Annotated in this window: 105 protein-coding genes (2 of these 105 cut by a window edge); 59 read left to right on the top strand and 46 right to left on the bottom strand. The window is 59.4% G+C overall.

The annotated features are described in order from the left end of the window. From AUR04nite_RS03365 to AUR04nite_RS03335, 7 genes are all read left to right on the top strand, one after another. Positions 1-481, top strand: the 3' portion of a protein-coding gene (locus AUR04nite_RS03365; protein ID WP_141361906.1) for a glycerate kinase. Its footprint begins 674 nt before the window's first position; the window shows 481 of its 1,155 coding nt (coding positions 675-1,155); its start codon lies off the left edge, out of view; it ends in the stop codon at positions 479-481. A 132-nt stretch (positions 482-613) separates the two neighbouring features. Next, positions 614-1,150, top strand: coding sequence for a hypothetical protein (locus tag AUR04nite_RS03360; protein ID WP_141361904.1), 537 nt, complete (start codon positions 614-616; stop codon positions 1,148-1,150). Between the two features lie 325 nt (positions 1,151-1,475). After that, positions 1,476-2,693 (top strand): acyl-CoA dehydrogenase family protein, encoded by a 1,218-nt coding sequence (locus tag AUR04nite_RS03355; RefSeq protein ID WP_174787851.1) that lies wholly within the window; start codon positions 1,476-1,478, stop codon positions 2,691-2,693. Positions 2,694-2,703: 10 nt separating this feature from the next. Continuing rightward, positions 2,704-3,915 (top strand): acyl-CoA dehydrogenase family protein, encoded by a 1,212-nt coding sequence (locus AUR04nite_RS03350; RefSeq protein WP_141361902.1) that lies wholly within the window; start codon positions 2,704-2,706, stop codon positions 3,913-3,915. Between the two features lie 57 nt (positions 3,916-3,972). After that, positions 3,973-5,532: an HNH endonuclease signature motif containing protein gene (locus AUR04nite_RS03345; RefSeq protein ID WP_141361900.1), complete on the top strand. Its 1,560-nt coding sequence runs from the start codon at positions 3,973-3,975 to the stop codon at positions 5,530-5,532. Between the two features lie 75 nt (positions 5,533-5,607). Next, the gene (locus AUR04nite_RS03340) at positions 5,608-6,024 is read left to right on the top strand and encodes a DUF6069 family protein (protein ID WP_246055314.1); all 417 of its coding nucleotides are present in this window, start codon (positions 5,608-5,610) and stop codon (positions 6,022-6,024) included. A 104-nt stretch (positions 6,025-6,128) separates the two neighbouring features. Then, a complete protein-coding gene (locus AUR04nite_RS03335) occupies positions 6,129-6,542 on the top strand; it encodes a DUF6069 family protein (RefSeq protein WP_141361898.1) in 414 nt (137 codons plus the stop codon). A 62-nt stretch (positions 6,543-6,604) separates the two neighbouring features. Here the strand turns inward: AUR04nite_RS03335 and AUR04nite_RS03330 are convergent, their stop codons facing one another. The 5 genes from AUR04nite_RS03330 to AUR04nite_RS03310 are packed head-to-tail and all read right to left on the bottom strand — an operon-like array spanning position 6,605 to position 11,994. Beyond that, a complete protein-coding gene (locus AUR04nite_RS03330) occupies positions 6,605-7,405 on the bottom strand; it encodes an HpcH/HpaI aldolase/citrate lyase family protein (RefSeq protein ID WP_141361896.1) in 801 nt (266 codons plus the stop codon). Beyond that, positions 7,402-7,884 (bottom strand): MaoC family dehydratase, encoded by a 483-nt coding sequence (locus AUR04nite_RS03325; RefSeq protein WP_141361894.1) that lies wholly within the window; start codon positions 7,882-7,884, stop codon positions 7,402-7,404. Before AUR04nite_RS03325 ends, AUR04nite_RS03330 begins: the two co-directional genes overlap by 4 nt. Then, positions 7,881-9,833 (bottom strand): acetyl/propionyl/methylcrotonyl-CoA carboxylase subunit alpha, encoded by a 1,953-nt coding sequence (locus AUR04nite_RS03320; RefSeq protein ID WP_141361892.1) that lies wholly within the window; start codon positions 9,831-9,833, stop codon positions 7,881-7,883. The genes AUR04nite_RS03325 and AUR04nite_RS03320 overlap by 4 nt, the downstream gene beginning before the upstream one ends. 2 nt (positions 9,834-9,835) lie before the next feature. Then, the gene (locus AUR04nite_RS03315; protein ID WP_141361890.1) at positions 9,836-11,377 is read right to left on the bottom strand and encodes a carboxyl transferase domain-containing protein; all 1,542 of its coding nucleotides are present in this window, start codon (positions 11,375-11,377) and stop codon (positions 9,836-9,838) included. Next, entirely contained in the window at positions 11,374-11,994 is a 621-nt protein-coding gene (locus tag AUR04nite_RS03310) for a TetR/AcrR family transcriptional regulator (RefSeq protein WP_141361888.1), read from the bottom strand. Before AUR04nite_RS03310 ends, AUR04nite_RS03315 begins: the two co-directional genes overlap by 4 nt. 74 nt (positions 11,995-12,068) lie before the next feature. Here AUR04nite_RS03310 and AUR04nite_RS03305 point away from each other — a divergent pair, with 74 nt between their 5' ends. Together AUR04nite_RS03305 and AUR04nite_RS03300 are read left to right on the top strand one after the other, a co-directional pair. Continuing rightward, positions 12,069-12,644, top strand: a complete 576-nt coding sequence (locus AUR04nite_RS03305; protein WP_141361886.1) for a hypothetical protein — start codon at positions 12,069-12,071, stop codon at positions 12,642-12,644. 123 nt (positions 12,645-12,767) lie between these two features. Then, positions 12,768-12,983: a hypothetical protein gene (locus AUR04nite_RS03300; protein ID WP_141361884.1), complete on the top strand. Its 216-nt coding sequence runs from the start codon at positions 12,768-12,770 to the stop codon at positions 12,981-12,983. Between the two features lie 33 nt (positions 12,984-13,016). On the opposite strand, the gene AUR04nite_RS03295 is transcribed toward AUR04nite_RS03300, so the two are convergent. Further along, complete coding sequence (locus AUR04nite_RS03295) at positions 13,017-13,781, bottom strand: ABC transporter permease (protein WP_218024626.1); 765 nt, start codon at positions 13,779-13,781, stop codon at positions 13,017-13,019. 96 nt (positions 13,782-13,877) lie between these two features. Here AUR04nite_RS03295 and AUR04nite_RS03290 point away from each other — a divergent pair, with 96 nt between their 5' ends. After that, the gene (locus tag AUR04nite_RS03290; protein ID WP_141361882.1) at positions 13,878-15,059 is read left to right on the top strand and encodes an ATP-binding protein; all 1,182 of its coding nucleotides are present in this window, start codon (positions 13,878-13,880) and stop codon (positions 15,057-15,059) included. 12 nt (positions 15,060-15,071) lie between these two features. Here AUR04nite_RS03290 and AUR04nite_RS03285 read toward each other — a convergent pair whose 3' ends face one another. From AUR04nite_RS03285 to AUR04nite_RS03270, 4 genes are all read right to left on the bottom strand, one after another. Continuing rightward, entirely contained in the window at positions 15,072-15,827 is a 756-nt protein-coding gene (locus AUR04nite_RS03285) for an iron ABC transporter ATP-binding protein (RefSeq protein ID WP_141361880.1), read from the bottom strand. Next, on the bottom strand, positions 15,824-16,807 hold the full coding sequence (locus AUR04nite_RS03280; protein WP_141361972.1) for an iron chelate uptake ABC transporter family permease subunit: 984 nt from the start codon (positions 16,805-16,807) through the stop codon (positions 15,824-15,826). The genes AUR04nite_RS03285 and AUR04nite_RS03280 overlap by 4 nt, the downstream gene beginning before the upstream one ends. A gap of 55 nt (positions 16,808-16,862) precedes the next feature. Continuing rightward, positions 16,863-17,831 carry an ABC transporter permease gene (locus AUR04nite_RS03275; protein WP_141361878.1) on the bottom strand — a complete coding sequence of 323 codons (969 nt, stop codon included), beginning with the start codon at positions 17,829-17,831 and terminating at the stop codon, positions 16,863-16,865. A gap of 86 nt (positions 17,832-17,917) precedes the next feature. Continuing rightward, positions 17,918-18,901, bottom strand: coding sequence for a siderophore ABC transporter substrate-binding protein (locus tag AUR04nite_RS03270; RefSeq protein ID WP_141361876.1), 984 nt, complete (start codon positions 18,899-18,901; stop codon positions 17,918-17,920). A 280-nt stretch (positions 18,902-19,181) separates the two neighbouring features. On the opposite strand from AUR04nite_RS03270, the gene AUR04nite_RS03265 reads away from it, so the two are divergent. Continuing rightward, positions 19,182-19,778, top strand: coding sequence for a GNAT family N-acetyltransferase (locus AUR04nite_RS03265; protein ID WP_141361874.1), 597 nt, complete (start codon positions 19,182-19,184; stop codon positions 19,776-19,778). On the opposite strand, the gene AUR04nite_RS03260 is transcribed toward AUR04nite_RS03265, so the two are convergent. Further along, positions 19,733-20,284 carry a DUF488 domain-containing protein gene (locus AUR04nite_RS03260; RefSeq protein WP_141361872.1) on the bottom strand — a complete coding sequence of 184 codons (552 nt, stop codon included), beginning with the start codon at positions 20,282-20,284 and terminating at the stop codon, positions 19,733-19,735. The two genes, AUR04nite_RS03265 and AUR04nite_RS03260, sit on opposite strands and share 46 nt — an antisense overlap. Beyond that, positions 20,284-20,496, bottom strand: a complete 213-nt coding sequence (locus tag AUR04nite_RS03255; RefSeq protein WP_141361870.1) for a hypervirulence associated TUDOR domain-containing protein — start codon at positions 20,494-20,496, stop codon at positions 20,284-20,286. The genes AUR04nite_RS03260 and AUR04nite_RS03255 overlap by 1 nt, the downstream gene beginning before the upstream one ends. Positions 20,497-20,605: 109 nt before the next feature. Between AUR04nite_RS03255 and AUR04nite_RS03250 the strand changes: the two genes are divergently transcribed. The 4 genes from AUR04nite_RS03250 (at position 20,606) to AUR04nite_RS03235 (ending at position 25,265) form a co-directional block, all read left to right on the top strand. Further along, positions 20,606-21,286, top strand: coding sequence for an SDR family oxidoreductase (locus AUR04nite_RS03250; RefSeq protein WP_141361868.1), 681 nt, complete (start codon positions 20,606-20,608; stop codon positions 21,284-21,286). Between the two features lie 284 nt (positions 21,287-21,570). After that, a complete protein-coding gene (locus AUR04nite_RS03245) occupies positions 21,571-23,016 on the top strand; it encodes an APC family permease (protein ID WP_141361866.1) in 1,446 nt (481 codons plus the stop codon). Between the two features lie 16 nt (positions 23,017-23,032). Further along, positions 23,033-24,256: an acyl-CoA dehydrogenase family protein gene (locus tag AUR04nite_RS03240; protein WP_141361864.1), complete on the top strand. Its 1,224-nt coding sequence runs from the start codon at positions 23,033-23,035 to the stop codon at positions 24,254-24,256. Between the two features lie 88 nt (positions 24,257-24,344). After that, a complete protein-coding gene (locus AUR04nite_RS03235; RefSeq protein ID WP_170184069.1) occupies positions 24,345-25,265 on the top strand; it encodes an NADP-dependent oxidoreductase in 921 nt (306 codons plus the stop codon). 273 nt (positions 25,266-25,538) lie between these two features. Here the strand turns inward: AUR04nite_RS03235 and AUR04nite_RS03230 are convergent, their stop codons facing one another. The 3 genes from AUR04nite_RS03230 to AUR04nite_RS18405 all read right to left on the bottom strand — a co-directional run bounded on the left by AUR04nite_RS03230 (position 25,539) and on the right by AUR04nite_RS18405 (position 28,133). Further along, positions 25,539-26,288, bottom strand: coding sequence for an aspartate/glutamate racemase family protein (locus AUR04nite_RS03230; RefSeq protein WP_141361862.1), 750 nt, complete (start codon positions 26,286-26,288; stop codon positions 25,539-25,541). A 12-nt stretch (positions 26,289-26,300) separates the two neighbouring features. After that, a complete protein-coding gene (locus AUR04nite_RS03225) occupies positions 26,301-27,830 on the bottom strand; it encodes an NCS1 family nucleobase:cation symporter-1 (protein ID WP_141361860.1) in 1,530 nt (509 codons plus the stop codon). Positions 27,831-28,007: 177 nt separating this feature from the next. Continuing rightward, on the bottom strand, positions 28,008-28,133 hold the full coding sequence (locus tag AUR04nite_RS18405; RefSeq protein WP_281285099.1) for a hypothetical protein: 126 nt from the start codon (positions 28,131-28,133) through the stop codon (positions 28,008-28,010). 353 nt (positions 28,134-28,486) lie between these two features. Here AUR04nite_RS18405 and AUR04nite_RS03220 point away from each other — a divergent pair, with 353 nt between their 5' ends. The 4 genes from AUR04nite_RS03220 to allB all read left to right on the top strand — a co-directional run bounded on the left by AUR04nite_RS03220 (position 28,487) and on the right by allB (position 33,863). After that, complete coding sequence (locus tag AUR04nite_RS03220) at positions 28,487-29,284, top strand: hydroxypyruvate isomerase family protein (RefSeq protein WP_141361858.1); 798 nt, start codon at positions 28,487-28,489, stop codon at positions 29,282-29,284. Between the two features lie 33 nt (positions 29,285-29,317). After that, positions 29,318-30,217 carry a 2-hydroxy-3-oxopropionate reductase gene (locus tag AUR04nite_RS03215; protein WP_141361856.1) on the top strand — a complete coding sequence of 300 codons (900 nt, stop codon included), beginning with the start codon at positions 29,318-29,320 and terminating at the stop codon, positions 30,215-30,217. Between the two features lie 321 nt (positions 30,218-30,538). Further along, a complete protein-coding gene (gcl, locus tag AUR04nite_RS03210) occupies positions 30,539-32,332 on the top strand; it encodes a glyoxylate carboligase (RefSeq protein ID WP_141361854.1) in 1,794 nt (597 codons plus the stop codon). A 148-nt stretch (positions 32,333-32,480) separates the two neighbouring features. Beyond that, entirely contained in the window at positions 32,481-33,863 is a 1,383-nt protein-coding gene (allB, locus tag AUR04nite_RS03205) for an allantoinase AllB (protein ID WP_141361852.1), read from the top strand. A 63-nt stretch (positions 33,864-33,926) separates the two neighbouring features. Here the strand turns inward: allB and AUR04nite_RS03200 are convergent, their stop codons facing one another. Then, positions 33,927-34,583: a hypothetical protein gene (locus AUR04nite_RS03200; protein ID WP_141361850.1), complete on the bottom strand. Its 657-nt coding sequence runs from the start codon at positions 34,581-34,583 to the stop codon at positions 33,927-33,929. A gap of 609 nt (positions 34,584-35,192) precedes the next feature. On the opposite strand from AUR04nite_RS03200, the gene AUR04nite_RS03195 reads away from it, so the two are divergent. The 4 genes from AUR04nite_RS03195 (at position 35,193) to AUR04nite_RS03180 (ending at position 40,514) form a co-directional block, all read left to right on the top strand. Beyond that, positions 35,193-35,837 carry a GntR family transcriptional regulator gene (locus AUR04nite_RS03195; RefSeq protein WP_246055313.1) on the top strand — a complete coding sequence of 215 codons (645 nt, stop codon included), beginning with the start codon at positions 35,193-35,195 and terminating at the stop codon, positions 35,835-35,837. A 284-nt stretch (positions 35,838-36,121) separates the two neighbouring features. Continuing rightward, positions 36,122-37,108, top strand: coding sequence for an ornithine cyclodeaminase family protein (locus AUR04nite_RS03190; RefSeq protein ID WP_141361846.1), 987 nt, complete (start codon positions 36,122-36,124; stop codon positions 37,106-37,108). A 554-nt stretch (positions 37,109-37,662) separates the two neighbouring features. After that, positions 37,663-39,975 carry a sigma-70 family RNA polymerase sigma factor gene (locus AUR04nite_RS18400; protein WP_141361844.1) on the top strand — a complete coding sequence of 771 codons (2,313 nt, stop codon included), beginning with the start codon at positions 37,663-37,665 and terminating at the stop codon, positions 39,973-39,975. A gap of 14 nt (positions 39,976-39,989) precedes the next feature. Further along, complete coding sequence (locus tag AUR04nite_RS03180) at positions 39,990-40,514, top strand: ASCH domain-containing protein (protein WP_141361842.1); 525 nt, start codon at positions 39,990-39,992, stop codon at positions 40,512-40,514. A 79-nt stretch (positions 40,515-40,593) separates the two neighbouring features. On the opposite strand, the gene AUR04nite_RS03175 is transcribed toward AUR04nite_RS03180, so the two are convergent. From AUR04nite_RS03175 to AUR04nite_RS03155, 5 genes are all read right to left on the bottom strand, one after another. After that, positions 40,594-40,992 (bottom strand): SHOCT domain-containing protein, encoded by a 399-nt coding sequence (locus tag AUR04nite_RS03175; protein WP_141361840.1) that lies wholly within the window; start codon positions 40,990-40,992, stop codon positions 40,594-40,596. Between the two features lie 151 nt (positions 40,993-41,143). After that, complete coding sequence (locus tag AUR04nite_RS03170) at positions 41,144-41,716, bottom strand: DJ-1/PfpI family protein (protein ID WP_141361838.1); 573 nt, start codon at positions 41,714-41,716, stop codon at positions 41,144-41,146. 103 nt (positions 41,717-41,819) lie between these two features. Beyond that, a complete protein-coding gene (locus tag AUR04nite_RS03165; protein WP_141361836.1) occupies positions 41,820-43,028 on the bottom strand; it encodes a sensor histidine kinase in 1,209 nt (402 codons plus the stop codon). 23 nt (positions 43,029-43,051) lie between these two features. Next, positions 43,052-43,762, bottom strand: coding sequence for a response regulator transcription factor (locus AUR04nite_RS03160; RefSeq protein ID WP_141361834.1), 711 nt, complete (start codon positions 43,760-43,762; stop codon positions 43,052-43,054). Continuing rightward, positions 43,759-44,385 carry a hypothetical protein gene (locus tag AUR04nite_RS03155; RefSeq protein ID WP_141361832.1) on the bottom strand — a complete coding sequence of 209 codons (627 nt, stop codon included), beginning with the start codon at positions 44,383-44,385 and terminating at the stop codon, positions 43,759-43,761. Before AUR04nite_RS03155 ends, AUR04nite_RS03160 begins: the two co-directional genes overlap by 4 nt. A gap of 162 nt (positions 44,386-44,547) precedes the next feature. Between AUR04nite_RS03155 and AUR04nite_RS18395 the strand changes: the two genes are divergently transcribed. Together AUR04nite_RS18395 and AUR04nite_RS03145 are read left to right on the top strand one after the other, a co-directional pair. Further along, on the top strand, positions 44,548-46,431 hold the full coding sequence (locus tag AUR04nite_RS18395; RefSeq protein ID WP_170184068.1) for an acyltransferase family protein: 1,884 nt from the start codon (positions 44,548-44,550) through the stop codon (positions 46,429-46,431). A 104-nt stretch (positions 46,432-46,535) separates the two neighbouring features. Then, positions 46,536-46,832, top strand: coding sequence for an antibiotic biosynthesis monooxygenase family protein (locus AUR04nite_RS03145; RefSeq protein ID WP_141361828.1), 297 nt, complete (start codon positions 46,536-46,538; stop codon positions 46,830-46,832). A gap of 76 nt (positions 46,833-46,908) precedes the next feature. Here the strand turns inward: AUR04nite_RS03145 and AUR04nite_RS03140 are convergent, their stop codons facing one another. Further along, positions 46,909-47,886: an alpha/beta hydrolase gene (locus tag AUR04nite_RS03140; protein ID WP_170184067.1), complete on the bottom strand. Its 978-nt coding sequence runs from the start codon at positions 47,884-47,886 to the stop codon at positions 46,909-46,911. Between the two features lie 234 nt (positions 47,887-48,120). Between AUR04nite_RS03140 and AUR04nite_RS03135 the strand changes: the two genes are divergently transcribed. Continuing rightward, on the top strand, positions 48,121-48,591 hold the full coding sequence (locus AUR04nite_RS03135) for a hypothetical protein (protein ID WP_141361824.1): 471 nt from the start codon (positions 48,121-48,123) through the stop codon (positions 48,589-48,591). Between the two features lie 232 nt (positions 48,592-48,823). After that, the gene (locus AUR04nite_RS03130) at positions 48,824-50,509 is read left to right on the top strand and encodes a formate--tetrahydrofolate ligase (protein WP_141361822.1); all 1,686 of its coding nucleotides are present in this window, start codon (positions 48,824-48,826) and stop codon (positions 50,507-50,509) included. 91 nt (positions 50,510-50,600) lie between these two features. Here AUR04nite_RS03130 and AUR04nite_RS03125 read toward each other — a convergent pair whose 3' ends face one another. Beyond that, complete coding sequence (locus AUR04nite_RS03125; protein ID WP_246055312.1) at positions 50,601-51,656, bottom strand: M14 family zinc carboxypeptidase; 1,056 nt, start codon at positions 51,654-51,656, stop codon at positions 50,601-50,603. A gap of 290 nt (positions 51,657-51,946) precedes the next feature. Here AUR04nite_RS03125 and AUR04nite_RS03120 point away from each other — a divergent pair, with 290 nt between their 5' ends. Together AUR04nite_RS03120 and AUR04nite_RS03115 are read left to right on the top strand one after the other, a co-directional pair. After that, positions 51,947-52,513, top strand: coding sequence for a helix-turn-helix domain-containing protein (locus AUR04nite_RS03120; RefSeq protein WP_218024625.1), 567 nt, complete (start codon positions 51,947-51,949; stop codon positions 52,511-52,513). A 28-nt stretch (positions 52,514-52,541) separates the two neighbouring features. Then, entirely contained in the window at positions 52,542-53,060 is a 519-nt protein-coding gene (locus AUR04nite_RS03115) for a GNAT family N-acetyltransferase (protein ID WP_141361815.1), read from the top strand. Positions 53,061-53,066: 6 nt separating this feature from the next. Here the strand turns inward: AUR04nite_RS03115 and AUR04nite_RS03110 are convergent, their stop codons facing one another. Beyond that, entirely contained in the window at positions 53,067-54,293 is a 1,227-nt protein-coding gene (locus tag AUR04nite_RS03110; RefSeq protein ID WP_246055310.1) for an MFS transporter, read from the bottom strand. Positions 54,294-54,488: 195 nt separating this feature from the next. Between AUR04nite_RS03110 and AUR04nite_RS03105 the strand changes: the two genes are divergently transcribed. From AUR04nite_RS03105 to AUR04nite_RS03080, 6 genes are all read left to right on the top strand, one after another. After that, positions 54,489-55,562: a nucleoside hydrolase gene (locus AUR04nite_RS03105; RefSeq protein ID WP_141361813.1), complete on the top strand. Its 1,074-nt coding sequence runs from the start codon at positions 54,489-54,491 to the stop codon at positions 55,560-55,562. A gap of 130 nt (positions 55,563-55,692) precedes the next feature. After that, positions 55,693-56,508 carry an ECF transporter S component gene (locus tag AUR04nite_RS03100; protein WP_141361811.1) on the top strand — a complete coding sequence of 272 codons (816 nt, stop codon included), beginning with the start codon at positions 55,693-55,695 and terminating at the stop codon, positions 56,506-56,508. Between the two features lie 2 nt (positions 56,509-56,510). Then, entirely contained in the window at positions 56,511-57,245 is a 735-nt protein-coding gene (locus AUR04nite_RS03095) for an energy-coupling factor transporter transmembrane component T family protein (protein WP_141361809.1), read from the top strand. Continuing rightward, positions 57,242-58,591 carry an ATP-binding cassette domain-containing protein gene (locus tag AUR04nite_RS03090; RefSeq protein ID WP_141361807.1) on the top strand — a complete coding sequence of 450 codons (1,350 nt, stop codon included), beginning with the start codon at positions 57,242-57,244 and terminating at the stop codon, positions 58,589-58,591. The genes AUR04nite_RS03095 and AUR04nite_RS03090 overlap by 4 nt, the downstream gene beginning before the upstream one ends. 939 nt (positions 58,592-59,530) lie before the next feature. Next, positions 59,531-60,823 carry a DNA cytosine methyltransferase gene (locus AUR04nite_RS03085; protein WP_141361805.1) on the top strand — a complete coding sequence of 431 codons (1,293 nt, stop codon included), beginning with the start codon at positions 59,531-59,533 and terminating at the stop codon, positions 60,821-60,823. 2 nt (positions 60,824-60,825) lie between these two features. Next, the gene (locus tag AUR04nite_RS03080) at positions 60,826-61,653 is read left to right on the top strand and encodes an endonuclease (protein WP_246055307.1); all 828 of its coding nucleotides are present in this window, start codon (positions 60,826-60,828) and stop codon (positions 61,651-61,653) included. A gap of 341 nt (positions 61,654-61,994) precedes the next feature. Here AUR04nite_RS03080 and AUR04nite_RS03075 read toward each other — a convergent pair whose 3' ends face one another. Next, complete coding sequence (locus tag AUR04nite_RS03075) at positions 61,995-62,621, bottom strand: helicase associated domain-containing protein (protein WP_141361803.1); 627 nt, start codon at positions 62,619-62,621, stop codon at positions 61,995-61,997. 1,091 nt (positions 62,622-63,712) lie between these two features. Between AUR04nite_RS03075 and AUR04nite_RS03070 the strand changes: the two genes are divergently transcribed. Both AUR04nite_RS03070 and AUR04nite_RS03065 read left to right on the top strand, forming a co-directional pair. Then, a complete protein-coding gene (locus tag AUR04nite_RS03070) occupies positions 63,713-65,791 on the top strand; it encodes an ATP-binding protein (RefSeq protein WP_141361801.1) in 2,079 nt (692 codons plus the stop codon). Between the two features lie 9 nt (positions 65,792-65,800). Continuing rightward, a complete protein-coding gene (locus AUR04nite_RS03065) occupies positions 65,801-66,943 on the top strand; it encodes a DNA cytosine methyltransferase (RefSeq protein ID WP_141361799.1) in 1,143 nt (380 codons plus the stop codon). 427 nt (positions 66,944-67,370) lie between these two features. On the opposite strand, the gene AUR04nite_RS03060 is transcribed toward AUR04nite_RS03065, so the two are convergent. The 4 genes from AUR04nite_RS03060 to AUR04nite_RS03045 all read right to left on the bottom strand — a co-directional run bounded on the left by AUR04nite_RS03060 (position 67,371) and on the right by AUR04nite_RS03045 (position 71,709). Then, positions 67,371-68,267 carry a DUF4231 domain-containing protein gene (locus tag AUR04nite_RS03060; RefSeq protein WP_141361797.1) on the bottom strand — a complete coding sequence of 299 codons (897 nt, stop codon included), beginning with the start codon at positions 68,265-68,267 and terminating at the stop codon, positions 67,371-67,373. Continuing rightward, positions 68,268-68,816, bottom strand: coding sequence for a TIR domain-containing protein (locus AUR04nite_RS03055; RefSeq protein ID WP_141361795.1), 549 nt, complete (start codon positions 68,814-68,816; stop codon positions 68,268-68,270). It lies immediately after the preceding gene. Between the two features lie 167 nt (positions 68,817-68,983). Further along, on the bottom strand, positions 68,984-70,216 hold the full coding sequence (locus tag AUR04nite_RS03050) for a glutaminase (protein ID WP_141361793.1): 1,233 nt from the start codon (positions 70,214-70,216) through the stop codon (positions 68,984-68,986). Positions 70,217-70,368: 152 nt separating this feature from the next. Further along, positions 70,369-71,709 (bottom strand): MFS transporter, encoded by a 1,341-nt coding sequence (locus AUR04nite_RS03045; protein ID WP_141361791.1) that lies wholly within the window; start codon positions 71,707-71,709, stop codon positions 70,369-70,371. 105 nt (positions 71,710-71,814) lie between these two features. On the opposite strand from AUR04nite_RS03045, the gene AUR04nite_RS03040 reads away from it, so the two are divergent. The 3 genes from AUR04nite_RS03040 to AUR04nite_RS03030 all read left to right on the top strand — a co-directional run bounded on the left by AUR04nite_RS03040 (position 71,815) and on the right by AUR04nite_RS03030 (position 74,995). Beyond that, on the top strand, positions 71,815-72,309 hold the full coding sequence (locus AUR04nite_RS03040; RefSeq protein WP_246055306.1) for an acyl-CoA thioesterase: 495 nt from the start codon (positions 71,815-71,817) through the stop codon (positions 72,307-72,309). Positions 72,310-72,489: 180 nt separating this feature from the next. Continuing rightward, positions 72,490-73,281: a cyclase family protein gene (locus tag AUR04nite_RS03035; RefSeq protein WP_141361789.1), complete on the top strand. Its 792-nt coding sequence runs from the start codon at positions 72,490-72,492 to the stop codon at positions 73,279-73,281. A gap of 61 nt (positions 73,282-73,342) precedes the next feature. Beyond that, complete coding sequence (locus AUR04nite_RS03030) at positions 73,343-74,995, top strand: thiamine pyrophosphate-binding protein (RefSeq protein WP_141361787.1); 1,653 nt, start codon at positions 73,343-73,345, stop codon at positions 74,993-74,995. Between the two features lie 686 nt (positions 74,996-75,681). Here the strand turns inward: AUR04nite_RS03030 and AUR04nite_RS03025 are convergent. The 7 genes from AUR04nite_RS03025 to AUR04nite_RS02995 form a co-directional block, all read right to left on the bottom strand. Continuing rightward, positions 75,682-76,407 (bottom strand): transporter substrate-binding domain-containing protein, encoded by a 726-nt coding sequence (locus AUR04nite_RS03025; RefSeq protein ID WP_246055304.1) that lies wholly within the window; start codon positions 76,405-76,407, stop codon positions 75,682-75,684. 264 nt (positions 76,408-76,671) lie between these two features. Beyond that, on the bottom strand, positions 76,672-78,096 hold the full coding sequence (locus tag AUR04nite_RS03020; protein WP_141361783.1) for an amino acid permease: 1,425 nt from the start codon (positions 78,094-78,096) through the stop codon (positions 76,672-76,674). A gap of 152 nt (positions 78,097-78,248) precedes the next feature. Next, entirely contained in the window at positions 78,249-80,636 is a 2,388-nt protein-coding gene (locus AUR04nite_RS03015) for a bifunctional salicylyl-CoA 5-hydroxylase/oxidoreductase (RefSeq protein WP_141361781.1), read from the bottom strand. A gap of 51 nt (positions 80,637-80,687) precedes the next feature. Beyond that, the gene (locus AUR04nite_RS03010) at positions 80,688-82,316 is read right to left on the bottom strand and encodes an AMP-binding protein (RefSeq protein WP_141361779.1); all 1,629 of its coding nucleotides are present in this window, start codon (positions 82,314-82,316) and stop codon (positions 80,688-80,690) included. A gap of 53 nt (positions 82,317-82,369) precedes the next feature. Further along, positions 82,370-83,257: an acyl-CoA thioesterase gene (locus tag AUR04nite_RS03005; RefSeq protein WP_141361777.1), complete on the bottom strand. Its 888-nt coding sequence runs from the start codon at positions 83,255-83,257 to the stop codon at positions 82,370-82,372. Continuing rightward, on the bottom strand, positions 83,254-83,736 hold the full coding sequence (locus AUR04nite_RS03000; RefSeq protein WP_141361775.1) for a cupin domain-containing protein: 483 nt from the start codon (positions 83,734-83,736) through the stop codon (positions 83,254-83,256). Before AUR04nite_RS03000 ends, AUR04nite_RS03005 begins: the two co-directional genes overlap by 4 nt. A gap of 71 nt (positions 83,737-83,807) precedes the next feature. After that, positions 83,808-84,665: a fumarylacetoacetate hydrolase family protein gene (locus AUR04nite_RS02995; protein WP_141361774.1), complete on the bottom strand. Its 858-nt coding sequence runs from the start codon at positions 84,663-84,665 to the stop codon at positions 83,808-83,810. Between the two features lie 146 nt (positions 84,666-84,811). Between AUR04nite_RS02995 and AUR04nite_RS02990 the strand changes: the two genes are divergently transcribed. Continuing rightward, positions 84,812-85,228 (top strand): RidA family protein, encoded by a 417-nt coding sequence (locus AUR04nite_RS02990; RefSeq protein ID WP_141361772.1) that lies wholly within the window; start codon positions 84,812-84,814, stop codon positions 85,226-85,228. 78 nt (positions 85,229-85,306) lie between these two features. Here AUR04nite_RS02990 and AUR04nite_RS02985 read toward each other — a convergent pair whose 3' ends face one another. Continuing rightward, complete coding sequence (locus AUR04nite_RS02985) at positions 85,307-86,179, bottom strand: PaaX family transcriptional regulator (RefSeq protein WP_141361770.1); 873 nt, start codon at positions 86,177-86,179, stop codon at positions 85,307-85,309. A 343-nt stretch (positions 86,180-86,522) separates the two neighbouring features. Between AUR04nite_RS02985 and AUR04nite_RS02980 the strand changes: the two genes are divergently transcribed. The 8 genes from AUR04nite_RS02980 to AUR04nite_RS02950 all read left to right on the top strand — a co-directional run bounded on the left by AUR04nite_RS02980 (position 86,523) and on the right by AUR04nite_RS02950 (position 92,439). Further along, a complete protein-coding gene (locus AUR04nite_RS02980) occupies positions 86,523-87,908 on the top strand; it encodes an LLM class flavin-dependent oxidoreductase (protein ID WP_141361768.1) in 1,386 nt (461 codons plus the stop codon). Positions 87,909-87,919: 11 nt separating this feature from the next. Continuing rightward, positions 87,920-88,456 carry a flavin reductase family protein gene (locus AUR04nite_RS18075; protein WP_218024624.1) on the top strand — a complete coding sequence of 179 codons (537 nt, stop codon included), beginning with the start codon at positions 87,920-87,922 and terminating at the stop codon, positions 88,454-88,456. 4 nt (positions 88,457-88,460) lie between these two features. After that, entirely contained in the window at positions 88,461-88,886 is a 426-nt protein-coding gene (locus AUR04nite_RS18070) for an ester cyclase (protein ID WP_218024623.1), read from the top strand. 75 nt (positions 88,887-88,961) lie between these two features. Next, positions 88,962-89,750, top strand: coding sequence for a 2-keto-4-pentenoate hydratase (locus AUR04nite_RS02970; protein WP_141361766.1), 789 nt, complete (start codon positions 88,962-88,964; stop codon positions 89,748-89,750). Between the two features lie 37 nt (positions 89,751-89,787). Further along, complete coding sequence (locus AUR04nite_RS02965; protein WP_141361764.1) at positions 89,788-91,263, top strand: aldehyde dehydrogenase (NADP(+)); 1,476 nt, start codon at positions 89,788-89,790, stop codon at positions 91,261-91,263. 40 nt (positions 91,264-91,303) lie between these two features. Beyond that, a complete protein-coding gene (locus AUR04nite_RS02960; RefSeq protein ID WP_170184065.1) occupies positions 91,304-91,672 on the top strand; it encodes a cupin domain-containing protein in 369 nt (122 codons plus the stop codon). Positions 91,673-91,867: 195 nt separating this feature from the next. Beyond that, positions 91,868-92,257, top strand: a complete 390-nt coding sequence (locus AUR04nite_RS02955; protein ID WP_141361760.1) for a riboflavin kinase — start codon at positions 91,868-91,870, stop codon at positions 92,255-92,257. Further along, positions 92,254-92,439, top strand: coding sequence for a hypothetical protein (locus AUR04nite_RS02950; RefSeq protein WP_141361758.1), 186 nt, complete (start codon positions 92,254-92,256; stop codon positions 92,437-92,439). The genes AUR04nite_RS02955 and AUR04nite_RS02950 overlap by 4 nt, the downstream gene beginning before the upstream one ends. A 67-nt stretch (positions 92,440-92,506) precedes the next feature. Here the strand turns inward: AUR04nite_RS02950 and AUR04nite_RS02945 are convergent, their stop codons facing one another. The 3 genes from AUR04nite_RS02945 to AUR04nite_RS02935 form a co-directional block, all read right to left on the bottom strand. Further along, complete coding sequence (locus tag AUR04nite_RS02945) at positions 92,507-93,478, bottom strand: quinone oxidoreductase family protein (protein ID WP_307723220.1); 972 nt, start codon at positions 93,476-93,478, stop codon at positions 92,507-92,509. 349 nt (positions 93,479-93,827) lie between these two features. Beyond that, positions 93,828-95,312, bottom strand: a complete 1,485-nt coding sequence (locus AUR04nite_RS02940; RefSeq protein ID WP_141361756.1) for an MFS transporter — start codon at positions 95,310-95,312, stop codon at positions 93,828-93,830. 450 nt (positions 95,313-95,762) lie between these two features. Beyond that, positions 95,763-97,142 carry a PucR family transcriptional regulator gene (locus tag AUR04nite_RS02935; RefSeq protein WP_141361754.1) on the bottom strand — a complete coding sequence of 460 codons (1,380 nt, stop codon included), beginning with the start codon at positions 97,140-97,142 and terminating at the stop codon, positions 95,763-95,765. Between the two features lie 123 nt (positions 97,143-97,265). On the opposite strand from AUR04nite_RS02935, the gene AUR04nite_RS02930 reads away from it, so the two are divergent. Then, on the top strand, positions 97,266-98,570 hold the full coding sequence (locus tag AUR04nite_RS02930; RefSeq protein ID WP_141361752.1) for a flavin monoamine oxidase family protein: 1,305 nt from the start codon (positions 97,266-97,268) through the stop codon (positions 98,568-98,570). Between the two features lie 71 nt (positions 98,571-98,641). Here AUR04nite_RS02930 and AUR04nite_RS02925 read toward each other — a convergent pair whose 3' ends face one another. Further along, complete coding sequence (locus AUR04nite_RS02925; RefSeq protein WP_170184064.1) at positions 98,642-99,430, bottom strand: IclR family transcriptional regulator; 789 nt, start codon at positions 99,428-99,430, stop codon at positions 98,642-98,644. Positions 99,431-99,663: 233 nt separating this feature from the next. Here AUR04nite_RS02925 and AUR04nite_RS02920 point away from each other — a divergent pair, with 233 nt between their 5' ends. The 3 genes from AUR04nite_RS02920 to AUR04nite_RS18060 are packed head-to-tail and all read left to right on the top strand — an operon-like array spanning position 99,664 to position 101,852. Next, entirely contained in the window at positions 99,664-100,758 is a 1,095-nt protein-coding gene (locus AUR04nite_RS02920) for an alcohol dehydrogenase family protein (protein ID WP_246055303.1), read from the top strand. Positions 100,759-100,817: 59 nt separating this feature from the next. Continuing rightward, the gene (locus tag AUR04nite_RS18065) at positions 100,818-101,423 is read left to right on the top strand and encodes a proline racemase family protein (protein ID WP_246055327.1); all 606 of its coding nucleotides are present in this window, start codon (positions 100,818-100,820) and stop codon (positions 101,421-101,423) included. Between the two features lie 12 nt (positions 101,424-101,435). Next, positions 101,436-101,852, top strand: coding sequence for a proline racemase family protein (locus AUR04nite_RS18060; protein WP_218024621.1), 417 nt, complete (start codon positions 101,436-101,438; stop codon positions 101,850-101,852). Between the two features lie 266 nt (positions 101,853-102,118). Here AUR04nite_RS18060 and AUR04nite_RS02910 read toward each other — a convergent pair whose 3' ends face one another. Continuing rightward, a complete protein-coding gene (locus AUR04nite_RS02910; protein ID WP_141361748.1) occupies positions 102,119-103,390 on the bottom strand; it encodes an MFS transporter in 1,272 nt (423 codons plus the stop codon). Between the two features lie 700 nt (positions 103,391-104,090). On the opposite strand from AUR04nite_RS02910, the gene AUR04nite_RS02905 reads away from it, so the two are divergent. Both AUR04nite_RS02905 and AUR04nite_RS02900 read left to right on the top strand, forming a co-directional pair. Beyond that, positions 104,091-105,581: an MFS transporter gene (locus tag AUR04nite_RS02905; protein WP_141361746.1), complete on the top strand. Its 1,491-nt coding sequence runs from the start codon at positions 104,091-104,093 to the stop codon at positions 105,579-105,581. Between the two features lie 180 nt (positions 105,582-105,761). Further along, the gene (locus tag AUR04nite_RS02900; RefSeq protein WP_170184063.1) at positions 105,762-106,553 is read left to right on the top strand and encodes an HpcH/HpaI aldolase family protein; all 792 of its coding nucleotides are present in this window, start codon (positions 105,762-105,764) and stop codon (positions 106,551-106,553) included. On the opposite strand, the gene AUR04nite_RS02895 is transcribed toward AUR04nite_RS02900, so the two are convergent. Continuing rightward, on the bottom strand, positions 106,550-106,855 hold the full coding sequence (locus tag AUR04nite_RS02895; RefSeq protein WP_141361742.1) for a hypothetical protein: 306 nt from the start codon (positions 106,853-106,855) through the stop codon (positions 106,550-106,552). The genes AUR04nite_RS02900 and AUR04nite_RS02895 overlap by 4 nt on opposite strands. A 45-nt stretch (positions 106,856-106,900) precedes the next feature. Here AUR04nite_RS02895 and AUR04nite_RS02890 point away from each other — a divergent pair, with 45 nt between their 5' ends. The 3 genes from AUR04nite_RS02890 to AUR04nite_RS02880 all read left to right on the top strand — a co-directional run bounded on the left by AUR04nite_RS02890 (position 106,901) and on the right by AUR04nite_RS02880 (position 109,677). Beyond that, complete coding sequence (locus AUR04nite_RS02890) at positions 106,901-107,713, top strand: IclR family transcriptional regulator (RefSeq protein WP_141361740.1); 813 nt, start codon at positions 106,901-106,903, stop codon at positions 107,711-107,713. A gap of 48 nt (positions 107,714-107,761) precedes the next feature. Further along, complete coding sequence (locus tag AUR04nite_RS02885; protein ID WP_141361738.1) at positions 107,762-108,517, top strand: SDR family NAD(P)-dependent oxidoreductase; 756 nt, start codon at positions 107,762-107,764, stop codon at positions 108,515-108,517. Between the two features lie 98 nt (positions 108,518-108,615). After that, positions 108,616-109,677 carry a 2,3-butanediol dehydrogenase gene (locus tag AUR04nite_RS02880; RefSeq protein ID WP_141361736.1) on the top strand — a complete coding sequence of 354 codons (1,062 nt, stop codon included), beginning with the start codon at positions 108,616-108,618 and terminating at the stop codon, positions 109,675-109,677. A gap of 77 nt (positions 109,678-109,754) precedes the next feature. On the opposite strand, the gene AUR04nite_RS02875 is transcribed toward AUR04nite_RS02880, so the two are convergent. The 3 genes from AUR04nite_RS02875 to AUR04nite_RS02865 form a co-directional block, all read right to left on the bottom strand. Further along, a complete protein-coding gene (locus AUR04nite_RS02875) occupies positions 109,755-110,930 on the bottom strand; it encodes a low temperature requirement protein A (RefSeq protein ID WP_246055300.1) in 1,176 nt (391 codons plus the stop codon). Positions 110,931-111,036: 106 nt separating this feature from the next. Beyond that, positions 111,037-111,366 carry a nuclear transport factor 2 family protein gene (locus tag AUR04nite_RS02870; RefSeq protein WP_141361734.1) on the bottom strand — a complete coding sequence of 110 codons (330 nt, stop codon included), beginning with the start codon at positions 111,364-111,366 and terminating at the stop codon, positions 111,037-111,039. 18 nt (positions 111,367-111,384) lie between these two features. After that, positions 111,385-112,140 (bottom strand): SDR family oxidoreductase, encoded by a 756-nt coding sequence (locus tag AUR04nite_RS02865; RefSeq protein ID WP_141361732.1) that lies wholly within the window; start codon positions 112,138-112,140, stop codon positions 111,385-111,387. Between the two features lie 68 nt (positions 112,141-112,208). Here AUR04nite_RS02865 and AUR04nite_RS02860 point away from each other — a divergent pair, with 68 nt between their 5' ends. Then, positions 112,209-112,756 carry the 5' portion of a TetR/AcrR family transcriptional regulator gene (locus AUR04nite_RS02860; protein ID WP_141361730.1) on the top strand. The gene runs 136 nt beyond the window's last position, so 548 of the gene's 684 nt are visible here — the first part of the coding sequence; it begins with the start codon at positions 112,209-112,211; the stop codon falls past the right edge of the window.

The following is a 112,756-nucleotide window of genomic DNA, read 5'->3' as shown; positions in this document are numbered from 1 at the left end:
CAAAGAGGACGTCGCCTACCTGGATGCCGGCCTGGGCCGCCTGGCCGATGTGCTGGAAGCTGACACCGGGCGCGCGCTGCGCGAGCAGTCGGGCATGGGCGCCGCCGGCGGCCTGGCGCTGAGCTTGGGCAGCTACTTCGACGTGGACCTGGTCCCCGGCTGGGAGCTGGTGGCCGAGGTGCTCGATGCCCACCGCATCCTGGGCGGCGCGGACCTGGTGATCACCGGCGAGGGCCGGCTGGACTCGCAGTCCCTGCACGGCAAGGTGGTCTCCGGGGTGCTGCAGGCCTCGGGTGAGGGCGCCGACGTCATCGTCATCGCCGGTTCGGTCAGCCTGGACGATGAAACCCTGGCCCAGTCGGGCATCCTCTCCGCCTACTCGATCGCCCCGGGCCCGGCCACCCTGGCCGAGCTCTCGGCGGACACCCTGAAGCTGGTGGAGCGCACCGCGTTCTCCGTGGCGCGCACCTACCTGCGCTAGGCCTGGGCCGTCCTGGGCAAAGCAGGTATTAACCGCGGGCGCCGGCCCTCCTACTTGGGTGGGAGAGGCCAGGCGGCCAAGATCGGCCTGCGCTCCGAGGTGTTGGCGTCGCGGAATTCCTAAGCTGGAGGCATGCTCAAGAAAAAGTACCTCGCCGCCGGCGCCCTGACAGTTCCCTTCGCCCTGCTGCTCTCCAGCTGCAGCGTCGCGGATTTGACGACCGACAACTACGACAAGTCCGAATCCAAGCAGGCCGCCACCTCCGAACAGGGCGTTGCCGACGGCCTGCTGCCGGGCTGGGTCCCCGCCGGCGGCACAGACGTCAAGCTCGAGCAGCGCACCACCGGCCACGAGCGGATCTTCGTGATGAACTACTCCGGGGCGCTGCCGGGGAAGCAGTGCACGCCCGTGAAGCAGGTGGGTAAGCCCTCGGCCAAGGAGCTGGCGGCCTCCTATGCCGCAGACTCGCGCTCCAAGGACTGGAAGGTCGAGGACATCGCCACGGCGCCGACGCTGAGCGCCGACTGGTGGCCGGCCGGCGCGCAGGAGAAGACCACCGACCTGTGCGGCCGCTGGTGGGTGCACCAGGATTCGGGCAAGCTCTACGCCTTCGCCCCTGACACCAAGGACATCGCAGGGCAGGTCGCCAAGCAGCGGGAAAACAAGTAGGCCTCGAGGCGGATGGAAACATCCGCCTCTACTCCTTTAATAGGCGCGCAACCAATTCTCCGGTCACACGCGTTCTTCGGGCCTTCATTGGGCGACACATTCCGGGCGCGCCCGCGTCATGAAGGGGCGAACATGACGTCATGTTGTCCTTGGGTTCCGCCAGATGACAGGTGTCTTCCGCCGGGCCGCCGGCGGTGCTTGAATCGAAGCACCATCCAGAGCGGCTAAGAGACCTGGCTCGACGACGCCGCAGCAATTCAAGTGCTACCGCTAGGACCGATGGACCCCCTCGCGGGATTCCTTCGCATCTGCCAAGGAGAGAATCATGACCGTATTGACCCGACGCGTGCCCTACACCGGGGCCGCGGACCAGGCCGAGCTGGAGCACTGGCGCAAGATCGCCGCCAAGGCGGCGCACACCCTGGCAGCCGATGCCCCGGAACGCGACCGCCGCAACGAGCAGCCATTTGCCGAGGCGCAGCTGCTGCGCGAGGCGGGCCTGCTGGACCTGCTGGTGCCGGCGCAGTTCGGCGGGGCCGGTGGGCACTTCGAGACAGCCTTCGAGGCGGTGCGCATCATCGCCGCCGCCGACGGCTCCATCGCCCAGCTTCTGGCCTACCACTACATCAACCAGTCGGGCATCGCCTTTTACGCGCCGCCCGAAGCCCAGCCCTTCTGGTGGGAGCGCAGCGTCGCCGGCGGCTGGCTCTGGGGCGACTCGGTCAACCCCGTCGACCCGGCGCTGCAACTGGTTCCCGAGGGCGATGGGTTCAGGCTGAACGGGGCCAAGCGCTTCTCCACCGGCTCCGGGGTGGGCGAGGTCATCGTCGTCAACGCCCAGGTGTCCTCCGGCCCGCAGGCAGGCCAGGTGCTGGCCTTCGTGCTGCCGCGCGGTCGCGAAGGGCTTGAGATCGTCGACGACTGGGACTACCTCGGCCAGCGGCTGAGCGCCTCGAATTCGCTGAAGTACCACAATGTGCGCGTCGAGCCGCAAGACATCCTGGGGCCGGTGACCGACGAGCCGGTCTCCACCCTGCTCACCCCGGGCATCCAGCTGGCCTTCGCGAACTTCTACCTGGGCATCGCCGAAGGGGCGCTGGCCCGCGGCAAGTCGCTGATCCTCGCCCGGCCCAACTCCTGGTTCCTCTCCGATGTGCCGACCTACTCGCAGGACGCGGTGTTCCAGCGCACCGTGGGCGAGCTGAAGGCCCGCACCGCCGCCGTCGCCGCCCTGGCCGAAAAGCTGGGCCGGAAGTACGACGCGCTGCTGGCCCTGGCCGGGGAGGTCACCGCCGACCAGCGCGCGGAGCTTGCGGTGCAGATCGCCGAGCTGAAGGTCGTCGCGTCGGAGACCGGCGTGGACGTGGCCAACCGCATCTTCGAGGCCACCGGCTCCTCTTCCGCCGCCAGCGGCGTGGGTCTTGACCTGTTCTGGCGCAATGTGCGCACGCACTCGCTGCACGACCCCGTGGACTACAAGAAGATCGAAGTCGGCGCGTACTTTTTGCGCGGCGAAACCCAGCCGCTCTCGCTCTACACCTAAGGAGACCCCCATGACTGTCTTGACCCAGCCCCGCCTGGCATCCCTGCGCGAACGCTTCGCCCCGCACTTTGCCGCCATCGCCGCAGGCGCGGCCGAACGCGACCGCAGCGGCGTGCTGCCCTATGAGCAGATCGCCGAGCTGGCCGCCGCCGGCTTCGGAGCGGTGCGTGTCCCGGTGGAATACGGCGGCGCCGGCGCCACCCTGCCCGAGCTCTTCGAGCTCTTCGTGGACCTGGCCGCCGCGGATTCGAACATCGCCCAGGCGCTGCGAGCGCATTTCGCCTTCGTCGAAGACCGCCTGGTCGCCGCCCCGTCCGCGGCCCGCGACGCCTGGCTTGCCCGCTTCGTTGCCGGTCAGCTGGTCGGCAACTCCTGGACCGAGGTCGGTGCGGTGAAGGTGGGCGATGTCATCACCAAGGTGACCGACACCCCCGAAGGCCTGAAGATCAACGGCACCAAGTACTACTCCACCGGCTCGATCTTCGCCGACTGGCTGGACACCTACGCCGAGTACAACGGCCAGCGCGTCATCGCCGCCGTGTCCCGCCACCAGGAGGGCGTGGAGCTGGCCGATGACTGGGACGGGTTCGGGCAGCGCACCACCGGCACCGGAACCTCCACCTTCACCAATGCCGACGTGGCGGAGGTGATCGACTTCGACACCCGCTTCAAGTACCAGACAGCGTTCTACCAGCAGGTGCTGCTGGCGGTGCTCGCCGGGTCAGCCAAGGCCGCGGAGCGCGACTTCGCTGCCGAACTGAAAAACCGCAAGCGCACCTTCAGCCACGCCGCGGCCAATATCGCCGGGCAGGATCCGCAGCTGCTGCAGGTGATTGGCGAGGTTTCCGCCGCCGCCTTCGCCGCCGCGGCCACCGTCGAACGCGTCTCCCAGTCGCTGCAGGGCGCCTATGAAAGCGCGCTGGCGCTGCAGGCAGGGCAGATCGACGCGGAGGCCGACGAGGCGGCGAACGATGCGGCCGAACTGGCCAGCGCCCAGGCGCAGGTGGTGCTCACCCCGCTGGTGCTGGACGCGCTGACCCACGCCTTCGACGCCCTGGCCGCCTCCGCCACCAGCGTCTCGAAGAACCTGGACCGCCACTGGCGCAACGCCCGCACCGCCGGCAACCACAACCCGTGGGTGTTCAAGGCGCGGCTGATCGGCGACCTCGCCGTGAACTCCGCCCCGCTGCCGCGCATCTGGGCGATCGGCGCCTCGAAGTAATCCACAGCCCGCACCCGTGTGCCGGGCCGGGCCTGAAACCGCCGGCACACTGGTGGCATGAACATCGTGAATCTGCTGGCCGCGGCCCATGAGCTGCTCGGCCAGGCGGCGGCGCAGCTTGCCGGGGACATCCCCGCCGTGCAGGCCGCGTTCGCCGCTCAGTTCACCGAGGTCCTGGCCATGGACCTGGCCCGCGCCCAGCTGCACACCGCCGACGCCGTGCGCCGCACCGGCGCCCACGAGCTCGACGAACAGTCCTTCGCCGCGATCGCCGCGGCCGGGCTGAATCCCAGCGAGGATGCAGTGGCCGCGCTGCCGCAGGCGATGTGCACCGGGCGCAGCGGCTACAAGAACACCGTCGACCTGCTGCACGGCTGGCTGGGCCTGCCCCTGAGCACCGCCCGGGAGCGGCTGTGCGCCGTGGACTGCCTGGTCGCCGGCGTCTCCGACTCGGGGCAGCGCACCGGCCCGAGCCTGAAATACCTGGCAGGCGCGCTGGAGGAACTGGATCCGCGGCTTGTCGCCGCGGCTGCCCGCGCCATCCACGGGGTGGAAAAGGACCTGGGCACCTCGTCCCAGGGGCGCCGGGTGCGCGAGGAACTGCAGGTGGAAGCGATCGAGCTGATCCGCGAGCAGCCTGCCACCGCCCGCAAGCACATCGCCGCGATGATCAAGGCGCTCAAGAACGGGCAGCGCAGCACCGAGGCGCTGCTCGGGGAGATCGGGCTGTTCAAGCGCGCCGCGCGCAAGGACGGCCTAGTCGAATACCTGCTGCGCGTGCTGCCCAGCCAGGCCGAGGACATCGAGGCCAGCTACCGCGAGGCGGAGAACCCCAAGACCGACGCAGGGAACCGCGACGAGCTGCACCGGCTGCTGCGCGAAGCCGCCGGAGAGAACTGGGACGATGCCGACTCCATGCCTGAATGGGCCCGCGGGGACGGCAAAACCGCCTCCGCACCCAAGCCGGAGGCGCTGCTCGGGTTCGATGCGATGCGCCCGGAACTGCGCCGGCTCATCGCCTTCCTACAAGTGCTCAAATCCACCGGCTCCAGGGCGCGGGCGCCTGGCATCGGGGTCCTGATCGACTTCGATTCCATGGGCGCGGACTTCGCCAGAACCACCGGGGGCATGCCCCTAGGAGCGGCGGAGATGCGCGCGGCGCTGTGCCAGGGCGAGATCTATCCGCTGGTGCTCGGAGGCAAGTCGCGGATCCTGGATCTTGGCAGGTCCCAGCGGCTGTTCTCCAAGGCCCAGGCCACCGCAATCCGCGCGGTGCACCGCGGCTGCGCCTTCCCAGGGTGCACCATGCCGGCGAACCGCTGCGAGATCGACCATCTGGACGCCTGGGAGAAGGGCGGAGCCACCGACGTGGGCAACGGCGAGCTGTTCTGCACCGTGCACCACATCGGCCGCCATGCGGGGCTGTTCCGCGCGGTCAAGGTGCCGGGGGATGGGGCGATGATCCTGCTGCCCGAGTCGCTGGACCCTGCCCAGCGCCTGCAGGTCAACACCTACTTCCTCACTCATGCCGAGGCGCTGGCCGCCCTGCGCCGGGCCGCGGAGGCCACAGCGGCGTGGAAGCGCGGCGAACTGCAGGTGCAGATCATGCCGAAATAGCCCGGCTCTTTTCTCCCAAGCCGGGCGTACAGTGAAAGAACGGGGTCATTTTTCATACAGAGGAGATGATCAGCGATGCTCGCTGAGTACAAGATGCCGTTCAACTATGTCCAGGTAGTCATTGCCGCCTTCGGCGCCATGGCCCTGAGCGTTCTCACCTTTTTCATCGCCGAGGCCGCCGGCGCCTCCATGCATTTCTCCGGAGGGCTTTTCGCGCACATCGACTTCATCCACATTGTGCGTTTCACGGTGTTCCCGATCGTGCTGCTCGGGTTCCTGACCTATGTGATCGGCAAATCGCATCCGGGGATCTGCCGGATCGCGCAGTGGGCCGGCGTGGCGCTGGTGGCGGTGTCGCTGGTGTCCAGTTCTTCTTCGCCCAGGACGCGGGCAGCGCAATCGCCGTGGCAGTCATGCACGTCATTTTCGGCGCCTCTTGGTTCATCGCGGTGGACAACTCCAACAAGCGGGCCAATGAGCGAGCGGCATTGAACGCATAGCGAGGCTAAGTGTCGCCAATTTCACGTCGCGCAGAGGGCTGAACCGCGTGCAGGCACCGCTAGAATCGTTGAGGAATTTCAACGAACAGGATTACGATGTCTGCACCGAACAGCCCATTCAACTACATCCAGGTCGTCATCGCCGCTCTTGGCGCCAGCTACCTGAATGTCATCACCTACTTCATCGGCGGCTCCGCCGGCGCCTCGTGGGAGCTGAAGAACGGGCAGGTTGTGTCCTTTGCACTGGTGCTGGCCGCTTCCTGGGTCCCGATCCTGCTCTTCGGCCTGATCGTGTTCCTCATCGGCCGCAAGAACAAGGGCATCTGCAAGGTGGCCCAGTGGATCGGCCTGATTATTGCGCTGGTTTCCATCATCTCGCCGGTCATGATCTCCGCCGATGCCGCCACCGCGGTAACCCTGAGCGTCATGCACGTGATCAGCGGCGTGGCCTGGTTCTTCGCAGCGCACTACGGCAACAAGCAGCTGCACGTGGCAGCCGCAACCGCCTAATTTTTAACCTAGCGAAAAACGCCGAGGCTTACCTCGGCGTTTTTCGCGTTTAAGCGGGGAAGCTAGCCGCGTTCCGCGGCGGCGATGACCGCGCGGGCCTGGCGCAGCAGCGGCTCGTCGACCATCTGCCCCTCGAAGCTGAACACTCCCGGATTGTGCTCCGCCGCTTCGAGCAGGGCCCGGGCCCGGGCCACAGCCTCTTGACTGGGGGCGAAGGCCGCGGCGATCACCGGCATCTGCTTGGGATGGATCGACGCCTTCGCGCCGAACCCGCTGGCGGCGGCATCCTCCGACTCGGCCGCCAGACCTGCAAGGTCCTCGATCTTCAGGTACACCGAGTCGATGGCCAGCTTTGCATGGATGGACGCCTGTAGCAGCACCTGCGAGCGGGCGTAGCGGGCGATGTCCCGGTAGCCCCCGTCGGGCAGGCGGGAGGAGGTGCCACCCAGCGAAGCGATCAGGTCCTCGGCGCCCCACATCAGCGCGGTGACGTTCTCCGCGGCCGCGATGTCAGCCGCCGCATGGATGCCAAGCGCCGTCTCGCACAGCGCGATGACCTCATAGGGGGCCAGGTTGCGCGCCTGCTCGGCCGATTCGCACTTGGGCAGCATCAGCTGGGTGTAATTGGTCTGGCGCACGGCGCGCAGATCGGCGGCGATATGGCTGGTGTCGAAGGGATTGATGCGCACGATGGTGCGCGCCGGATCCAGCGAGCTGGCCAGCAGCGCCTGGCGGGCGGCCTCCTTATTGGCCTCGGAGACCGCGTCTTCCAGGTCGATGATCACCGTGTGCGCGGCCGCGGCGGCCTTGGCGTAGCGCTCGGGCCGGTCGGCGGGGCAGAAGAGGATGGATGGGCCGATCATTGCTGCGCCGCCTCATGGGCCGCCTTGGTCCACATCAGGCAGGTGCGGCTGGCGGTGGCCACCACCACGCCGTCCTGGTTGCGCCCGGTGTGCTTCATCGAGACGATGCCCTGCCCGGGGCGGGACTTGGAGGGTCGGGCTTCGGTAATTTCGGTTTCCGTGTAGAGCGTGTCCCCGTGGAACATCGGGTGCGGGAAGTTCACGTCGCTCAGCGAGAGCTGGCCGATGATCGTGCCCTCGGTCAGCTGCGGCACCGACTGCCCGATCATCACCCCGAGGGTGAACAGGGAGTTGACTAGGGGTTTGCCGAAGGGCTGGGTGCCGGCCCAGGCGGCGTCCAGGTGCAGCCCCTGGTTGTTCATGGACAGCGTCGTGAACAGGACGTTGTCCGCCTCGGTGATGGTGCGCCCGGGGCGGTGCTCGAATACGTCGCCCACATTCAGCTCATCTAGATACAGTCCGCGCTGTACGATCCTCATGCCTGCTCCTCAATGCTTGCAAGTACCTGTTGCGCCTTGACCAGATCGCCCGGTTTCAGCGTATTCATGCGCACGATGCCGGCGGCCGGCGCGCGCAGCTGGTGCTCCATCTTCATCGCCTCCACGATGAGCAGCACATCCCCGGCGGCCACCTGATCCCCGTCGGACGCCGGAACCGCGATCACGGTGCCGGGCATGGGGGAGGAGACCTGCAGACAGACTTCGCCCTCGCCGGCCGCGTGGACGGCGGCGGCGCGGGTGATGCGGGCGGTGAAGCCGTCGTGGCTCAGCCACAACTCATCGCCCACGCGTACCGAGTGGAACTTTGCCAGCACCCCGTCCAGCTCGATGCCGGCGGCGGTGCGGCGCGCGGAGACGGCTTCTTCGCCAACCTGAACGGTGCCGTTGTCTACGATGACCACCTCGGTGCGCCCGCCGGTTTCCAACAACAGCCGGCGGGCCGCCGGGTCGCCGAGCCGCCAGCTGTCCCGCGCCCACGCACCAGCGCTGGTGCCGGTGGAAGGATCGGCGAATTCAAGGGCGGCATAGGCAAGTTCAGCGATGCCCACCTGGCGGAAGTCGAAGCTGCGGCGTTCGATCAGCGTGGTGTCCAGCCGCCCGGCCGCCACATCCTCGTCGGCCAGCAGCAGGCGCAGGTATTCAGCGTTGGTCTTCACGCCCAGCACCACGGTCTCGGCCAGCGCGCGGTCAAGCCTCGACAGCGCCTCGGTGCGGTCCGCTCCGCGGGCGATGAGCTTGGCGAGCATCGGGTCATAGTGCGGGCTGATCTCCAGGCCCTGGCGCAGGGCCGAGTCGATACGCAGGTGCTGCGGCTCGTGGACCCGGTGCACGGTGCCGGTGGATGGAAGGAAGTCGGCGGCGGGGTCCTCGGCGTAGAGCCGGGCTTCGATGGCGTGTCCCACAAGCTCGACGTCGTCCTGGGCGAAGTCCAGCGGGGCGCCTGCGGAGATGCGCACCTGGTATTCGACCAGGTCCACAGGCCGCCCTGCAACGCGTAGGACCTCTTCGGTGACCGGGTGCTCAACCTGCAGCCGGGTGTTCATCTCCATGAAGAAGAATTCGCCGGGCTTCTCGTCGCTGACCAGGAATTCCACGGTGCCGGCGCCCACATAGCCCACCGACTTGGCGGCGGCCACGGCGGCCTCGCCCAGCCGGGCGCGGATTTCTGCGCCCTCGGGCAGGTTTTCAAGCAGCGGGGCGGGGGCCTCTTCGATGACCTTCTGGTGGCGGCGCTGCAGCGAGCATTCGCGTTCGCCAAGGTAAACGGTGCTGCCGTGGGCGTCGGCCAGCACCTGCACCTCGATGTGGCGCGGCGAGGCGACCAGGCGCTCAAGGAACCGTGTGTCGTCGCCGAAGGCTGAGGCGGCGGTGCGCCGCGCGCTGGCCAGCGCCTCGGGCAGGTCGCCCGGGGAGAACACGGAGAACATGCCCTTGCCGCCGCCGCCGGCCGAAGGCTTGATCAGCAGCGGGAAGCCCACATCCTCCGCCGCAGCGATCAGCTGAGCGTCGCTCAGCCCGGGTTCGGAAATGCCGGGCACCACCGGCACGCCGTGGGAGGACACGTGGTTCTTGGAGCGGATCTTATCGCCCATGAGGTTGATGGAGTTCACCGGAGGGCCGATGAACACGATCCCGGCGGCCTCTAGGGCGCGGGCGAAGTCCAGGTTTTCGGAGAGGAAGCCGTAGCCCGGATGCACCGCCTGGGCGCCGGTGGCGCGGGCGGCGGAGATGACCGCGTCGATGTCCAGGTAGCTGTGCGCGGCCGCGGCCGGCCCGATGCGCACCGCCTGGTCTGCCAGCGCCACGTGCAGGGCGCCGGCATCGGCGTCGGAATAGACCGCCACGGATTTGATGCCCATGGCGCGCAGGGTGCGGATGATGCGCACCGCGATCTCCCCGCGGTTGGCCACTAATACTGTGTCGAACATGCTCACATCCTAAAGAGGCCGAAGTTGGTGTCTGGCTTTTCGGTGCCGGCGGCCACGTCAAGGGCCATGCCGAGCACGCGCCGGGTGTCCGCCGGGTCGATGACCCCGTCGTCCCACAAGCGCGCGGTGGAGTAGTAGGGATTGCCCTGGTCCTCGTACTGCTGGCGGATCGGCGCGGTGAATTCGGCTTCCTCCGCGGCGCTCCAGGTCCCGCCGGCCGCCTCGATGCCGTCGCGCTTCACGGTGGCCAGCACGGACGATGCCTGCGCCCCGCCCATCACTGAGATGCGCGCGCCGGGCCACATCCACAAGAAGCGCGGGGAGTAGGCCCGCCCGCACATCGAGTAGTTGCCAGCGCCGAAGGAGCCGCCGATGACCACGGTGAACTTCGGCACCCGGGTGGTGGCCACCGCGGTGACCATCTTGGCGCCGTGCTTGGCGATGCCGCCTGCCTCGTAGTCGCGGCCCACCATGAATCCGGCGAGGTTCTGCAGGAAGACCAGTGGGATGCCGCGCTGGTCGCACAGTTCGATGAAGTGCGCGCCCTTCAGCGCCGACTCGGAGAAGAGCACGCCGTTGTTCGCGATGATGCCCACCTTGTGCCCGTAGATGGTCGCGAAGCCGGTGACCAGGGTGGTGCCGTACTGGGACTTGAACTCGTGGAACTCGCCGCCGTCGACCACCCGCTCGATCACCTGGTGCACGTCATAGGGCGCGTTCACGTCCACCGGGACGATGTCCACCAGGTCCGCCGCGTCCAGCTCCGGCTCCTTGAAGGCGGTGTTTGAGGGGGCGGGATCGGGCAGGGTGGCGATGATGTCCCGCACGATCGCCAGCGCGTGCTCGTCGTTTTCCGCCAGGTGGTCCACCACCCCGGAAGTCTTGGCGTGCAGCTCTCCGCCACCCAGCTCCTCTGCGGTGACGATCTCCCCGATGGCCGCCTTCACCAGCGGCGGACCGCCCAGGAAGATGGTGCCCTGGTTGCGCACGATGACCGTCTCATCGCTCATCGCCGGGACGTAGGCGCCGCCGGCGGTGCAGGAGCCCATGACCGCGGCGATCTGCGGGATCCTGGCCGCCGAGAGGTTGGCCTGGTTGAAGAAGATGCGGCCAAAGTGCTCGCGGTCCGGGAAGACCTCATCCTGCATGGGCAGGAAGGCGCCGCCCGAATCCACCAGGTAAACGCAGGGCAGCTTGTTCTCCAGCGCGATCTCCTGGGCGCGCAGGTGCTTTTTGACGGTCATCGGGAAGTAGGTGCCGCCCTTGACCGTCGCGTCATTGGCCACCACCATCACATGCCGGCCGTGCACCAGCCCGATGCCGGTGATGATGCCGGCGCCCGGGCTCGCGTCGCCGTACATGCCATCGGCTGCCAGCGGGGCGATCTCCAGGAAGGGCGAGCCGTCGTCGAGCAGCTGGTTGACGCGGTCCCGGGGCAGCAGCTTGCCGCGTGAGACATGGCGTTCCCGCGACTTCTGCGACCCGCCAAGGGCCACGGCCGCCAGCTTTTCATGCAGTTCGGCGACCAGTTCTGGGTAGTTCATCTTTCTCCTTCGCTTGCCACGCGGTGGGCTGTGGGAAGTTCGTGTTCTGCCAGCGGGTGTTCGTCGGCGCCCAGGATGCGCATGGCCATGGCGATGAAATGCAGCTGCACCTGTGCCAGCGGCAGGCGCCCGTCGGAGTGGTACCAGCGGCCCACGCCGGTGCCCATCTCCATGATCGCCAGCCGGGCCAAGCCGGGGTCCGGTGCGGTGAACACCCCGGCGCGCTCGCCGTCGGCCAGGGCTTGGGCGAACAGCGCCTCGTAGTGGTCGCGCAGCTGCTGCATTTCGGACGGGTCGCTCAGCGCGCGCATCTCGCCGGTGGCCACTTGGGCGGTGAGCGGGTTGATGGCGGTGAAGCTGACATGGAAGGCGACCAGTGCGGCGAGCCTGCGCTGCGGGTCCTGTGCCCCGGCGATCGCCTGCCCCGCTCCGTCGAGCATTGCCTGAAGGCAGTCGCGGATGATGCCCAGCAGCAGCTCCTGCTTGCCGCCCACATAGTGGTAGAGCGTTGCAGAGTTCAGCCCGACGGCGGCGCCGAGCTCGCGAATGCCGGTGGCTGCGTAGCCCTGGCGTGCGAAGCAGGCGACCGCCGCCTGCTGAACCTGGCCGAGCTCCATCACGCCTCCCAATCGATCGATTGCGTCCAGTACACTCCAGTCGCCTTGTGATGTCAATCACTTGATTGAATGTTGTGCTTGTACACTGGGGAAACCTGCTAGGAGGGTGCACGAACACGATCGAGGCCGCGTGGAATCCGCGGCTGCAATGCGTCGAGCTTGTGGTCGACGGGCAGCCGCTCGGGCAGCTCTTCAAGCAGGACGATTCCGGCGTGATCTCGCCTTTTGCCCGGCGCTTTGTGCACGAGGCGGTGGAGAATTCCCTAGAGGTCTACCGCGGGGATTTTGCCCGCCGCGATGACCTTCTGCAGGGCGGCGAAATTGAACTGCTGATTTGTTCGGTGTGTGGGGACCTGATGTGCGGCAGCATCATCGCCGACCTGGATATCGGTGCCGAACTGGTCACGTGGTCCCGGCCGCGCTGGTGGTACTTCAAGGACGACGACGAGCTCGATGACGACGAGCCGGAGGAAGACCTCGGTGTTGAGCGCTGGGTGTTCAGCCTTGGGGACTACCAGAGCGCCTTGGCCCAGATCGAGGGCTATCTGGCGCGCCCGGGGTGGCGGTTGATTCCCGATGAGAGAGGGCGTCTGCGTCGCGCTGTTGAGCGCAGGCTGGGAGTTGAATCGAAGCCGAATCCGCTGTGGTGATGCTCATGCCCCAGATGGGATCGGGCGGTTGATTGATTGGCCACGAAGTTTTGGGATGAAGGCCCTGGTCATCCTCCGAAAGTAGTATTTACCCCGGCCTCATGCCATGGGTACGATCCGAGCATGGAGAAGACTGCGTTGCGCTCGAAGATCGGAAAGACTGCAGTTCATGCGCTGTTGGTGCTGTTCGCTGCCCGGATCATCACGGGGCTGACGATTTCCAACGACCTGGGCTCTATGCAGGCATGGCTGAGTCTTCAAGCATGGATCGCGCCGATGGGCTTCGCGGTCATTTTCGCCGTGATCTACTGGCGCGGCCAGCCGGGAGATTTGTCTTGAGTGCGTGGTCCGCGGAAGGCTCGTGCCGCGGCATCAATGCGCCGCTGTATGCACCGGAGCTGCGCGCTCGCCGATCCGGCGCTCGATGAATTCGGCGGTCACTGCGACGCAGATGCCCTGGACCACCATGAGGTTGACCAGCACGATCAGCTGGACCAGCCCGGCTTCCAGCGGGCTGGCGCCGCCCAGCACCAAGCCGACGAAGGCGCCCGGCAGGGTCACTGTACCCACCGTGCGGGTCTGGTTGATCCCGGGCAGCAACGCCTCGGCTGCGACCGGGCGGGCTACCAGATTGTGGGCATCGCGGGTGCTGAATCCCAGCGCCAGTGCGGCCTCGACCTCGCCTTCGCGCTGCTCTAATTCCTGATGCAGCCGCCGGCCGGAAAGGTTGACCGCGGTCATCGCCTCGCCGATCAGCTGGCCGACCACCGCGATCATCGCCAGTTCGGAGAACGGCAGCACGCCGAAGCCAAGCATGAGCCCCACCACCGGCAGCACCGCGGCGGCAATCGCCGCCGCGGGCACCCACCAGGCCAGTTGGCCGATGCGCCGGGTCGCGGTCAGCGTCGCCACGGCGAACATCAGCAGCAGGAACGCGCAGGTCAAGGTCCAGGAGCGGGAGACCTGGGAAATGACCAGCGCGACCAGGACCATCTGCACCAGCGCTCGGGCGATGGCGAAGAGCATCTGGCGCGCGGGAAGCTGGATCAACCGGTAGTTGACCAGCGTTGCCGCGGCCGCTGCCACGCCGAGCATGGCCCACATGCCTGGGCCGGTGTTGAGCAGTGAAGTGCCCATGAGTCAGTCCTCGGAGCCAAGAGTATAAGAAAGTATAGTGAAGTATAGTAAAAACTTATACAGGGCTATACTTTTATATACAAAGGGGCGTGTTTCGTGGAACCTGATCTCAATCCGTACCATCCTGGTTCAGGAATTGCGCCTCGTGTGCTGGCTGGCCGCGAATCTGACCTAGCGGCATTTGACTCTCTCATTGCGCGGACGAAATTGTCTGTTCCTGTTCGGCCTATTGTCTACAGTGGGTTGCGTGGCGTTGGTAAGACCGTGCTTCTGAACAGGCTTCGCAGCCTTGCGGAGCACCATCAATTCGCGGTGATCCAGTTTGAAGCCAGGCCCGGGGCTGGCGGACCCGAAGCATCTCGGCGTGCTTTGGCATCAGGGTTTGTCCGTATTTCGGGCCGTTACCGGATGCAAGTGAGCACTGCCCGCATCAAACAAATGCTGTCGACTGTTACTTCTTTTTCGCTGAGCGTAGGAATTGAAGGCCTATCACTTGGTGTTGACCGTGATCCGTCTCGAGCATCAAGCGGGTTGCTGGACCTGGACCTTCAGGATTCCGTCGAAGATATTTCTCTTGCGCTCAGGCATGAGCGTAGTGCGCTGGTGATCTTCATCGACGAAATGCAAGAGTTGGATGAAGAACTGCTGGAATCGCTACTTACTGTGCAGCACTATGCGATGCAACGTGAATTGCCTTTTTACATTATTGGTACTGGCCTGCCCAACCTTCCCGCAAAGCTTACCGAAGCACGAAGCTACGCGGAGCGCTTGTTCGAGTACCGGATTATCGGTGAGCTTGACGACGATGCGGCGAGGGAGTCATTGACGGGGCCGGCCGGGCAGATGGGGCAGTCGTACTCCTCTGAGGCACTAGAGGCATTAATCAAGGAAACCGGCAACTACCCCTACTTCTTGCAGGAATTTGGAAGTGCAATGTGGACCGTTGCGACGGCATCGCCCTTCTCTGTGCAAAACGCGCAGGCGGCAGTAGCTCTCGGCCGGGCACGGCTTGACTCGGGGTTCTTCCCGGCTAGATGGGAGCGGGCTACGCCTTCGGAGCGCGCGTACATGTCAGCAATGGCTACGGATGGCGACAGGGAATCGCGAAGCGCTGACATTTCTCAACGGCTGGACAAGTCAGCGCAGGCGCTGGCACCCATGCGGGCCTCGTTGATCAGCAAGGGCATCATCTACTCACCGCAACGAGGATATGTTGCCTTTACCGTCCCTGGCATGGCTGATTTTATTGACCGGCAGCGCCGTTTGCTCGAAGACTGATGCTCTTAAGGCTTAGTAGTACACCGCCAACGGGCCCTTCGGGCCGTCGATGACGCTGATCGGCGTCTCGAACACGTTCGTGAGGATTTCGTCGTTCATGATGCGTTCCGGGGTGCCGAACTCGACGACCTGGCCGTTCTTCATCGCGCAGATGTAGTCGGCGTAGTGGCCGGCGAAGTTGATGTCGTGCAGCACGATCACGATGGTGCGGTTCAGCTCTTCCGCCGCACGCTTGAGGTGGCTCATCATCACCACCGAGTGCTTCATGTCCAGGTTGTTCAGCGGCTCGTCCAGCAGCACGGTGTCCGTGTCCTGGGCCAGCACCATCGCCACGTAGGCGCGCTGCCGCTGCCCGCCGGAGAGCTCGTCCAGGTAGCGGCCTTCGAGTTCGCCCAAATCGAGGAAGTCGATGGAACGGGAGATGATCGCCTCGTCGTCCTTGGTCAGCCGCCCCTTGGAGTGCGGGTAGCGGCCGAAGCCCACCAGCTGGCGCACCGTCAGCCGGGTGACGAAGTGGTTCTCCTGGCGCAGGATCGAGACGATCTTCGCCAGGTCCTTGGAGTTGGTGGTGGCCACGTCATAGCCCGCCACCTCGATCGTGCCCGAATCGATGCCCAGCAGACGGCCGACCATGGTGAGCATGGTGGACTTGCCGGCGCCGTTCGGGCCCACTAGCGCGGTGATGCCGCCGGTGGGGATCTGCAGGGTCACCGGGCCGATGGCCACGGTGGAGGAGTACTTCTTGTGGACGTCGTTCAGGGTGATCACAGCCGGCCCTTTCGCAGGATGAAGATGAGGAATGTTATGCCGCCGACGGCCTCGATGATGATGCCGACCACGCCCTGGGCGTAGAAGATGTTCTTCATGATGAAGTAGGAGCCTGCCAGCACCACGAACCCGGTGAGGAATGCCATCGGGTAGATGTAGCGGTGGTCGTAGGTGTCAGCCAGCTGGTAGGCAAGGGTGGCGACCAGGAAGCCCAGGAAGGTCAGCGGGCCGACCAGCGCGGTGCTCACCGCCATCAGGATGGAGATGAAGAACAGGCTCACCATGGTTTCGCGGCGGTGGTTCAGCCCCAGGTTGATGGTGGTTTCCTGGCCCAGTGCCAGGATGTTCAGCTTCTTGGAGCTTGCCACCAGGTAGCCGCCGGCAACCAGCACCAGCGGGATGGCCAGCGGCATGTAGCTCATTTCCGCGTTGGTCATCGAGCCGAAGAGGCGCGCGGTGAGCACGTCGAATTCGCTCGGGGTGAGCAGGCGCTGCATGAAGGTGGCGACGGAGCCCAGCCCGGTGCCGATGATGATGCCCACCAGCAACATGATCTGGATATTGCCAAGCTTGCCGCTCAGCAGCCAGCCGTAGAGCGCCACCGACAGCGCGACCATGATCGCCACCTGCAGAGCGAACTGGCCGATGCCGGTGAAGAAGGTGATTCCGGCGATGCCCAGGAAGAACACCGCGCCGGTCTGCACCACCCGGTACAGCGCTTCGAAGCCCATGATCGATGGGGTGATCAGGCGGTTGTTCGTCACCGTCTGGAAGGAGACGGTGGCGATCGCCTGGCAGGCGGCCACCACGATCATCGCCAGGATGGTGCCGGCGCGCATCTTCGCGATGATCCAGAAGCCCTGAGATCCCACTGGCATCGGGTTGTCCCAGGCCAGCAGCCCGAACCCGAACACCAGCGCGAGCGCCAGCATGACTGCAAAGGTGATCCAGTAGCGCTTGCGGACCTTGGAGGTGGGCATGGAGCCCGAGCTGCGCGGGCCGCCGCGGCCCAGCCGCACGGGGGAGGAAAGCAGATTAACCACGAGCACGCTGCCTGAGTAGTAGGACGATGAAGACCACGGCGCCGATCACGCCGAGGATCAGCGAAACCGGGATCTCGAAAGGAGAGATGATGGTGCGGCCGATCAGATCGCACACGGTGGTGATCGCGATGCCCAGCAGGCAGACCCACGGCAGGTTGCTGCGCAGGTCGTCGCCGCGCAGCATGGAGACGATGTTCGGCACGATCAGCCCCAAAAACGGCAGGTTGCCGATAACCACGGTGACCACGCCGGTGGCGATCGCGATCAGCGCGGTGCCCAGCAGCATCACATTGCGGTAGTTCAGGCCCACGTTGGTGGCGATCTCCTCGCCCAGGCCCGCCACGGTGAAGCGGTCGGCGACGATGAACACAGCAACACAGACGGCCGCGACGATCCACAGCACCTCGTACTGCCCGCGGATCACCGCGGTGAAGGAGCCTGCCAGCCAGATGCCCAGAGACTGCAGCTTGTCGGTGGTCAGCGCCAGGAAGGTGGAGAATGCGCCAACTACGGAGCCGAGCATGATGCCCACGATCGGCACCGTGAGCGAGGCCTTGAGCGAGACGCGGCGCAGGAACAGGAAGAAGAGCATGGTGCCGATGAAGGCGAAGAGGATCGCCACCGCCATCTTGGACAGGATCGATGCCTGCGGGAAGAGCACCAGCATGACCAGCAGGCCTAGGCCCGCCCATTCGGTGGTGCCGGTGGTGGTGGGCTCCACGAAGCGGTTCTGCGTGAGCAGCTGCATGACCAGCCCGCTCATCGACATCGCGGCGCCTGCCAGCACCAGGGCGATGGTGCGCGGGATGCGGGTGACGGCGAACATTTCTGCGCCGTCCTCGGCCCCGAAGATGTCGTAGACGCCGGTGAACAGCGAGAAGGCCAGAAGCACAAGCACGCCCAGGACGCCTAGGCCGAGCTTGTAGTCGAAGAGTTTGCCCTTGTGGGCGATGGTAGTCATGTTGCCGCCGGTTCGTGTGTGGTTGAGACGCGACAAGGTGGCAGGGCAACTGCCCTGCCACCTGTCTTTATGCGCTAAAGCGCATGTTACTTGGCTGCTTGAAGCGCATCAGCGAACTGGTTGAGGAATTCGGTGTAGGTCTGGATGCCCTCGTTGGTGTAGGTGTCCGAAGGCATGATCAATACCTGGCCCTTCTTCGCCGCGGTGACATTCTTCAGCGCCTCGGAGTTCTCCAGCAGCTCCTTGGCTGGCTTGTAGCCCTCCTCGTCGGCTGCCACTGCCGCGTCGCGGTCCATCACGATGATCCAGTCTGGGTTCGACTTGGCGATGGCCTCGACGGAAACGTCGTCGCCCTCGTGGTCGGTGGAGGCTTCAGGCACGTCCAGCGCAGGAGTCAGGTTCAGGAAGTCGAACATCGGGCCCACGGTGCGGCCGGTCTTGGGGGCCGAGTAGCCGAACTTGCCGCCGGAGGCGATCAGGCCCATAACGGTGTCCTTGGAGTCGTAGGCGTCGGTGACGCGCTTCTTCGCGGCTTCGAGGTCTGCGTTCAGCTTGGCAGCTTCATCCTTCTTGTTGAAGACTTCGCCCAGAACGGTGGTCTGGCGCTCCAGCTCCTTGTCCAGCGGCTGGCCGTCGCGCGGGTCCAGGTTGACCAGGGTGGCGTTAGGGGCTAGTTCCTTGAGCTTGTCGGCGTGCTGGGTGAAGCGCTGGCCGTTGATGATCAGGTCCGGGTTCACCTCGACTACTGCTTCCAGGTTTGGCTCGCGGTGGCTGCCCAGGTCGATGATGTCCTTGTTCTTGGTGTACTCGATGGTCTCCGGCATCAGCGATACGGCGCCGGCCTTGAGCTCTACACCCCAGTCGCTCAGGGTTTCGAAGGTGCGGTTGTCGGTGGCGACGACCGACTTGGCTTCGGCTGGAACGGTCTTTTCGCCGTCGTTGTCCGTGATGGTTACGGTCTTGCCCGACGCGGTGTTCTCGGAGGCCGAGGAGTTGGTCGAACCGCAGGCGGTCAGGGACAGTGCGGCGATGCTCAGGAGAGCTGCGGCGCGAAGCTTCATGGAGGCCATGTTTTCCTTCGTCGTTGGGCAACATGTGAAGTTGCTGAACAAGTGATCTTGGAATTAGCTTAGCCTTAGCTGTCCAAATTAAGAAAAGTGAATCATGTGTTAGATGACTCACCCGAGGCAGGTTTACATGACTAAATTCTCCCGGGTTCAGCTCGAAAACCGCGGAAATCCGCGGGAGAGCGTTGATAGATAGCGTTGAAATACAACTCAAAATAGTTAGCTAATTTTCTTCTTTGACGCTGGTGCACCGTGTTGAGCCCTGCTCGAATAAGCTTTTTCCATGACTGATGCGCTGAATAAAGTTGCCTGGCCGGTCCACACCCAGCGGCTGCGGCTGCGCCGGCTGGAGGCCGATGACCTGCTGGCGACGTGGCGCTATCGCCAGCTGCCAGAAGTCTATGAATGGATCACTTCCGGACCCACCGAGCTTGCTGACTACGAGCGCCTGTACTTTGAAGAGGGCCGCAGGGAGCGCGACGTCGCGGTGGAGCTGGTCGATGAGCAGGGCGCCGCAACGCTGATCGGCACCGTCATGGTCAAGGTCCATGATGGCTGGGGTCAGAGCGAAGTCGTCGAGCAGACCCTCGGGGTGGAAGCCGAGCTGGGCTGGAGCTTCGATCCTGCCTACTCGGGTCTCGGCTATGCCACCGAGGCGGTGCAGGCGGTGATCGAGCTCTGTTTCGGCGCGCTGGGACTGCGCCGGCTCACCGCTGAATGCTTTGCGGCGAACGAGCCGTCATACAAGCTGATGGAGCGGGTGGGCATGCGCCGCGAGGCCTATAGCCGGGCCAGCGGCCTGCACCGCAGCGGGCAGTGGATGGACGGAATGGTCTACGCGCTGCTGGCCGACGAATGGGAAGGCACGGCCGCGGGATAGGACAGCGGCGGGCCAGGCACCGCCCCGGCGCTGAGCGCAGCGTCGGCGGCACTCGAGCCGACCACGTGGATGACCCGCTGCCCGCGGGCGAGCAGGTGGTCGGCGATGATCCGGCGATGGCAGCGCCACCACAGCGCCTCGGCGCACATCAGTGCCACCCGGTGCTCCCGGGACAGCTCGAGCACCCGCTGCAGGGCGTCGGCGAACTGCTGGCCCATGGCGTAGTCCGCATAGTTGTGGAAGCTGCGGTTCTGCCACCAGGCGTTGCGCTCAAAGGGCACTGTTTTGCTCACCGGCCGGCGCCCGGCCAAATCCGGGTCGCAGCGCAAGGCGATGGAGTCAGCCGCTAGGCGCTGTTCGAGCTGATCCGCGTTGAACTGCGGAAATTTGGCAGAGCCGCGCAGCTTGCGCACATCGAGCACCGTGTCGATGCGCTGCTCCAGCAGCAGCGCGGTGAAGTCCTCGCCTGACAGGTTTGAATGGCCGATGGTGAAGACCGGCTGCACTAGGAGTCCTGAACCAGATGCAGCGCGCTGCCCTTGTGGGCGGCGATGTGCTCGGTCTTATCGCTCTTGATCTCGTACTGCGGCTCGTGGGAGCTGGCGTGCCGGCGGTGGCCCTTGTAGTCGAAATCAGCGGTGTGGATTTTGGTGATGCGGCCGCTGACCCTGCCAGCTTCCGAGTTCCATGAGACGTGGTCGCCGACTGAAAATTCCATGGTGGTGCACCTGTCCTTCCTGTATCCATTCAAGCACTGCGCCCCTGCCGCGCGGAATAGCAGGGGGAGGAGGGAGGTTGTTAATGGGCAGACAACGAGAGGAAACGTTATGACCGATACACCACGCGTAGTCATTCTGGGCGGGCACGGCAAGGTTGCGCTGCTCGCCGCCCCCAAACTTATTTCCCGCGGGTTTGCCGTGGATTCGCTGATCCGCAAGCCCGAGCAGGCGGCGGATGTGCAGGCAGCCGGAGCCAATCCGGTGGTGCTGGACATTGAACGTGCAGGCGTGGATGAATTGGCCGCCGCCTTCGAGGGCGCCGCCGCCATCGTCTTTTCTGCGGGCGCCGGCGGCGGCGACCCGCTGCGCACGAACGCCGTGGACTATGAATCCGCGGTGCGCGCGATCCGCGCCGCCAAGCAGAGCGGAATTTCCCGCTTCGTGATGGTCTCCTACTCCCGCGCGCTGGTCGACGTGGAGGTGCTCGACCCCTCGCACTCCTTCTACCCCTATGCCAAGGCGAAGCACCGGGCCGACGCGGTGCTGCGCGATTCGGGCCTGGACTACACGATCCTCGGCCCCGGCGCACTGACGCTGGAGCCTGGCAGCGGCAAGATTACCGTGGCCGATGCCCAGGGCCGGCTGGACGGGCTGGTGCCCGAAACGACCAGCACCTCCCGCGAAAACGTGGCCGAGGCGATCGCGCTGGTCCTCGGCGAGCATCTGCTGCGCGGGGCAACGGCGAACTTCTTCGACGGCGAAACCGACATGGAAGCCGCCTGGCGCTAGAACACCCGAAGATCCCCCGCGGTTCAATAGCCGCGGGGGTTTTGCCGTGTCCAGCAGATTTCAAGCAAAAATCGAAAATGACGCCGGCTTCCGGCCAATGCGTCATTTATGTCGAAATACAACGCTGGATGTGACGTGCTGGCGCTGCGGCGGCCGGCGAATGTGACGCGCGGCGGCAGGCTGTGTGACGGCGTCTGAATTTTCGTTGCACCGCCCTTCAGCCCCGCGATTCCAGCTCCTATCGTTGAGCCAACCCCTCAATGAACAACTGGAAGCACCTCGCCATGTCCCACAACCAAACACTTGCCCCGGCGCCTGCCGCCGAAACCGGCACCGAGCCGGGCGGCCGCCTGCGCGGCAACCTCTCGGTGGCCTCCATCGTCTTCATCGTCGTCGCCGCCGCGTCTCCACTGGGCGTCATCGGCGGGCCCGTGCCGCTGGGCATCGCCGGCGGCAACGGGACCGGCTTCCCGTTCTCCTTCGTGATCGCCACGGTGGTGCTGCTGCTGTTCTCGGTGGGCTTCACCCAGATGACCCGCTTTGTGCCCAACGCCGGCGCGTTCTACGCATACATCGGCGCCGGGCTGGGGCGCGGCCTGGGCCTGGGAGCGGCGTTTGCCGCGCTGTTCGCCTACCTGGCGCTGGAAGCCGGTGTGTTCGGGCTGTTCGGCCCGGGGCTGGCGGAGCTGGTGCAGGCCTACGGCGGCCCGGAGCTGCCGTGGTGGCTGTGGGCGGCGCTGGGCTTCGTCATCGTGAGCATCTTCGGCTACCTGAACATCGAACTGTCGGGCAAGCTGCTGGCGGTGCTGCTGATCGCCGAGGTGGCGATCGTGCTGGTGCTCGACGCGGTGGTGGTGTTCTCCGGCGGCGGCCCCGAAGGCTTCGCCACCGGCATCGTCACCCCGGCGCAGATCGTCTCCGGGGCGCCGGGCGTGGGAATCCTGTTTGCGATCCTCAGCTTCGTCGGCTTCGAGGCCACCGCGGTGTTCCGCGACGAGGCCAAGGACCCGGACCGCACCATCCCGCGCGCCACCTACATTTCGCTGATCTCCATCGGCGTCTTCTACACCCTGTCCAGCTGGGTGCTGATCAGCGCCAACGGCGAAAGCACCATCGTGGAGAAGGCCACGCAGAACCCCGGCACGCTGCTGCAGAGCACCACCGAAGCCTACCTGGGCGCAGCCGGCGGGCACATCGCCCAGCTGCTGTTCGTGACCAGCCTGTTCGCCTGCATCCTCTCCTTCCACAACATCGTCTCGCGCTACTTCTTCCAGCTGGGCAGCCGCGGCATCCTGCCGGCCTCGCTGGGCACCGCGCACCCGAAGCTCGGATCGCCAGCCTCCGCCTCGCTGCTGGCCTCCTCGGTGGTCGGCGTGCTGGTGGTCCTGGCGGTGCTGCTGCGGCTGGACCCGATCGCCCAGTTCTACACCTGGCTGGGCGGCATCTCCTCGGTGGGCGTGGTGCTGCTGCTGACGCTGACCTCCATTGCGGTGCTGGTGTTCTTCGGGACCAAGCAGAAGGGCGGGCCGAGGTGGCAGCGCCGCATCGCCCCGGGCCTAGGGCTGCTGGGCCTGCTTGGATTCCTGGCGATCATCCTCGCCAACCTGCCTTCTCTGGTCGGCGAAGAGGGCTACGGCCCGTTCTCCATCGGCGTGCTGGTCCTGCTTTCTGCGGGCCTGGTCGCCGGCCCCATCGTCGCCGCCCAGCGCCGCTCGCTCACCCTCGACTAGCACCGGAAGAAGAACCATGACCAACCACCTTGTTGAAGAACTGCCGCTGTTCAGCGGAACGGCCGATGCGACGGAGCTGGCGCACTACAGCGAAATCGCGCGGCGCGCGGCCAGCCTGCTGACCGAGGGCGCGCTGCAGCGCGATGAAAGCGGCGCTGTGCCGCACGAGGCCATCGAGCTGCTGCGCGAGCACGGGCTGGCCAAGCTCGTGGTGCCCGAGCGCTTCGGCGGATCCGGAGCGCACTGGGAAACCGCCTTCGCGGTGGTGCGGATCCTGGGCCGGGCAGACGCGTCCATCGCGCAGATCCTGGGCTACCACTACTTGAACTCCTCCTGCCTGGCCTTCTACGGCCAGGGCCGCGACCAGTCGCGGTTCTTTGAGAAGATTGCGGCGCAGGAGCAGCTGTGGAGTGATGCGCTGAATCCGGTGGATCCGGATCTGAGCCTGGTGGCAGACGGCGAAGGCTATCGGCTGAACGGGCTCAAGCGTTTTGCCACCGGGGCAGCAGCCACCGATGTGATCATCTCCGCGGCCCAGGCCAGCGGCGGCGCGCATGACGGCAAGGTGGTGATCTTCGCCTTCGAGCGCACCCGCGAGGGAGTGCACTTCCAAGACGACTGGGACCACCTGGGCCAGCGCGCTTCGGCCAGCGGCTCGGTGAAGTTCCAAGACATCGAAATCACCGAGGACGACATCGTGGGCTTCGACGAGGGCACCGCCTTCTCCACGCTCGTGACCCCCGGAGTGCAGCTGCTCTTCGGCAACATCTACCTGGCCGCCGCCCAGGGGGCATTGGAACAGGCCCGCGAGCTGACTCTCGCACGGAAAAACTCGTGGTTCCTGTCCGGGGTGGACACCTATGCGCAGGATCCGCTGGTGCACCGCACGCTGGGCGAACTGGTGGCCAAGACCCAGGCGGTCGAAGCGCTGGCCGACCGGCTCAACCGCCGCTACGACGAGGTCATAGGGCGCGGAACTGCTGTCACCGCCGAAGACCGTGCACAGTTGGAGGTCGAGATCGCCGGACTGAAGGTCGTCTCCACCGAGGTGGCGCTGGAGGTGACCAGCAGGGTCTACGAGGCCACCGGCGCCAGCTCCACCAAGCGCTCGATCGGCCTGGACGTGTTCTGGCGCAATGTGCGCACGCACTCGCTGCACGACCCGGTGGACTACAAGAAGGTGGAAGTCGGCGCCTACTTCCTGAACGGGACGGTGCAGCCGATCTCGCTGTACACCTGAGTCTGTGGCTTTGTAGACACTGGGAATGAATGCGCGCCGGGCTCCTGTTGGCATAGACAGAGAACTGAACCCGAACGAAGGAAGTGCCATGCGCGCAGTTGTCTACGATACGTACAGCCAGGATCTTTCAAGCCTTGAGGTCCGCGAGGTGCCGAAGCCGAAGGTCGGCCCGGGAACCGTGCTGGTCAAGGTGAAGGCCGCCGGCGTGAACCCGGTGGACTGGAAGGTCATGGCTGGCTACCTCGACCCGCTGATGGACGCCTATTTCCCCGTCATTCCCGGTTGGGATGTGGCAGGAGTGGTGGAAGCGGTGGGTTTTGACACCCCTGAATTCCACGTGGGCGACGAGGTGATGGCCTACGCGCGCAAGGACGTGGTCCAGGGCGGAACCTTTGCCGAATATGTGGTGGTTCCTGCCAAGGCCGTGGCGCTCAAGCCGGCGGAACTGAGCTGGGAGCAGGCAGGCGGCCTGCCCTTGGCCGGCGGCACCGCGCAGCGTGCGCTGGATACCCTGGGGGACCTGGACGGCAAGACGCTGCTGGTCCATGGCGCGGCAGGCGGCGTGGGCAGCCTGGCGGTGCAGCTGGGCGTGGCCCGCGGCGCCACGGTGCTGGGCACCGCATCGGAGAAGAATTTCGACTTCCTGCGCGGCCTCGGCGCGGTGCCGGTGGCCTATGGCGAAGGCGTGGTCGAGCGCGTGCTTGAGGCTGCCGGCGGCAAGGTGGACGCGGTGGCGGACTTCGTCGGTGAACAGCTTGAGACAACCCTCGCGGTGCTCGCCGACGGCGGGAAGCACGTCTCCATTGCGGACGGCGGCGTGGCCGAGCACGGAGGGCGCTATGTGTGGGTACGTCCGGACGGCGGGGAAACTGCGCGCCTGGGCGAATTGGCTGCCAGCGGAGCGTTGAAGGTCGAGGTGGCGCAGAGTTTCGGGCTGGATCAGGTGGCCCAGGCTTTTGCGCTGAGCCAGAGCGGCCATGTGCGCGGCAAGCTCGTGATCGTCCCGTAGCTGGGGGCTTAAAGTGAAGAACCCCGCTTTGGGGAAGCGGGGTTCTTCGTGTCATCACTCGCACCTTCATGAGGTACTTACGAGTCTAGATGCGGAAATTATGGGCGAGCTGAGTTGCTGCTCGGCGTTCTCTCGGTATCTGCGAGCCGCGGCCTGCCTGCCGGTTAAATTGAAGAACCCTGCCTTGGGGAAGCAGGGTTCTTCGTGTCATCACTCGCACCTTCATGAGGTACTTATGAGTCTAGGACGCGTTGCTGTGCAGAAACTGGGTTATTACTTCTGGTTGCCTGCACGAGCCGACTGGCGGGTGATCGGCCAGCCGGTGACCTGCTTGGGGCGCGGGTTCGCGTAGGTGCGGACCTTGGAAGTGCTCAGTCCCAGACGGACCAGCGACTCGGCGATGGTCACCGCGGCGCGCACGCCGTCGACGATCGGCACGCCGGTGGCGGCCGCCACCTTTTCCTCCAGCTCGGCCATTCCGCCGCAGCCCAGGCAGATGACCTCTGCCTTGTCGTCCTCGACAGCCTTGCGGGACTGCTCGACGATCGCCTCGACGGCGCGCTCCGGATCAGATTCTAGTTCCAGCACGCCCAGCCCGGAGGCGCGCACCGAAGCCAGGCGGTCGGTCAGGCCTGCCAGCTTGAGCCGGTCCTCGATCAGCGGCACCGCGCGGTCGAGCGTGGTGACTACCGAATACTTATGGCCCAGGAACTGGGCGGTGGAAGCGGCGGCCTCGGTGATGTCCACGACCGGGACGTCTAGCAGCTCCTGCAGGCCTTCGCGGCCGTGCTCGCCGTAGCCGGCCTGGATGACCGCGTCGAATGGCTCGGGGTAGTTCACTACCTTGTCCATGACGGCGATGGCCGCCAGGTAGCTTTCGAAGTTGCCCTCGCAGGAATCCGCGCCGAAGTCGGGGGTCAGCTCGATGATCTCGGTGCCCGGCGAGGCGACCTGGCGGGCTGATTCGCCGATGGCGTGGGTCATCGAGGCGGTGGTGTTGACGTTGAGTACAAGAATGCGCATGGTTCCGCCCCTTTAGTGAGTTGGCTTCACGGCGATTGGCTCGCCGTCGATGTCTGCAAGGTCATGCTGGCGCTTGGCCAGCAGCAGGTAGGCGATGGCGCCGGAGCCCGAGCCCAGGAACCAGGCAAACTCGCTGACCACGTGCAGGGCTGGAACGAAGGCCAGCATCAGCGCAATCGCCGCGCTGATCACCAGCGCCGCCACGGCGCGGGGGTTGAAGCCGCGGGTGAAGAAGTAGGTGCCGTCCGGCTCGGTGCGGTACAGGTCGATCACGTTGACACGAGCCTTGCGGATCAGCCAGTAGTCGGCCATGATGATGCCGAACAGCGGGCCGAGCAGCGCGCCGAGGCCGCCGAGGAAGTAGTTGATGATCTCGGGGGAGTTGTACAGGTTCCACGGCAGGATGATCAGGCCGATCACGCCGGAGATCAGCGCCGCCTTGCGGAAGTTCAGGTGCTTCGGGAACAGGTTGGTCAGCGCGAAGGTCGGAGCCACGAAGTTTGCCATCAGGTTCACCGCGATGGTCAACACCAGCAGGGCGCCGGAGGCCAGCAGCAGCAGCGCGGTGTTCGGGATGGCGGAGACCACGTCCGACGGCGAGGTGATGACGGTGCCGTTGATGGCGAACTGGGTGCCGGAGAGCACCACGACGATGGCGCCGAAGAACAGCATGTTGATCGGGATGCCGAAGAAGTTGCCCTTGACGATGGCCTTCTTGGAGTTTGCCGAGCGGGTGAAGTCGCAGAAGTTCAGCACGAAGGTGCCGTAGATGGCGACCCACAGGGAGGCGGCGCCGAGCATGCCGGTCCACATTTCAAGGCCGCTCTTCGGCTCGCCGGTGTGCATCGCGACGGTGAAGCCGGATTCGAAAAGCATCCAGATGGCCAGGGAGAGGAAGGTCAGCAGGATGATCGGGCCGGCGAAGGCCTCGTACTTGCGGATCATTTCCATGCCGTAGGAGACGATGACCAGCTGGATGATCCAGAGGATCACGAAGCAGATCCAGCCCAGGATGTTCAAGCCCAGGAAGCTGGTGTCCTGCAGGGAGGCTGCACCCGGGGCCACGGCGATGACCATCACCGAGAGCACCTGGGATGCCAGGTAGGTCTGGATGCCGAACCAGGCGATGGCTACGGCGCCGCGGATCAGCGCGGGGATCTGCGCGCCGTTGATGCCGAAGGCGATGCGGCTCATGACCGGGAATGGCACGCCGGTCTTTTCACCCATGAAGCCCGAGAGGGTCAGCAGGGCGAAGAGCAGCAGGGCGCCGATGCCCAGTGCGCCGAGGATCTGGAAGCCGCTCATGCCCAGGGCAAAGAGGCCGATGGCAAAGGCGTAGTTGCCCAGCGAGTGCACATCGTTGGCCCAGAGGGTGAAGATGCTGTAGGCGTTCCAGGTGCGGCCTTCGCGGGTGGTGGGCGCGAGGTCCTTGTTGTATAGCGAAGCGCTGAGCTTGAAGGGGTTTGCCGGGTCGATGCCCTGGCTGGCGTGCTGTGCGGATACTGAATCCGAGGTGAGGGCCTGTGGCGTGTCTTGCGCCATGATGGTAGTCCTTGTCCGAAGGACCGCAGCCGCGCAGGGCCCGAAACGCAGTTTGCCGGCGTATTTAAAGGCGCGCGAAGATGCGGTCAAAAATCTTGCTGAAAAAGTGCAAAGAATCTTGCAGACATGTGCCGCGCGGGCGGCACATTCAGTGTGCCAGGCGCAGCTGCGAAGGACTTATGGAAATACAGGCTGGCCGAAGTTCGCGTAGAACTCGGCAGTTGGTCCAAAGTCGTGCATCAACGGTTGTTGCTTCCCTAGGTAGGGGCGCTTGCGGTGCTCCGCGCGCTGTGGGTGGTTCATGGCTGCTCCTGAGCGGTACTCCGAGATATGTGCCGGTTGGTATACCACTGTATGCGGTGGCTCACATTATCGCAATAGCGTAATTTAATTTCACGAAGCGGTAATAATTCCTATCGTTCTGACTTGCGGAAACTGCTCGAAAAAGAGTTGGCTCCCAGTCTTCGGCCTCGCGATATCCTCGCGTTTCTCCTATATAGGGGGTAAATATCAGCTTTATTTGGCGAGTCTGTGCACTTGGTGGAAGTGTGTCGTCGACGTCTTGACAGTGATCTAGATCCCGTTCTAGAGTTTTCATAAAGCAAAACCAAACTTCCATAAAGTGGAAAACGATCTAGTTCTCGAAGGGGAAGCCAGTGTCATACACTCTGAACTGCTCGATCCTGCTCACCGAACTGCCAATCCTTGAGCGCGCAGCCGCAGCCAAGGCTGCGGGATTCGACAGCGTTGAATTCTGGTGGCCCTTCGCTGAAGCCGTACCAACCGACAAGCAGGTCGACGAATTCGTTGCATCCATCAAGGATGCAGGCGTTCAGCTGGACGGCCTGAACTTCTTCGCCGGCGACATGCCTGCCGGCGACCGCGGCCTGGTGTCCTGGAAGGGACGCTGCGGCGAGTTCAAGGACAACGTTGCAGTAGTGGCGGCCATCGGCGAAGCTACCGGATGCAAGTCTTTCAACGCCCTGTACGGCAACCGCCTTGAGGGCTTCACCGCCGAAGAGCAGGACGAGCTGGGTCTGAAGAACCTGGTCGCCGCCACCGAGGGCGTAGCAAAGATCGGCGGCACCGTGCTGATCGAACCAGTTTCCGGCACCGAGGCCTACCCGCTGAAGAAGGCCGCCGACGCACTGAAGATCGTCGATGCAGTCAAGGCCACCGGCAACACCAACATCGCACTGCTTGCAGACTTCTACCACATGGCAGTCAACGGCGACGATGTTGCAGCAGTCATCGAGGCGCACGCCAAGGACTTCGGCCACATCCAGATCGCCGACGCACCGGGCCGCGGCGCTCCAGGCACCGGCAACCTGCCGCTGTTCGACTGGATCAACCGCTCGGTCGAGCTGGGCTACACCGGCAAGGTGGCCCTGGAGTACAAGCAGGATTCCGCCACCGCATTCGACTGGCTGAAGACCGCTTCCGCCAACGCCTAAGCATCACAGACTTCTTCGAAAAGGACTTACAACATGTCGCAGAACGTAGCATTCATCGGCCTGGGAATCATGGGCCTGCCAATGGCAAAGAACCTGCTGAACGCAGGCTTCGCAGTCAAGGGTTTCAACCGCAGCCAGAAGGCCATCGACGACCTGGTCGCAGCCGGCGGCGAAGGCGCCACCTCGATCGCTGACGCGGTCAAGGACGCAGACATCGTCATCACCATGGTTCCGGACTCCCCGGACGTCGAGGCAGTCGTCACCGGCGCAGAAGGCGTTTTCGCCAATGCCAAGGCCGGCGCACTGTGGATCGACAACTCCTCGATCCGCCCAGACGTTTCGGTCAACCTGGCAGCTGCAGCCCGCGAAGCAGGCCTGCGTCCACTGGACGCCCCGGTCTCCGGCGGCGAGCAGGGCGCTATCGACGGCGTGCTGTCCATCATGGTCGGCGGCGAGCAGGCAGACTTCGACGCAGCCTCGGCAGCGCTGAACGCTGTGGGCAAGACCATCGTCCTGGTGGGCCCATCGGGCTCCGGCCAGACCGTGAAGGCAGCCAACCAGCTGATCGTTGCGGCCAACATCCAGGCACTGAGCGAAGCAGTCGTCTTCCTCGAAGCCTACGGCGTGGACACCGACTCGGCCATCAAGGTCCTCGGCGGCGGCCTGGCAGGCTCGGCAGTGCTGAACCAGAAGGCCCAGAAGATCCTGGACCGCGAATTCGCACCGGGCTTCCGTCTGGCCCTGCACAACAAGGACATGGGCATCGTCACCTCGGCCGCCCGTGAAGCAGGCGTCGTGCTCCCGCTGGGCGCACTGGTTGCCCAGCTGGTCACCTCCACCGTTGCCTCCGGCGACGGCGCACTGGACCACTCGGGCCTGTTCCGCGGCGTACAGCGCCTGTCGGGCAAGGTCGACGAGACCGTCTCCGCCTAAGCACTAGGCAAAAAACTTCCTGCGGCGCTGGCGCCAGGTAACTTCAACCCCTCGGATTTCGGTGGTGTGCCGACCCTGAACGATGTTGCTGACTCGGTGTTTTGATGACACGGCAAAACACGAGAAATCATCATTGGCACGCAATGAGCTTTGTTCCAGTTCATTGCCGGAATCCGGTGCTCAAGGGGGCGAAGTCATGGTGACTCATGCACCTGGCGCCTCGCCGCAGGGTACCTCTCTTCCCGCAGTACTCATTGCCGCCCGGCCGTTCCTGCTCAGAACGGCCAGGCGACGCACTCAAATTTTTAGGACGTGAACCCCATGGCAAAGATGCGCGCTGTAGACGCCATTGTGCTGATTTTGGAAAAGGAAGGCGCAACCGAGGCTTTCGGCCTGCCAGGTGCTGCCATCAACCCGCTGTACTCGGCCATGAAGGCCCACGGCGGCATCCGCCACACCCTGCACCGCCACGTTGAGGGCGCATCGCACGCAGCCGACGGCTACTCGCGCGCCACCGGCAAGATCGGCCTGTGCCTTGGCACCTCCGGTCCTGCAGGCACCGACATGATCACCGGCCTGTACGCGGCCGCCGCCGACTCGATCCCATTCCTGGCGATCACCGGCCAGGCACCGACCAACGTGCTGCACAAGGAAGACTTCCAGGCAGTGGACATCGAGTCCATCGCCAAGCCGGTCACCAAGTTCGCCTCCACCATCCTGGAGCCGGGCCTGGTCCCAGGCACCTTCGCCAAGGCCTTCCAGGTCATGCGCTCCTCGCGTCCAGGCCCAGTGCTGCTGGACCTGCCGATCAACGTGCAGATGGCTGAGATCGACTTCGACATCGACGCCTACGAGCCATTGCCAGTGGAGAAGCCGAAGGCCACCCGCGGCCAGGCTGAGAAGATCGTGGACCTGCTGCTTTCGGGCAAGAAGCCATTGATCATCGCCGGCGGCGGCGTCATCAACGCCAACGCATCGGAGCAGCTTGTTGAGCTGGCCGAAGAGCTGAACATCCCGGTTTCCCCAACCCTGATGGGCTGGGGCGCGATCGCCGACGACCACCGCCTGCAGGCTGGCATGGTCGGCATCCAGACCCACACCAAGTACGGCAACGCCACCTTCTTGGAGTCCGACGTGGTTCTGGGCCTGGGCAACCGCTGGGCCAACCGCCACACCGGTGCCCTGGACGTGTACCGTGCAGGCCGCAAGTTCATCCACGTCGACATCGAGCCAACCCAGATCGGCCGCGTGTTCACCCCGGACCTGGGCATCACCTCGGACGCCGGCGCAGCTATCGACGCCATCCTGGAAGTTGTGCGCGAGCGCAAAGCCGCAGGCACCCTGCCTGACTACACCGAGTGGGCCGACGCATCGACTGCACGCAAGGGCACCGATCACCGCAAGACCAACTTCGACAACATCCCGGTCAAGCCGCAGCGCGTGTACCAGGAAATGAATGCGGCCTTCGACCGCGACACCACCTACGTGTCCACCATCGGCCTGAGCCAGATCGCCGGCGCGCAGATGCTGCACGTCTTCGGTCCACGCCGCTGGATCAACGCAGGGCAGGCAGGCCCGCTGGGCTGGACCGGTCCAGCCGCCCTGGGCGTCGTCCGCGGCAAGCCAGGCCAGAAGGTTGTTGCCCTTTCCGGCGACTACGACTTCCAGTTCATGATCGAAGAGCTGGCAGTAGGCGCACAGTTCAAGCTGCCTTACGTGCACGTAGTGGTTAACAACTCCTACCTGGGCCTGATCCGCCAGTCGCAGCGCGGCTTCGACATGGATTACCACGTACAGCTGGGCTTCGACAACATCAACTCCCCAGAGACCAACGGCTACGGCGTGGACCACGTCAAGGTTGCCGAAGGCCTGGGCTGCAAGGCTGTTCGCGTCGAGGATCCTGCCAAGCTGGCCGACGGCTTCGCCGAGGCACAGCGCCTGGCCGAGGAGTTCCAGGTGCCAGTGGTTGTTGAAGTGATCCTGGAAAAGGTCACCAACATCGCCATGGGCGCAGCCTTGGATGCTGTGAACGAGTTTGAAGACTTGGCATTGACCGCCGAAGATGCACCGACCGCGTTGGTGCCGCTGGGCGCAGATGCCACCGTGAGTGCCTAAAGGTTAGTCGTCGCTACCTAGACACGCACAAATGTTTTGGCGCGGGGCACCGGTTCACCAATATGGGTGTGCCCCGCGCCACAACCATCTAGAATTACAAAGGCTGCGTAGTGCAGCCGCCAAAGATTTTAACGAGTAGGAACGCCTCATGAGCATCAACGAAGCCGTTGAACGCGAAGCAAATTCCGCCGCAAAGGCCCAGTTCGACCTGGTTCTGCGCGGCGAACGCATTTTGACCACCGCCGGCATCACCGCACGCGAAATCGGTGTGCGCGACGGCAAGATCGTCGCCATCGAACCGCTGGGCAACAACCTTGAAGGCAAGCGCGTCATCGAGGTCGGCGCCGACGAGGTGCTGCTGCCAGGCCTGGTGGACACCCACGTGCACGTGAACGAGCCCGGCCGCACCGAGTGGGAGGGCTTCGAGTCCGCCACCAAGGCAGCGGCAGCTGGCGGCGTGACCACCATTGTGGATATGCCGCTGAATACCATTCCTCCAACGGTGACCTTGGAGAACCTGGAGATCAAGAAGGCCGCCGCGGCCCCTAAGGCTTACGTAAACGTCGGCTTCTGGGGCGGTGCCATCCCAGGCAACAAGGGCAACCTGCGCGAACTGCACGACGCGGGCGTCTTCGGCTTCAAGTGCTTCCTGCTGCACTCCGGCGTGGACGAGTTCCCTGCCTTGACCGTCGATGAGATGGAAGAGGACATGGCAGAGCTGAAGTCCTTCGACTCGCTGATGATCGTGCACGCCGAGGATTCCAGCTCCATCGACCACGCACCGGACGCCGAGGGCGACCAGTACGACCGCTTCCTGAAGTCCCGCCCGCGCGGCGCCGAGAACGTGGCCATCGCCCAGGTGATCGAGCGCGCCCGCTGGACCGGAGTGCGCGCCCACGTGCTGCACCTGTCCAGCTCCGATGCATTGGCAATGATCAAGACCGCCAAGGCCGACGGCGTGAAGATCACCGTTGAAACCTGCCCTCACTACCTGACTCTGCTGGCCGAGGAAATCCCTAACGGTGCGACCGCCTACAAGTGCTGCCCACCGATCCGCGAGGCTTCGAACCGCGAACTGCTGTGGAAGGGCCTTGAAGAGGGCATTATCGACTGCATCGTCTCGGACCACTCGCCGTCGACCATCGACCTGAAGGACGTAGAGAACGGCGACTTCGGCGTGGCGTGGGGCGGCGTAGCCTCCTTGCAGCTGGGCTTGTCGCTGATCTGGACCGAAGCCCAGAAGCGCGGCATTGCCTTGGAGAAGGTCATCTCGTGGATGTCCACCAAGCCTTCGGAGCTTGCAGGCCTGAAGAACAAGGGCGCCATCGCTCTGGGCAACGACGCCGACTTCGCGCTGTTCGCTCCAGAAGACGCCTTCGTCGTCGACGTGAAGAAGCTGCACCACAAGAACCCAATCTCGCCGTACCACGGCAAGACCCTGGCAGGCGTGGTCCGCAAGTCGATCCTGGCTGGCGAGGACATCGATTTCCAGACTCCTAAGGGCAAGCTGATTCGCCGCGGCGAAGCCTAAACCCTTAAAGAAATGCACCGCTCGAACGCACCCCTGATGGGCGCGGTCGAGCGGTGCTTTCGTTTAGTTGGTGTTGCCGGTGGTCCACTGGTTGGCCAGAGGACCGGTCAAGGTTCCGGTGCCCTTGTTCGGGTCGACAACCAGGATCGGCAGGTAGCCTCCGTTAGGGAAATCGGCTCCCTTAGGAATGACCGCGTTGCCGGTGATCTTCACAGAGTTCAGCTCTGGAGCATGGCCCGGAACCATGAGCCAGCGGATGGATCCGAGGACCGGCTCGATTGCGTCGAATTGGGAGAATCCGGTAAACGTCATCTTGGTCTTAGTGATTTCAATCTTGGACCATGCGCCATTCTGCGCCTTGTTCCAGTCGATCCCATGAGTCGGGTTGGTGAAGTCAACGCTCTTGTTGTTGCCCGTGTATTCAATGGTGATGGTGAAGACCGTCTTGGCCGGAATCATCTTCGGATTGGCTGGATCCAAGGGCGAAATACGGATGCCGTTGGCTTCGACGTAAGCATCGGCACCGCCGGATGCAACGTTGTAGGCGGTCACGTTCAGGACCGACTCGCCCTTTTCGTCTACCGGATCGGTGCCGCTGGCTGCAGCCAGCGGAACTGCGGTGGCCGCGGCAATGACAGGGACTGCCCACGCTGCTGCTTTGACGACGCTGCGGCGTGCAGGATTCGTGAGTGCTTCTGGTAGTTGATTGTTTTCAGGCACGGCGAACAGACCCCCAAGATTAGTGAACAAATAGCTACTGGTTCGTGAACTGACCCCGTTGTCACCGAACCGAGTGTTTACCTTACCTGCTGGTAACTAGTGCCTCCTGAGTGCGCAAAACCACGTAACGGCGGTCGTCGTCTGAAAGTAGAGATTGATTCTCGTTTGGTTTCGAAAATTGCGATAGAGGGAGTGGTGTTGTTTTTCAATTCACGAAACAAAAGAAAAAGGTTGCCGGTCAAGAGCTCCAAATCAAGCGCTTGACGAAGTGTCTGAGTGTGCTGATTTTGGCGCTATTGCTAAATACTTCCCATTCAGCGGGTTTCTCAATTCTTGTACAAATCACGATTGAATCCCCGCGGTTCAATCTGTTCGGAATCGCGACGCTCGCTGTTTGGCAGATGTTTGTTTTGCTGGACTTGGGGAAAAATAGCGTCGCTAGCAATAGAATTTGGCCTACTCTGAGTATCACGCAAGCCCAGATGGCATACCGGGAACAGCTGAAGGTGCGGTGCGTCGCAGGTAAGGCATCTCACTCGGAATTTTGCGTATTAACGTGAAAAACATGTTGAATTAGAGGAGTACAAGTTAATGCGGAGGAGCAGGCTGTTGGCTGATTCAGAATTCAAACCAGAGTCGTTGCGGGTAACCGAGCGCATCCGCGATGAAATTATTGATGGCGTCCGAGCACCTGGAAGCCGCCTCGTCGAGCGTGAGCTGGCAGAAGAGCTGGGTGTCAGCCGCCTGCCAATCCGCGATGCCCTGCATATTCTGGCCAATGAGGGCCTGATTACTCCGCGTCCTCGAACTTGGGCTGTCGTCCGCGAGTTCTCCGCATCGGATATCGCTGACCTTCAGGAAGTGCGCGAGGCGATGGAGGTTATGACATTCAAGTTGGCAGCTCAGCGCCATACTCGCAACGGCTTGGACGAGTTGCGTGCGGTGCTTGAAACTGAAATTGAGGCATCCAAGAAGCAGGACTACGTTACCGCGCGCCGAGCTGGTGCCAAGTTCCATGAGTTAGTCGTGGGTCTTGCTGGCAACGAGCTGTTGATTGAGCTGCAGGCGGGCCTGTCTTCCCGCATGCGATGGCTACTCTCGCAGCATGACGATCTTGAGATTATGGCCGAAGAGCATGCCCAGATCTTGGAAGCAATGGCCAGTCGGAACCTCGAGCTGGTTGAGCGCTTAGTGCTGCAGCATATTGCTACCAGCAAGGGCAGCGTTGATGAAAAGCGTGCAAGCATGCAGTAGCAACTGCTGATTTCTCGCATCTACCCCTCGCCATTGAAAAATGGCGAGGGGTTTTGTGTCGCTGGGGCATATTCAAGCGGTTGGTATACAGGCGAGACTGTGCTCAGTGATTGATTTTGCGTTGTTGGCAGGGCTTGGAAGTACGAGCCCTACGGCCGTGAGCGTTTGGTATGTGTAATCCTCAACAAAATTTATGTGACACAGATCGCTAAAAAGCTATTTTTGGAATACCAAATTTGTTAGTCTTGATCTAACGGACTCTAAACTCTCGAAAGATGCGGCACATGACTTTAATTCTCAATGCTTCCACCTTGCAAACCGTTCTGGATATGCCTTCAACAGTAGAAGCGGTTGACAAAATCTTCGTCAACATCGGCAATGGCAGCGCCTCGCAGCCTGACCCAACTGCAATGAGCGTCCCATCGGCAGACTCGACTTTCGTATTGATGTCAGCAGTTGGCGGCGAAGAAGGAATTGCCTCGGTCAAGTTGCTTGCCGACATCCCCTCGAATAACGGCCGAGGACTTCCCTCGCAACGCTCGGTGATCGTGCTTGCGGATCATGTCACGGGTGGGCCGTTGGCATTGGTTGACGGTCGGGTGCCCACTCGTATGCGCACTGCGGCCGCGACTGCGGTTGCTACGAAGTACCTTGCGCGCCCGGATTCCCGGGTTCTTGGACTCGTTGGCGCAGGTGCGCTGGCAGTTGCTCACGTCGAGGCGCTCAAATGCGTCATGCAGGTGGACAAGGTCGTTGTGTGGTCCCGAACTAGTGCTCGCATCGAGCAGTTCACTGCTGCAGTTGCCGAATTCGGCGTGCCTGTGGAGCCAGTTGGATCCATCGAAGAAGTATTTGCGGCCAGTGATGTCGTTTGCACATTGACCCCATCCGTTGAGCCGAACATCAAGGGCGAATGGTTCCGCCCGGGACAGCACATTAATGCCGTTGGTGCTCGTCCGCGTCCAAACGAGCGTGAGATTGACGCTGCTGGTATGGCATGCGCCAAAGTTATCGTTGACCACCTCGGCACTTCTAAAGCAAAGTCCGGCGAGTACCTCATGGCGGTTGCCGAAGGGGCAATTACTGAAGGGGACATTGCTGGGGAACTTGGTGACGTAGCTGCCGGAAAGATTCCGGGCCGTGAGAGCGCGGAAGAGATTACTCTGTTCAACTCGGTCGGTATCGGTGCTCTGGACCTTGCCATCAGTCGGGTCGCCTACGATCGCGCCCTAGACCAGGGCCTGGGATTGGATTTTGATCTCTCAAGCTAGAACCGCCTAGGTAAAAGGTTGCCGGCTGGGTTTCTCGACGGAGCTGATAGGTTATCCATCAGGTTCGCCGGGGAACTTTGCTGGTTTAAGGCTCTAGCTACGATACTTTTGCTCTGGAAATGAGCGCGTGTCGAATAATAAAAAAGTTTTTGGGAGTTCGCGTCACGAAATCGTGTCCTGCGCATCTTAATGGTTAGCAGGCTCGGGAATCCTATGGACCACTCGCATGGTCGTTTGATCACCGTAGTGTTGCTACATTGCTACAGCAGTCAAACGGCTTGCATGAAAATCCATGGGGGATGCAAGGTGATTGGCTGCTGAAGCATTTGAGGCAAAGTGTGAAGATCCGCGGTCCTTGTGTTTCAGCGGTTTTTGAGCCCCTGAGAAAACCCTAATAATTTGAAGTATTCGTTTCGTGTTGAAAGTACTAAATTGGTAGGGTCGATACTTGACGGCTATTTCTGACCTGTTCGGTATTGCCACCGGGGAGAGAGCTTTTCTTGTTCTCTAGGCAACCGCAGCCGCTCAGCAGAGGTTGAAATTTTGGGGACGTTATGACAATCGATTCAGATGCGCAGTTTGTTGAGATCAGCGATGCTGACCTGATCCAGGGTGTGCGCGCAGGAAATCGTGATTCTGAAGCCCAACTTTTCCGACGCCACAAGAACATTGCAATCTCTGTTGCCTACCGGCATACCGACACACCTTCCGAAGCCGAAGACATCGTCTCTGAATCGTTCCTCAGAGTATTCAGTGCGATTCGTTCAGGTTCTGGACCTGCCGAATTCTTCCGCGCGTATCTGCTGACTGCCGTCTCACGGGAAGCCTTCTCGCGAAACAAGGCCGCATCAAAGGTTACTGCGGCCGAAAATATTGTCGAATTTGACGCCTCAGATCCGTTTGCAGATGACAATGTAAAACGTGCCGAATCCGGCATTGTCATCCGTGCTTTCAAGTCGTTGCCTGAACGCTGGCGCGAAGTCTTGTGGCACACGGAAATTGAAGATCTGCGTCCTCGAGAAATCGCGCCCATCCTGGGCCTCACTCCCAATGCCGTATCAGCTTTGGCGGTCCGGGCGCGAGAAGGTCTGCGCGAAGCCTATCTCGCAGCACACCTGAATGAGAATCAAGAAGTCGCAGCGAACTGTGTAAAGATCCGACAGCTGTTCCCCTCATTCCTGCGCTCGAACGCGAGCAAAAGGGACCGACAACTGGTCGAGAACCATCTGAAAACCTGCGCGCAGTGTGCTGCAGTGTATGCAGAAATTGAAGAAGTCGGAACGAAGCTCCGCGTTTTTGTCCTCCCTTGGGTCGTAGGCGGTATTACTGCTTTAGGCGTTCCGGCTGCAGGCGGCGTTGCCTCTGCTGGGGCCGCCGGCGTTGGCGGGGCAAGCATTGTTGCTGATCTCGGGGCAGTTTCGGGCACGTCGGCAACTTCTGCGGGCGCGGTAGGGGCGGGCGCACTAAGCGGTGGTGCCATTGCGTTGTTTGCCGCCGTTGCAATCACAGTAGGAGCTTTTGTTGCCGCTGCGGTGGGAATTTACTCGAATGGCGCCGAAGATGACTCTAGGGCGGCACAACGACCGGTAGATTCCGGACAGGTCGTTCCGGGGAATAGCAGCGCACCGAGTGTCGAGGATGTCATCGTCTCGGAGCGAGTTGTTGATGAAACACCGTCAAAAACTCAGACGCCGAGCGCGCCAAAGGAAGAACAGGACAACTCCGAAGTTCTGAAGCCCGATAACGACGTACCAGACTTCATTGCTTTGATCCCAGTATCGACAGCAGAATCCGAAATTACCCCAGAATCCTTCTTCCCGAAGCCTGCCGAAGACAGCTCTACGACCGATCCAGATCAGCCGGAGGATCCTGCGGACGAGCAATCGGAAGCCGTAGAAACACTGCCAACATTGAACCCAAGTGCGGAGCCGACTGATCCGATGGTTGAACCCACTGGTTCGACTGGTGAGTCTAGCGTTCACCCGACAGCCGAGCCTACACACCCAACGGTTGATCCTACTGTCAACCCAACGGTGGATCCGTCCGGGCCGACTGAGCCAACGGAAGAACCGACTGTTGACCCAACCGTAGATCCGACAGTTGATCCGACTGAGGAGCCAACAGATCCTTCAGTTGAGCCAACGCCTGAGCCTACGGAACCGACCATTGATCCAACGGTTGACCCAACGACGGAACCTACGGATCCTACGGTTGATCCCACTGAACCAACGGTGGATCCGACTGAGGAGCCAACAGATCCTTCAGTTGGGCCAACACCGGAACCTACAGATCCTACGGTTGATCCCACTGAACCAACGGTGGATCCTACTGTCGACCCAACCGTAGATCCGACTGAGGAGCCCACAGATCCTTCAGTTGGGCCAACACCGGAACCTACAGATCCTACGGTTGATCCCACTGAACCAACGGTGGATCCTACTGTCGACCCAACCGTAGATCCGACTGAGGAGCCCACAGATCCTTCAGTTGAGCCAACGCCCGAGCCTACGGAACCGACTGTCGAACCCACCGATCCGGCACAAGGTGCAGACATCGGCGATGCATTGGTGAATGTCGAACGAATGTCGGGGCAGAAATTCCCGACCTATGCATTCACCGTGACTCCAAAACAAGGAGTTTCGCAGTACCGCATCGACGTCGGTTTCAGCGACCTTTCCTGGGGACAGGTGGAGATCTTGGGCCACTGCAGGACATTCAACGCAGGCAAAAATGTCATTACTTTGAGCTGTGCTTCTGAAGCTGTTATCAAGGTGGCAATGCCTCCGAGCACAAGCAGGCAAGTGATCTGGATGCAGCGCTCTGGTCAGCCGGGCACGCGGCAAGTGTTTGTCATCAGGCGCTACTAGCTAGGATTGGACCCATGAGTCCTTTACCTGAAGTCAACCTAGATTCTGCCGTCCGGATGTGGCGGGACTATATCGAGTCTCTGGCGCTGGTGGCCGGGGGAGAGCCGCCATATGTAGTCGAGTGCTTTGGCGACAGTGCAGAACTGGCCGATGAGCTGCTGGGCGAAGTCATGCATGGGGTGAAACGAGGAACGTCCTCGCTGGCCAATGAGTACGCCTATTACAACGAAGAAGAACCCAAAGCAGGCAATCACTGGGTGATCTGCGATGGCCGGGGCGAACCTCAGATCATCGTGAAGGTCTTGTCTGTGGAGCGTTCAAGCTTCTTCGAGGTAAGTGAAGAGTTCGCTGCCGCGGAAGGCGAGGGAGATTTGTCGTTGGCTTACTGGCGCCGTGAGCACGAAGCATTTTGGAAGCGGACTCAAGCCGCTATTGGACGGGACTGGTCTCCTGAAATCACTACTCAGCCAGGCGAGGAGCTGCTGCTCGAACGTTTTTCCGTCTGCTGGCCACCAGTGTTGGCCGACAAATCGGCCTAGATGCTTCCAGAATTGCTGATTGTTCTTTAACCGCATCTGGGCTGCCGCGCTCAGCGGCAGCCCAGATGCGGTTAAGTTGCTAGCGCACCGGCAATGCCAGGGCCTTTGCCTTGAGCATCTCAAATTCTTCGGTGGTGATCACACCGTTGTCCAGCAGCTTCTTAGCATCGGCAATGGATTGGGCAGGGGACACCTCTGCCACTGAGCGGATGTAGGACTCTGCTTCACCCTGCGCGCGGCGGGCCTGTGCCACCTGTCGTTCGGCCATGCCTTTGCCTCGCGCAACCAGGTAGACGAGCACTGTGAGGAATGGGATGAAGAAGAGAAAGAGTAGCCACAGCGCCTTGATCCAGCCGTTAAGCGCCTGGTCTCGGAAGAGATCAGAAATGACCGAGAACAGTGCGATTAGGTAGGACACGAAAGCGAAGATCAAAAGGGTGTACCACAACAGGCTCCCCACGTCGCTCAGGATGTTCATCTTGGATTCCTCTCGGTGATGTGCAACGTGATGATGGAATTCTGTTTATCAATTCTCTGATAGAAACAAAACTCCCATTTGATTCGAATACTACATCTCGCTTTATTTTCAGTCGATGAATATTTGACCATGTCTGGGGTAATTTTTGGGGCTAGCTGCTTGTATTCAATTGCTGGGCCAATGCGGTGTCTATGGCTTTGATGAAATGACCGGCTTCTTCGGGCCCGCGAGTGGTGACCAGCGGCCAGTCCAAGGCGGTACAGATCACCACCGGTTCAGCGCGCCATGAGCCACCGGCATTTTCCAGATCTGCGCGAAGCGAAGGGCTGGAAGTCAGCGACTTGCCATTAACAAGTCGAGAATTCACCAGTAGCCAGGGGGCATGACCGGCTGCGGCAATTGGCTTGTGCTCGGCCGCAAAGACATTGACGATGCGCTGGGCAAAAAGGTTGGTGCGCAGCAGATCAGCGTTCAACAATCCTCCGGGGACCAGCAGAAGGTCGTAATCGTGCTCCGAAACTTCTTCCAGGGTTTGATCGGCAGTGAAGCATTGCCCTTCGGCATCCTCGGGGTCCACCGTGTGCACCGGCCCCAGCTCGGGTGCTGCAATGCCGATGAGGGCGCCCGCAGCGTGGAGGTATTCGAGGGGGAGCTTCATGGTATTTTGCTCTACCCCGAGGTTTGAGGCGATTGCCAGTACCCGCGAATCTGCAAGATCTGCCATGTCCTGCGCTCCTTTGGTCTAGAACGTACTTCTAGGTTCGAGGCAGCGCATGGAAGGAACAAGGATCTTGAGGGAATCTGAAGATTTGGCTTGTGCTGCTGCCTCAGCGGCTTTGGCGCAGGGTGATCACTACGCTGGCTCCGGGCTTGTTCGACAAGTGCATCTTTGCACCCATCGCCGCCACGTGGCCGCTGGCAATTGTCATGCCCAGCCCAATGCCGCCGCCCTTGGAGACGAAGCGTTCCGGCCCGGTGGCGAGGATGCTGTTGGGAAAGCCCGGGCCGTGGTCCACGATCTCGATGCGTGAAGGCTCGGTGCGCAAGAGCACCGGGCCCTTGCCATGGGCATGCGCATTATTCAGGATGTTCTCAAGGATCCGTTCCAGGCGTCGGACATCGATCCAGGCCTTGGAATCGGCGGCGTTCAGCTGCACCTCCAGCTCCTGGACTGCTGATCCATTGCGCCCGCTGATCCGCGCAATGATCTGGGAAACTGCCTGGTCCAATGGCAGTTCTACCAGCTCGGCGGCATCGACTCCCGATTCAAGGCGCGAAACCTCCAACAGGTCCTCGACCAGGACGCGCAGCTTGGCCACCCGGTCCTGCACCAGTTCGGCCGGCCGAGAAGGCTCCAGCAGGCTCGCGGCGGTGACGAGCCCGGTCAGCGGGGTGCGCAGTTCATGGGCTAGGTCTGCAGAGAAGCGCTGTTCGGCGGCGATCTTCGCTTTCAGCTCGGCGGCCATGGCATCCACCGCCGAGGCGAACTGGTCCACCTCGTCCCTGCCCGCAAAGGGTTTGCCGATGGCCTGTTCGACGACGATCTCGCGCTGCCCGGAAGCGATGGTGCGGGCAGCGAGGGCGCCGAGCCACAACCTCTTGACGAGCTTGGTCGCCAGCAGGATGCCGAGGGTGGAAACCAGGACCAGCGTGGCGATGCCCGCCCAGAACAGGGCCGCATCCACGCTTGAGCGCATCTGCAGGGAGTTGGTCCATGACACAGACAGGGAGAGCACCGCCGGCTGGGAGCCCAGCTCCACCGGCGCGGCGGCGAAGATGACCGGCGCCCCGTCCAGCGTGCCGCGGTAGGTGACCACCTGGCCGGACTGGGCCGCCTGCATCGCCTTGGCGGGAAGCTTGGGATCGTTGACCGCGGCGCCCAGCACGCTGATGCCCGTCTCATCCAGGATCTTCACCGCCTGCTGCAGGGAGGCGGTTGCCTCGTCGCGCAGCCGGTGCTCTTCCGAGATGTTGATCATCTGGCGCACCAGCAGCGCGGAGACGACCAGAGTGAGCAGCACGGACGCCACCGTCATGAGCGTGATTTTCCAGCGCAGGCTCATGAACTGCCCCCGGCCAGCCGGTAACCGAATCCCCGCACGGTTTCGATGCGCTCGGCCCCGACCTTGCGGCGCAGGCGCTGCATGTGCACGTCGATGACCCGGTGGTCGGCATCCCAGCTGTAGCCCCAGACCTCGGTGAGGATCTCGGTGCGGGACACCACCATGCCCGGTTCGCGGTCGAGCATCAGCAGGATGCGCATCTCGGTGGGAGTGAGGTGGATCTGCCGGCCTTCGAGGCTGACCACCAGCCGGTGCGGGTCGATGGACAGCCCGGGGGCGTGGGCAGGTTCGGACGCCTTCGGCGCGGGCGGCTGCGCGCTGCGCTGGCTGCGGCGCAGCACCGCACGCAGCCGGGCGTCGAGCACCTGCAGGTCGAAGGGCTTGGCCAGGTAGTCGTCGGCGCCGGCGTCCAGCCCGGTGACCATGTCGATGCCTTCGCCGCGGGCGGAGAGCATGATGACAGGCACGCTGCTGAAGCCGCGCAGCTGCTGGCACACCTGGGTGCCGTTCATCGTGGGCAGCATGACATCCAGCAGCACCGCATCCACCGGGTCTTCGGCCTGCAGCTGGCGCAGCAACTCCAGCGCTTCCAGCCCGTCGCCGACGCCCTGGACCTGGTAGCCCAGCCGGGCCAGGCCGATGCCGGTGGCTTCGCGGATGACCTCGTCGTCTTCAACCATGAGCACGCGGATTCCGGTGTTCGTCATTGGCTGCTTCCTTCACTGGGAGTCGGGGCATAGGAACTGGAGAACTTTTCTCCCGGGAAGAACTTGCCGTCCTGGTAGCGGTAGAGCCGCACCGACCAGCCCGAAGGGCAGCACATGGGATCCTCGCTGCGGTAGACCGCCTCCTGCGCCACCAGGCTGCCTTCCTTGCCGGCGCTGAGGTAGACGTCGGAGCCGCCCACCGCCAGGGCCAACTGAGGTGCGCCGTCCTGGTCAGCGATGACAAAGGAGGCGAAGCTGTAGCCGTCGCCCATGGTGTTCAGCGTGTAGATCTGGAAGCGCCGGCCCTGCACCTCGTAGCTGGGAGAAGGGGTGATGCACTTGGCGCAGGTGCTCAGGTATTCGCGGATCTCCGCCGGGTCGCTGCCCTGGGATTCAAGGGACGACAGGTCGGAGTCCAGCAGCAGCTTGCGCACCGCCGCCGGGCCGAAGGGCTTCTCCCACTGGGTATAGTCCTGCTCGCTGGGGGTGCTGGGGGCCGGGCGCACCGGCAGGGCCTTGGTGGCATCGTCTTCAACCCGCAGCGCGTCAGGGCTGGAGCAGGAGACGAGCATGGAGCCCAGCAGCAGCGCTAGGAGGACGCTGATGACGCTGCGCAGTGCCACGGGGGTCCTTTCACTTGGAGTACAGCCCAATTATGCCCGGCGGATGGCCGGAGAACTGCGGAAAACAGCGGTTTTGAACCTGTCGTTTGTGTAACAAAAGCGATGGATTTCCGTCACCGCACCGATGGGCCGCCGTCGCGGCCGGCGGGAAATATTGATGCAGTGAAATCAGAAGCTCCGCTGCCGCAAAGCCAGCCTGCCCGCCCCTTGCGCAATCCAGCCCTGGACGGGCTGCGCGGCATCGCCGTGCTCGCGGTGATGGCCTACCACCTGTGGCCCGAACAGCTGCCCGGCGGCTTCCTGGGCGTTGACCTGTTCTTTGTGCTCAGCGGGTTCCTGATCACCTCCGGGCTGCTCAAGCACCGGGGCGCGCCAGCGCTGCGAGGCTTGGGCGGGTTCTGGGTGCGGCGGGCCAGGCGGCTGCTGCCGGCCATGCTGCTGATGCTCTTGGGGGCAACAGCACTTGCGCTGGCGGCCGGTCCGAACCTGCCGGCGAACCTGCGGGCGCAGTGGATTGGCGCGCTGACCTACACCAGCAACTGGATGCAGATCGCCAGCGGCACCAGCTACTTCACCGCGGCGGACCCTCCCTATTTCCAGCATCTGTGGTCGCTGGCGGTGGAGGAGCAGTTCTACCTGATCTGGCCGCTGGCGCTGCTCCTGCTGGGGCTGCTGGCGGCCTCCCGGCGCCGGCTGACTGTGTGCATCCTGCTGCTTGCCTGCGCTTCGGCGGCCACCATGGCGCTGCTCTACGACCCGGCCGAGGACACTAGCATGCTGTACTTCGGGACTTGGACCCACGGCTTCGGGCTGTTCTTCGGCGCCGCGGCCGCCGCCTGGGCCGATGGCCGGCCCGCCAAGCCCTGGGGCAGGTCCCGCGGCATGCGCCAGCTGGTTCCGGCGCTGCTGTTCGGCCTCATGCTCTGCGCCATCGCGCTGCTGCCCGATACATCTGCCGCAGCCTATCGCGGCGGCATGGCATTGTTCGCGGCAGCCGCTGCGCTGCTGCTCCTGGTTCTGGGGGCGCCGGGCTCGGGGGTCTACCGGCTGCTGGGCGTCCAGCCGCTGCGCTGGGTGGGCAATCGCAGCTATGGGTTGTACCTCTGGCACTGGCCGCTGCTTCTGCTGTGCAAAATGGTCTTTCCCGCCACCGCCCCCAGCGCCGCGGTGCTCTGCGCCATTCCGCTGACATTCCTTGCCGCGGCCGCCTCCTGGCATTTCGTTGAGCAGCGGATCCTGGCTGACGGTTTCAAGGCCACCCTGCGCCGCTGGGGATCTGGCGCGCTGCAGGCTGCCGGGGCGCTGTTCTCCGGGCAGCGGCGCATGGTTCCGGCGGCTCTGGCCATGAGCCTGGCCATGATGGTTCCGGTGGGCATCGTGATGGTGCTGGCCAACTCGCCGGTGCAGACCCAGCTGGAGCAGCAGCTGGCGGCCGCCCAGCAGGAGCTTGCCGGGCAGCAGTTGGAGAAGCGGCCCGAACCTGTCCAGCCGGATTCTGCGCAATCTGAGTCTGTGCAGCCCAGCGACTCGGGGCAGCCGGCATCCCGCGAGAAGGAGCACGCGAAAAAGCACGGGTACCGGGGCAGGGATGTGGTGGCGCTGGGAGATTCGGTGATGCTTGCTTCCTCGCCGCAGCTGCTCAAGGCGCTGCCGGGAATATTCATCGATGCCCGCGTCGGAGCCCAGGTGTGGGATGTGCTGCCCAAGCTGCGGGCCATGAAGCAGGCAGGCACGCTGCGTCCGGTGGTGGTGCTGGGCCTTGGCACGAACGGCGACTTCCAGGACTCGGCGCTGGAGCAGATCCGCAGGGCCATCGGGCCGCGGCGCGAGCTGCTGCTGGTCACTGCCTATGCACCGCGCAGCTGGGTGGACTCGGTCAACCAGAAGTACCGGCAGGCGGAAGCGGAGCAGAAGCACACCCATGTGGTCGACTGGGCGGATGTTGCGCCAGGCGTGGACGACCTGGCCCCTGACCGCATCCACCCGGGACCGCACGGGGGCGCCAAGTATGCCAAGCTGCTCAAGGACGCGGTCAAGGAGCTGTAACGGTGTTCCGTGCGTCATGTACTGAGTACTGGCACAGGCGGCGGGCGTAGGCTGGAATCGGTAGCATCCACACCCGGAAAATACCGGGTCACGAAAGGTGAGACATGTCGATTGTCGTCATTAATGCCCTGTCCATTCCGGGCGAAGCAGGCCCCGAATTAGAAGCGCGCTTTGCCGCCCGCAAGCACTCGGTGGATTCCGAGCCAGGCTTTGAAGGCTTCAAGCTGCTGCGCCCGGTCAACGGCGAAGACCGCTACTTCGTCTACACCCAGTGGGCTACCCGAGAGGACTTCGAGAACTGGCGTTCCAAGCGCTCGGATGCCGCGCACAGCCACAATGACGCAAAGAAGCCGGTAGCCACCGGCGCGGAGCTGATGGAATTCGAGATCGTCGAGCTCTAAGGCTCCGGAACGCATCTTAAATGCCTCAGGCTCCCAGCAATGCTGGGAGCCTGAGGCATTCTCTGCTTGGTGGAAGCTACTGCCGCAGCGAAGCGGCGAAGTCCACCGCCGCCCGGGAGATCTGCTGGCGGGCTTCGTCGTGGGAGATGGTTGCGGTGCCGTCACCCGCCTGGGTGCCGTAGTCGCCGAAGAATGCATGGGTGCCCCCGGCGATTTCAAGGAACTTTGCATCGGCGGGCAGCAGGGCCTTGGATTCCTTGATCTCAGCCTCGGTGGCCAGCAGGTCTTCGGAGCCTGAAATCGAGAGCACCGGCAGCATGGTGGAGCTCATGTCGGCCGAGGGGTAGGAGGCGAAGAGCAGCAGCGCTGCAACCGGCCGGTCGGCGTCATAGGCAAAGGTCTGGGCATCGGAGGCCGCCGCCACGCCGCCCAGCGAATGCCCGCCAACAACCCACTTGTCGATTGATTCGTGCTTCATCTGCGCCGATTCAAAGGCGGTCATGGCAAGGAACGCAATGTTCAGTGGCTGCTTGGGGATCACCACCGTGTGCCCTGACTCGGCCAGCGGGCGCAGCACCTCCGCATAGGCGCGGGCATCGACCAGGGCGCCGGGCTGGAAGAAGACTCCCAGCTGCCCGTCGCCGCCCGCCGGGGCGAGCACAATATCGGTGGCAGTCTCGGTGACGGTGACCGTGGCATCCGAGTCCATGGCCGCCAGCGCAGGCTGCACAGCGGCCGCGGGGATCAGCCAGCACAGTCCTGCCAGCAGCAGGACCATGAAGGCGGAGCCGATGACGCGCAAGGCTTTGAGCCCCTTGGGCGCGGCCAGCGGTCGGCGCCAGGAGAAGACCAGCACCAGCAGGCTGATGAGGATGGTGGAGCCCAGGAACACCGCGTAGAGCGGGTGCCCGTGGACCAGCATGTCCCCGGTGAGCGCCGCCGCCACGGCCGGGACGATGACCCCGGCGAGGGCCATGAGGCGGGTGAGCCACCCAAAAGCCTTGTCGGCGCCGGACGCCGGAGCGGCGGTAACAGGCTGTTTGGGGTTCTCCACGGTGGCTCCTTGGGCTTTGGCTGGCGGCCCCTCAGGCGGGGCACTGACGGCACAAGATTCTACCAGCCGTAGAAAAACGGCGGCGCGGGTACGGCGCGGCCTCCGACTGTAGGCGGAGAACCAGCCGGCGATAATCCCTCGTGAGATCGAGTTGGTCTTTAGGGCGTTTCTGTAGGGTGGAGATATCGACAGCGCCGTCAAAGACTATTTGCAAACATCATGAGGAGATCTCCAATGTCCAGCACCAAGACCGGCCACCGAGTATTCAAATCAGCAGCTATTGGCGGCGCAGCACTGGCGTTTGCCATCGGAGCCACCGGCTGCAGCGCGGTCCAGGATTTCCAGAAGTCCACCTCGGATGCATGGTCAGTGACTTATGAAGTCAGCGTCACCGGCGGCGACACCAAGACGGTCAATGACGTGAAGTACCTGGAAGCCGAGAAGCGCGGCGAAGACTCCGTAGAGAAGACTTCGGTTTCCGAGACAACCACCCCGGACAAGAAGGCCAAGGGCGCCGCGGCGTGGAGCGTCGAATCGATTGTCACTGCAGAGAAGAAGGCGGCAGTCAGCGCAACCCCTGGCAAGGGTGCAACCGCCACCTGCAAGATCCTGCTCGACGGAGTCAAGGAGATCGCGTCGAACACCGGTGCCCCAGGCGAGCGGGTCGACTGCTCGGTCGACACCCCAGCCTTCGCGAAGAAGTAGACAACTAAGAGTTCAATAAAGCGCCAGTCCGTTGCGGGCTGGCGCTTTTGCGTCAGCTCAGAGTCGTATTTGGCGAATCTCGACATTTCTAGGGGAAAGTCGGAGGAGAACCACCACACTGGGTCTGCCCCTTCTCGCACAGTGGTGGTAGCTTGAGGTTAATCGAGGAAACCGAAGCAGGTTTGGCCATCCTCAACTCCCGGAATACTGCAGAACAGACAGGGGACACACGATGACCGAGACACCACAAATCGACATGAGCGATCTAGGAATTGCTTCCCGCGCGGTGCTCAAGCCAATTACGCAGATCGCCGCCGCAGCGGGAATCCCGGAAGATGCGGTCGAGTCCTATGGCAGATTCAAAGCCAAGGTAGACCCGGCACTGGTGCCCACGCGAAATGTCGGACTCGGAAAAGTGGTCTTGGTCAGCGGAATGTCGCCGACGCCTGCAGGAGAAGGAAAATCCACCATGGTGGTGGGACTGGGCGACGCGCTGGCGGCAACCGGAAGAAAAACCATCATCGCGCTGCGCGAGCCATCGGTGGGCCCGAGCTTCGGCATGAAGGGCGGAGCGACCGGCGGCGGCTACTCCCAGGTGCTGCCGATGGATGAGATCAACCTACATTTCAACGGCGACTTCCACGCAATCACCAGCGCCAACAACCTGTTGATGGCTTTGATCGACAACCACCTGCACCAGGGCAACGCGCTGGGCATCGACCCGCAGCGCATTACTTTCAAGCGCGTCATAGACATGAACGACCGCGCCCTGCGCCACGTGGTGATCGGCTTGGGCTCGCCTTCTGACGGAGTCACCCGGGAAACCGGCTTTGAAATCACCGTAGCCTCTGAAGTCATGGCGGTCTTCTGCCTGGCCACCGGACTGGAAGACTTGCGCGCACGACTTGGCCGCATGACCATCGGCTACACCTACGACAAGAAGCCGGTCACGGTAGACGACATCGGAGCCACCGGCTCCATGACCCTGCTGCTCAAGGACGCCATCAAGCCGAACCTGGTGCAGACCATCGGCGGGACGCCTGCATTCATCCACGGCGGCCCCTTCGCCAACATCGCCCACGGCTGCAACTCGGCTATCGCCACCAACACCGCGCGGGCGCTCGCCGATCTCGTGGTCACCGAGGCCGGATTCGGCACCGATCTGGGCGCCGAGAAGTTCATGGACATCAAGGCCCGCTATGCCGACTGCCCTCCGTCAGCTGTAGTTGTCGTGGCGACCATCCGAGCACTGAAGATGAACGGCGGAGTGCAGCTTGCAGATCTGCACAACGAGGATGTCGCCGCCGTGCAGGCAGGCTTGGCGAACCTCGCAAAGCACGCTTCGAACATCTTGAAGTTCGGCATCCAGCCGGTGATCGGCATCAACCGCTTCGCCACGGACACCGATGCAGAATTGGCGGCTGTTGCCGATTGGGCCAAATCGCAGGGCATTGAATGCGCTGTCGCAGATGTCTGGGGCCAAGGCGGAGAAGGGGCCGGAGAGCTGGCAGCAGCAGTGCTGCGGGCCATCGAAGTTCCATCGAATTTCGCTCCGCTGTATGAGCTGGACATGCCTGTCGAAGAGAAGATCTTGACGGTGGCACGCGAGATGTATGGAGCTGCGGGCGTCGAGTATTCTGCTGGAGCCAAGCGCACCTTGGAACAGATCCATGACAATGGGTGGGACAATCTTCCGGTCTGCATCGCCAAGACCCAGTATTCCTTCTCGGATGACCCCAAGGCCTTGGGAGCAGCCCAAGGATTCCAACTGCAGGTCAGGGAATTGATTCCCAAGACCGGTGCTGGGTTCATCGTTGCGATCACCGGAGTGATCACCACGATGCCTGGCCTGCCCAAGGTGCCGGCCGCCATGCACATGGACGTGGATGCGCAGGGCAACGCGGTAGGCCTCTCCTAGAAACAGGAACAGGAACAGGAACGCGAAGGCGGCGGTGCAACAGAGAATCCGTTGCACCGCCGCCTTCTGTCCTGCTTGGCTAGGTCAGAGCCTACTCATCGGTTTTGGTGTTGGGCAGGTATTCCTGCTCTGGGAGGGTGTCCCAGAAGGAAGTATCTGCAGTTTCCACCGAGCCGTCGGAGATCGCCTTGATGACGCTCTCCAAGGTCAGGATGGTCTGCTGGCGAAGGTAGCCGTTGGACTTCTGGCCCAGGACTGATCCCGGGTTGCTGTGGTCGCTCATGCCGCGCATCTCGAAGAGCAGTGTGGAGATGTCGTATTCCGCCGCGATGCCGTTGCGGGCGATCGTGTTGGCGGTGCCGCCCGCATACTTGCCCAGGTGGCCCCAGCCGGTGCCATCCACGTTCTGGTAGACGATGGAGCCCAAGCGCTTGGAGCCCTCGAGCACTTCAGGCTTCACGTCAGGCGTGGTGGGGTAGAGGATGGATCCGGAGACCAGCTTTCCATCCACTGCCGAACGGGTTCCCTGGTGGTGAAGATCGATCATGTAGTCGATGTCGTAGGCGGAAAGCACGTTGTTGTGCAGTGCCTGGATTTCAGGCTGGGTCTTCGCGACGTGGTCTCGGTTGATGTCGACGTTGTTCGCGTTGTAGCGGGTGAGGTGGCGGTCGCCAGAGGCCAGGTAGTCGCCGAGGTCGAAGTCCACGTCTCCCATGGCGCCGTCCGGGTTGAGCATTGGGACGACCAGGATATTGATGTTCTTGAGGGTATCCTTCATCCGCCCGGTGCCCAGATGCTTGATAACCTCCAGCGCGCCTTCGGTGGTCAGCTGTTCATTGCCATGCTGCTGGGTCAGGAACAGCACCGTTGGGTTTGCAGGGTCGGAGAGGTACTTGGCTACGAACAGGTCGCGGCCCTTGACGGACTGGCCGATGACATCCAGCTCCATTGCCGGCTGTTTTGCATCCTGCTTGCGCAGTTCTGCGGCCATCGAGTCATAGGTATGCAGGATGGAAGTGTTGATGGTTTCGTTGCCGTTGTAGTCCGGACCGTTGCCGACGGCGGAAGCAGGGGCTCCGGAGAGCCCGATCATTAAGGCTGCCGCAGCAGTACCGCAAGTGAGCTTCTTGAGAACGGAGGAGCTCATGCTTGTGTGCTTGGTAGTCATTAAATCGCTTTCTGGTTGTGACGCTGCAGATCCCCATCGCACGCGTGATGTAGGTCACTTAATCATGAGTCTGAAGGTAAAGCAATCAATGCACCGGATGTTTCGCGCAGTGCTTACGTTTTTTCTTCGCAGATGAAACTGCTGTGGATCTTGAAATGGCGAGTGGTGGCGATGGCGTGTCGCTCGCGCTGTTGAAACGCTGGGATCAGGTGAAGCAATAGATCTTATATAGTGGAATTATTGATCACTATAGTGGCATGGGGTTATTGATGGATGAATTGAGCATGGGGCTTGCCTGGGCGGTGAAAACCGCGAGGATGAACAGGTCGTTGACGGTTGAGGCGCTGGCAGAGCTCAGCGGGGTATCTCGCGCAATGATCTCCAAAATCGAGCGATCCGAAGCCCAGCCCACAGCAGTCCTGCTTTCAAAGCTGGCAACGGCTTTCGGGCTGACGCTCTCCGAACTCATAGTGCAGGCTGAGGGAAACCAGGAACGCGTCAGCCGCGCTGGGGAGCAGGCGCTGTGGACGGATCCGGAGACCGGCTACACGAGAAGGGCGATCTCTCCGGCATCCAGCCCGTCGCTGGAACTGGTTGAAATCGTTCTTCCTGCAGGAGCCGAAGTCAGCTATCCGCAGGCTGCTTACCAATTCACGGATCAGCAGATCTGGGTCGTCTCCGGGAAGCTGCGCTTCCGCGAAGGAGATGAAATCCATGAATTATCGGCGGGGGACTGCCTGCAGTTAGGCGCTGCCGCAGACTGCACCTTCAGCAATCCTGGCGGCAGGAGCTGCCGCTATCTTGTGGTGCTGAACAAAATGAAGCCAACCCTCTAAAACAGCCACAGCAGAGCAAGGACACAACATGAAGATTCGTGCGGCACGCATCGAGGATATGCCGGCAGTTACCGCCATCCACAACGATGCAGTCGTGAACACCACCGCAATCTGGACGGAATCGACGGCTGACGTTGCCGACCGCGAGCAATGGCTGGATGAACGGACTCAGTCGGGATTCCCGGTATTCGTTGCAGTGGATGAAATCCAAGATGTGGTGGGGTTCGCCAGCTATGGTCCCTGGCGGGCGAAAGAAGGATACCGACTGACGGTGGAGCATTCCGTGTACGTTCGTTCGGACCAGCAGGGCAAAGGCGTAGGCAAAGAACTGATGATCGCATTGATCCAGGAGGCTAAAACTGCCGGGCTTCATGCGATGGTTGCCGGTGTCGAAGCGCAGAATGTCGGCTCCATCAAACTTCACGAGAAGCTCGGCTTTGAACAAGTAGGCCTGCTCAAGCAGGTGGGGCAGAAATTCGGACGCTGGCTGGATCTGGCGTTCTTACAGCTGACCCTTGATCAGCGCGAGTCACCTGACGCCAGCTGACCAGTGTTAGTGCGCATTCATCTGCGCAAAAGGTGAGTTCTTGCGGGCAAGACCCAAGGTCAGCAGGATTCCGATCAGGGCAAAGCTGCAGGTCATCCACCAGGTCGAATTCCACCCGCCTGTCAGCGTTGCCATGGCGGCAAGGAGCATTGGCCCCGTGAAGTTTCCGACGTTGAAGATCTGCTGAATCAAGCCCATCGAGGCAGGCGCTGAACCGCCAATCGGGGCGAGGTCTACTGCTACGCGAGTCATGGTGGTGGGGATCGTGGCGCCGCTCAGCGAGAACAGTCCCACGGCAATCATCTGGATCCACAACAGCTGCGCTGGGTAGTTGAAGATAAAGGTCAGTGTGGATGTCGCCGCCATGAGGATAAACCCGACGATCAGCAGCGTCTTGCCGTTGACCCTGCGGTGCAGCAAGCTTCCACTGATAATGGCGCCCACGGCATTCAGCCCGCCAACTGTGGCGGAGATGAAACCGCCTGCCACCGGAGATAATCCAAAGCCTTCGTAGATGGTGGGGAGGAACCCGATCACCGCCATCCACTGGACTGTGTAGCAGCCGAAGATCAGGCCGCTGACCCACACCCTTGGGGACCTGGCGGTGATGGCAATGCGCTGTGCGGCTTCGCGCATGCGCACGGCGCCGGCAGGCTGATCTGCGCTGACGAACCTGAGCACCAGCGGAATCGGGAGCAGTGTCAGCACCGCAAGAATTAGCCACCACGTGGTCCATAAAAGATGCTGGAGTACCAGGGCCGTGCTGAAGACGCCTGCGAAGGTTGCCATGCCCATGTAGGCCGCCCACCAGCCCACCGCCATATTCATATTCTTCAGCGGCGCGTGCAGACGCACCAGTCCGGGTCCCATCACCGTGGTCATGATGACGCCGGCTCCCTCAAGGATTCTTGTGGCCAGAAGGACGCCGGCATTAGGAGAGAACGCTCCAAGAGCTGATCCAACTGCCAGGAGCACCAACCCGAGCAGCAGTGTTCTTCGCTGCGAGATCACCTCGGCCAGCAGCGAGATGACCAGGCCTCCCACCATGCCGGCTACCTGGACTACGCCAAGCAGGGTGCCGGCAAACAGCAGCGAGAACCCTAGCTGTTCCTGAATCACCGGCAGTGCAGGGGAGAGCTTCCAAATGTGGAGTCCAGCCATCACCCCTGCTGCCACGATGATAATCCACGCGGCATTGGTGCGTGGATGGGCTTGCTGCGACGCTGCAGACACTGGCTTTTGCCTCCTTACAGGAAGGAACTCGACTATTTTCCCGGTGTTTCCCTCTGAGGGGATTGTTCCACGAGCGCTTTGTGGCACCCATATCGAACTACAATCGGGCGCGTATCAATCAAATGCTATTTCGTCGGGTTGCAGATCATTCGCGGGGCAGAATAGCAATGACGCCGAATTTCGAGGAGCAAGTACGTGGCAGAAGAAGTCGAAGGTAAAACACCTGAACGAGTTCGCCTCTTGGTCGACAACGACACAGGGATAGATGATGCACTGGCGCTCGCGTACTTGTGTGCTTGCGATCATGTAGAGATTGTTGCTGTTACCAGCACTCCCGGTAACGTTACCGCGGACCAAGTGGCCGCAAACAATCGAGCATTGCTGGAGCTTTGCGGCCGACCGCAGGTCCCGGTGTTGATTGGTGCACGCAAGCCGCTGCAGATTCCACTGGTCACTACGGAAGAAACGCACGGCCCGCAGGGCGTTGGCTACGCGATCCTGCCTGATCCTGGTGCCTTGAAGAGCGGTGAAGCTCCGGACGCGATTGACTTCTGGATCGATGCGGCAAGAGAGAATCCCGGCGAGCTGACGGCACTGCTCTGCGCACCGCTGACCAACTTTGCTCTGGCTTTGCGCAAGGAGCCGAGGCTTCCCTGGATGCTGCGCAAGGTGGTCATTATGGGTGGCGCCTTCTATTACCAGGGCAATACGACTCCAACAGCCGAGTGGAACACCCACGTGGATCCACACGCGGCGGCAGAAGTGTATGCGGCGTATACCTCGGCGGCACAGCAGGGGCTGGATGAAAGCAAGCTTCCGATAGTCTGCTCTCTGGATACCACCGAACGATTTGAAATGCAGCCGCAGTTCGTCAACGAATTGGCGCTGGCTGCAGGAGAAGCTGAGGAACACGTTCGGGCAGTGGATGTGGAAGGTACCCGCAGCACCACATTAAACCCGTTGATTAGATACCTTTCTGATGCACTTCGCTTCTATTTTGAATTCCACCGAGCCTATAACCAGGGATATATAGCCCACGTCCATGACTACTTCGCTGCAGGCGTTGCCGCAGGAACACTGAACTACGAAGTGCTCCCTGCCAACGTGGATGTTGAGACCGATTCGAAGCTCTTGTTCGGCACGACTGTCGCAGATTTTCGAGGCCTGTGGGGCAAGCCTAATAACGCTCGAATAGTCAGTAGGAATGATCCAGTTCAGGGATTCGCGGAGCTGAAGGAAAAGCTGGCAAGAATGGCCCGAAACGCATGACTTCAAACTTCAAGAGTGGGTGGTGAGCTAGACTCATATACCGGGCCAAGGTGACATAGGCCCGTGTAGCGAGTGCTCTAGCTGAACACGCAGAGCCGAAATACCGATTCCTTTGAGGATGATCTCCACCATGTCACCGAATCTCATTCTGGCCGAAGAGCATGCAGGAAGTACCCTGCGCCGCAATCTACTGGCTGTTGCTGGCACCCTGCTGCTTGTAGCTACCTATGCAGCTCTCGTGATTACGCAGCCTACGAATCTTACCGATGGATTGGGACAAGGCGTTGCGTTGGCGACGTTTGCTGCGTACCTTCTTGCCGCTCTACTACTTCTGGCCGCGGTGCTGCCGGATCTTCCGGTGTCCACCCTGACGCTGATTCCGGTGGCTCTGGCGCTGAACATCCTCTTGGGTCAGTTCGTTGGCTCGGTTATGGTGCCGCTGTATCTGGATTCAATCGGCACCGTACTTGTAGGTTTCTTGGCTGGCCGCCGAGCGGGTGCAGCAACTGGCGTCTTGGGAACCCTCATCTGGTCGCTGTTCGCTCCGACGGTACTGCCCTTTGCAGCTGGTGCCGCGCTTGTAGGTTTCTTGGCAGGCACCGCTGCAAGATTTGGGGCAGTGCGCCGCGTGTACTTGGCTCCAATAGCCGGCCTGGTCTCAGGTGTCTTGGTGGGCGTAGTATCTGCTCCTGTCGCGGCGTTTGTTTTCGGTGGCACCTCTGGCGTGGGAACCGGTGCGGTAGTTGCTGCATTCCGGTCAATGGGCGACTCCCTGCTCTCAGCGGTTACTAAACAGGCATTGATCTCTGACCCGGGGGACAAAGCAATCGTCTTCCTCATTGCTGCTCTTCTGGTTTATGCCCTGCCCGGCCGGCTTTCGCACAGCTATGAGTTTGTCCGCCGCTACAAGGTTCTTGGAAAGCGGGGAGCAAAGCAGAGCGCCTAAGCATGCCCTTCTTTCAAAAGTTGCACCCTTTCACGGTTCTATCTGTTGCCATAGCCATCGTCGCTGTGACGACAGCCATCGGCAACGTATGGGTCAGTCTTGCCGTCATTGTGCTTTGCCTGGCGGCGTCTGCCTTTGCAGGAAAGATTCTGAAACTCGTCGCGCTATCCGCCGCCATTGTGCTGCCAGCCTTCGCATCGCAGCTGCTGATCCATGGGTTGGCTTCAAGTGGCAGCTTGAAACTCACAGCTGAAGGATTATCCACAGCAACGGCGCTTGGATTGCGTACAGCGGTACTCGTTGTTGCAGGTTTGTTGTGTGCCTTGATTATTGATCGTCACCAGTTAGTCGCAGCTATCGATCTTTCGAAGGCACCGCCACAGCTTGGCTACCTGGTAGCCGCAACGCTCTTCCTATTGCCGCAATTAGCCGAACGACAAAAGATCATCGGCGAGGCCCAAGCCTTGCGGCATGTGCACTTCCGACGCGGTATTGTGGGTTGGTTCCAGAAGGCAAGAATGCAGGCGGTACCGTTGGTGCTTTCATCTTTGGAAGAAACCTCAAAGCGAGCGCCTCATTTGGCAGCTCGCGGTTTTCCGGCCAATACCCGCATGAGTCGACTCCGGACTGTACCTGATTCGCGAGTACAAAGGGCGATACGAGTCAGTGCCCTCGTCTTGGCTTTGATTGGTCCTGTGCTGATTCTGATTGGTTTGCAGTTCGGAGCCGTAGCATGAGCGATAAAACAGAAGCACAGCAGCAGTCAGGAGTTGATCTTAAGCTCCGGGGTTTTAAGTATGCCCAAGCCAAGCAACCGATACTCAAAGACCTAGAGCTGGCGCTCCGTCCTGGAACCTTGACGGTAATAACTGGCAGTTCAGGGTCGGGAAAATCTACTCTGGGGGCAATTTTGGCTGGCATGCTGCCTCGCCCAGGGCTGGACAGCCTTGATGCGACTCTCGTCGTAGACGGTCAGACTGTCGAACACACAGCGGTGAGTTCTCCCCGGATAGACACTTCGGCTTGGGCGCAGCACATTGGTTTCCTTCCACAAGATCCTGGCGAGTACCTCTCTGGAATCCGTGAGACGGTCAAAGAAGAGCTTGTGTTCTCTTTGGAGAACCGAGGTATGCCACGCGAAATGATGGAAGCGCGCCTACAGTCCGTGGTGAATCAGTTTGGTATTGCCCATCTTCTGAATAGAGATCCTGCGAAACTTTCTGGTGGCCAGGAACGGCTAGTAGCCCTGGCTGCTTTAGTCATGAATGACCCGCAAGTGCTGGTGTTGGATGAGCCGCTGGCTGGGCTCGACTCAGTAGTACGCAAGGCGGTTCTGAAAACAATAAGCAGCTTGACCATGACAGAGAAAACGGTTGTCGTTCTGGTCCGAGAGCCCATTCAGCTGTCAACGCAGGCGGATGAGGTTTTCTGTCTGACTGATAACACGTTGGCTAGTGGCATACGGACTGGAGCACCCCGAAAAGTCGATGATGCGTGGACAAAAGTGGAAGCTTACGCACGGCCAACCAGTGAGATACTATTGTCGTTTCAAACCGTTTCAGTGGGCTACGGAAAGAACAGCCCTCCGATTGTGGAGAACTTCAGCCTTGACGTGCGTGCAGGCGAGTGTGTTGAACTAACTGGTCCTAACGGATCGGGGAAGACGACCTTGTTGAAATCGGCGGCGGGTTTGATTGTTCCGATGAGAGGAAACCTCTCTCGCAATGGCAAAGTCGGGATGCTCTTGCAAAACCCGAATGATCAGTTGTTTGAACGTACCGTGCGACGAGACGTTGGCTACGGTCTGCCCAAAGGCCGGCGCTCCGCAAGCAAAATTGAGGAAGTACTTGAACAGCTGGCATTGACGGATCTATCTGACGTGCATCCTTATGAGCTTCCTATGTCGAAACGAAAACTAGTAGCTCTGGCGGGTGTGCTTGTTCACGAACCAGACATACTGCTCATGGACGAGCCAGAAGAAACCCTTGATCAGAGGGACGCTCTGACCCTAGGAAGCGCAGTACAGACGCACACTGATTCTGGAGGGTCCGTACTTCTGACAGTACATAATGCCAAGAAATAGCCTCAGAACCACGACGAAGCTCCCCACATCCCCGAATTTCAGATGCCATGGAATGATTTGAAAGTAGGGCACTCACGGACTTGACAGTCGGTTGACTATGATTCGGGTATGTGTCGGAACAGGTATTGCCAGCAGGCGTGAAAATACGAAGTGATTACTTGTGATGGTAACCCGTACCTGCGATGACAAGTAATACGTAGCGCCGAAGGTGCCTTTCACGTATCGGGCGTTAAGTCGTTGCAATCACTATGGGAAGTGATAACCGTCGTGCCCATGCCAATGGCAAAAGGGGAACGATCCAACTTTTATTGCAGTGGCGAAACTTCTTATGCTATCTCCCGACTAGGTGAATTCACCGTTCAGCAACGCGGTGAAATTGCTGCAAACACACTTGTCGGAACCATGCTGGACATAGTCCTAATGGACGCATGCCTATGGTGGAAGTAGAAGCAAACCGTGTGGGTCAGAGTGACTGGCCCGTGGCGGCGCGCAGCAAAAGGACGTCTCCTGTGTCTCCACCGACGGTGATGTTAGCGGCTATGTCGCTAAGGCTCTACGTTCGGAGGTGGATCGCGGTGTCCAGAGCGCATCAATTCAAAGCGCGCAAGACGGTACTGAACCTGTGAATGACCATCGATTCGCGTAGAAGGGAGACATCTGAATGAGCAATCCAGATAGCGATGGCGAAGTCGACTGCAGAACAGATGCAGTTTCGATGCTGGTGATCACCCATAGAACGCTTTCCGGAGCTTTTGAACGTTGGCCTAGCGACTAAATAATTTCAGGTCAGATAGAAGGATTGGGCAAAGCGCACTCATAATAGCTGCGTTTCGACGAAACGCTGGGACTAATACTCTGACTCTGGCATCATTCCGATATTTTAAAAGCTTCCCGGCGGGTCCGACGGCGAACATCGATCGTTAAAACTATTATTGAGTCATGACTCTCGATCTTCGCCGCCCCCTTGCAGTAGACCTATTTGCTGGAGCCGGAGGACTATCTTTGGGCCTGGAACAGGCCGGATATGAAATTGCTGCATCCGTAGAGTACGACCCGATTCACGCGGCAGTGCATGAGTTTAATTTTCCGTATGGGAAAACATTCTGCGCGGATGTTTCAAAGATTACTGGTGGCGAGATAAGAGAAGAATCAGAAATTGGCAGCAGAGAGATCCATCTTGTAGCAGGAGGGCCCCCTTGTCAAGGGATATCAATGATTGGAAAACGTGCAATTGATGACCCGAGAAACATCCTTCTCAAAGAATTTATCCGAGTTGTTCTTGAACTGAAGCCGAGATACTTCTTAATGGAGAACGTAGCAGGGCTAATGTTAGGCAAGCATCGTCAGTTAATCGACGAGGTTGTCGAAATGGTCGAGGCTGACGGTTATCGGGTAGTAAAACCTATCAGGGTTCTACAAGCCGCCGATTATGGAACACCGCAATCACGTAAACGCGTAATTGTGCTTGGCGCACGAGCAGATGTTGATCTACCGAAATATCCAAAAGCGTCTTACATGCCGCGAACGATCAAGGGCGTACTTCCGAAAGACAACGGATTACCGCTCGGCCCTAGCGTTTCTGATGCGTTGGCCGATCTCCCTGATGCTGACGAATTCGAGGAGCTACTGCACGACGATCTCGTAGAAAATGTCGTCTACGGCGAGGCTAGTCGCTACGCAGGGATCCTTCGCGGCACTGTGCACGACGCGACGGATTTTTCACGACCACGTCCAATTAATGGCGATGTACTTACGTCTTCAGCAAGGACCGTGCATACAAAACGATCAATTGAGCGATTCGAACAAACAGAAAACGGTACGACTGAAAAAGTAAGTCGATTTCTGCGACTCCATCCGGAAGGAATCTGTAATACGCTAAGGGCCGGCACTGCGTCAGACCGCGGTGCCTACACTGCACCACGACCGATTCACCCTAACCGTCCTCGAGTGATCACGGTCCGTGAAGCAGCAAGATTACATGGATATCCAGATTGGTTCCGTTTTCATACGACGAAGTGGAATGGATTTCGCGAAATAGGTAATTCTGTTCCCACGAGTCTAGGCAAAGCAGTAGGAGTATCAATTCTTGAGAATGATCAAATACGTCCAGTAAGAGGAAAATTAACGGAGTTGGGCAACGTTGGTTTACTATACATGACGTCAGGTAAAGCGCACGATTACTTCGGACTTACAGAGCGTGTAATTCCACAACGTGATCGGCAAGTAGGTTAAGATTGTCAACAGAGATTTCTACGGGAAAAAAACGAGAGAACCGATATCAGCAATTAGTTGCGTGGGTATTCGAAAAACACTACAAACTTGGCGATACTCATATCGAATGGAATCGCGTGGAACTCATCGAGGCCGCGAATGCTACCGGGATCGATCTTCCGAAGAATATCGGAGATGTGATTTACGCAATCAGATACCGGATCACATTCCCACAGAACATGCTGGATGCAAGCCCAGATGGAATGGAATGGGTCATTCGATCTATTGGAAGGGCAAAATACGCGTTTGATTTGATTCGAGCCCAAGTACGCGTGAGACCTAATCCAGCATTAACTGTCACTAAAATACCGGACGCAACTCCTGAAATTATCTCTGAGGCGGCGTTAGGCGATGAACAAGCACTCCTGGCACTAGTTAGATATAATCGCCTAATTGATATTTTTCTAGGTGTTGCCTCTTACTCGCTTCAGAACCACCTTCGAACAACAGCGCGAGGAGTTGGTCAAGTTGAAGTTGACGAGGTCTACGTCGCTGTTGACAGATACGGTCGCCAATATATTTTGCCAGTTCAAGCAAAAGGTGGCTCTGATGAGATTGGGATTACGCAAACAGAGCAAGATATTGCTGTATGCGCGGAAAAGTGGCCTAATTTAATCTGCCGCCCAATTTCGGCGCAGTTTGGAACTGACGGACGAATAGCTCTCTTTGAGCTTGCGGTTCAAGAAGAACAGGTCAGGGTGAGGAGGGAATCGCATTATCGATTAGTTCCTGCGAAGCAGATTACGGAAACCGACTTAATGGAATATCGGACAACAAACTCCGAAGATTAAATAGTTCGAAAATATCCGCGATCAACGACTTTTAATGAGAAAATATAACGGATCTGAAATGTTGTGAAATTATTAATCGACCATTCAAGATTCCTTATGGAACTTTTGTAGAAATCTGGCTTCTTCCTGCGTAACACAGGGCACGATAACCTTGCCATTAGCGGAAAACAGCAGGTAATTGTTTGCTAATTTTTATCTAAAGTCATATGTTTCAAATGGAACAGCCGGCCGCACTATAGAATTTTTCGAGATTGAATTCAGCGACTATGATTACAGCTTCTTAATCAGAAAGCTTTTAATTTGTTTAGTGTATGTTTATTTTTTGTCCTGAAGTGAATCATTCACCAGAAACTCCTCCAGCCTGGAAGGCATTCTTCTAGGGCCGCCAGGCGAGCATTTGTTAGTTTATTACTGGACCGCTTCTGGTGCTGATTATGCAACCATATGCCGAGATGCTTTTCCTTCACAGATGTGTAATTATGATACTTTGGGAATCTATTATTTTCGTTAACGAACTTAACGACTGATAGGAGATTACTGTGCCACAGTCTTTCGTTATTATCCTTTTCTTGATTAATTCTCCAACCTGGCAAGTCTTCTAGAAGGTGAATTTTGCCCGGTGACATCTGATTTCTTTCGAAAGAACGACGCTGCCGCAGGAGCCACTCATGCATCGAGTTCTCGTACGCAGTGCTTGAGCGTTCGGGAAGTCTTTGATTGGCTGCGTAGAATTCGATAACTTGCTTGCAGGTTTGGCGCCACCTTGTTGTTGGCCGGTCCGGATGTCTTTTGGAAAGCGCTGCTTGTGATTCGTCTTTTAGATTAGGCTCGTATTTATCTCTGACTTTCAAATGCAAGGAAACCGTAGCAACATTTGCGTGACAGTGTTCTGCAATTTCTCGAATTGTCAAACCTGCACGGTACATCATGTCCCATTCAGGGTGTCGTGATACGTTCCAACCTGTCATACTCGAGAATCGTAGACCGAGCGGTTGATAAAGTCTACGAAGCACCTAAACTCTCGAAGTACTGCGGGACAATCCTGGAAAGTTGAGAAGTCGAACACTGCTAATCGTCATCCTCACGATGACAGAAACAACGCGGGGACTCCCGCCACGCCCGTGGGCCAAGCCCCTTTCGTGGTCGTTGAAGATGTTACTGGTGGATTTCAGACCACCCTTTGAGAGAATTCAATTGTATAGGGCACATTGGGCAGAGAGCCTACAAAGTTAGCGAGCGGCACGCAAACGAATCATGGCTAGCACTACGTACCCGGTTAAATTTGAAGTTTCCGGGTAACCCTCGCCAAATTCCTGTGCCCGTAGTGTTTCAACAAGGTGATGACGATGTTCCGCGGCATCGCTGTCACCTGCGGTGTGTTGTCCGTTCGCATTTGCGACTTATTCTCATTCCACGTCAGATTCCGCCGCCAATGCAACCCATTTACGATGCCTCAGTATTTACGGATCAACCACAAATGTCCGCAGGGCAAGCCAACGTGTCGGCAACGACGTCACCGTGTGTGATCTGATAAACGAAGGCCAATTCGTTGACCCTGTTGCCTGGGATTTGCGGGTGATGTGCGTGCTTGGGCAGCGTAAGGAAAGCTGATCCCAGTCGTCACCGTCGTGCACTTGTTCGTTCGGAACATCCGACGCACCTTCTTTGTTTCCGTGGTTCGATTCCTGACCGGCGCTTAATCCCAAGGGATCTGCACCAGTTTGTCTGTCAAGTGACCGTGACTTGCTCCTTCTCTTGAGACAATGGTGTGGAATATGTCGACATTCAACGGAAGCAGATCGAGGGAGAGAGTATTGCGTAGTATTAGCGAGATGGCGTGGCGATCTAATTACCGGCTCAGTAAATCTGAATCTAGCTACGGAATCTCTGCTTGTCTCACGTTACCTAAGATGGTCCGGTATGATCGAGGAATGGACAAAGGTTCAGAGTTCACTAGCAAAATGCAGATTTTAACAAACTAACCATTCTTTAGATTGACTCATTGTAAGATCTGAATTTCTGACATAAAATTATTGTTTAGATTAAGAGGATAAAAAGGATGCAAGAAGAAGAATTTTCCTTCAGTTGGACTGCCTTGAAACTTTTAGGACGAGGTCTATATTCTAACGCGTGGAACGCACTTTCTGAACTCGTAGCTAATGGATTTGATGCTGGAGCTGACACCGTTTCGATACTTCTTGACCGACGGGATTCCGAGAATTGCAAAATTTACGTCGTAGACAACGGTGTCGGGATGAATCTAGAGGACATTCGCTCCTACGTAAAAGTCGGCAATGATAAGCGAAAAAATACGCACCGGAGCGCTCTAGTTGACCTAAATCAGGTTAATGGTCGAAAAGGAATCGGAAAGTTGGCAGCTTTGTACCTGTCTCCAGTTTTTCGCATTTATACAAAGGCCGAGGGTAATTCAACAGCGTGGATACTGGATTCCTCAAATATCGAGAATGAAGACGATCACCCGTATCTTCGAGGAACCGAATTGTTCGATATTCCATCGGAAGTATCGATCTTTTCCCAATACACAACCGGAACGCTTCTTGCTCTTGAAAATGTAGATTTACGAGGATATGGTACGGCTGCTCACCTATCCCTGAACCACCTCTTGGCTAATCAATTTTTGGTTAGCAACAGTAATGATAAAAAGATCATGCTTTCGATAATTGATGCAAAAACCAAAGTATTTGAGGGATTCGCCCAAGTAGAGAAAAATATTGCATATAGGAACTTTGCCTTCATAAAAAGCTCGTCAGGAAGCGAAACGGATATTCCGCAAGAACTCCGCGAAATGATATCGAATCCACCTAATGTTAAAATTAGGGCTCAGGGGCTTCCGGACGGGAAATATAACCACAAGGTTGAAGCTACGCCATTCAGCCTACGAAGTCGGCATAAGGAATTTGAACTTGAGAATATACCTGATGTTGATTTCAAGAATTCTACATATCGAGGAATTCCTTATTCGTTGACTGGATGGCTTGGCCTGCATGCTTCAATTAACGCAAGTGATGCCGCAATCAACGACTCGAGGTTTACTAAGAATAAGTATTTTAATCCAGCGCAACTTCGCGTCTACGTGAGAGGGAAGTTGGCGACGGATAGGCTACTTTCTCAACTCGGAATCACAAGCACTTTTCTAAACTATATAGAGGGGGAAATTTCATTTGATATATTAGATGACAATGAATTGGAAGACATTGCAACTTCTAATCGTCAGGATTTTGATGAGAATGACCCTCGTGTTACCTTGCTTCGGACGCTAGTTCGATCCATTGTTCGAGAGCTAATCACTCAGCGAACAACGCTCAGTAATAAAATTAGGGATGCGGAAAAGTCGTATAAATCTGGGGTAAATAGACGCGGAAAAGCCGCATTTTCGAAGGGGCTTGCCGAAGATTTAGAAAATTTTGACAAACTTTCAGACACTGACAGAGACGCCATTCAGAATCTTGCTACTAATAAGATCCAAGGCGAAATCGAGGCGAAGTCTGATTATTCAGTGTTTCTCTCCCATTCCAGCCGCGATGTTCCATTTACAGGGTTTGTATACGAGCTTTTGGTCAAAAAGGGCGCGAGAGATGACGAGATCTTTTACACGTCCAAACCGGGAGGCCAGTATTCGGACGCAGATTTGGGAAGTCTCGGACAGATCATTCGAAGAAGTCTGACTGATTCGAATACTTTTATAATTTACTTTAACAGTAAAAACTTTTTGGCCAGTGAATACTGCCTGTTTGAAGGAGGAGCTGGTTGGGCGACGCGTTCGGTTGGTGCCGTCGGTAAGGTTAACGTTGACTATGCATCGGTCCCGGTCTTTTTGAGTGAAAATCGACCAGAGACGAGTATTTTAGCTGGAGACACCGCGGACCTACGACCGGACCTATACCAATATCTCGTTAGAAAGATCCTTAATCCAGCTTTGGATCATCTAAACCGAGGAAGAGAGATCAAAGCCCAAGAGCTTTTACCTCTTTTCCCGGTGGCGGACTTTCCCTCGGAAGTTGATTTGAAGGAATCCGGCTCGAGATTTGAAGATTATTACGATAAAGACATAGTGAAGCACTGGCAAATACATGTGCATGATAAGTTCAGTGACTATATATCTGAATACCGGAAGTAGAAAAATTTAATGAAAGTGGCCGAATTTTTTGCCGGCATAGGATTGGCCGGTATTGGCCTCGAATCTTCAGGGTTCGACGTTGTTTGGTCAAATGACATGTCAGAAAGTAAATTTGAGATGTTCACCCAGAATTCAACATCTGATCGGAACTACCTAGTTTCGGATGTGGGATTGCTAGCAGATAGCCAGCTGCCGAAAGATATATCAATGGCTTGGGCTTCTTTTCCTTGCACAGACTTATCCTCTGCTGGGTTACGAAAAGGTATCCATCAAGGTGAGAGCTCGGCATTTTGGGCTTTCCTTAAGGTCGTTGAACGTATGGGAGATAAAAAACCGAATATTATCGCAATTGAAAATGTTCCAGGGCTAGCTCTGAATAGGGGCGGCAATGATCTTAAGGAAGCGATTAGAGGACTCAATGGTTTGGGTTATTCTGTTGATATCTTAGAGGTTGACGCGCGAAGATTTGTCCCGCAGTCGAGGGTACGAATCTTCCTCATAGGCAGTTTGACGACACATGATCTCTCGGAGGAACCTCATGAGCTCCGTCCTGCATACCTGGAAAAGTTTTTTGGTTCGGACGACCTGGTGACACATCGTGCCAAATTGCCGAACCCCCCTGCAGTACAAGACGTAGGTTTAACAGAACTGATTCAGTCGTTAGATCAGCAGGATCTTGAGTGGTGGAATGACGCAAGGGTTGAGAAATTCGAAGGTTCGTTAAGCTCGATAAATCATGACCGGCTTGCTTCGTTGCGTCAGAGTAACGAAATAACGTACCGGACAGCGTATCGTCGTATGAGAAATTCCGTTGCTCGATGGGAGATTGCTGCTAAAGATATAGCGGGGTGCCTGCGTACGGCCAGAGGCGGTTCATCAAGGCAAGCAGTTCTGGAGATTAGTAGCGACAATCTGCGTGTTCGTTGGATGACGCCTAGAGAGTATGCGGCCCTAATGGGCGTAGCTTCGTTTGATTTCGGTGATTTGCCTCGAACGAAAGTATTGAACGGGTTTGGGGATGCGGTTTGTGTGCCTGTTGTAAGCTGGCTTGCGGACGTTTATCTTTCGCCTTGGAGCAAGGTGGAAAATCGAAACCAATCTGATTTGTTTATTGAGTCGAACTGTAATTTTGGCGTACCATCTCTCGTGTGAGTTACAGTTCTATTTTTATATATTAGGGTTATTTGAATAGTTAAGTTCTTCCTTCGCCGCTTTGGTAAGTAATTGGCTTGCAAAAATATTGAATACTGACGGGTTGCTGATTGGTTTAACAGGCGTGTGTTGGAGTCGCATGTGTAACGAAGCACTACCAGAAATGTGCGGATCGGACTGCGCTCCGGGAACCAATCAAATCCATGCTCCACCGCGAACGCCCTTTTCGCTCAGACTTGTTTCGAGTCCTATTTTGATAGTTGAAAATCGAGATTAGTGTTGATCTGCGGTTCTAGATGGCGCGTGGATTTGATGTGGTTACTAGAAATAGGTAGTTCGGTACGCAGGAGAGCGTGGGATTACTCAAACAACTGACAGACTTGTTCCAAATACGTCTGCTAAACACTTTGGGTATTATGAAGAAGGGCTATCCGGTGATCTCATTTACTTCGCCTCTTGAGGCGAGCCACATCGTATGCTCACGGCTGATAGCTTCTTCTGCGTCAGCTACAGACCTGCTCCATCCTTCTTCTGACTCAATAATCTCAAGAGCATGCCTCTGTTTTTCAAGTTCTACAGCAGTTAGTGCGTATGCTGCGGACAAAGAAGTGTGTTGTTTCAGTGCTAACCAAGCAGCTCCTGCTCCAATAATTGCTGAAAGTATGCCTGCGAAGTCTATATCCCATCCGCCGAAAGCGCGTGCTGCAGCTAGAGCTATTGCTATAACTTCCGCTCCAATTAGGATCCCTCGCCATCGAACCGATGCCTTTTTGTTATTGTTTGCTTTGTCCTTGTACCAATTAAATTGTTTATTATTTCTGTATTTTAAATAGATGTTGCGACGTTCAATTAAAGATGAGGCCCTGATTTGCTTCATTGTTTCCGTCGGTGAGGATCCGTCCTCTACTAGAGGCAGTGCATTCTTTGCTATCGCACGTGATACATCACTAACTCGACTCTTGAATAGAAAGTCTGATTCCTTCTCTGGAAGGTGTGTAAAGAAGGGGTCAGCACCGACTGAATATCTCCAGCTGAGAGTTTTTACGGATTCAGCTCCAGCTCTTGCCTGATACCAGTCCTTTTCGTAGCTTCCTGTTATCAGCAGCAATTCTGCGATGAATGCCATAAGGAATCCGACTAGGCTGAATAGAGCAAATATTTCCCAACGACCGAGCGAAAAAGAAAATGCTGCGAAGATAGCGGCCGACAACGCTCCAAGAAGCCGTAATCGGTTTAGGCGCAACGTACTCTTCTGCGATTGTATGGAGGCGGTATCTGCCGCCCTAAAGTACCCTGGAAGGTCTTCGTCTTGTAGAGTGTTCATTTAGTATTCGTTCACCTGACGAAGTGGCCTAGTATTGTCGACGACCGCTGCATGGGTAACTCGGCGGTTGAAAGCATCGTCAATGATAGTTGCCAATGCACTCGCGGAGTCTGGATATTGTAAGCACTTTGCATAACCCAAGTTTCCATTCAGATTGTCATTTAGACGTGCGGGTAATTTTTTGTAGTAACTGTCTGCAACCGATGGCAGAGTAATTGCTACTAGCCCATTTCGATTACTTGTAGTGGTATTTCGAAGCGATGCTGCAATCTCCCAATCTACGAATTTTCTTCCCCAGGTGGATGCGCCGATTAGAATAACAGTTACAGTGCTTTCCCTGAGATAGAGGTCACGTATGCGCTGTTTTATGTAGGTATCATTTGTACTGCCGATGATGTCCCCATCCATGGACGCTCCGATACCACGTGAAATAAGCACGTCTTTATCGTGATCGAAGTAGTTAATAAAGTTTGCAACTTCTGCTTCGTCATCATGGTGGTATGAAATAAATGTCTTATGCCGTGTGTAAGACTTCAATATGCTTGGCATGCGGCTCCTTATTTTTCTTATCAACCCTACCCATCAATGTTGGGATTGATCTGCCGTCAGGAAATGCTGAGAACATGTTACAGGGAATTCAGAGACTCCATAAGGCTTGACAAGTTTCGTTATGCATAGGAGATAACTCATGCATTAATCATGTGGAAGGCGCGGAATCACTGAGTTTTCTGATAATCCCAATCGTCGGAGTTTACCCTTCCAAGCATCTGCCAAGGATCATGAAGCAGTACTTCGCGACCATCCAGTTTCAGCCGGCGCAGTCCTTCAAGCGCCATCCGTCGTGCAACATCGGTAAATGAGTTGACGCTCGAAACGTCTAGTAATGCGGCGTTTCGAGCGGTCGACTTTTCCATGAGGTCGAGTAGCTCGGCAGCGGTAGTGAAATGAACGTTGCCCTGCAGAGTGAACGTCTCTTTAAGGGTTTCGAGTTTGACGTCGACGACATCGAGTCGACCGTTACTCGGAGTAAATAGGTGCATTCCCATGTCTTTGGAGAGCCGTTCGAACGCTCGTTTTGCCCGCTGGCTGTTTCCATGTTTGTCGAGACGAGGCGAGAATGCGCCAATGCCCACCTGATCGGGAAGTACTCCGACAAGTCCGCCGGCAACTCCGCTCTTGGCGGGAATGCCGACTCGGGTCAGCCAGTCGCCAGCGCCGTCATACATGCCAGCCACAGCCATCACCGACATCACCTGGCGAGAGGTATCTGCATCAAGAATCCGTTCTCGGCTGCGAGGCTGCACGCCGCCGTTGGCAAGGGTCGCTGCCATCATTGACAGGTCCTCGACGGTAACCAAAATGGAGCATTGCCGGGTATAGCCGGTGACGACTTCATGGGGATCGTCAGTAAGGATCCTGTATTTCTTGAGCATGTGGGCCATGGCGAGATTGTGGTCGGCAGTCTCCAGTTCGGACTGGAATACTTTGTCGTCTATCCGCAGTTGCCGGCCAGCGAGTTTCGAAAAGAGCGTCAGAACCCTGTCGACGCGTTCCTCGGGATCTGCATGCTCGCCGAGTAACAATCCATGGGCTGCGATTGCTCCGGCATTGATCATTGAATTCTTCGGACGGTTCGTCTCAGGGTCTAGAGACAATTCGTTGAAAGCTTCTCCTGAAGGTTCAACGCCGATGGATTCGAGGACTCGGTCTAATCCGCGATCCATGATTGCAGCTGCGTAGGCAAAAGGCTTTGATATCGACTGGATCGAGAACTCTGCGTCCGTGTCGCCAGCAGAGTAGGTTCCTCCTGTGGCTGTCGTGACGGATAGTGCAAACTGGTCGGGATTCGCATTGGCCAACTCCGGGATGTAATCGGCGGTTGCGCCGGAATCATCATCTCGAAGGGTGTCGAGGACTTCATCAAGGTAATCGGGGATAGGAGTCTGCATGGGCGAACCCTTCGCTTGATTTACTGCTTGCAACAGGTCAGGAACGTATTGCTCGAAATCCTACACGTTATGGATCTCGGCATTAATGACGTCGGGAGCTTCCCGCCATGACGGCAGGGAAGCTCCCGAGTCTCTTGAATTGTTGGACTGTCCTATTCGGTGACCAGTTGCGGAGCAGCCACGTTTTCGGACGCATCAGCCTTGATGCGTGCTGGAATCATCGCCACTGCCAGTGCGGCGACTACGCCGACGATAGCGAAGAAAATGAAGTTGAATTCAAAACTGACGCCGGTAGCTGCGATCCAACCGCCAATGATGGGTCCGGAGATTGCGCCAATTCTTGCATAGGACAATGCCCATCCTGTAGCCGTGCTGCGGCGGTTGGCAGGGTAGTAGTCTGCAATGTATCCGGTAAGCACTAAGGAGGTGGAAATCGATCCGATACCTGCGAATGCCACGAAGCAGAGGTTGATGAACATGGTGTTCGGGAACATCAACAGCAGAATTCCGCCGGCGCCCAGCAGGTAGAAGATTATGAGGATTGGCTTCTGCCCATATTTATCGGCGAGGAATCCTAGGACCAAGCCGCCAGCTGCAGAAGCTAGCGAGAAGACCAACAGGAACGTCAGCGATGAACCCAGGTCGTAGCCTGCCTTGCGCATAATCTGAGGCAGCCACGTATTTAGGCCATAGACGAGAACCATTCCGCAGAACAGGGAGATCCAGAAGAATACGGTTGATCGCAAGTAGGTCTTGGAGAATAGAGAAGTGATGGCTTCCCGCCAGGGAACCGTGTTGGTTGGCTTGGCTGGTGCGACTGGCTCGTAGTTCTTCACGTTCAGTTTGGCCGCGAGTGACTTTGCTTCGGAAATGCGCCCCTTTGCCACCACGTATTCCAAGGACTCGGGCAGCATCCAGGCGACGACTGGCAGAATCAGAATCGGGGCCGCGCCTACGGCGATGACCCAACGCCAGCCAACCATCGGCAGCAGCGCCATTGCTACGAGTGCCGCGGCCACGATGCCCAGCGAATAGCCCGAGTACATGATTCCGTAGTTCAGCGAGCGTTTGCGCGGAGCCGAGTATTCAATGGTCATGGCTGCGGCGACGGGGATGATGCCGCCCATGCCCAGGCCGCCGAGCAGGCGGAAGATTCCGAAGACTTCTGGGGTTGGCGCCAGCGCGGCACCAGCTTGGGTGATGGTAAAGATCACCATGGACAGCAACAGCATCTTCTTGCGTCCAATGACGTCGCTGAGCGTGCCGATGAACAGTGCGCCAATCAGCATGCCGATCAGCGCGTAGGCGCCCAGGGTGCCCAACTCAACGGGGGAGAGTGACCACTCTTTGTATTCAGCCAACGCTGGGAGCACTGCGCCGAAGACTCCGACGTCGTAGCCTTCGGCGAGGATTGCCATCCAGCAGGCTAAGAGTACGAATCCGGTCGTACGTTTGGGAATGTTCCATTCTGAAACCGCGGGCGAGTTACCCATGCCATCGTCCTTTTCTGTGAGGCTGGCCTGTTCTGGTGGAGCTTAGCCAGTATTATTGCGTTAAAGTGACGGACGTTACAAGATCGGTATGGAGTTAATTTTTCGATGGACATGAAACCTGTAAAAGAAAACAATGATTCGACGTCCGGACCGCACAAAAATGAAGTGCCGGAGGCTGTGAATGCATTTCTTGCCGCGGGCCTGGCCGGCGCCACGGTGGAACGCCATATCGAATGGGTGGATACCGATGCGGCGGGGCACCAGCATAATTCGGTTGTCATGCGTTTCGTTGAAGCTGCTGAAGCAAAACTCTTCAGGGACTTGGGGCTGAAGAGCTATTTTCCGACGGCCCCTCGAGTGCGCCATGAAATTGACTACCGGGCCAAGCTGTTCTTCGGCCAGTTGGTTACCGCTGTCGTGCGAGTGGACCGTCTGGGGACCAGCTCAATGTCTTTTGCCTTCGAAGTTTGGGGACATCCGCATGAGGGTCGCGGGGCAACTCTGGCGGCGGAAGGAAAGTTCATCACTGTTTGTGTTCCTGTTGGCAAGCAGGCCTCGGCCCCGTGGCCTCAGGAGATCGTCGAGGCCTTGCAGGGTTAGTTGTGTGGTGAAGAGTGAATCGAGAGGTCAGTCCTGATGCAGATTTCTGCCATGTTTGGAAAAGTTGTTTGCTGGTGTACTGGTGGCTGGTAGATTGAAGAAATTCCCCAGCGCTATGACGCTCGTCATGAACTCGCAAGACTGATTTTCCCTCACGGAATACTCGATGAAAGAGCTGCCATGTCTACTTTGAACGAACCAACCTTGAATTCTGCGCTTCTGGCATTGGCGCAGGGGACCATCCAGATTCATGATCTGACGGCGCCATTGTCTGAGGAAACTCCAACGCTGGTGCTTCCTGATCCCTTCGCAAACTTGATCGACTTCAGCATTGAGGAAGTCTCCGCCTATAACGAACCAGGCCCTTTCTGGAAGCACCACAACATCCACACTGGCGAGCACATCGGAACGCACATCGATGCCCCGGTGCACTGGATCAATGGCAAAGAAGGCAAAGATGTTTCCCAGATCGAACCGCACCGGCTGTTTGGCCCAGCCGTCGTCTTGGACTTCAGCGCAGAAGCAGCTGCCAACCCTGACTTCCTTGTTGATGTAGAGCACCTCGTAGCTTGGCAGGAGGAAAACGGGGCGTTCCCTGCCAATGCGTGGCTGTTGTTCCGCACTGGATGGGAACAGTATGACAATGACGAGCAAGCATTCCTTAACTTGGACGAGAGTGGTTCCCATACCCCTGGCTTCACCGTTGACTGCGCCAAATACATTGCAGATGAATTGGATATCTCCGGAATCGGAGTAGAAACGGTAGGTATTGACGCGGGCAATGCAGGTGCGCTGGAACCTCCATTCCCAATGCACCATTTCCTGCTTGGCGCGGACAAGTATGGAATCACCTCGTTGAAGAACCTCGACAAGCTGCCGACCAACGGAGCAATGATCGTAGTGGCACCGCTTCCAGTAGTCGGAGGAACTGGCGCTCCAACGAGAGTCTTCGCCTTGGTTGAGAACGCATAAGTTTGTTTCTGCCGCGCCTGGACTGGCAACAGCCGGTATTCATCAGAAAGGACACCTCGCAATGAACGTTGCACAGCTAGTCGGAAAGACCCTTGCGGAGCTCGGTGTAGGCCATGCATTCGGGGTGGTGGGAAGCGGAAACTTTACCGTGACCAACTCCTTGATAGAGCACGGCGTTCCGTATACGGCCACGCGCCATGAAGGCGGAGCGGCAACGATGGCTGATGCCTTCGCCCGCGTCAGCGGCAAAGTTGCGGTCCTTTCGGTACACCAGGGCTGCGGCTTGACCAATGCTGGAACTGGAATCGGCGAAGCCGCCAAGTCTCGTACGCCATTGCTGGTGCTTGCCGCAGAAGCGGCGCCCAGCGCCGTCTATTCAAACTTCGCAATGGACCAGGATGCTTTCGCCACCTCGATTTACGCGATCTCTGAACGCGTGCACAGTGCCCAGAGCGCAGTAGCCGACACCGTGCGGGCTTTCCGCACCGCGCTGAATGAACGCCGAACTGTCGTTCTGAACCTTCCGCTGAATGTACAGGCACAGGAAGCAGTTGAACCTGCTGAGCTTCCTGCAGTGCACCCGGCTCAGAAAATCCGTCCGTCGCGAGGTTCCGTCGAGGAATTGTCGGTTCTGCTAGAGAGCGCCGAACGCCCAGTGTTCGTTGCTGGCCGAGGTGGACGAGACGCAAAGGAAGAAATACTTGCCCTCGCGCGACACACTGGTGCACTGGTTGCGACGTCAGCGGTGGCCAAGGGATTGTTCAATGAGGATGACTTCAACCTGGGAATCTCCGGGGGTTTTTCGTCCCCGCTGGCGGCAGAGCTAATCTCAAACGCGGACCTGATTGTCGGGTTCGGCTGCGCGCTGAACATGTGGACCATGCGCCATGGTCACCTGATCGGTGAGAATACCAAGGTAGTGCAGATCGATCTTGAAGGCCCCGCGCTCGGTGCGAATCGACCGATTGATCTTGGAGTGATCGGCGACAGCGCACAGTGCGCGCTGGATGTTCTCTCGACATTGGAAAGCAGCGGGATGAAGGTCCGCGAGGGCTATCGAACAGCGGAGAATAAGCAACGGATTGCCTCGGAGGTCCACTGGCAGCAGGTGGACTATGACGATCAGTCGACGAAAGACGCCATCGATCCAAGAACGCTGACTAAGAAGCTTGACCAGCTGCTTCCCGCCGAGAGAATCGTGAGCGTGGATTCGGGAAACTTCATGGGCTACCCCAGCCAGTTCCTCTCTGTGCCGGACGAGTTCGGATTCTGTTTTACCCAAGCTTTCCAGTCAATAGGACTCGGACTCTACACGGCTATCGGTGCAGGGCTGGCCCAGCCAGAGAGACTTCCGGTTCTGGGCACCGGAGACGGCGGATTCCATATGGCGATAGCTGAACTGGACACCGCGGTAAGGCTCAAGATGCCGCTGGTATGCATCGTTTACAACGATGCCGCCTATGGCGCTGAAGTCCACCACTTTGGCGATGGCGAAACGAATGTAGACATGTCGTCGGTAGTCTTCCCGGAAACTGATTTTGCGGCCATCGGCCGAGGTTTCGGAGCAGAAGGAATCACCGTGCGCACCGTGGAAGACCTGGACACAGTCACACAGTGGCTAGATTCCAACCCGAGCGGCCCACTGGTGATTGATGCCAAGATCGCCTCCGATGGCGGATCGTGGTGGCTGGCTGAGGCTTTCAAGGGGCACTAGTACGTTTCAACGTGTTGCCTGTGGCTGTTGTTGACTAAGTCTCGCGTTCGACTGAAATCTAGCGACACTTGTGCTCCCACGGGGTGGCAGCAGGCTTTGTTTTGAGAATCTTGACTGTCTTTGGAACTAACAACCTGGGGTTGGAGATTGAGAGAATTTTTTCGTGTGATCTTCAGTTGGCAAACGGTAATCGCGTTCGCGATGGTGCCATTCCTTGCGTTGTGTCTCATTCTATTCATTGGAGAGCTGCGTCTGTTAGCTCTACTCATTGCATGGCCAATTACATTCGTCCACCTAATGCTCGGTGGTTGGCTCATTCGAGAATCCATGTACGGTACAGAAAACTTCAGTTCAGAAGACAGCTATGCACCGTCAGGGACCGCAAAAGGTTTTGTCATGCTGGGAGTATTTATTCTATTGCTCTTGATGAGTTTGGTAGTCACGATCATTCAGTTAGAAGGATCCCTAGACGTCATTTTTAAGGACTAAAAGATCGGTGTTCGCGCGGTAGTACTTATGGGTTACGGACATGGGAATGGAAATGCTAAATTGTGCCGCTCAGTATTGATGCCGTGTTCATGCATTCTGAACCCGAAGGGCCAATTAGCTAGTCCAACCATCCAAAGTAGGTTTGAGCGTGCTTGAAGGCAGCCCACTTCCGTGTGCTCTTGGAATGCTCCAGCTGCTCAGCCGAACCATGGCTTCTCTGCGGCCGCCAGCGTTCCGTCGTTCTTGGACATGTTCAGCCACTGGTTGACGTATTCCTGAAAGTCCTCATCGCCCAGCGGCAGCAGGTAGGCCTTCTGGGAGAAGTTGAATGGCTTGTCCGGGTGTACTGCGCAGAGTTCTGGATGCTCATTGGCAACCCAGCGGGTTTCCGAGGCGTCGGTGGTCATCACATCGGCTCGGCCGGCAATGATCTCGTCAAAAATCTTGTTGTTGTCCTTGAAGCGGATGATCTCGCCATCCGGGTAATTCGCATCTGCGAACTTCTCGTTGGTGCCGCCGATGGGAGTAATTGAACGGACGCCGGGCTTATTAATTTCCTTGATGGTGTCGTACTTGTCCACGTTCTCGCACAGGGTGATGGGAGTCTTCCCTTCGTCCAGTGTGGCTTCGCTGAAGTAGGCTTCCTGGGCACGTTCCAAGGAGATCGAGACTCCGCCGACTGCAATATCGCATTTGGACTTGAAGTCGGGCATCAAGTCTTTCCAAGTGGTCTGAATAAATTCAGGAGTGGCACCCAGCGACTCTGCGAGGCTCTTGGCCATGTCGATATCGATTCCAGTCCATTCCTTGGAATCGGGATCCAGGTATGTAAACGGCCGGTAGTCGCCTGTGGTGCAAACCTTGAGTGTCCCCGAGTCCTTGACCGCGGCCAATCGTGAATCCGAGGCTGATGGCGTTGTCACGGCGGCGGACTCAGGGGCTGGCGCTGAGCATCCCGATGCGAACAGGACTGCTCCGAGCGCAAGCAGGGGGAGGCGGAGAAATGCTGACTTTGTCTTCTTTGAACTATCTGTCATAGCTATTCAATCTATGAGTTAACCAAATCAGGCGACAAGACCTTTGATCCATTCCGAAGCTTTACCGATGACTTTTAGCAATGAAAACGGCGCTTCCTGGGCTCTCTCGTTGTGGTCCAAGGAAGCGCCGTTTACTGGGCATGCTCAGTTCTAAACGGAGGCGTTGGAAGCTTGCTGCTTGAGATTGTCCTCAGCAGGAGAAGCCGCCAGATCGTGGTTCTTCTTCGTCACCCTGTACAAAATTGCCACGACGATGGCGAAGGGGATTCCGAAGATCAGCGTCATCCTGAAGTCCTCGGTGAAGAGCGTAGTGATCAACAGAGCCGCCATGAGCACGGCTCCCAGCAGCGAACCTATCTTGGTGAAAGGCAGCTTATACTTCAGCGGCTCGCCTGTGCGTGCAGTTTCCTTGCGGAAGAACAGGTGGGTAATGAAGATCAGCATCCACGTGGCCATGGCGCCGAACATGGACAGCGCCATCATCAGGGTGAAGCCGGTTTCCGGGTTCGAAATGTACACCAGGGTTGCAACCGCCACGCCGCCTGCGGACAGCAGCAGGGCGTTAACTGGAGCACCGTTCTTCTTGACCTTACCCAGAGCCTTGGGAGCCTGGCCGGCGCGGGAGAGGGAGAACATCATGCGAGTGGATACGTAGAGCTGCGAGTTCATGGCAGACAGTGCGGCAACAATGACTACGAAGTTCAGGATCGAGTCAGCATAAGGGATTCCGACCACCTGCATGACGGTGACGAACGGGCTACCGCCGTCCAAAATGGCGTTCACCGGGGCAATGGCAAGGATTAGTCCGAGCGTCAGGATGTAGAAGAGGAACAACCGGAAGATGGTGACCTTGAAAGCCTTCTTCACAGCGATCTCCGGCTCCTTGGCTTCGCCTGCCGCTACAGCGATCATTTCGATGCTCAGGTAGGAGAAGATCGCAACGATCACGGCGAACCAGACTCCGCTGGCCCCGCCCATGAAGAATCCGCCGTCTGCCGAGTAGTTCTGGAATCCGTAGTCTCCGTCCTTGTTGCCGAAGACGAGGAAGGCGGCAATGATGATGAACGCAACGATGGCGAAGACCTTCAAGGCGGAGAACCAGTATTCCAGGGTGCCGAAGGCCTTCACATTGAACATGTTCACGCCGATCAGTACGGCTGAGAAGCCAATGACCCAGATCCAGGGCGGAACGCCGGGGAACCACATTTGCATATAGTCGCCGATGGCGGTGACTTCGGTACCCACCGCGAGCACGATGCATGACCAGTAGAGGTACTTGATCATGAATCCGGCAAGGGGGTTGATGTAGTGCTCTGCAAAGGCGCCGAAGGAGCCAGTGGTGGGCCTGGCTACGGTCATCTCCGCTAGGGCGCCCATCAGCATGACGGCGATGAGCCCGCCGATGGCGTAGCTGATCAGAACGCTGGGTCCGGCAAAGGAGATGGCGAATTTGCTGCCGAGGAACAGTCCTGTTCCGATGGCGCCGCCCAGAGCAATCATGCTCAGCTGGCGGGAAGTGAGCTGCCGGGACAACCCGGATTCACGTTGTTGGATGCGATCCATTGAAGAACTCATGGTGTCCTCTGGGTAAAAGGTAGATAGGTATCAAGGCACAAAACGGAGGGGATACTGAGCACGCGAATGGCGGTAACCTATCAGCAGTCAGAGGGGAGCGAAGCGGCGGCAGGGGTGGCCCGCCGCCGCTTCGGAAAGATAGAGAAGTTCAGCTAGGCCAGCTGGCCTACTTCCTTCTTCTCAGGGGTCCAGCGCAGGTGCGTCTGCTCCTGCTCCTCGTCCTCGCGCAGCAGCGAGAGGCGCGGGCGGACAGCGTCGGTGCGGGCTGCCGGCGGCTTGCGGCGCCCTGCCTTGTACGGCAGAGGCCAGGTGGCGCCGTCTCCCACGTACTCCTGCTCGGCCGCCGCCTGCAGGGTCCACTGCGGGTTGTACAGGTGGGTGCGTCCCAGCGCCACCAGGTCTGCACGGCCTGCCAGCAGGATGGAGTTCACGTCATCGTAGGAGGAAATGGCTCCCACCGCGATCACTGCAACGTCAGCTCCTGCGGCGACCTTGTTGCGGATCTTGTCGGCAAACGGTGTCTGGTAGCTGCGCCCGAAGGCGGGCTTCTCGGACTTGACGATCTGGCCCGAGGAGACGTCGATGAACTGTGCGCCGTGCTCAATGAACGCCGCCGCGATGTCTACCGCATCGTCTTCGGTGTTGCCGCCCTCGGCCCAGTCGGTGGCCGAGATGCGCACGCCTAACGCCTTGTCGGCAGGCCAAACTTCGCGCACCGCATCCAGCACCTGAAGCGGGAAGCGCAGGCGGTTTTCAAAGCTGCCGCCGTATTCGTCGGTGCGCTGATTGGACAGCGGGGAGAGGAAGGAAGAAAGCAGGTAGCCGTGGGCCATATGCACTTCGAGCAGGTCGAAGCCTGCCTCATCCGCGCGGCGGGCAGCAGCGACGAACTGCTCTTTGACCTCAGCCATCTGTTCTGTGGTGATTTCCTTGGGCACATGGCAGCCTTCGCCGTAGGCGATGGCGCTGGGTGCCAGCACTTCCCAGTTGCCCTCATCCAGCGGCTGGTCAATGCCTTCCCACATCAGCTTCGTGGAGCCCTTGCGGCCCGAGTGGCCGATCTGTGCGCCGATCTTCGCCTTTGACTGGGTGTGCACGTAGTCGGTGATGCGCTTCCACGCATCACCCTGCTCATCCGTGTACAGGCCGGTGCAGCCCGGGGTGATGCGGCCGATATCCGAAACGCAGACCATCTCCGTCATGACCAGGCCAGCTCCGCCCATGGCCTTGGAGCCAAGGTGCACCAGGTGGAAGTCGCCGGGGACCCCGTCCACTGCAGAGTACATGTCCATGGGGGAGACCACGATGCGGTTGACCAGCTGGGTGCTCTTTCCCAAGGTGTAGGGCTGGAACATGGCTGGGGCCTGCGTCTGAGAATCCGAAAGGCGGGCAAAGTTCGCATCCACCTTCTCGGCGAACTCGGTGTCGCGCAGCTTCAAGTTCTCGTAGGTGATGCGGCGCGAGCGGGTGAGCAGGTTGAAGCAGAACTGCACTGGGTCCTGGTCCTTGTACTGGCCGATATTCTCAAACCATTCAAGGGATGCTTGGGCGGCGCGCTGGGTGGACTCGACCACCGGGCGGCGCTCGGTCTCATAGGCTTCCAGCGCGGCATCCAGCTGCTCGTGTTCGTGCAGGCAGGCCGCCAGCGCGAGCGCGTCTTCCATGGCCAGCTTGGTGCCCGAGCCGATGGAGAAGTGGGCGGTGTGGGCCGAGTCGCCCAGCAGCACAATGTTTTCGTGGCGCCAGTGCTCATTGCGCACGGTGGTGAAGTTGATCCACTTCGAGTTGTTGGTCAGCACGTTGTAGCCTGCCAGCTCCTCGGCGAAGATTTCCTTGACCTTGGTTACCGACACCTCGTCATTGACGCCCGGAGGGAAGACCTCGTTTTCTGTGGAGTCCAGCCCGGCGGCGCGCCACACGTCTTCATGCATCTCGACAATGAAGGTGGAGCCTTCGTCCGAGTAGGGGTAGCCGTGGATCTGCATGGTGCCTGCGTCGGTTTCCTTGACGAAGAACTTGAAGGCCTCGAATACCTGGTCGGTGCCCAGCCACATGTACTTGGAGACCCGCGGGTCGAGGGTCGGCTTGAATGACTCGGGGAACTTCGAGCGCACTGCCGAGTTCAATCCGTCGGCCGCCAGCACCAGGTCGTAGTTGGCGGAGAGCTCTTCCACCGGGGGCGCCACGGTGGAGAAGCGCACGTCCACGCCGAGCTCCAGGGTGCGGCGCTGCAGCAGTTCGAGCAGCTCCTTGCGGCTCATGGCAGCGAAGCCTTGGCCGCCCACGGTGTGCATCTGGCCGCGGAAGTGGATGTCGATATCGCTCCAGCGGGCAAAGCGGCGGGACATGTAGTCCGCGACCACCGGGTCTGCGTTGCCGATGCCGCCCAGGGTCTCATCCGAGAAGACCACGCCGAAGCCGAAGGTGTCGCTGGCCTTGTTGCGTTCCCAGACAGTGACCTCGTGGTTTTTGTCCAGCTGCTTCATCAGTGCCGCGAAGTACAGGCCGCCTGGGCCTCCGCCGATAACTGCGATTTTCATGATTGGGGTCCTTTCCGGTGGCGGATCAGAGAAAGATTCGGGTGCCGGCGCCTAGTGCGCGGCCTGGGCCAGGGATTCGCGCAGCTTGAAGTGCTGCAGCTTGCCGCTGGGGTTGCGGGGCAGCTCGCTGACGAAGCGGATCTGCCGGGGGTACTTGTACGGAGCGATGGTCGCCTTGACGAAGTCCTGCAGCTCCTTGACCTTCGCGTCATTGCCTTCCACGCCCTCGACCAGGACCACAAAGGCGCAGACCACGGAGCCTCGGCTCGGGTCGGGGCTGGCGATGACCGCGTTCTCCAGCACATCGGGGTGCTGGTCCAGTGCCGCTTCCACTTCGGGTCCGCCGATGTTGTATCCGGAAGACACGATCATGTTGTCGCTGCGCGCCTGGTAGTGGAAATAGCCTTCCTCATCCTTGAAGAACACGTCCCCGGTGACGTTCCAGCCGTTGCAGACGTAGTTGTGCTGGCGCGGGTCATCCAAGTAGCGGCAGCCGGTGGGGCCGATGACCGCAAGCCGGCCCGGCTGGTTGACCGCCGCCTCATTGCCTTCGTCATCCAGCACCGTGGCGCGGTAGCCGGGGATGGCCACGCCGGTGGCTCCCGGACGGATGTCCTTGCCTGCTGCGGAGATGAACACGTGCAACATTTCGGTGGAGCCGATGCCGTTGACCAGTTCCAGTCCAGTCTCCTCCTTCACGTGCTCCCAGGTGTCTGCCGGCAGGTGTTCGCCAGCGGAGACCGCCAGGCGCAGGGACTTGAGCAGGTCCGCCTTGCCGTTCTTGAGGATGGCGCGGTAGGCGGTAGGCGCGGTGAACAGGATGGTGGCCCCGGCATCATGGGCGTACTGGGCAAGCTCCACCGGGGTGGCCCGCTCGGTGAGCAGGCTGGCTGCTCCCACGCGGAAGGGGAAGACCACCAGTCCGCCGAGGCCAAAGGTGAACGCCAGCGGGGGAGAGCCAGCAAAGACGTCGTCCTTGGTGGGCTGCAGGATGTGCCGGGAGAAGGTATCCGCGTTGGCCAGGATGTCCCGGTGGAAGTGCATGGTGATCTTCGGGACGCCGGTGGTGCCGGAAGTGGGGCCCAGCAGCGCCACGTCGTCCGCCGCGGTTTCCACCGCGGTGAACTCGCCGGACTTCGCCGCGGCCAGTGCAATCAGGTCATCCGCCGCATCCGAGCCGTAGGGGATCACCGGGTAGGCGCCGCTGCTGGCCTCCAGCGCGTCCTCGGTGAAGCGGGCATCGCTGATCAGCACCGCCGGCTTGGTCAGCTTGGCCAGCTGCGAGATTTCCTTGGAACGCAGCGCCGCCATGGTGGTGACGACTACCGCCCCTGCCTTGAGCACGCCCAGCCAGCAGGCCACCAGCCAGGCGTTGTTCGGGCCGCGCAGCATCACGCGGTTGCCCGGGATCACGCCGAAGTCCTCCGCCAGCACCTGGGCCACCTGGTTGGCGCGCCGCTGCAGTTCGCCGTAGCTGAGCTTGGAGCCGTCAGGGGCGAGCAGCGCGGTGCGCTCGGCGCCGAAGTCCGCGACCGCCTGGTCGATGAGCACTTGGGCGGCATTGAGCCGGTCCGGGTAGTGCAGCTCGGGCAGGGTGAATTCCATGGTTGGCCACAAGTCCTGGGCCGGCAGGTGGTCGCGGGTGAAACTGTCCACATGGGCAGAGCGTGATAGTCCCATTACTAATCTTCCTCTGGTGGTTGTCCGGTGTTGCGGGGGATGGCTGTTGCCGGCTACTGCTTGGCCGCGCGGATCATGCCTTCCTGGGCCACGGTGGCCAGGAGCTTTCCGTCGCGGGTGTAGAAGCGGCCGAGGGCCAGGCCGCGGTTGTCCTGGCTGGAGACGGCTTCCTGGGCGTAGAGCACCCAGTCGTCCATGCGCCCGGCCCGGTGGAACCACATGGAGTGGTCCAGGCTTGCGGTGACCAGCCCGGCATCTCCCCAGGCCAGCCCGAGGCTGCGCAGGATCGGCTCCAGGATGGTGTAGTCGCAGACATAGGCCAGCGCCGCCTTGTGGGTCAGCTCGTCATCCGGCAGTTCGGAGAACGCGCGGATCCATACCGCCTGGTGGGCCACCGCCTCGCGCTCGCCGGGCAGGTAGATGGCCTCCGGCACATGGCGCATGTCGAAGCTGCGCCCGCCCGACCAGTAGTCGGCCGCCGGGCCGTCCACATGCTTCAGCGCCTTAGCGGCGCTGGCAAGGGTTTCGGGGTCGATGTCCAGGGAGCCTTCCGGGGCCTGCGAAGCCATTTCGGAGCCGCCCTCCGGCACGTGGAAGGAGCCCAGTGCGGAGAAAACCGGCTTACCGTTCTGGAAGGCGCGGACCTGGCGGGTGGAATAGCCGCGGCCGTCGCGCAGGTGCTCCACCTCGTAGCGCACCGCTTCCAGCATGTCCACGGGGCGCAGGAAGTAGGAGTGCATGGAGTGCAGGTGGCGGTCCTCGCCCACCGACTTCATCATGGCCAGGGCTCCCTGGGCCACCATGTCTCCGCCATAGGCCTTGGGCCACGGCACATACTGCGGGATGGCGGTGAAGGCCTGGTCGAAGACCTGCGCTTCGGCCTCGGTCAGCTTGATGGCATCCAGGAAGGTCTGCGAAGTCACGGTGCTGGTGGGGTTCATGCCCGGCGGTATCCTTCCAAGGTCTCGTCGGCGACATCTGGCAGGTTGACCACGATGTTCTCCGGGGTGCGGGCAGTGAGCCAGACCAGCTCCTCGGTCACCGACATGTTCGCCTCAACATGCGGCATGAACGGAGGCACGAACACCCAGTCGCCGGCCTTCATGTCCTGGTACTGCTCGTAGTTTTCGCCGTAGTAGATGCGTCCGTGGCCGCGCAGGACATAGCCGCCGGTTTCAGCCTCGCCGTGGTGGTGCGGCAGCGAGCGGTAGCCCGGGACGTTGGAGACCTGGCCGAACCAGATCTTGGTGGCGGGGGTGTGCTGGATGCTCACGCCGGAGACGCGCACGCAGTCGCCGGACTGCGCGGTATTGGTGTCCTCGTGGCCGGCGCGGGTCACCACAGGGACCACCTGTCCGTCGGCTCCTGCATAGATCGAGTTGTCGCCCTCGGTGGCATAGGTTGCTGGTGCTTCACTCATCGGGATGCTCTTTCCTTCTAGTGGTTGGTGTGCGGGTTGTTGTTGTGCAGGACTGCTGCTGGGCTTTTTACTTAGGCGGCGGACTCGGCCGCCACGCGGATGGAAATCTTGTTGGTCAGGGTGCCGATTCCCGGGATCTCGGTTTCCAGCACGTCCCCGTCCTGCAGGAAGCGCGGGGGTTCCATGCCCATTCCGACGCCTCCCGGGGTGCCGGTCAGGATCAGGTCTCCAGGCTGCAGGGTGGTGAACTGCGAAATGTAGGCCACGAGCCGGGCCGCGGAGAAGACCAGGGTTTTGGTGTTGCCGCGCTGGACCTCTTCGCCGTTGATCCGGCAGATCACTTCCAGCCCGGCTTCCGGGTCCACTTCATCTGCGGTGGCGATGACCGGGCCGATGGGCGTGGAGGCATCGAAGGCCTTGCCCTGAAACCACTGCAGGGTGCGGCGCTGCCAGTCGCGCATGGAGACGTCGTTGGCGACTGTGTATCCGGCGATGGCTGCTGCGGCTTCTTCCGGCGTTGCGTCGGCAAGGCGCTCGCCGACGACCACCGCCAGCTCGGCTTCCCAGTCCACATGCTGCGAGTGGCGGCTGATGATTTGTGCGTCGGGGCCGGTGAGCGTATCGGCGTATTTGGCGAAGAGGGTGGGGTGCTCGGGCAGCTCGCGGCCCATTTCAAGGATGTGCTCGGAGTAGTTCAGGCCGCAGCAGATGACCTTGGCCGGGCGCGGCAGCGGGTTCAGCACCTCGATGGCGTCGGCCGGAACGGCGTCATTGTGCGCGTAGGCAGCCAGGGCGGTTTCAAGCTGCTGTTTCCACGCGCCATCGGAAAGCAGTTCAGACAGGTCGCGGGCATTCAGGGGCAGGTAGCCTTCGGATACCTGAACCGCCGCCCGGGTCTGCCCTTCCCATTGGATCGTGGCAAGTTTCATCGCTTGGTTCCTCGCTGCAGTAGTGCCGTTTGCTCATGTGTCGACTTTTTTACCGTCGTCACGTAAGCTCAATGTAGCACGCGTCACACCGACATCGCTAGAGCTGAATACGAGCGAATTTCGACAGTCGACCAAAGGAGAAGCAGATGGATGTCAAGCTGCACCGGAACCAGACCATCAACCCGTCGTCCCTGCCCAAGCCCTCCGGCTACGCCCATGGCATGAAAGCCGGCGATACCGTGTACCTCGGCGGACAGACCGCGCTGGACAAGGATATGAACATCGTTCCCGGCGGCATTGTCGAACAGTTCAAGCAGGCCTTCTCCAACGTGCTGACCACGCTGGTCGAGGCCGGCGGGCAGCCCGAAGACCTGGTGTCGGTGACCATCTACCTCACCGATGTGGATGACTACATGGCCAACGGGCGTGAGATCGGACGCCTGTGGCGTGAGATGGCTGGCACCGAATACCCTGCCATGGCGGGCATCGGCGTCAGCCGGCTGTGGCAGAAGGAAGCGCTCATTGAAATCCAGGGCGTGGCGGTGATCCAAGACCGCGCCTGATGGGCCACCTGTATTGAGCGCGACAAAGCGGCTGCGCACTACCCCGGGGTGGTGCGCAGCCGCTTTGTCGACCGGTGGCTAGGCGTCGGCGCCGATCACGCGGTCGGCATGGCGCGCGGCCAAGGGGGAGAGCAGGGCATGCAGCTGCTGGAAGACCTCTTCGGCCCGCAAGGCAATCCACCCCTCGGGCAGGTACTCGGCGGGCAGGCCCGGGTCGGAGTAGGGCAGGCGGCGCCACTGGGTCAGCAAAATCAGGTGCTCTGAAAAGGCCTGCGCCTCCACCGCGGAGCCGCCGTCGGCTTCCAGGCGCGCCTTCCAGGTCTCCAGGCGCCCCTCGTTTTCCCGCAGGAATTCCGAATACATCTGTTCCAGGGTCGAAAGGTCCCACCAGGAGCTGATGTTGTATTTAACGTCGGTGCTGCCGATGTGCTCTCCGACGAAGAATTCAAAGTAGCCGTCCAGCTCGCGGCGTTTGAAATACGCCAAGGCGGCGTCCTTGACATGTTCCGGAGCGATCCACAGTCCCGGAACCACCGAGCCGAATCCCATGCCGATGAGCGCCGAGCGGATTTTGTGGCGGATGTTCCGCTGGGTTTCCGGCACGGTGAAGGTGGCCAGTAGCCAGCGTTCTTCGGCGGTGGCGCGGCGCGGGTGGAAAATCCGTTCATCGCCTTCGGCGAAGTTCCGTAGCACCGACTGCGAAAGCGCGTAGCCGCTGCGTCCGTTGACCTGCACGCTGTCAATGACCCCACGCTTCTTTAACCGGGAGATGGAAGAGCGGGTTCCGGCGGATTCGACTCCCACATCCTGCATCAGTGCAATGATCGTGGCCACCGGCAGGGCGCCGCCGTGCTGGCGCGCATAAAGACCAAAGAGCGTCACGATCAGCTGGTGGTGACGTGGGGTGGAGGGCTCGTTGACGGCAACGGCGGTGCTACTTTGAGTCGTCATGGTCGGATTCCTACTAGTTTGTGCAAGCTTGTTCAGTTTAGTATCGCCCGACTATTTTTCCCCACACCTGCCGCTGGCGTTCGGTTCGAGGTTTGGAGGCCCTGCCGCCCAAGGTGCCTATTTCCGTGATCACTTGGTGAAATTGCCCGCCCGTAGGTTCCGTGTCGGCGGCCTGGACGCGGACGGGTCGGCAACTGGTTGGCTGTGCGCGTGCCGGGCTGGCTGGGCGGGTTTCATTTTCATCAAATTTAGTAGTTGACGCTGTGGCGCAGCACACCCTATGCTGTGATCAATAGATAAACACATAGTTCATACAGTGAACACTTGAGATGTGAGGTTACAGATGACTAAGGAAATGCGCATCTTCGCATTTGATTTCAACGGACCGGCCCACCTGTCGGCGGGCACCTGGCGCCATCCCAGCGACCGGGGGCATGAGTACACCAGCCTGAAGTACTGGACCGAGTACGCGCAGCTATTGGAAAAGGCCTGCTTTGACGGCATCTTCTTTGCAGACAACGACGGCTACCACGAGAACTACCGCGGCTCGGTGGCGGACTCCCTTAAGGACGCAGCCCAGATCCCAACCAATGATCCGGCCTACCTGATTCCGGTGATGGCATCCGTCACCAAGAACCTGAGTTTCGGGGTGACTTCTTCCACCGCCTACGACGTTCCCTACAAGTTGGCTCGCAAGTTCTCCACCTTGGACCACCTGACCGACGGGCGCATCGGCTGGAATGTCGTGACTTCCTACTCGACTGCGGCGGCACGCAACTTGGCCGGCAAAGACCAGATTGAAGCACATGCGGACCGCTATGCACGCGCCGAAGAATTTATCGACGTCGCCACCAACCTCTGGGAAGGCTCCTGGGAAGACGACGCAGTGGTGGTTGACCGTGAGAACGGCGTCTACGTTGATCCTTCCAAGGTGCACGATATCAATTACCAGGGCGAACACTTCAGCGTTCCCGGCATCCATCAGTGCGAGCCTTCACCGCAGCGCACGCCGGTGATCTTCCAGGCGGGCGGCTCGCCGCGCGGCGTGGAACTGGCCGCGAAGACTGCGGAGGCGGTGTTCATGAACGCCATCGACAAGCCGACGCTGAAAAAGCAGGTGGATGCCCTGCGTGCCAAGGCCGTGGAATTCGGGCGCGATCCCGAGCATATTGCCTCCCTGCAGATGATCACCATCATCTCTGCCGCAACCGATGAAGAAGCGCAGGCCAAATACCAGGAATACCTGAAGCTTGTTTCCTACGACGGAGCCATGGCCCGCTACAGCGGCTGGACCGGACTGGATATGTCCAGCTTCGATCCGGATAAGCCGTTGAAGGACGTGGAAGCCAAGGGCACCGCTACCATGCTCACCTTCTTCCAGAAGGTGGACGCGGAGAAGGAATGGACCCCACGCGACATCGCCGAATACATCGGCATCGGCGGCACCTCCCCGGTCATCGTCGGCGGCCCGCAGACCGTTGCCGATGAATTGGTTTCGTGGATCGAGCAGTCCGGCGTGACCGGCTTCAACATCGCCAACGCCGTGAAGTTCCAGGACATTAAGGACTTCACCGAATTCGTGGTTCCCGAACTGCAGCGCCGCGGTGTCATGCGCACCTCGTTCGCCGGCTCGACCCTGCGCGAACACCTGTTCGGCGAAGGCGTGGCCCGTCTTCCTCAGGACCACCCGGGCACCGCCCACCGCAAGCTGCAGCCAGTCGAAGCTTAAGGAGAAAAGCCATGTCGATCATCGTTACTTCGGATACCCCGGAGATTGACCCAGCCGAGTACCGCAAGGTCTTCGGCGCACTGCCTACCGGCGTCACCGCAATTACCGGCCTGACGGTCGAGGGCAAGCCCATGGGCTTCGTCGTGGGCACCTTCATGTCGCTCTCGCTGGAACCGCCGCTGGTCACCTTCTGTGTGGACAAGGGTTCAAGCACCTGGCCCACCCTGCGTTCACTGGGGCGTTTCACAGCGAACATCCTCTCGACCGAACAGCTGCCGATCTGCCGTGCGCTGTCCCGCAAGGGCGACGAAAAATTCGCCGGCGTCGACTACGAAATCGGTGAGAACGGAACCCCGCGCATTACCGGGGCCACCGCATGGATTGACTGCGAAGTCCTCTCCGAAGTTGTTGCCGGAGACCACTACATGATTGTGGGCGGCGTGGATTCCATGCAGGCCACCGAGGAAGAGGCGCTGCTGTTCCGCGGCGGCAAGTTCGGCGACTTCAATCTGTGGCCGGCCCCGGCCCCAGCAGCACAGAAGGGTTAAGACCATGTCGGAAATGTTGGAAAAAATCACCACTGCCTGGACTCGCGCCTGGAGCCAGGGCGAAACCGATGCCTTTGCCGAACTGGTCAGCGACGGCTACCGGCGCCAGTCGAAGTCGGGCCATGAAGGCCTGGAGCAGGTCATCACCCAAATTGAAGATTCACACCGTGCCTTCAGCGATTTCACTATGGAAATCCTGCGTTGCGTCGAAGGTGAAAACGAGGTCGCCATCCACTGGCGCAGCGTCGGCCGACACACCGGTGAGTTCATGGGAGTACCGCCCACCGGACGTGAAGTCATTGTCAGCGGCGCATCTTTCATCCGCTTTGCGGGAGGCAAGATCACCGAGGAAGACGTGATCTGGGATCCGCGGGAAATGCTCTCCGCCATGAGCATCTGGCACCTGGGCGATACCCGACGCCGCAAATAACCACCCGCGGGCCGGGTCCGTACTTGGACTCCGGCCCGCGGAACCACCACTTTTACCCTGAAGGCTCATGAGGTCATGACTCTTAATATTGCAGAAACCGCACAAAAGCTCATTGCGGCCCGGGCTTCCCGCCAACCGCTGGAATCACTGATCGATGAATCGCTGGCACCCACCACGGCCGACGCCTTCGCAGTCCAGCAGGAGCTGGTGCGCTTGAATGTCGAGGCGGGCGACGCCGTGGCCGGTTTTAAGCTGGGCAACATCGCCAAGGCCATGCAGGACAAGTTCGGTGTGGACGAACCGGACTACGGCTACATTCTGGCCAGCCAGTTCTACCCGGAGAACCTGCGGATCTCGGAAGCCGAATTCATCGAGCCGTTCATCGAACTTGAGCCGGGTTTTGTCTTAAAGAAGGATTTGGGCGGAAGACACGTCACTGCAGCGGACGTGATCGCAGCGACCGACTTCGTAGTTCCTGCGCTGGAAATCATCGACTCGCGGATAAAGAACTGGAATATCGGACTGTTCGACACCCTTGCCGACAACGGATCTATCGGCGGCATCATCATCGGAGGCCAACCGCGCAAGCTCTCCGAGGTCAACTTGGCAAACCAGCCGGGGATCATTGAATTCGACGGCCGCGAAGTGGCCCGCGGCAACACCAACGAGGTCTATGGAAACCCCATCTCGGCAATTGCTTGGCTGTGTCGTCGCATCGCCGAATACGACGTCACCCTGAAAGCCGGCCAGTTCATCCTTCCGGGCAGCTGCCTCGCGGCGGAAAAGATGATTCCCGGTACGTCCATCACCGGCCGCTTTGAGGGCTGGGGCGAAATTTCCTTTGACTACACGGCAGCAAACTAACAGACCTGCACCAGCACAACGCAGAAAAGAGGACACCATGGCAGCGGCTATCGCAGCAACCACCCAGAACACCACCGAAGAACAGCTAGAGAACTACTTGGCCGCCGCCGAGCAGGCCTTCTCCCTCTGGGCGGCCACCGCCCCAGCGGTCCGCGCCGATGTATTAGATGCGGTGGGGGATGCGCTGGACGCCGCTGCCGACGAATTGATTCCGGTGGCCATGGCGGAAACCAATCTGCCCGAACCTCGCCTGCGCGGGGAGCTGAAGCGCACGAGTTTCCAGCTGAGGATTTTCGGCGAGCTGCTGCGCGACGGCGGATTCCTTGATGCGCGAATCGACCATGCGGATCCGCAGTGGCCCATGGGCGCCCCGCGACCCGACCTGAGGCGCACCCATATTCCCTTGGGACCGGTGCTCGTCTTCTCGGCCAGCAACTTCCCGTTTGCATTCTCCACCGCCGGGGGAGACACCGCATCCGCACTGGCAGCCGGCAACCCGGTGATCGTCAAGGCGCACTCAGGGCACCTTGAACTTTCACGCCTGACCGGCGAGGTCGTTGCCGCTGCCTTGACGGCGGCCGGCGCTCCCGAAGGCCTGTTCCACGTGGTATTCGGTACCGAAGCCGGGCGCAGCGTCCTGTTGGATCCACGCGTGAAAGCCGCCGGGTTCACCGGCTCGATCCCCGGCGGACGTGCACTGATGGACTTGGCGGTCTCCCGATCCGAGCCGATTCCGTTCTACGGCGAACTGGGCAGCAACAATCCGGTGTTCGTCACCGAACAGGCCGCCCGTGAGCGCGGTGCACAGATTGCCGCGGAATTCACCGGATCCTTTTCGTTGAATGCCGGGCAGTTCTGCACTAAGCCGGGAACACTGTTTATCCCACGGGGATCAGGGTTGCGCGAACAGTTGGCCGATCAGCAGATGCCAGCCGGGGCTCCGATGCTCAACGAGCGCATCCAGGAGGGATTTGCCCAGGTCTTTGAAGAGCTTGCCGGGCACGAGCGTGTCTCGGTATTGGCCAAGGGGCAGGAGCCGCTGGGCCAGGGACCTGCGCCAACCCTTTTGGTGACCGGCATCGAGGACCTCTTGCGCGACCCCCACGTGCTGCAGACCGAATGCTTCGGCCCGAGCGCGCTGGTTGTCGAGTATGACTCCGAGCAGCAGTTGGTACAGGCGGCCAAGACCTTTGAGGGGCAGCTCACCGCAACGATCCAGGGCGAAGACGACGACGAGGTGGCTGTGCTGGTTGCCGTACTGGCGCAAAAGGCCGGACGCGTGTTGTGGAACCAGTGGCCGACCGGTGTTTCGGTGACTTATGCGCAGCAGCACGGCGGCCCATACCCGGCCACCACGGCAGCGGGTTCCACCTCGGTGGGCACCGCAGCCATTGAGCGCTTCCAGCGCCCGGTAGCCTTCCAGAATTTCCCGCAGCATCTACTGCCAGCTGAGCTGCAGGAAGCAAACCCGAATTCGGTGCCGCGCCTGGTCGACGGCAAGTCGATTTGCTAAACACGGCGCTTGGTTACGGAATAGAGGAAGAATGACTCAGATGACGACGACTGCGCCGCAAGCCAGGGTGCTGCGCAATGTCGAGAATGCTTCATTGGCACAGCTGGTGCTCAAGCCGACGGCGGTGAACGGCACCGAGCCTTCGGATGCCGTGGACAACGTGGCGACTATGGACGCAAGCAAGATCGACCTTGGTTTTTGGGCCTGCTCCCCGGGGGTATTCAAAACCGCGCGTACGGGAGTTAACGAAATCATCCTGGTGCTACAGGGCTCGGGAACCTTGGTTTCTGACCAGGGCGAACGAGTAGACCACTCGGTGGGTGATCTCGTTTTGATTCCTGATGGCTGGTCCGGATTCTGGGAGATTCACGAGCACTTCAAAAAACACTATGTCACGGTCGCAGTTTAACCCTATATAACAACAGGCTAGGTCCTGTCGACGCGGACGCGTCGACAGGACCTAGTTGGTTGCTGCAGAAAAATTTCGCGGGGAATTGACCATGTGGCCTAGGACACCATAGAATAATAGTCATTAGATAATCACTTTGTTCATTGGGTGAACATAGAGTTTGAGTGACGCAGCTGGGATGGAAAGGAGCGCACCATGCATGTAATCGAGGGAATTGTGGAGCACGGGGATGCCCGCGGCAGGGAATTGGGATTTCGCACCGCAAACATCACCATGCCCCAGAACGATGAGCTGGATGGCGTATGGGGCGCCTACGTCGTGCTGCCCGAGGGGCGTCGGGTAGTGGCTACCGTATCGGTGGGGCGACGGGCAACGTTTTACCGTGAAGGCGGAGAAGTGCTGCTTGAAGCCCATCTGCTTGATTTCAGCGAGGATCTGTATGGGCAGAAGCTTAGGGTGGTTCTTACTGATTTCCAGCGCCCGCAATACGAATACGATGACGTCGACTCGCTGATTCGGCAGTTGCATGTAGACGTGGCTCAAACTCGTGAGCGGTCGCACTACCCGATGGCGGTGCCGGCGTGAGCCTGCAGGTGGCGGAACCTGCCGCGCCTCCCAATTGGGCGGTGCAGCGGGTAGCCACGGTGATGCAGCGTCAAGAAGCTTCAGCGCAGAGTCGTCCAGATGCAAAACGCGTGGCGCAAAAGGCGGGAATCAGCAAAAGTCTGGCGCGCCGCTGCATCGTGTATCTTGCGGCAAAGAGCTAAAACATAGTGAAGGAAGGCGAGGCGGCTGCCTCGCCTTCCTTCACTATGTTTTTCGACTGTTCTCAGGTTAGGGGATGAGCACCAGGGCACCGGAGCTTCGCCGCTCCTGAAGGTCGCGGTGCGCCTGGGCTGCATCTGCTAAGGCGTAACGGCCTCCAATGGTCACCGAGAGCTTTTCTTCCTGTATGCCGCGAAGCACCGATTCCGCACGCCAGAGCAGTTCTGCCCGGTCACGGGTGTAATCGCTGATAGTTGGGCGCGTGAGGAACAGGGAGCCGGCCTTATTCAGCTCTTGGGGATCCAGGGGCGGTACCGGACCGCTGGCGGCGCCGAAAAGCACCACAGTGCCGCGAGCCCTCGTGGCATCAAGTGAGGCGCGGAACGTTGCCGCTCCGACGCCGTCATAGCTCGCTGCAACGCCTTGTCCGTCGGTCAGCTCGCGAACTTGCTGTGCCAGTTGGGGGCCGTAATCCAAGACATGCGCGGCACCGGCGGAGGTGGAGAGTTTGGCTTTCTCGGGGCTGGAGACGGTGGTGATGACCGTGGCTCCCCGAGCGGCCGCCATCTGGGTCAGCAACAGGCCTACACCACCGGCACCGGCGTGAATGAGCACGTGATCCGAAGGTTGAATCTCGTAGGTTGAGTGTGCGAGGTAGTGCGCTGTCATTCCCTGTGCCAGACAGGAAGCGGCAAGATCCGGGCTAAGCCCCTCTGGGATGATGACCGCCGCTGCAGCCGGTACTGCAACGAATTCGGCATAGGAGCCGTGCGGCGAGGTCCAGGCGACCCGATCGCCGACCTTAATATCGGAAACAGCCGTGCCGACTTCCACCACCACGCCGGACGCCTCATCGCCCGGGATGAAGGGCAGATCGGTTGGATAGACGCCTTCGCGGTAGTAGGTGTCGATGAAATTGACACCGATAGCTTCGGTGCGCACCAAAATATCTGTCGGCGAAATGCCTGGCACCGGAACGTCTGCCAAACGTAAAACCTCGGGGCCGCCGAACTCGGTGATTTGAATAGCTTTGATGATCATAACCTTTCGCTGATACACGGCGAGGCAGACACAGTGAAGTATGGGAGAGTCGGGCGATGCGCCGCTCCGGAACTCAAGCAGACCTGCTTGCTCCTGGACGACAGGTCGATGTGCCGCATAACGGCGCCGCCAGGACAAGGGTCTGAAATTTCACCGTGTCTGCCTCGATTTGCGGTGTCTCTCGTCAAAGGCCCCGCAGTTCTAGGATAACAAAACATCCATTCCATGACTATAGTGTTCATTCTATGAATTATTTTGTTTTCGGATCATTGTGGGTAAAGGGCAAAAAGAGCGGGGCGGACCTCTAAGCCCGCCCCGCAAATTAGGAGACTAATCTAATATATTTTTGTTACTTGACCGCTGTGAGCGGGAAAGTTGTTGTATCAATCCTCGGGTCGGTGTCTTGACCGCCAGCGAGTTCCACAGCATCCTCGTTAGAGGCCACAACCGGGAAGGAACCCAGTAGTGGACGACCGGCGGTCTCGCGCATTTTGCATAACGCCAAGAGTGCGATCAGCGAAAATGCCATGACATAGATGGCCGGCACGTACCATTTGCCGGTGGACTGCACGAGTGCTTGAGAAATTAGTGGAGTGGTGCCACCGAAAATGGAAATGGCGAGGTTGTGTGTGATGCCGACGCCGGTATAGCGCGAAGCTGTGGGAAATAGTTCCGACATTACGCATGCGGTCAATGCCAGGAAGGCCGAGCTTGGCACTGAAACCAGGAATAATGCCAGGTACAGCGATCCAATGGTGCCGGTTTGCATAAGGGCAAAGGCGGGAAGCAGGAGAACCAAATTGCCGATGGTGGCAATCATATATACCTTCTTGCGTCCTACCTTGTCTGCCAGTAGGGCAAATAAAGGAATCATGGCTGCCTGTACGGCCAGGATCACCACGGCCGCCAGTGCCGTATGCGAAGCGTGGATGCCGACCTGGGTTTCGAGGTAGGTGGGCATGTAACTCGTCAAGGTATAGGAGCTGGTACCGTCCGCAGCGATCAGCGCCATGCCGACCAGAATGTGAGGCCAATACAGTTTGATCACTCGTGGAAGGCTGTGGCGGACGAAGATCGAATCAGGGTCGTGATCGAGCGGAACTTCCGAGGCGACCTCGAAAGCAGGGGATTCCGGAAGGCGGCTGCGCAAAGACACGGCAACGATGCCTAGGGGGAGGGCCAAAAGGAACGGGATGCGCCATCCGCCGTTGAGCATGGCGTCCGGACCGAAGTTGTTTTCGGCGATGATGGTGGTGAGGGCCACGACTCCGGCGCCAGCGGCGAAACCCAGTTGCGATCCGACATTGAGCAGGGAGGTCATAAAGGCGCGGCGGCCGTCCGGAGAGAACTCGGCAATGTAGGTGGCGGCGCCGGAATACTCGCCGCCGGTGGAGAAGCCTTGCAGCATCTTCAGCAGGTACAGCGGAATGATGACCCACAGGCCGACTTGGCCGGCGCTGGGAAGCAGTCCTATCAATGTTGTTGCTGCAGCCATAAGCAAGATGGTGAAGAGCATGACCTTGCGTCGTCCAATGCGATCGCCCAATGGACCGAGAATCATGCCTCCGATCGGCCGAACGACAAATGACACGGCAAAACCCAGGAGTGTGACCAGCAAGCCCCAAGCCTGATCCATGCCCTCGGTGAAGACCCTTGTCATTAACACCGCGAGGTATCCGTAAACCCCGATGTCGTACCACTCAATGAAGTTTCCCACGCCAGCGCCGATCTGGGCCTGATGGAGTGACTTTTTATCGGCAATAATGCAATCCTCAGCCCGCAGTCGGCGTGAGGGGCCGGTGAGCTGGTTTCGCTTGGATTGTGACTCTGACATTTTCCCGCCTCATAAATCTCCGGCAGCCAAAATTGCTGCCTGTACCGGATGCCGCTTTTTTTGAAAGCATCAGTGTTCCGCCGGTAACGTCCCTGTCTTTCTTTGAGAATTTGCGGCCGGTCCAGGCTTGCTCATAGCCCCGCCCTGCTTTGCCCGGTGATGAGGCCAATCCGCAGGAACCGCCGAAACTCTGCTGATAAAGTTCTCCCACAAAGTTTAATGTTCACTGAATGAACGTAATGATTATCTACTGAATGAAAGGATAGGCTTCTTGCTGTGATCCAGTCAACAGTATTTTTCGCATGGTGGACTTTTGAAAGCGTACTTTCGCGGAAATCCCGCACTTAAGGGCAAGCGTGGGAAGCTGCGGGTGTCCACATCAGGGCCATGTGAACAAACGGGGTCCGCGGGACGGGCGTCGACGCCGAATCGTTTTCTGGTGGTACTGGATTACTGCTTCTTGAGCAGTTGCCATGCCCGGTGGGCCAGATAAAGTTCTGAAAGATCCGCTACCCGGCGAACACTGCGTCCGCATAGTGCTTCAGCCTGCTTGATTCTGTAGACGAGAGTCTGCCGGTGAATGCCCAGAGCGGATGCCGTATGCTGCCATTGCAGGTCGTGATCCAGCAGGGAAAAAAGTGATTCCCTGTAGGTGTTCACCGAGGCGGTATCTGCGCTCAAGCCGCCGAGTACGCTGCGGCATATCTGCTCGGCTTCACTGCGCGAACGGGCCAGCAGCGAAACCTGCAGTCCGGAGAATTCTGCCAATGGCAGCTGGTCCGTGGCGCAGTCGAAGGCACTATGCGCCTCTTCCGCTGCTCCGGGAAGATCGGCGAAGCGGTAGTACGGAGCACTCATTCCCAGCTTGATACTGGTGCTCTGTATCAGTGCCTCAAGCGCCGGTAAATCCTGCTGCCTGACGACTGCTAAGGTTCGCCGCTTCCATGCCGTAGCTAGCGGCGTCAATTCGCGCAATGTTAGGAACATGGCGATAGTGCCAAGGGCGGATTCACTGCCGCATAATACGCGAAACGGTTCACTTGGCCGCAACCACCGCCCGGACTGGATCTCCGTTTCACTTACCCGGCCGTCCAACGCCAAGCGCAATGTGGCATCTCCTGAGGCAATTGCGCTGTCAGCTGCCTGCAGCAGCGCATTGGCGTCTACGGTGAGGATTTGTTTGAGGTGCACCAGAACTAGCGAATCCAGCTCTGCTTCAACCGAAAGCAGCAGTTGCGTCGCCCGAAGTGTGGGCAGAGAGTGCCGGCGGATGGCAGTGTTGGGAACGTCGCCGATCACGATGCATTCGGTGCCGGTATCCTGAACTGCTGCTTTGACGCCGCAGAGCTTTTCCAGCCAATCCCCGCGCCTTTTTTCTTGGGATGAACGGCTTCCTGCTTCTTGGTATAGCCGCGAAAGAATGAGGACCCCGCGGTTGAGTTCATTGGTGGTCACCGCAGCGACGGTGCGGGCGATGACGACAAAGGGAGTCTGCGGTCCGGTGGACAACAGCGGAAAAGCCAGTCGATCAGCTTCCTCCAGCATCTCAGGACTCAACTCGGGGGCCAGACCATCTTGACCCACAGTCATTCCGGCGATTCCTGCCTGATGCGCATGGCGAATAAACTCGGCCTGCTGTTCGGGATGAACGGGCAAGTTCAGTCCCAAGGTCATGAGCAGCTCCTCATCGCCGAGCCAACGCCACGGTTCAGCGGATTCGCTGGTCTGGGCCCACCGGACGGTTCTGTGTAGACCGCTGGCTCCGGCGAGCACCGAGGTGTCCAAGGTCGGATCGGCAATGAGATCTGCAATGCTGAGCAGCGAAGCCACAACAAAAATCCTTTAGCAATAGGTCATAAAATTATCTGAATATCATAGCTCTGTATGAATGAAGTGCGCAGTGATGCTTCCTATGCTCGAAGGAACGAGAACCAACAGCTTAGGAGAAGCATCATGAGCACGAACTATGACGCCGATGTCATTGTCATTGGCGCAGGACTGGCGGGAGTGACCGCCGCACGTGAACTAAGTGCACGCGGCAAGAAAGTAATAGTTTTGGAGGCGCGGGACCGCTTGGGCGGGCGCTTGTATACCGAACAGCGTTTTGGGAAGTATCTTGAGCTCGGCGGCAACTGGATGCATTGGACCCAGCCCCACGTATGGTCCGAGGTCACCCGTTATGGCCTAGAAGCTGATCGGCTTGCCAGGGCCGAAGAAACCTATTGGTTCGCCAACGGGGAGCTGCAAAAGGGCGATCTTCCCGGCTTTATGGATTTGATCGACCCGGGGATGGAAGCGTTGGTTGGTGCCTCTGGCAAACTGCTGCCGCGTCCTGACCTGATTGCTTCGGACGAAGATTTCGCCGCCGCAGACCAGCTGACCTTGCAGCAGGCGTTGGATGCACTCGATTTAAGCGATGACGAACGCCAGGCCAACGAGGCGGCTTGGGTAGGGCACTGTAACGGCCCGTTGGACCAGGTCGGCTTCAGCGCTGCAATTCGTTGGACCGCCGCTACATCCGGCGCTTGGAAGGTCATGCACGAAGCAAGCTCGGTGTACCGCCTCAAGGACGGCAATGATCAGCTGGTAAAGTCCATTGCCGCAGATATTAAAGGAGAAGTCCGGCTCAATGCTCCGGTGACTGCTATTGAGCACGATGACCAAGGCGTCAGCGTTGCACTGGAGAATGGTTCAACACTTCGCGCCCGCAAGGTCATCCTCACTGCCCCGCTGAACATCCTGCACGAACTGGACATCACCCCGCCGCTGTCCGAAGCCAAGCGTCAAGCGAGCCAGGCAGGTACCGCATCTCAGGGCGTCAAGCTATGGATTCGCGTGAAGGGTCCTATCAAGCCATTCTTTGCCTACTCCACCAAGGACCATCCGTTGTCGGTCGTGCGTACCGAATTCGTAGGCGAAGACGACGCCGTTCTTGTTTCCTTCGGCGCGGACGCCTCGCGCATTGATGTCACCAGTGTCGAAGAAGTATCTAAAGCGTTGCAGGTGTGGCGCGACGACCTCGAAGTGCTGGAAATTGCCGCACACGACTGGAACGCCGATCCGCACGCTAAAGAAACGTGGTTGATCCACCGACCCGGGGCCTATTCCCAAAGCCAAGCGGAGTTGCAGCGGCCTGAGGGTCATCTGCACTTGGCGGGAGCCGACATTGCCAACCTGTGGGCGGGATTCTTCGATGGGGCCATCGAAAGCGGTCTGCGTGTGTCCAGGGAAGTTGCCCAAGCGCTCGACGAAAACTAAGATCACCGCTGCCCAGTGGACCTAGGTCCACTGGGCACGATTATGTTTCCGGCAGCTGAACCGGCCTGGTTTTAATTCCTTGAAACCAGAGCCTGGGCGACTTCTTTCGCTGCTGCTTGCAGTTGCTTTGCGATGCGCTGTGCCCCTTGCCGCTTCATTCGCTCGGATGGCCCATAGGCGGCGATGGCGCCAATGAGCTCGCCCTCTGCGGCGCGCACCGGAACACTCAACGAGTAAAGCCCGTCTTCTAGCTCACCGTCTAACACCGCAAAGCCTTGGGACTTGATCTGCGCCAATTCGTGCTGCAGTGCTTCGCGGGAGGTGATGGTGCGTTCCGTGAATTTTTCCAGGGCTTCCGGCAGCAATGCCGCAACCTGAGCGCTTGGTAGCTCGCTAAGTAGAAGCTTTCCTGAACTGCTTGCGTGAGGGGGGAAGTGCTTGCCGATGAACTGCTCCTCCGTCGTGAGAATGCGGTGGGAGGATCCTTCTGCCACGATGTCGAAGTAGCCGTCAGGACCGGAGAGCGCGAAATTGACGGTTTCGTTGACCATTTTGGCGCACCTGTCCAAGATGGGCTCGACCCTCAGCGCCAGCCCACGGTCTAGATGCGGTAGCCGGCTAAGGCGCAGCAGCTCCCATCCGAGGTGGTAGGTCGAGTCGTTGCGTTCAACATAAGACGCAGCTTCTAGGCTCAACAACATGCGAAAGACGGTTGGGCGGGACGTCTTGGTCGCTTCTGCAAGGTCGGTGGCAGTAGCTCCGTTCGGGAAGTTACCTAAGGCCGAAAGTATTCCCAGGGCCTTGATTACCGACTTGTTCGCCAGATTGCTGGGTTCACCCGCTGGCACTTCGTGCGTCATTTGAAATGTCTCCTGCTGTTTTCGCCATTTTTGCATAATGTCCGTCAAGAAACATTTCCGCCGGTTGGCTCAAGACTCTTGACCTTTATGGTCTTTGAATCCTAAGTTACTCGAGTACGTTCAATTTATGAACGTAAGTGTTCAATTTTTGAACGTTATAGCTTCTCCCGTTCCTCCTGTTGTCCATTGCGGGGCAGAAAAATATAGGGAACCTCGATCGAAAGGATTCTTTGATGACTGAACACAAAACCATGGCGGCTGTGGTGCTAACCGGGCACGGCGGCATTGAAAAGCTTGAATATCGGACAAACGTTGCAGTTCCGAGTCCCGGGCCCGGGGAAGTCTTGATCAACGTCAAAGCTTCCGCAGTAAATAACACGGATATCAACACCCGTATCGGGTGGTACTCAAAACAAATTTCAGAGGCCACGGAGCGGGGAGGCGCGACGGGTTTTGAACAGACGGACGAAGAGGACGCTAGCTGGTCTGGAGCCTCGTTGAAATTTCCGTTGATCCAGGGTGCGGATGTTTGTGGAGAGATCGTTGCTGTAGGAGAAGGCGTAGCTGAATCCCGTTTGGGCGAGCGTGTGCTGGTGCGCAATATGCTGCGCAGCTATGTGGATTACCGTCCGTGGGAATGCTGGACCTTTGGCAGCGAATGCAACGGAGGCTTCGCTCAGTATGCTGTGGCACCCTCGCGGGAAACCTACAAGGTGGACAGCGACTGGAGCGATGAGGAGCTTGCTGCGGTTCCCTGTGCCTATTCGACGGCAGAGCTAATGCTCGATCGTGCCGGCGTGGAAGCAGGCGAGCGCGTCTTGGTTACCGGCGCATCCGGTGGAGTCGGCTTGGCCGCTGTACAGCTTGCTAAGCGGCGCGGCGCTTATGTCATTGCCTTGAGCGGGGCGTCAAAGGTGCAGACGGTGTTGCAGCAGGGCGCGGACGAAGTCTTGGATCGTTCGGCGGAGTTGTCGAAGGAACTGAATGAACCGGTTCATGTGGTGCTGGACGTGGTCTGCGGAGAAGGCGTGAATGAGCGTCTGTCCGCATTACGCAAGGGCGGGCGCTATGCAATCGCCGGGGCGATCGGCGGCCCGATAACTGAGGTGGACCTGCGCACGATCTACCTCAATGATCTGCGCGTCCTGGGATGCACATTCCAGGACGACCACATCTTTGAGAACTTGATCGGCTATGTGGAACGCAATGAAATTCGACCGCACGTTGCCAAGGTTTACCCTCTGGAGCAGATTTCCCTCGCTCAAGAAGACTTTTTGTCGAAAAAACACATGGGCAAACTCGTTCTTGTTCCACCGGCAGTTCATTAGTAAAGCCTTGCGCGGCAAAGAAATAAGTTCAGAAAGGCATAACTGTGGCGTTTAAAAGAATGTTTGACGCGGTTGAAGTCCACGAAGGGGCTCCACTGAGGGTAATAACCAGCGGAGTGCCCACCATCCCGGGCAACTCTGTCTATGAAATGGCGCGTTGGATGGAAAAGAACGATGATCAGCTGCGAAAGCTGATGCTGCGCGAGCCGCGTGGTGTGCCGGCGCTATGCGCCAACCTCATCGTTCCAGCAAAAGATCCACGGGCCGATGCTGGGTTCATCATCATGGAACAAGTCGAATACCCTATGATGAGCGGCGGCAACGTCCTTGCAGTGGCCGCGGCTCTTTTAGAGACGGGGATGGTGCGCATGCAGGAGCCGGTGACATCTTTCAATCTTGAGGCTCCGGCTGGACTGATCCCGATCACAGCAGAATGCAAGGACGGCAAGGCCACACAGGTCACTTTCCAAAACGTCCCGTCGTTTCCGGTGTACATGGATAAGGTGATAGAGGTCCCGCATCTGGGGCCGGTCACCGTCGATGTGGCATGGGGCGGAATGTTCTACGTCATCATTGATGCCACGCAGTTCCAGCATTTAGAGCTGATTCCAGAGCAGGGGAAAGAAATTATTAGAATTTCAGCTTTGGTGACGAAAGCAGCCTAGGAACAGCTGCCGGTGGAACACCCCGACTATCCGGGAGTCGGCATTACCCTCTCCATAATGCGTGCTCCTTCTCCTACGCCGGGAGTCGATATCCGCACATCGAACGTGATGTTGTCTGGTGAGGTTGATTTCGAGCGACCTGAAACCTGGACCGGAGCGCTGGATCGTGGATGTTGCGGTACGGGAACATGTGCCATCATGGCGGTTGAATACGCGAAGGGCAACTTGATGCCGGGGGACAGTCTGCTGAATGAGGGACTGCTGGGGATTCGTTTTACCGGGCGGATAGTCGAGGAAACCATGCTGCATGGGCAGCAAGCCATCGTTCCCACCATCAGCGGACAGTGTTGGATTTCCGGATTCAGCAAATACGTCTTGGACCCCACCGATCCGTTTCCAGAGGGATACACCATAGGCGATATTTGGTAGGAATGCTGAGTGAGAAGGTTTGTGCTGCGCAGCAAATGTGAAGCCGGAACATCGATATTTGAATGAGTGACGTTGCTCCAAGATGACAGAACGCCGCTGGTTTTCAAGATAAACCAGCGGCGTTCTGTCATGGACTACGGCTGCAACATCAAGCACTTGGAACGGACACAACATGGTTCTCGTGCAGTGGATGGTGCCAAGCCACAGCGGACTGCTTATGGCAGTGCTCCGGTGGAAACAGCGGCTGAGTTAATCCGGCATGCTATTCACGTTTGGGCAGGCATCTGAGGATCAGGATTTTGGTCCACGGGAATGATTTCCATCAGCGTCGTAATCGGCAGTACAGAAATCCGGGGCATGATGAGTCCGGCGGCAAGACCACAGGCGGCTGCTGCATAGAACGGCATGGCCGCGCCAAACTGAACCATGAGGAAGCCAAATAGCGGTGTTGCTATGGCTTGCCCTAACGCGATAACGAGGAATGCCATGCCCACGCCCACCGATTGAGCGCGGTAATAGACCTGTATGCACCAAACTAAGAGGAATCCGGCAGAGGTGGTGTAGGCGGCGCCGAACAATGTCATGGAGATCAGCCCGAGTGAGGAGCTGTTTGGCCAAACGATCAGTACCAAGGACGCTACGCTCATACTCACACAGCCGAAGAACCACGAGAGCCCTAGGCCAAAACGCGCACTAAGACTTCCAGCGGCTGCTCCAACTAATCCGCTGGCACCGAGCATCACCCAGGCGGTGGTCGTGATTGCTGCTGATTGCTGGCCAACGACGATGAGGAAATCGCGTCCGAAAGTCAGCATTGCGGTGGAACTGGCGCCGAGCAGAGCGGAGGCGGAAATCAAACGGATGCTTCCAACCGGGAAGGCCGGGCGCGGGAGCAGGCGGATTCTTAGACCTGTATCGGCGAGCTGAATATCCGGCGACAAACGCGGGAGCGGTCGTGGGGCGCTGCGCGTGATCCATAAGGTGGCTGCAAGAGCCAGCGCCGCAAACAGCAGCCAGGATAGTCGCCAGTGACTTGAAACAGTCATTGCGATGGGAACGCTGATCACCACACCTACGCCAGCTCCGGAATTCACCATTGTCTGCACTCGGCTCTGATATTTCTGTGCAACATTCTCAGCGATCACAGTCGCCAAGGGTGGGGACACCAAGCCCGTGCAGAATCCCGTAGCGGCGACCGCGGTCCCTAATGCGGACGCATTGGGGGCCAACGCGATCCCGGCCATTGAACCGGCCGCCAAAAGGCCGGAAGCAATGACAAGATTGCGGGCGCCCAAGGAAGTTGTCAGCAGCGTGGCCGCAATGATTGCTGCGCAGTATGCGATGTAGGACGCTGAAGCAAAGAATCCGATGGTCGTAGGGGAGAGGCTGAATTCGGTGCGAAAGATTGGTGTAAAGAAACCGTAGCCAAACCGGGCGAGTCCGTAACAGACGGCAATAAGGGCGATTCCAGCGCCGGTGAGATTAAGGGTCGGGTTGGCGCTGAGGGGCTTGCGCCCACGGAACAGGGGGATGTTCACTTCACCTTCTCATTTAAGGGTGCGTAACTATGAAGAGGCATCTGAGCATGCCGAAATAATGCGCTGACCTGAGAATTAGGGCATCGAAGTGCCCGGGAAATTCGGGCAAGACAGTTCTGGACGCAGCCGCTGCTATCGCTTAAGTGAGAGCAGCGTGCTGGGCGTTCGGCCTGCCGTGGAAGTGAAACTGCTTTTATGCGACGCGGTGACGGCATCCAATGGGACCGTCTGGCCGGTGGTCATGGCATAACGACTCATGGTACCCCAGCAGTTGAAACAGTTCATGGTGGAACTCCGCGAATTAGAAAGGCGAAGGAAAAAGAGCATCCAGCGGTCGTAAAGTTCATTGAATGAACGCTGGACTACAGTCACGCTATCAGTTAGCGTGCGCATAGCGCTAGAGGGAATCTGAGAAAACTCGACGAGTTTCCTTGGTTGGAACAGTAGAAAGTTTCAGTTTCGACCAGATCCGCTTTCTTGCACGTCACGCTGAAGTTCTCAGTGCATTTCGAGTTTTTCCGCGCTCGGGTACGTCGGGAATTTTTGAAAACGTGTTGTAAATCACCGCAGGTTAATGTTCACTAGATAAATCAAGTGATCATTAGTTGAACGCTTCAAAACGATGTTGTGGGGCCTAGTGTGGGCCAGTACATCACTCCGGGCGTCTGATGCCCGCATTGTTCCCGGCAGGAAAGAGAATATGGTGAGCGAATCATCGAAATTGCAGCGCCCCGCGCTGCCGAAAACCACTCGGCGGCTGCGAGCTGACGATTGCATTGTGGTGGACAAGGAAGAGCTGCGCCGTGCACAGTTCGGGGCCGGTATCGGCAATTTCATCGAGTGGTATGACATCGGCGTCTACGGCTACCTGGCGGTGACCATGACGGCGGTCTTCACTGAAGGCATGGATCAAACCATGGGACTGCTGGTGACGCTCTTGGGCTTTGCGGTTTCGTTCGTAGTTCGCCCCTTGGGCGGCATGATTCTCGGACCGATCGGGGATAAGATCGGACGCCGAAAGGTCATGTTCTTTACCATTGCCCTTATGGCTGCAGCGACCACGTTGATTGGTTTGCTTCCCACGGCGGGACAGGTCGGGCTGTGGGTGATTATCCCCCTGTATCTGCTGAAGATGATGCAGGGATTCTCTACCGGAGGCGAGTATTCAGGGGCTGCCACTTACGTAGCCGAATTTTCCCCGGACAACCGCCGTGGATTCATGACAGCGCTGCTGAACTCCGGTTCAATGCTGGGATTTGCCGCCGGTGCCGCGGTGGTGGCGGCAACAACCATGCTCACGACTTCAGCATGGGGTGAAAGCGCAATGCTTGATGGAGGTTGGCGAATTCCATTCTTGGTAGCTCTTCCCCTGGGCATCGTTGCCATCATGCTTCGCCATCGTATTCCTGAGTCGCCCAGTTTTGAGGCCGCTCAGGAATTGTCAGAAGAGGGCGACGTCAACCCGATTTTCATTCGCCATAATTTGCCTAATATTCTGCGTCATTACTGGCCGCAGATCTTGATCGGCTGTGCCTTGATTGCCGCAGATGGCACGTCCTCCTACATGCTTACCAGCTACATGCCGACATATCTGGAAGCGGAAATTGGTTCCCCTGCCGTGCACACGGCTGTCGCGGCGGTGGCGGTGCTCGTGGTCCAGGCGATTCTTATTCCCATTATCGCCATCTGGTCTGACAAGATAGGACGCCGTCCGATTTATGTTATGGCCACCATCGGCAATCTGGTTCTTTTGGTTCCAGCGTTCGCTTTGATGCATGTTGGCGAACTGTGGTCGCTGTATGTTTCGTTGGCGCTGGTGATGCTGCCAAGTGCCTTCTTCTTGGCATTGACAGGTTCTGTAATGTCCGAACTCTTTCCCACGGCCTCTCGGTACGGGGGAGTTGGCGTTACCCATAACCTGGCGATATCGATTTTTGGCGGTACCACCCCGCTGGTCAGCCAGATTTTGGTGAACGTCACCGGTGATCATTTCGCTCCGGCCTACTACATCATGTTCTTCTCTGTGGTTGCCTTGGTGGCCACGTTCAAGCTGCGTGAAACCGCCGCTCGGCCGCTGCTCGGATCCGTGCCTGTGGTGCGAAGCAAGGAGGAGGCTGAAGCCCTGGCCAACGGCCAGGACAGCAACGAACACCTGGATACTTCCATGATGATGTTGGTAACCCGCCGCTAAGTCGGATTCTCGGTGGACAGCTATCCCTCAGCCCCTTTGTGGTGTTGCGGGATAGCTGTCCCCGATTAACATAAGTGTTCATTGAATGAATAGATTGATTGCTGGATGAACATAAGAGTAGAGTTTCAGTTGTGAGCCAATCGACAATTCAGCGGTCCTGCAATGCAAGGGGTTTGGAAGATGAAGATTTACGGTACGAGTGCTCGAACCAGCAATCAGACGCAGCCTTCGTTGAATTTGAGTGACGAAAGAGCGAAGTTTGGCTTATGGATCACCTATAGGGATGCGGCTGTTGTCGAGACGGGTGCTGCAGAAGGCTTTGACTGGGTTTGCGTTGACGGACAGCATGGACATGCAGAATTAGCCGATTATCGCGCGCTTTTCGAAGCTGCGCACGTATATGGCATTCCGGCCGGAGTGCGAGTACCGAGCAATGAGGTAGGGCATCTTGGACGTGCGATCGATGCAGGTGCACGTATTGTCATTGTTCCTACCGTGGAGACCGCGCAGCAAGCCCTGGGAATTATTGAAACTTGCAGGTTTGCACCGAGGGGAAAACGCAGTTACGGGCCGACGCGATTAATTCCCCGTTACCCGGTGCAGACACCGGGGTTAGTTGAAAGCGATCCCCTGGTGGCGCTCATGATTGAAACGGCGAAAGGGCTGGAGAATATTGACGAGATTCTTGCCGCCGGCCCGGATGCCATCTTTGTAGGTCCCTATGATTTGGCTTTGAGCTGTGGGTGGACCCTAGAGCAACTGACCCTGGGAGATCAACAGCACGTGTTGCGAGAGATCGCGCAGCGTGCCGCCGCCGCAGGAGTTGTCCCCGGGGTGTATGCGGGGGAGATTGGCTTGGCTCGGCGGATGGTCGAGCTCGGCTTCAAATTCATGCCGGTGAGCACCGATAGCGCATTAATCTCTATGGCGGCCCGGCAACTTCTAACGACGGACTCTGCACAGACTGTTTAAAAGGAAAGTGGCTGCAAATGACCATGAATGACCTCGCAAATGCCCCGGTGCAACACTGGGACAGGCTGCGCGCGGGAGACCTTGTCTCGGTGCGCACCCCAAGGGGAGTTTCCTTTCACGCGGTACTTGATGAGATCGATGCTGAACGCCGATTTTTGTGGATTCGACGCCGGGGGTGCAGCGAACGCAAACTGATCCATCATCTTGATGGGATTCGGGTGCTTCCCCTCGACGGTGCTGCTGGATTCACGCGCGTCAAAAACCAGCGAAAGTGCTGATCGAAGTGTTCGCTGTGCGGTCAAACGGCTAGGCTGGTAGCAAACTACCTGAAAGGCTGTGACCCCACGATGGGCGAGACGACCGAAAAAACTTCCGGCGGGATATCCGCAAACCGCTCGGTATCCAGAGCCATTGCGGTGCTTCGTGCACTGGCGGCTAAAGGCAACGGGCAGACCGTTACAGAGATCGCCAAGCGCGTACAGTTGCCACGGGCCACGGTATTTCGTCTGCTGTTAACTTTAGAGGAAGAGGGATTCGTCGATCGCCAGGACACCTTGTATTTCCTCGGCTGGGATCTGGCACGTATCGCCCAGGACGTCGACCCGACTGCGGGGCTGGTATCCCGGGTCAGCGATGTCGTGGAAGAAGTCGCAGATGCGATGAATGAAACGGTGACTTTGAGTGTGCGCCGAGGAAAGTACGATTTGGACCTGGTCCAGCAGGCTGCGCCGCGCTCCATTGGTGTGACGATGTCGGATATGAAGGGCATGCGCTGGCCGTTGCATGCTTCCGCCACCGGAAAGTTGCTTCTGGCAGAACTGGACCGGGACGAGATCCGGGTGGCCACCGGCAATAAGTTGGAGAAGTTGACACCTGTCACTATCACCACGTGGAAGGGTCTCGACGCAGAGCTGCAAGCAGTGCGAGAACAGGGGTGGGCCAGCACTGTTGATGAGTTGGAAGAAGGAATCATCTCGGTTGCGGTGCCGCTGCGCGGCGCTGGCGGAGACCTGGTAGCTTCCCTCGCCTATATCGCTCCGCGCCATCGAATCGGCACGGACAAAATTGAAACGCAGAAAATCAATGAGCTGCTCGAAGGCGCCCAGCGCGTTCGCCAGCGCATTGTGTCATTGACCGACACCCTGCCAGCCACTCGCTAGGAGTCTTTCTCCTTTGCGGCCGGCGCAGTTGGTCGCAAAGGAGAAAGAATGAATTTTCAAGGGAAAACCGTCATTGTCACCGGAGCCACCGGAGGAATTGGCAAGGAACTGGTCAGCCGCCTCATCACTGCGGGAGCCAATGTAGTGGCGGCGGGCCGCAATGCTGACCAATGCGCCCAATTGGAACAGCGCTTCGGTCAACAGCTGAAGGCGATGCCTGGGGACATCACCGTTCCGGAGTATTGCCAAGATCTAGTGGATCACGCGGTACGTCATTTCGGCGGAGTCGACTTGCTCTTCAACAACGCCGGAAGCATCCCGCGCGGCACCGCTGAGCAGACCACAGATCAGATGTGGGACGAAGCGTTGGAGGTCAACCTTAGCGCCGCTTTCAGACTTTCGCGCGCCGTACTTAAACCAATGATCGACAACGGCGGCGGGGCCATCGTGAATACGGCTTCGGCCTGGGGTCTATACCCGGGGCCCGGGCATCTTGCCTACTGCACTGCCAAGGGCGCTCTGATCACGATGACTAAATGCATGGGCCGCGACCATGCAGCGCAAGGCATCAGAGTGAATGCGGTGTGCCCCAATGAGGTCGACACCCCCATGCTGCGCAGCGGCTTCGAGCACCGCGGGTTGGATGCCGAAAACGCCGTGCGCGAGCTGGACTCTACGGTGCCGCTGGGGCACATCGCCAAACCGGCCGAGATTGTGGATGCCATGCTGTTTCTTGCCTCCGCGCAAGCACGCTACATTACCGGCACTGTCTTGGAGGTGACCGGAGCCAAACCGGTGTACTAGCCGCGAACTGAGGGTGTTCAACATCCAGGCATCCCGGTAGCGTGGATCGTGTACGAGCATCCGCCGTACCTGTCAGGTTGATTGGTTCAGGAGCTTCCATGAGAGCAGCACGTTTTTACGACCAAAAAGACATCCGCATCGAGGATATCGACGAACCGGTCCTGCAGCCGGGGACCGGGGCCATCGACGTTGCCTGGTGCGGCATCTGCGGAACCGACCTGCACGAGTACCTCGAAGGGCCGATCTTCGTCCCGCCGGCTGGCCATCCGCACCCGATCTCCGGGGAGAGCGCGCCGGTGACCCTGGGCCATGAATTCTCCGGCACCATCACCGCCCTGGGCGAGGGCGTCACCGACCTGGAGGTTGGAGAGAACGTCGTGGTGGAGCCCTACATCATCGCAGACGACGTGGACACCAGTCAGGGCCAGCCCTACCACCTGTCAAAGGACATGAACTTCATCGGCCTGGGCGGGCGCGGCGGCGGGCTTTCGGAGAAGATCGTCGTCCAGCGCCGCTGGGTGCACCCGATCGGCGAGATCCCGCTGGATGAGGCGGCGCTGATCGAGCCGCTGTCGGTGGGCCACCACGCTTTTGTGCGCTCCGGAGCCAAGGCGGGACAGGTGGCCATCGTCGGCGGCGCCGGCCCCATCGGGCTGCTGACCGCGGCGGTGCTCAAGGCTGAAGGCCTGACCGTCTACATCTCCGAGCTTTCCGAGGCCCGCAAGGCCAAGGCCCGGGAAACCGGAGTGGCCGACCAGGTCTTCGACCCGCGCGAGGGCGACGTGGCTGATAAGGTCCGAGAATTGACCGGCGGACGCGGCGCGGACGTCGGCTTCGAATGCTCCTCGGTGCCGGTAGTGCTGGACATGCTGCTTGATGCGGTGCGCCCTGCAGGAACCATCGTCAACGTCTCGATCTGGGGCCACAAGCCGCAGGTGGATATGCCAAAGCTGGTGCTCAAGGAGATCGACCTGCGCGGCACTATCGGCTACGCCTCCGACCATCCGGACACCATCGAGCTGGTGCGCAGCGGCAAGATCGACTTGTCCAAGTTCATCACCGGGCGCATTGGTTTGGACGAGCTGATTTCCCAGGGCTTCGACCAGCTGATCAACAACAATGAGCACCATGTGAAGATCATCGTGGACCCGCGGGCCTAGCAGTCCTTTTGCGGTTCTGCAGTGAAGCCGGCCCTTGCCTAGTGCGAGGTCCGGCTTCACTGCACTCGGGCTGCTGTCTAATTCGGTGCGGCGCTGAGGTGTTTTGCCTTGTCGATTTCCAGGACCACAACGCAGATAACAGTTCCGAGCGCCGTGAACGCCACCGGAAGTATGGACGCCAGGGGCATTCCCAGCAGAATTACGCACACGCCGGTGAAGAAACCGATGTTCCCTGCACGGGAGAGTTCACTTCGAAGAACCAGCAGCCAAATGCCGATGACGAAAACTGCCACGGGAAGGGTGAGCGTCGCTGCGGCAAGAGCCCCTGTGGTCTTTGATTCTCCTGCCGCCTGGTCGATGGCCACCTCGATTCCCACCGAGAAGGCGCCGGCGGCGGCGAAGATGAGGTAGTGGAAGTAGCCGTAGGTGAGCGAGGTGCGCAGCGAGGTAATCAGCGTGTGGTGCTCGCGCGAGAAGTAGATCCACCACATCCCGGCGGCAGTCACCAGCCCGGAGCCGGCAATCATCAGCAAGAGATTGATGTTCTGGGTGGTGTGCAGGCTTTCCACTACAGCGTTCGCTGAGGCAAGGATCGATTCGCCCAACAGGATCAGGGTGAACAGCCCATAGCGCTCGGTGATGTGGTGTGTATTCCAGGGCGTGGCACGGTGGGATTCGGCCCAGACCGGCACAGCGATCTCTGCGATGACCAGGACGAAGAATCCGATGAACCCTGCCGTCTCGGGCAGGAAAAGCCGCGCTATCCAGGCCGCCTGGACGATGGCGATTCCCAGCGCATAGCGAATTGCGGTGGTGCGCAGTTCGGGATTGTTTGCGGCTGCGCGAATCCACTGCGAGACAAGCGCCAGTCGCATGATGACGTATCCGATGGTGATCATCGTGAAGTCATGGTCTTCCATGGCCGCGGCGGCTCCGGAAGCCAGGACAAGGACACCGGTCATCTGGACGAAGGTGAGGATTCTGTAGAGCCAGTCGTCGGTGTCGAAAGATGTTGCGAACCAGGTGAAGTTCATCCACGACCACCAGATCGCGAAGAACACCATGAGGTAGCCCAGAAGCCCGCTGCCAAGATGGCCTTCGACTGACATGTGGTGAAACTGAACCGAGGAGAAGGAGACTGCAACGACGAAGACCAGGTCGAAAAACAGTTCCAGTGGGCTGGCGGCGCGGTGCTGCTCTTCGGGATTTCGAGGTCGCATCGGCGAGAGATAGCCGGTTCGCGGGTTCTTCATGGCAGGAGCCTTCTTTTTCTATGTGAAACGGTTGGAGCGGGCCAACGGGCTGCGGCATCCGGAATTCAATATGCATTCGGATGCCGCAGCCCGCAAGAGAAAATTGTCAGCCTTCGCGGATGGTCATTTTGTCGAGTTTCCCGCCGCTGGTCTCGAAAGTGAACTTGGATAGTCCATTGGCGTAATTGGACTTCCAGTCACCGACGACGATGATCTGCCCGTTCTCGTCCGAGGCGCTATGGATCTCCAGCGTTCCGCGGGCGCCGATGAATTCCCTGTCACTCCATGCCTTGATTTCCTTGCGTCCGGTGAACGTCCGGCCCCAGTCGTCCACTGCTCCTTCGGCGGTGAAGGCATCGAGGAAGCCCTGTTCATCGTGCGCGTTGACTGCTTCCCAGAAGGAAGCCACCGGCTCGGGGAGGGAAATGCTGCTCATGATTGTTCTCCTTTGGTTCTATCGGGTGGTGTAGCCGCCGTTGGCAAAGATGGTCTGGCCGGTAATCCACCAGCCGTCGGTGGCGAGGAATGAAACGATCGGCGCGATGTCCTCGATCTTGGTCAGTTCGCCGCCCAGTGCCTGGGACTTGTGGAACGCAACTCGCTCAGGGGTTTCCTGTCCGTAGAAGAACGGGGTGTCCATGGGGCCCGGTGCGATGGCAGTGACCGAAATCCCGCGGCCTGCAAATTCCTTGGCGGCTGCGCGGGTGAAGTGCTCCACAGGGCTCTTGCCTCCGGCATAGGTCGAGTAGCCGTCGGTGAAGGCTGCGAGCAGGGAAGTCACGATGGTGATGATCTTGCCGCCGTCGTTGAGGCGGAGGCCTGCTTCCTTGATGAAGAAGTACGCAGCCTTGCTGTTGATGTCGAACATCGAGTCGTATTCCTCTTCCGAGGTTTCGACGATCGGCTTGCGCAGCACCTTGCCGACGGTGTTCACCGCGACGTCAATCTTGCCAAGCGCCGCTTCGGCGTCTGCGAAGAGCTGCTCGACTGCTTGGGGCTTGGTCAGGTCTCCGGTGAGGATGACTCCGCGGACTCCTGCGGCTTGGACCGCGGCCAAAGTTTCTTCGGCCTGCGGGAGCGTGGATTGGGAGTTGTAGTGGATTGCGACATTTGCTCCGGCCTCGGCGGCCTGGCGGCTGATCAGCCCGCCCAGGTTCTTGGCTCCTGCTGCAACGAGGACATTCTTGCCTTTGAGGGTGTGGGTGCTCAATGCTTGCTCCTTCTCGCTATGACACCAATACAAGGTTATGTATCGGTGATATGGGCTACTATAGCAGTATGACAGAAGATGGTCGAGGTGATACACGAACTCGGATTTTGGAGGTCGCGGCGCAGATGATTGCCGCGGAACCCGGCGAGGATGTGTCGCTGCGCGCGATTTGCGCGGAAGTCGGCGTCAAAATGCCCACCCTGTACCACTTCTTCGGCAACAAACAGGGGCTGCTGGAAGCGGTAGTAGAGCGAGGGTTCGACCTTTATCTGGCCAAGAAGGAATCCCATGAAAGCTCCGGGGATCCGATCCAGGATCTTCGGGATGGGTGGGATGCCCATGTTGCCTTCGGCGTGGCAAACCCGGGATTCTACACGCTGATGTACGGCAAGATCCGTCCGGGATATTCACCAGCTGCGCAGTCGCGGCCTAGCGAAATCCTCCGAAGCTTGACAGACAAAGCTGAGGCGCAGGGCCGCTTGGTGGTCGCTTCGGAGCAGGCCGCCGCGCACATCCTTGCGACGAACATCGGGGTGACGCTGCGGATGATTATTCTTGCTCAAGAGGATTGGGAATTATCGAATGCGACCCGTGATGGCGTGATCGCAGCGATCAC

It is taken from the genome of Glutamicibacter uratoxydans (assembly GCF_006539925.1).
Taxonomy (GTDB): domain Bacteria; phylum Actinomycetota; class Actinomycetes; order Actinomycetales; family Micrococcaceae; genus Glutamicibacter; species Glutamicibacter uratoxydans.
The sequence above is the reverse complement of the archived record's forward strand: the minus strand, read 5'-3'. Positions and strand labels throughout refer to the sequence as shown.

Excerpts from the sequence above, each read along its gene's own strand:
- AUR04nite_RS03360 (WP_141361904.1), top strand. The coding sequence starts at position 614 with ATGCTCAAGAAAAAGTACCTCGCCGCCGGCGCCCTGACAGTTCCCTTC.
- AUR04nite_RS03355 (WP_174787851.1), top strand. The coding sequence starts at position 1,476 with ATGACCGTATTGACCCGACGCGTGCCCTACACCGGGGCCGCGGACCAG.
- AUR04nite_RS03350 (WP_141361902.1), top strand. The coding sequence starts at position 2,704 with ATGACTGTCTTGACCCAGCCCCGCCTGGCATCCCTGCGCGAACGCTTC.
- AUR04nite_RS03345 (WP_141361900.1), top strand. The coding sequence starts at position 3,973 with ATGAACATCGTGAATCTGCTGGCCGCGGCCCATGAGCTGCTCGGCCAG.
- AUR04nite_RS03340 (WP_246055314.1), top strand. The coding sequence starts at position 5,608 with ATGCTCGCTGAGTACAAGATGCCGTTCAACTATGTCCAGGTAGTCATT.
- AUR04nite_RS03335 (WP_141361898.1), top strand. The coding sequence starts at position 6,129 with ATGTCTGCACCGAACAGCCCATTCAACTACATCCAGGTCGTCATCGCC.
- AUR04nite_RS03330 (WP_141361896.1), bottom strand. The coding sequence starts at position 7,405 with ATGATCGGCCCATCCATCCTCTTCTGCCCCGCCGACCGGCCCGAGCGC.
- AUR04nite_RS03325 (WP_141361894.1), bottom strand. The coding sequence starts at position 7,884 with ATGAGGATCGTACAGCGCGGACTGTATCTAGATGAGCTGAATGTGGGC.
- AUR04nite_RS03320 (WP_141361892.1), bottom strand. The coding sequence starts at position 9,833 with ATGTTCGACACAGTATTAGTGGCCAACCGCGGGGAGATCGCGGTGCGC.
- AUR04nite_RS03315 (WP_141361890.1), bottom strand. The coding sequence starts at position 11,377 with ATGAACTACCCAGAACTGGTCGCCGAACTGCATGAAAAGCTGGCGGCC.
- AUR04nite_RS03310 (WP_141361888.1), bottom strand. The coding sequence starts at position 11,994 with ATGGAGCTCGGCCAGGTTCAGCAGGCGGCGGTCGCCTGCTTCGCACGC.
- AUR04nite_RS03300 (WP_141361884.1), top strand. The coding sequence starts at position 12,768 with ATGGAGAAGACTGCGTTGCGCTCGAAGATCGGAAAGACTGCAGTTCAT.
- AUR04nite_RS03295 (WP_218024626.1), bottom strand. The coding sequence starts at position 13,781 with ATGGGCACTTCACTGCTCAACACCGGCCCAGGCATGTGGGCCATGCTC.
- AUR04nite_RS03280 (WP_141361972.1), bottom strand. The coding sequence starts at position 16,807 with ATGCCCACCTCCAAGGTCCGCAAGCGCTACTGGATCACCTTTGCAGTC.
- AUR04nite_RS03275 (WP_141361878.1), bottom strand. The coding sequence starts at position 17,831 with ATGACTACCATCGCCCACAAGGGCAAACTCTTCGACTACAAGCTCGGC.
- AUR04nite_RS03270 (WP_141361876.1), bottom strand. The coding sequence starts at position 18,901 with ATGGCCTCCATGAAGCTTCGCGCCGCAGCTCTCCTGAGCATCGCCGCA.
- AUR04nite_RS03265 (WP_141361874.1), top strand. The coding sequence starts at position 19,182 with ATGACTGATGCGCTGAATAAAGTTGCCTGGCCGGTCCACACCCAGCGG.
- AUR04nite_RS03255 (WP_141361870.1), bottom strand. The coding sequence starts at position 20,496 with ATGGAATTTTCAGTCGGCGACCACGTCTCATGGAACTCGGAAGCTGGC.
- AUR04nite_RS03250 (WP_141361868.1), top strand. The coding sequence starts at position 20,606 with ATGACCGATACACCACGCGTAGTCATTCTGGGCGGGCACGGCAAGGTT.
- AUR04nite_RS03245 (WP_141361866.1), top strand. The coding sequence starts at position 21,571 with ATGTCCCACAACCAAACACTTGCCCCGGCGCCTGCCGCCGAAACCGGC.
- AUR04nite_RS03240 (WP_141361864.1), top strand. The coding sequence starts at position 23,033 with ATGACCAACCACCTTGTTGAAGAACTGCCGCTGTTCAGCGGAACGGCC.
- AUR04nite_RS03235 (WP_170184069.1), top strand. The coding sequence starts at position 24,345 with ATGCGCGCAGTTGTCTACGATACGTACAGCCAGGATCTTTCAAGCCTT.
- AUR04nite_RS03230 (WP_141361862.1), bottom strand. The coding sequence starts at position 26,288 with ATGCGCATTCTTGTACTCAACGTCAACACCACCGCCTCGATGACCCAC.
- AUR04nite_RS03225 (WP_141361860.1), bottom strand. The coding sequence starts at position 27,830 with ATGGCGCAAGACACGCCACAGGCCCTCACCTCGGATTCAGTATCCGCA.
- AUR04nite_RS18405 (WP_281285099.1), bottom strand. The coding sequence starts at position 28,133 with ATGAACCACCCACAGCGCGCGGAGCACCGCAAGCGCCCCTACCTAGGG.
- AUR04nite_RS03215 (WP_141361856.1), top strand. The coding sequence starts at position 29,318 with ATGTCGCAGAACGTAGCATTCATCGGCCTGGGAATCATGGGCCTGCCA.
- gcl (WP_141361854.1), top strand. The coding sequence starts at position 30,539 with ATGGCAAAGATGCGCGCTGTAGACGCCATTGTGCTGATTTTGGAAAAG.
- allB (WP_141361852.1), top strand. The coding sequence starts at position 32,481 with ATGAGCATCAACGAAGCCGTTGAACGCGAAGCAAATTCCGCCGCAAAG.
- AUR04nite_RS03190 (WP_141361846.1), top strand. The coding sequence starts at position 36,122 with ATGACTTTAATTCTCAATGCTTCCACCTTGCAAACCGTTCTGGATATG.
- AUR04nite_RS18400 (WP_141361844.1), top strand. The coding sequence starts at position 37,663 with ATGACAATCGATTCAGATGCGCAGTTTGTTGAGATCAGCGATGCTGAC.
- AUR04nite_RS03180 (WP_141361842.1), top strand. The coding sequence starts at position 39,990 with ATGAGTCCTTTACCTGAAGTCAACCTAGATTCTGCCGTCCGGATGTGG.
- AUR04nite_RS03175 (WP_141361840.1), bottom strand. The coding sequence starts at position 40,992 with ATGAACATCCTGAGCGACGTGGGGAGCCTGTTGTGGTACACCCTTTTG.
- AUR04nite_RS03170 (WP_141361838.1), bottom strand. The coding sequence starts at position 41,716 with ATGGCAGATCTTGCAGATTCGCGGGTACTGGCAATCGCCTCAAACCTC.
- AUR04nite_RS03165 (WP_141361836.1), bottom strand. The coding sequence starts at position 43,028 with ATGACGGTGGCGTCCGTGCTGCTCACTCTGGTCGTCTCCGCGCTGCTG.
- AUR04nite_RS03160 (WP_141361834.1), bottom strand. The coding sequence starts at position 43,762 with ATGACGAACACCGGAATCCGCGTGCTCATGGTTGAAGACGACGAGGTC.
- AUR04nite_RS03145 (WP_141361828.1), top strand. The coding sequence starts at position 46,536 with ATGTCGATTGTCGTCATTAATGCCCTGTCCATTCCGGGCGAAGCAGGC.
- AUR04nite_RS03135 (WP_141361824.1), top strand. The coding sequence starts at position 48,121 with ATGTCCAGCACCAAGACCGGCCACCGAGTATTCAAATCAGCAGCTATT.
- AUR04nite_RS03130 (WP_141361822.1), top strand. The coding sequence starts at position 48,824 with ATGACCGAGACACCACAAATCGACATGAGCGATCTAGGAATTGCTTCC.
- AUR04nite_RS03125 (WP_246055312.1), bottom strand. The coding sequence starts at position 51,656 with ATGAGCTCCTCCGTTCTCAAGAAGCTCACTTGCGGTACTGCTGCGGCA.
- AUR04nite_RS03120 (WP_218024625.1), top strand. The coding sequence starts at position 51,947 with ATGGATGAATTGAGCATGGGGCTTGCCTGGGCGGTGAAAACCGCGAGG.
- AUR04nite_RS03115 (WP_141361815.1), top strand. The coding sequence starts at position 52,542 with ATGAAGATTCGTGCGGCACGCATCGAGGATATGCCGGCAGTTACCGCC.
- AUR04nite_RS03100 (WP_141361811.1), top strand. The coding sequence starts at position 55,693 with ATGTCACCGAATCTCATTCTGGCCGAAGAGCATGCAGGAAGTACCCTG.
- AUR04nite_RS03095 (WP_141361809.1), top strand. The coding sequence starts at position 56,511 with ATGCCCTTCTTTCAAAAGTTGCACCCTTTCACGGTTCTATCTGTTGCC.
- AUR04nite_RS03090 (WP_141361807.1), top strand. The coding sequence starts at position 57,242 with ATGAGCGATAAAACAGAAGCACAGCAGCAGTCAGGAGTTGATCTTAAG.
- AUR04nite_RS03085 (WP_141361805.1), top strand. The coding sequence starts at position 59,531 with ATGACTCTCGATCTTCGCCGCCCCCTTGCAGTAGACCTATTTGCTGGA.
- AUR04nite_RS03075 (WP_141361803.1), bottom strand. The coding sequence starts at position 62,621 with ATGACAGGTTGGAACGTATCACGACACCCTGAATGGGACATGATGTAC.
- AUR04nite_RS03070 (WP_141361801.1), top strand. The coding sequence starts at position 63,713 with ATGCAAGAAGAAGAATTTTCCTTCAGTTGGACTGCCTTGAAACTTTTA.
- AUR04nite_RS03065 (WP_141361799.1), top strand. The coding sequence starts at position 65,801 with ATGAAAGTGGCCGAATTTTTTGCCGGCATAGGATTGGCCGGTATTGGC.
- AUR04nite_RS03060 (WP_141361797.1), bottom strand. The coding sequence starts at position 68,267 with ATGAACACTCTACAAGACGAAGACCTTCCAGGGTACTTTAGGGCGGCA.
- AUR04nite_RS03055 (WP_141361795.1), bottom strand. The coding sequence starts at position 68,816 with ATGCCAAGCATATTGAAGTCTTACACACGGCATAAGACATTTATTTCA.
- AUR04nite_RS03050 (WP_141361793.1), bottom strand. The coding sequence starts at position 70,216 with ATGCAGACTCCTATCCCCGATTACCTTGATGAAGTCCTCGACACCCTT.
- AUR04nite_RS03045 (WP_141361791.1), bottom strand. The coding sequence starts at position 71,709 with ATGGGTAACTCGCCCGCGGTTTCAGAATGGAACATTCCCAAACGTACG.
- AUR04nite_RS03040 (WP_246055306.1), top strand. The coding sequence starts at position 71,815 with ATGGACATGAAACCTGTAAAAGAAAACAATGATTCGACGTCCGGACCG.
- AUR04nite_RS03035 (WP_141361789.1), top strand. The coding sequence starts at position 72,490 with ATGTCTACTTTGAACGAACCAACCTTGAATTCTGCGCTTCTGGCATTG.
- AUR04nite_RS03030 (WP_141361787.1), top strand. The coding sequence starts at position 73,343 with ATGAACGTTGCACAGCTAGTCGGAAAGACCCTTGCGGAGCTCGGTGTA.
- AUR04nite_RS03020 (WP_141361783.1), bottom strand. The coding sequence starts at position 78,096 with ATGAGTTCTTCAATGGATCGCATCCAACAACGTGAATCCGGGTTGTCC.
- AUR04nite_RS03015 (WP_141361781.1), bottom strand. The coding sequence starts at position 80,636 with ATGAAAATCGCAGTTATCGGCGGAGGCCCAGGCGGCCTGTACTTCGCG.
- AUR04nite_RS03010 (WP_141361779.1), bottom strand. The coding sequence starts at position 82,316 with ATGGGACTATCACGCTCTGCCCATGTGGACAGTTTCACCCGCGACCAC.
- AUR04nite_RS03005 (WP_141361777.1), bottom strand. The coding sequence starts at position 83,257 with ATGAACCCCACCAGCACCGTGACTTCGCAGACCTTCCTGGATGCCATC.
- AUR04nite_RS03000 (WP_141361775.1), bottom strand. The coding sequence starts at position 83,736 with ATGAGTGAAGCACCAGCAACCTATGCCACCGAGGGCGACAACTCGATC.
- AUR04nite_RS02995 (WP_141361774.1), bottom strand. The coding sequence starts at position 84,665 with ATGAAACTTGCCACGATCCAATGGGAAGGGCAGACCCGGGCGGCGGTT.
- AUR04nite_RS02990 (WP_141361772.1), top strand. The coding sequence starts at position 84,812 with ATGGATGTCAAGCTGCACCGGAACCAGACCATCAACCCGTCGTCCCTG.
- AUR04nite_RS02985 (WP_141361770.1), bottom strand. The coding sequence starts at position 86,179 with ATGACGACTCAAAGTAGCACCGCCGTTGCCGTCAACGAGCCCTCCACC.
- AUR04nite_RS02980 (WP_141361768.1), top strand. The coding sequence starts at position 86,523 with ATGACTAAGGAAATGCGCATCTTCGCATTTGATTTCAACGGACCGGCC.
- AUR04nite_RS18075 (WP_218024624.1), top strand. The coding sequence starts at position 87,920 with ATGTCGATCATCGTTACTTCGGATACCCCGGAGATTGACCCAGCCGAG.
- AUR04nite_RS18070 (WP_218024623.1), top strand. The coding sequence starts at position 88,461 with ATGTCGGAAATGTTGGAAAAAATCACCACTGCCTGGACTCGCGCCTGG.
- AUR04nite_RS02970 (WP_141361766.1), top strand. The coding sequence starts at position 88,962 with ATGACTCTTAATATTGCAGAAACCGCACAAAAGCTCATTGCGGCCCGG.
- AUR04nite_RS02965 (WP_141361764.1), top strand. The coding sequence starts at position 89,788 with ATGGCAGCGGCTATCGCAGCAACCACCCAGAACACCACCGAAGAACAG.
- AUR04nite_RS02960 (WP_170184065.1), top strand. The coding sequence starts at position 91,304 with ATGACGACGACTGCGCCGCAAGCCAGGGTGCTGCGCAATGTCGAGAAT.
- AUR04nite_RS02955 (WP_141361760.1), top strand. The coding sequence starts at position 91,868 with ATGCATGTAATCGAGGGAATTGTGGAGCACGGGGATGCCCGCGGCAGG.
- AUR04nite_RS02945 (WP_307723220.1), bottom strand. The coding sequence starts at position 93,478 with ATGATCATCAAAGCTATTCAAATCACCGAGTTCGGCGGCCCCGAGGTT.
- AUR04nite_RS02940 (WP_141361756.1), bottom strand. The coding sequence starts at position 95,312 with ATGTCAGAGTCACAATCCAAGCGAAACCAGCTCACCGGCCCCTCACGC.
- AUR04nite_RS02930 (WP_141361752.1), top strand. The coding sequence starts at position 97,266 with ATGAGCACGAACTATGACGCCGATGTCATTGTCATTGGCGCAGGACTG.
- AUR04nite_RS02925 (WP_170184064.1), bottom strand. The coding sequence starts at position 99,430 with ATGACGCACGAAGTGCCAGCGGGTGAACCCAGCAATCTGGCGAACAAG.
- AUR04nite_RS02920 (WP_246055303.1), top strand. The coding sequence starts at position 99,664 with ATGACTGAACACAAAACCATGGCGGCTGTGGTGCTAACCGGGCACGGC.
- AUR04nite_RS18065 (WP_246055327.1), top strand. The coding sequence starts at position 100,818 with ATGTTTGACGCGGTTGAAGTCCACGAAGGGGCTCCACTGAGGGTAATA.
- AUR04nite_RS02905 (WP_141361746.1), top strand. The coding sequence starts at position 104,091 with ATGGTGAGCGAATCATCGAAATTGCAGCGCCCCGCGCTGCCGAAAACC.
- AUR04nite_RS02900 (WP_170184063.1), top strand. The coding sequence starts at position 105,762 with ATGAAGATTTACGGTACGAGTGCTCGAACCAGCAATCAGACGCAGCCT.
- AUR04nite_RS02890 (WP_141361740.1), top strand. The coding sequence starts at position 106,901 with ATGGGCGAGACGACCGAAAAAACTTCCGGCGGGATATCCGCAAACCGC.
- AUR04nite_RS02885 (WP_141361738.1), top strand. The coding sequence starts at position 107,762 with ATGAATTTTCAAGGGAAAACCGTCATTGTCACCGGAGCCACCGGAGGA.
- AUR04nite_RS02880 (WP_141361736.1), top strand. The coding sequence starts at position 108,616 with ATGAGAGCAGCACGTTTTTACGACCAAAAAGACATCCGCATCGAGGAT.
- AUR04nite_RS02875 (WP_246055300.1), bottom strand. The coding sequence starts at position 110,930 with ATGAAGAACCCGCGAACCGGCTATCTCTCGCCGATGCGACCTCGAAAT.
- AUR04nite_RS02870 (WP_141361734.1), bottom strand. The coding sequence starts at position 111,366 with ATGAGCAGCATTTCCCTCCCCGAGCCGGTGGCTTCCTTCTGGGAAGCA.